General features: G+C 57.1%; 105 protein-coding genes and 2 tRNA genes (1 of these 107 only partly in view). 37 read left to right on the top strand and 70 right to left on the bottom strand.

The genetic code is table 11. From position 1 onward, the window contains the following. Positions 1 to 63: 63 nt before the first annotated feature. The gene (locus AVCG78_RS01315) at positions 64 to 1179 is read right to left on the bottom strand and encodes a polyamine ABC transporter substrate-binding protein (protein ID WP_156601651.1); all 1116 of its coding nucleotides are present in this window, start codon (positions 1177 to 1179) and stop codon (positions 64 to 66) included. A gap of 122 nt (positions 1180 to 1301) precedes the next feature. Beyond that, on the bottom strand, positions 1302 to 2711 hold the full coding sequence (locus AVCG78_RS01310; RefSeq protein ID WP_156582805.1) for a helix-turn-helix domain-containing protein: 1410 nt from the start codon (positions 2709 to 2711) through the stop codon (positions 1302 to 1304). Positions 2712 to 2959: 248 nt separating this feature from the next. On the opposite strand from AVCG78_RS01310, the gene aceA reads away from it, so the two are divergent. Together aceA and AVCG78_RS01300 are read left to right on the top strand one after the other, a co-directional pair. Further along, positions 2960 to 4249, top strand: a complete 1290-nt coding sequence (aceA, locus tag AVCG78_RS01305; RefSeq protein WP_015915002.1) for an isocitrate lyase — start codon at positions 2960 to 2962, stop codon at positions 4247 to 4249. A gap of 134 nt (positions 4250 to 4383) precedes the next feature. Continuing rightward, positions 4384 to 4644 (top strand): SMc00767 family acetate metabolism repressor, encoded by a 261-nt coding sequence (locus AVCG78_RS01300; protein ID WP_060719226.1) that lies wholly within the window; start codon positions 4384 to 4386, stop codon positions 4642 to 4644. Between the two features lie 42 nt (positions 4645 to 4686). Here the strand turns inward: AVCG78_RS01300 and AVCG78_RS01295 are convergent, their stop codons facing one another. The 8 genes from AVCG78_RS01295 to AVCG78_RS01260 form a co-directional block, all read right to left on the bottom strand. Further along, complete coding sequence (locus AVCG78_RS01295) at positions 4687 to 5880, bottom strand: TCR/Tet family MFS transporter (RefSeq protein WP_071205698.1); 1194 nt, start codon at positions 5878 to 5880, stop codon at positions 4687 to 4689. Between the two features lie 224 nt (positions 5881 to 6104). After that, a complete protein-coding gene (locus tag AVCG78_RS01290; RefSeq protein ID WP_071584966.1) occupies positions 6105 to 6527 on the bottom strand; it encodes a glyoxalase superfamily protein in 423 nt (140 codons plus the stop codon). After that, a complete protein-coding gene (locus AVCG78_RS01285; RefSeq protein ID WP_071205702.1) occupies positions 6524 to 7918 on the bottom strand; it encodes an MATE family efflux transporter in 1395 nt (464 codons plus the stop codon). The genes AVCG78_RS01290 and AVCG78_RS01285 overlap by 4 nt, the downstream gene beginning before the upstream one ends. Before the next feature lie 399 nt (positions 7919 to 8317). Then, positions 8318 to 9433, bottom strand: coding sequence for a LysR family transcriptional regulator (locus AVCG78_RS01280; protein ID WP_174089635.1), 1116 nt, complete (start codon positions 9431 to 9433; stop codon positions 8318 to 8320). Positions 9434 to 9803: 370 nt separating this feature from the next. Next, positions 9804 to 12332, bottom strand: coding sequence for a methyl-accepting chemotaxis protein (locus tag AVCG78_RS01275; RefSeq protein WP_071205709.1), 2529 nt, complete (start codon positions 12330 to 12332; stop codon positions 9804 to 9806). A gap of 256 nt (positions 12333 to 12588) precedes the next feature. Beyond that, positions 12589 to 13449: a LysR family transcriptional regulator gene (locus tag AVCG78_RS01270; protein WP_071585007.1), complete on the bottom strand. Its 861-nt coding sequence runs from the start codon at positions 13447 to 13449 to the stop codon at positions 12589 to 12591. Between the two features lie 332 nt (positions 13450 to 13781). Next, the gene (locus tag AVCG78_RS01265) at positions 13782 to 13928 is read right to left on the bottom strand and encodes a hypothetical protein (protein WP_156540775.1); all 147 of its coding nucleotides are present in this window, start codon (positions 13926 to 13928) and stop codon (positions 13782 to 13784) included. 223 nt (positions 13929 to 14151) lie between these two features. After that, positions 14152 to 15339, bottom strand: coding sequence for a BaiN/RdsA family NAD(P)/FAD-dependent oxidoreductase (locus AVCG78_RS01260; protein WP_071584963.1), 1188 nt, complete (start codon positions 15337 to 15339; stop codon positions 14152 to 14154). Positions 15340 to 15485: 146 nt separating this feature from the next. Here AVCG78_RS01260 and AVCG78_RS01255 point away from each other — a divergent pair, with 146 nt between their 5' ends. The 7 genes from AVCG78_RS01255 to AVCG78_RS01225 all read left to right on the top strand — a co-directional run bounded on the left by AVCG78_RS01255 (position 15486) and on the right by AVCG78_RS01225 (position 27264). Next, positions 15486 to 16904, top strand: a complete 1419-nt coding sequence (locus AVCG78_RS01255; RefSeq protein WP_409065467.1) for a glutamine synthetase family protein — start codon at positions 15486 to 15488, stop codon at positions 16902 to 16904. A gap of 69 nt (positions 16905 to 16973) precedes the next feature. Further along, entirely contained in the window at positions 16974 to 18257 is a 1284-nt protein-coding gene (locus AVCG78_RS01250; RefSeq protein WP_071205717.1) for an NAD(P)/FAD-dependent oxidoreductase, read from the top strand. Positions 18258 to 18402: 145 nt separating this feature from the next. After that, a complete protein-coding gene (gene zwf / locus AVCG78_RS01245; protein ID WP_071584962.1) occupies positions 18403 to 19872 on the top strand; it encodes a glucose-6-phosphate dehydrogenase in 1470 nt (489 codons plus the stop codon). A 13-nt stretch (positions 19873 to 19885) separates the two neighbouring features. Next, complete coding sequence (gene pgl, locus AVCG78_RS01240; RefSeq protein WP_071205731.1) at positions 19886 to 20584, top strand: 6-phosphogluconolactonase; 699 nt, start codon at positions 19886 to 19888, stop codon at positions 20582 to 20584. A gap of 143 nt (positions 20585 to 20727) precedes the next feature. Then, positions 20728 to 22545: a phosphogluconate dehydratase gene (gene edd / locus AVCG78_RS01235; protein ID WP_071205734.1), complete on the top strand. Its 1818-nt coding sequence runs from the start codon at positions 20728 to 20730 to the stop codon at positions 22543 to 22545. A gap of 847 nt (positions 22546 to 23392) precedes the next feature. Next, the gene (locus AVCG78_RS01230) at positions 23393 to 25615 is read left to right on the top strand and encodes a methyl-accepting chemotaxis protein (RefSeq protein WP_071584961.1); all 2223 of its coding nucleotides are present in this window, start codon (positions 23393 to 23395) and stop codon (positions 25613 to 25615) included. A gap of 251 nt (positions 25616 to 25866) precedes the next feature. After that, positions 25867 to 27264 (top strand): 2-hydroxycarboxylate transporter family protein, encoded by a 1398-nt coding sequence (locus AVCG78_RS01225; protein ID WP_015914988.1) that lies wholly within the window; start codon positions 25867 to 25869, stop codon positions 27262 to 27264. Positions 27265 to 27321: 57 nt separating this feature from the next. On the opposite strand, the gene AVCG78_RS01220 is transcribed toward AVCG78_RS01225, so the two are convergent. From AVCG78_RS01220 to AVCG78_RS01185, 8 genes are all read right to left on the bottom strand, one after another. Then, positions 27322 to 28707: a DUF2778 domain-containing protein gene (locus AVCG78_RS01220; protein WP_081355423.1), complete on the bottom strand. Its 1386-nt coding sequence runs from the start codon at positions 28705 to 28707 to the stop codon at positions 27322 to 27324. A 296-nt stretch (positions 28708 to 29003) separates the two neighbouring features. Beyond that, on the bottom strand, positions 29004 to 29183 hold the full coding sequence (locus tag AVCG78_RS01215; protein WP_071204206.1) for a hypothetical protein: 180 nt from the start codon (positions 29181 to 29183) through the stop codon (positions 29004 to 29006). Between the two features lie 132 nt (positions 29184 to 29315). Then, complete coding sequence (locus AVCG78_RS01210) at positions 29316 to 29723, bottom strand: hypothetical protein (protein WP_015914986.1); 408 nt, start codon at positions 29721 to 29723, stop codon at positions 29316 to 29318. A gap of 138 nt (positions 29724 to 29861) precedes the next feature. After that, the gene (locus AVCG78_RS01205) at positions 29862 to 30950 is read right to left on the bottom strand and encodes an ABC transporter ATP-binding protein (protein ID WP_071204204.1); all 1089 of its coding nucleotides are present in this window, start codon (positions 30948 to 30950) and stop codon (positions 29862 to 29864) included. Positions 30951 to 31027: 77 nt separating this feature from the next. Next, positions 31028 to 32680 (bottom strand): beta-galactosidase BglA, encoded by a 1653-nt coding sequence (gene bglA / locus AVCG78_RS01200; protein WP_071204202.1) that lies wholly within the window; start codon positions 32678 to 32680, stop codon positions 31028 to 31030. A 76-nt stretch (positions 32681 to 32756) separates the two neighbouring features. Next, entirely contained in the window at positions 32757 to 33902 is a 1146-nt protein-coding gene (locus AVCG78_RS01195; RefSeq protein WP_071203013.1) for a carbohydrate ABC transporter permease, read from the bottom strand. Position 33903: 1 nt separating this feature from the next. Then, positions 33904 to 34914, bottom strand: coding sequence for a carbohydrate ABC transporter permease (locus AVCG78_RS01190; RefSeq protein WP_071203011.1), 1011 nt, complete (start codon positions 34912 to 34914; stop codon positions 33904 to 33906). A gap of 86 nt (positions 34915 to 35000) precedes the next feature. Then, the gene (locus tag AVCG78_RS01185) at positions 35001 to 36359 is read right to left on the bottom strand and encodes an ABC transporter substrate-binding protein (protein ID WP_071203007.1); all 1359 of its coding nucleotides are present in this window, start codon (positions 36357 to 36359) and stop codon (positions 35001 to 35003) included. A 290-nt stretch (positions 36360 to 36649) separates the two neighbouring features. Between AVCG78_RS01185 and AVCG78_RS01180 the strand changes: the two genes are divergently transcribed. After that, complete coding sequence (locus AVCG78_RS01180) at positions 36650 to 37678, top strand: LacI family DNA-binding transcriptional regulator (protein ID WP_071203005.1); 1029 nt, start codon at positions 36650 to 36652, stop codon at positions 37676 to 37678. A gap of 1 nt (position 37679) precedes the next feature. Here AVCG78_RS01180 and folD read toward each other — a convergent pair whose 3' ends face one another. The 24 genes from folD to AVCG78_RS01060 all read right to left on the bottom strand — a co-directional run bounded on the left by folD (position 37680) and on the right by AVCG78_RS01060 (position 61717). Continuing rightward, positions 37680 to 38579, bottom strand: a complete 900-nt coding sequence (gene folD / locus AVCG78_RS01175; protein ID WP_071203003.1) for a bifunctional methylenetetrahydrofolate dehydrogenase/methenyltetrahydrofolate cyclohydrolase FolD — start codon at positions 38577 to 38579, stop codon at positions 37680 to 37682. 153 nt (positions 38580 to 38732) lie between these two features. Further along, complete coding sequence (locus AVCG78_RS01170; RefSeq protein WP_234665096.1) at positions 38733 to 39662, bottom strand: WecB/TagA/CpsF family glycosyltransferase; 930 nt, start codon at positions 39660 to 39662, stop codon at positions 38733 to 38735. A gap of 257 nt (positions 39663 to 39919) precedes the next feature. Then, positions 39920 to 40450, bottom strand: coding sequence for a flagellar basal body-associated FliL family protein (locus AVCG78_RS01165; RefSeq protein ID WP_015914977.1), 531 nt, complete (start codon positions 40448 to 40450; stop codon positions 39920 to 39922). Further along, on the bottom strand, positions 40450 to 40815 hold the full coding sequence (locus tag AVCG78_RS01160) for a hypothetical protein (protein WP_015914976.1): 366 nt from the start codon (positions 40813 to 40815) through the stop codon (positions 40450 to 40452). The genes AVCG78_RS01165 and AVCG78_RS01160 overlap by 1 nt, the downstream gene beginning before the upstream one ends. A 174-nt stretch (positions 40816 to 40989) precedes the next feature. Continuing rightward, positions 40990 to 41589: a rod-binding protein gene (locus AVCG78_RS01155; protein ID WP_041697512.1), complete on the bottom strand. Its 600-nt coding sequence runs from the start codon at positions 41587 to 41589 to the stop codon at positions 40990 to 40992. A 32-nt stretch (positions 41590 to 41621) separates the two neighbouring features. Then, complete coding sequence (locus AVCG78_RS01150) at positions 41622 to 42035, bottom strand: hypothetical protein (RefSeq protein WP_015914974.1); 414 nt, start codon at positions 42033 to 42035, stop codon at positions 41622 to 41624. Positions 42036 to 42098: 63 nt separating this feature from the next. Then, a complete protein-coding gene (gene fliR / locus AVCG78_RS01145) occupies positions 42099 to 42851 on the bottom strand; it encodes a flagellar biosynthetic protein FliR (protein ID WP_015914973.1) in 753 nt (250 codons plus the stop codon). Beyond that, positions 42848 to 44938 (bottom strand): flagellar biosynthesis protein FlhA, encoded by a 2091-nt coding sequence (gene flhA / locus AVCG78_RS01140; RefSeq protein WP_156531432.1) that lies wholly within the window; start codon positions 44936 to 44938, stop codon positions 42848 to 42850. Before flhA ends, fliR begins: the two co-directional genes overlap by 4 nt. Before the next feature lie 137 nt (positions 44939 to 45075). Continuing rightward, complete coding sequence (fliQ, locus tag AVCG78_RS01135; protein ID WP_071202999.1) at positions 45076 to 45342, bottom strand: flagellar biosynthesis protein FliQ; 267 nt, start codon at positions 45340 to 45342, stop codon at positions 45076 to 45078. Positions 45343 to 45493: 151 nt separating this feature from the next. Next, positions 45494 to 45949, bottom strand: coding sequence for a flagellar hook assembly protein FlgD (gene flgD / locus AVCG78_RS01130; protein ID WP_015914970.1), 456 nt, complete (start codon positions 45947 to 45949; stop codon positions 45494 to 45496). Continuing rightward, complete coding sequence (gene flbT / locus AVCG78_RS01125; RefSeq protein WP_015914969.1) at positions 45940 to 46389, bottom strand: flagellar biosynthesis repressor FlbT; 450 nt, start codon at positions 46387 to 46389, stop codon at positions 45940 to 45942. The genes flgD and flbT overlap by 10 nt, the downstream gene beginning before the upstream one ends. Then, entirely contained in the window at positions 46386 to 46733 is a 348-nt protein-coding gene (gene flaF / locus AVCG78_RS01120; RefSeq protein WP_060716418.1) for a flagellar biosynthesis regulator FlaF, read from the bottom strand. The genes flbT and flaF overlap by 4 nt, the downstream gene beginning before the upstream one ends. Before the next feature lie 34 nt (positions 46734 to 46767). Beyond that, on the bottom strand, positions 46768 to 47835 hold the full coding sequence (locus tag AVCG78_RS01115; RefSeq protein ID WP_071202997.1) for a flagellar hook-associated family protein: 1068 nt from the start codon (positions 47833 to 47835) through the stop codon (positions 46768 to 46770). Between the two features lie 3 nt (positions 47836 to 47838). Then, positions 47839 to 49293, bottom strand: a complete 1455-nt coding sequence (flgK, locus tag AVCG78_RS01110) for a flagellar hook-associated protein FlgK (protein WP_071202995.1) — start codon at positions 49291 to 49293, stop codon at positions 47839 to 47841. Between the two features lie 24 nt (positions 49294 to 49317). After that, positions 49318 to 50574, bottom strand: coding sequence for a flagellar hook protein FlgE (locus AVCG78_RS01105; RefSeq protein WP_071202993.1), 1257 nt, complete (start codon positions 50572 to 50574; stop codon positions 49318 to 49320). Between the two features lie 130 nt (positions 50575 to 50704). Next, the gene (gene rem, locus AVCG78_RS01100) at positions 50705 to 51376 is read right to left on the bottom strand and encodes a transcriptional activator Rem (protein WP_015914964.1); all 672 of its coding nucleotides are present in this window, start codon (positions 51374 to 51376) and stop codon (positions 50705 to 50707) included. Between the two features lie 336 nt (positions 51377 to 51712). Next, complete coding sequence (locus AVCG78_RS01095; protein ID WP_015914963.1) at positions 51713 to 52261, bottom strand: transglycosylase SLT domain-containing protein; 549 nt, start codon at positions 52259 to 52261, stop codon at positions 51713 to 51715. Then, positions 52227 to 54086 carry a flagellar hook-length control protein FliK gene (fliK, locus tag AVCG78_RS01090; RefSeq protein WP_071202991.1) on the bottom strand — a complete coding sequence of 620 codons (1860 nt, stop codon included), beginning with the start codon at positions 54084 to 54086 and terminating at the stop codon, positions 52227 to 52229. The genes AVCG78_RS01095 and fliK overlap by 35 nt, the downstream gene beginning before the upstream one ends. After that, positions 54083 to 55534 (bottom strand): chemotaxis protein MotC, encoded by a 1452-nt coding sequence (motC, locus tag AVCG78_RS01085; protein WP_081355422.1) that lies wholly within the window; start codon positions 55532 to 55534, stop codon positions 54083 to 54085. Before motC ends, fliK begins: the two co-directional genes overlap by 4 nt. A gap of 4 nt (positions 55535 to 55538) precedes the next feature. After that, complete coding sequence (locus tag AVCG78_RS01080) at positions 55539 to 56888, bottom strand: MotB family protein (protein WP_071202989.1); 1350 nt, start codon at positions 56886 to 56888, stop codon at positions 55539 to 55541. Next, on the bottom strand, positions 56885 to 57535 hold the full coding sequence (locus AVCG78_RS01075; protein ID WP_071202984.1) for a FliH/SctL family protein: 651 nt from the start codon (positions 57533 to 57535) through the stop codon (positions 56885 to 56887). The genes AVCG78_RS01080 and AVCG78_RS01075 overlap by 4 nt, the downstream gene beginning before the upstream one ends. 475 nt (positions 57536 to 58010) lie before the next feature. Then, positions 58011 to 58973, bottom strand: coding sequence for a flagellin N-terminal helical domain-containing protein (locus AVCG78_RS01070; protein WP_071202982.1), 963 nt, complete (start codon positions 58971 to 58973; stop codon positions 58011 to 58013). Positions 58974 to 59378: 405 nt separating this feature from the next. Beyond that, positions 59379 to 60341, bottom strand: coding sequence for a flagellin N-terminal helical domain-containing protein (locus AVCG78_RS01065; protein WP_015914957.1), 963 nt, complete (start codon positions 60339 to 60341; stop codon positions 59379 to 59381). Positions 60342 to 60754: 413 nt separating this feature from the next. Continuing rightward, positions 60755 to 61717, bottom strand: coding sequence for a flagellin N-terminal helical domain-containing protein (locus AVCG78_RS01060; protein WP_015914956.1), 963 nt, complete (start codon positions 61715 to 61717; stop codon positions 60755 to 60757). A gap of 377 nt (positions 61718 to 62094) precedes the next feature. Between AVCG78_RS01060 and AVCG78_RS01055 the strand changes: the two genes are divergently transcribed. Then, positions 62095 to 63284, top strand: a protein-coding gene (locus AVCG78_RS01055) for an IS3 family transposase (RefSeq protein ID WP_156636673.1) whose coding sequence is annotated in 2 segments (ribosomal slippage) — positions 62095 to 62344 and positions 62344 to 63284 — 1191 coding nt in all. Because the reading frame shifts where the segments join, the coding sequence is not laid out codon by codon here. Positions 63285 to 63381: 97 nt separating this feature from the next. Here AVCG78_RS01055 and AVCG78_RS01050 read toward each other — a convergent pair. The 15 genes from AVCG78_RS01050 to flgF all read right to left on the bottom strand — a co-directional run bounded on the left by AVCG78_RS01050 (position 63382) and on the right by flgF (position 75170). Then, on the bottom strand, positions 63382 to 64344 hold the full coding sequence (locus tag AVCG78_RS01050) for a flagellin N-terminal helical domain-containing protein (RefSeq protein WP_015914955.1): 963 nt from the start codon (positions 64342 to 64344) through the stop codon (positions 63382 to 63384). Positions 64345 to 64630: 286 nt separating this feature from the next. Further along, positions 64631 to 65593, bottom strand: a complete 963-nt coding sequence (locus AVCG78_RS01045) for a flagellin N-terminal helical domain-containing protein (RefSeq protein ID WP_015914954.1) — start codon at positions 65591 to 65593, stop codon at positions 64631 to 64633. Between the two features lie 264 nt (positions 65594 to 65857). Continuing rightward, positions 65858 to 66595 carry a flagellar type III secretion system pore protein FliP gene (gene fliP / locus AVCG78_RS01040; RefSeq protein WP_015914953.1) on the bottom strand — a complete coding sequence of 246 codons (738 nt, stop codon included), beginning with the start codon at positions 66593 to 66595 and terminating at the stop codon, positions 65858 to 65860. After that, complete coding sequence (locus tag AVCG78_RS01035) at positions 66592 to 67110, bottom strand: flagellar basal body-associated FliL family protein (protein ID WP_071202757.1); 519 nt, start codon at positions 67108 to 67110, stop codon at positions 66592 to 66594. The genes fliP and AVCG78_RS01035 overlap by 4 nt, the downstream gene beginning before the upstream one ends. 166 nt (positions 67111 to 67276) lie before the next feature. After that, positions 67277 to 67990 carry a flagellar basal body L-ring protein FlgH gene (gene flgH, locus AVCG78_RS01030; protein WP_015914951.1) on the bottom strand — a complete coding sequence of 238 codons (714 nt, stop codon included), beginning with the start codon at positions 67988 to 67990 and terminating at the stop codon, positions 67277 to 67279. Further along, positions 67987 to 68556, bottom strand: coding sequence for a MotE family protein (locus AVCG78_RS01025; protein ID WP_071202755.1), 570 nt, complete (start codon positions 68554 to 68556; stop codon positions 67987 to 67989). The genes flgH and AVCG78_RS01025 overlap by 4 nt, the downstream gene beginning before the upstream one ends. Then, on the bottom strand, positions 68553 to 69668 hold the full coding sequence (locus AVCG78_RS01020) for a flagellar basal body P-ring protein FlgI (protein WP_015914949.1): 1116 nt from the start codon (positions 69666 to 69668) through the stop codon (positions 68553 to 68555). The genes AVCG78_RS01025 and AVCG78_RS01020 overlap by 4 nt, the downstream gene beginning before the upstream one ends. After that, positions 69665 to 70144, bottom strand: coding sequence for a flagellar basal body P-ring formation chaperone FlgA (flgA, locus tag AVCG78_RS01015; protein WP_015914948.1), 480 nt, complete (start codon positions 70142 to 70144; stop codon positions 69665 to 69667). The genes AVCG78_RS01020 and flgA overlap by 4 nt, the downstream gene beginning before the upstream one ends. A 17-nt stretch (positions 70145 to 70161) precedes the next feature. Next, the gene (gene flgG / locus AVCG78_RS01010; protein ID WP_015914947.1) at positions 70162 to 70953 is read right to left on the bottom strand and encodes a flagellar basal-body rod protein FlgG; all 792 of its coding nucleotides are present in this window, start codon (positions 70951 to 70953) and stop codon (positions 70162 to 70164) included. A gap of 18 nt (positions 70954 to 70971) precedes the next feature. Further along, positions 70972 to 71346 carry a flagellar hook-basal body complex protein FliE gene (locus AVCG78_RS01005; protein WP_071202753.1) on the bottom strand — a complete coding sequence of 125 codons (375 nt, stop codon included), beginning with the start codon at positions 71344 to 71346 and terminating at the stop codon, positions 70972 to 70974. Next, a complete protein-coding gene (gene flgC, locus AVCG78_RS01000; RefSeq protein ID WP_070163542.1) occupies positions 71343 to 71780 on the bottom strand; it encodes a flagellar basal body rod protein FlgC in 438 nt (145 codons plus the stop codon). The genes AVCG78_RS01005 and flgC overlap by 4 nt, the downstream gene beginning before the upstream one ends. 3 nt (positions 71781 to 71783) lie before the next feature. Continuing rightward, positions 71784 to 72176 carry a flagellar basal body rod protein FlgB gene (flgB, locus tag AVCG78_RS00995; RefSeq protein WP_015914944.1) on the bottom strand — a complete coding sequence of 131 codons (393 nt, stop codon included), beginning with the start codon at positions 72174 to 72176 and terminating at the stop codon, positions 71784 to 71786. 289 nt (positions 72177 to 72465) lie between these two features. Further along, positions 72466 to 73038 (bottom strand): flagellar protein, encoded by a 573-nt coding sequence (locus AVCG78_RS00990; RefSeq protein WP_071202751.1) that lies wholly within the window; start codon positions 73036 to 73038, stop codon positions 72466 to 72468. Then, a complete protein-coding gene (gene fliI, locus AVCG78_RS00985; RefSeq protein WP_234665134.1) occupies positions 73019 to 74362 on the bottom strand; it encodes a flagellar protein export ATPase FliI in 1344 nt (447 codons plus the stop codon). Before fliI ends, AVCG78_RS00990 begins: the two co-directional genes overlap by 20 nt. A gap of 73 nt (positions 74363 to 74435) precedes the next feature. Beyond that, positions 74436 to 75170 (bottom strand): flagellar basal-body rod protein FlgF, encoded by a 735-nt coding sequence (flgF, locus tag AVCG78_RS00980; protein ID WP_015914941.1) that lies wholly within the window; start codon positions 75168 to 75170, stop codon positions 74436 to 74438. A 325-nt stretch (positions 75171 to 75495) separates the two neighbouring features. Here flgF and motA point away from each other — a divergent pair, with 325 nt between their 5' ends. From motA to AVCG78_RS00950, 6 genes are all read left to right on the top strand, one after another. Further along, complete coding sequence (motA, locus tag AVCG78_RS00975) at positions 75496 to 76371, top strand: flagellar motor stator protein MotA (RefSeq protein ID WP_071202746.1); 876 nt, start codon at positions 75496 to 75498, stop codon at positions 76369 to 76371. Further along, on the top strand, positions 76368 to 77327 hold the full coding sequence (locus tag AVCG78_RS00970; RefSeq protein ID WP_071202744.1) for a FliM/FliN family flagellar motor switch protein: 960 nt from the start codon (positions 76368 to 76370) through the stop codon (positions 77325 to 77327). Before motA ends, AVCG78_RS00970 begins: the two co-directional genes overlap by 4 nt. Before the next feature lie 63 nt (positions 77328 to 77390). Further along, entirely contained in the window at positions 77391 to 78053 is a 663-nt protein-coding gene (gene fliN, locus AVCG78_RS00965; protein ID WP_071202742.1) for a flagellar motor switch protein FliN, read from the top strand. A gap of 29 nt (positions 78054 to 78082) precedes the next feature. After that, on the top strand, positions 78083 to 79126 hold the full coding sequence (fliG, locus tag AVCG78_RS00960) for a flagellar motor switch protein FliG (protein ID WP_015914937.1): 1044 nt from the start codon (positions 78083 to 78085) through the stop codon (positions 79124 to 79126). Positions 79127 to 79396: 270 nt separating this feature from the next. Further along, positions 79397 to 80482 carry a flagellar biosynthesis protein FlhB gene (gene flhB / locus AVCG78_RS00955; protein WP_015914936.1) on the top strand — a complete coding sequence of 362 codons (1086 nt, stop codon included), beginning with the start codon at positions 79397 to 79399 and terminating at the stop codon, positions 80480 to 80482. Between the two features lie 5 nt (positions 80483 to 80487). Beyond that, complete coding sequence (locus tag AVCG78_RS00950) at positions 80488 to 80931, top strand: hypothetical protein (RefSeq protein ID WP_015914935.1); 444 nt, start codon at positions 80488 to 80490, stop codon at positions 80929 to 80931. A gap of 208 nt (positions 80932 to 81139) precedes the next feature. On the opposite strand, the gene AVCG78_RS00945 is transcribed toward AVCG78_RS00950, so the two are convergent. Continuing rightward, on the bottom strand, positions 81140 to 82018 hold the full coding sequence (locus tag AVCG78_RS00945; protein ID WP_071202740.1) for a DUF6030 family protein: 879 nt from the start codon (positions 82016 to 82018) through the stop codon (positions 81140 to 81142). 130 nt (positions 82019 to 82148) lie between these two features. Continuing rightward, positions 82149 to 84323: a TonB-dependent siderophore receptor gene (locus tag AVCG78_RS00940; RefSeq protein ID WP_081363306.1), complete on the bottom strand. Its 2175-nt coding sequence runs from the start codon at positions 84321 to 84323 to the stop codon at positions 82149 to 82151. 266 nt (positions 84324 to 84589) lie between these two features. Between AVCG78_RS00940 and AVCG78_RS00935 the strand changes: the two genes are divergently transcribed. After that, positions 84590 to 85486, top strand: coding sequence for a MurR/RpiR family transcriptional regulator (locus AVCG78_RS00935; RefSeq protein ID WP_071202738.1), 897 nt, complete (start codon positions 84590 to 84592; stop codon positions 85484 to 85486). An 8-nt stretch (positions 85487 to 85494) separates the two neighbouring features. Here the strand turns inward: AVCG78_RS00935 and AVCG78_RS00930 are convergent, their stop codons facing one another. After that, a complete protein-coding gene (locus tag AVCG78_RS00930) occupies positions 85495 to 87120 on the bottom strand; it encodes an ABC-F family ATP-binding cassette domain-containing protein (protein WP_015914931.1) in 1626 nt (541 codons plus the stop codon). 328 nt (positions 87121 to 87448) lie between these two features. Here AVCG78_RS00930 and AVCG78_RS00925 point away from each other — a divergent pair, with 328 nt between their 5' ends. The 5 genes from AVCG78_RS00925 to AVCG78_RS00905 all read left to right on the top strand — a co-directional run bounded on the left by AVCG78_RS00925 (position 87449) and on the right by AVCG78_RS00905 (position 93013). Continuing rightward, entirely contained in the window at positions 87449 to 88657 is a 1209-nt protein-coding gene (locus AVCG78_RS00925; protein WP_174089631.1) for a glycosyltransferase family 4 protein, read from the top strand. Beyond that, complete coding sequence (locus tag AVCG78_RS00920; RefSeq protein ID WP_071202733.1) at positions 88654 to 89625, top strand: glycosyltransferase family 2 protein; 972 nt, start codon at positions 88654 to 88656, stop codon at positions 89623 to 89625. The genes AVCG78_RS00925 and AVCG78_RS00920 overlap by 4 nt, the downstream gene beginning before the upstream one ends. Before the next feature lie 215 nt (positions 89626 to 89840). Beyond that, positions 89841 to 91052, top strand: a complete 1212-nt coding sequence (locus tag AVCG78_RS00915; protein ID WP_139191280.1) for a hypothetical protein — start codon at positions 89841 to 89843, stop codon at positions 91050 to 91052. 2 nt (positions 91053 to 91054) lie between these two features. After that, positions 91055 to 91708: an ABC transporter ATP-binding protein gene (locus AVCG78_RS00910; protein ID WP_015914929.1), complete on the top strand. Its 654-nt coding sequence runs from the start codon at positions 91055 to 91057 to the stop codon at positions 91706 to 91708. Between the two features lie 24 nt (positions 91709 to 91732). After that, complete coding sequence (locus AVCG78_RS00905) at positions 91733 to 93013, top strand: hypothetical protein (RefSeq protein ID WP_071203017.1); 1281 nt, start codon at positions 91733 to 91735, stop codon at positions 93011 to 93013. 150 nt (positions 93014 to 93163) lie between these two features. On the opposite strand, the gene AVCG78_RS00900 is transcribed toward AVCG78_RS00905, so the two are convergent. Together AVCG78_RS00900 and AVCG78_RS00895 are read right to left on the bottom strand one after the other, a co-directional pair. Next, a complete protein-coding gene (locus tag AVCG78_RS00900) occupies positions 93164 to 93550 on the bottom strand; it encodes a GNAT family N-acetyltransferase (protein WP_071202729.1) in 387 nt (128 codons plus the stop codon). Between the two features lie 50 nt (positions 93551 to 93600). Then, positions 93601 to 93675: transfer RNA gene (locus AVCG78_RS00895), tRNA-Thr, on the bottom strand. Positions 93676 to 93825: 150 nt separating this feature from the next. Here AVCG78_RS00895 and AVCG78_RS00890 point away from each other — a divergent pair. From AVCG78_RS00890 to AVCG78_RS00840, 11 genes are all read left to right on the top strand, one after another. Continuing rightward, a complete protein-coding gene (locus AVCG78_RS00890) occupies positions 93826 to 94074 on the top strand; it encodes a hypothetical protein (protein ID WP_015914888.1) in 249 nt (82 codons plus the stop codon). A 134-nt stretch (positions 94075 to 94208) separates the two neighbouring features. Beyond that, on the top strand, positions 94209 to 95501 hold the full coding sequence (gene murA, locus AVCG78_RS00885; RefSeq protein WP_071202727.1) for a UDP-N-acetylglucosamine 1-carboxyvinyltransferase: 1293 nt from the start codon (positions 94209 to 94211) through the stop codon (positions 95499 to 95501). A 99-nt stretch (positions 95502 to 95600) separates the two neighbouring features. Beyond that, on the top strand, positions 95601 to 96071 hold the full coding sequence (locus AVCG78_RS00880) for a DUF2948 family protein (RefSeq protein WP_071202842.1): 471 nt from the start codon (positions 95601 to 95603) through the stop codon (positions 96069 to 96071). 34 nt (positions 96072 to 96105) lie between these two features. Continuing rightward, positions 96106 to 97404, top strand: a complete 1299-nt coding sequence (hisD, locus tag AVCG78_RS00875) for a histidinol dehydrogenase (RefSeq protein ID WP_071203018.1) — start codon at positions 96106 to 96108, stop codon at positions 97402 to 97404. Positions 97405 to 97407: 3 nt separating this feature from the next. After that, complete coding sequence (locus tag AVCG78_RS00870; RefSeq protein ID WP_015914884.1) at positions 97408 to 97881, top strand: UPF0262 family protein; 474 nt, start codon at positions 97408 to 97410, stop codon at positions 97879 to 97881. Positions 97882 to 97891: 10 nt separating this feature from the next. Beyond that, positions 97892 to 98395: an arsenate-mycothiol transferase ArsC gene (locus tag AVCG78_RS00865; protein WP_015914883.1), complete on the top strand. Its 504-nt coding sequence runs from the start codon at positions 97892 to 97894 to the stop codon at positions 98393 to 98395. A 121-nt stretch (positions 98396 to 98516) separates the two neighbouring features. Then, positions 98517 to 98735 (top strand): translation initiation factor IF-1, encoded by a 219-nt coding sequence (gene infA, locus AVCG78_RS00860; RefSeq protein WP_004435948.1) that lies wholly within the window; start codon positions 98517 to 98519, stop codon positions 98733 to 98735. A gap of 16 nt (positions 98736 to 98751) precedes the next feature. After that, positions 98752 to 99372, top strand: a complete 621-nt coding sequence (locus AVCG78_RS00855) for a Maf-like protein (protein ID WP_015914882.1) — start codon at positions 98752 to 98754, stop codon at positions 99370 to 99372. 56 nt (positions 99373 to 99428) lie between these two features. Beyond that, positions 99429 to 99638, top strand: a complete 210-nt coding sequence (gene yacG, locus AVCG78_RS00850; RefSeq protein ID WP_015914881.1) for a DNA gyrase inhibitor YacG — start codon at positions 99429 to 99431, stop codon at positions 99636 to 99638. Positions 99639 to 99832: 194 nt separating this feature from the next. Continuing rightward, positions 99833 to 99908: transfer RNA gene (locus AVCG78_RS00845), tRNA-Phe, on the top strand. A gap of 151 nt (positions 99909 to 100059) precedes the next feature. Next, positions 100060 to 101187 (top strand): hypothetical protein, encoded by a 1128-nt coding sequence (locus AVCG78_RS00840; RefSeq protein ID WP_143049351.1) that lies wholly within the window; start codon positions 100060 to 100062, stop codon positions 101185 to 101187. Between the two features lie 159 nt (positions 101188 to 101346). Here AVCG78_RS00840 and AVCG78_RS00835 read toward each other — a convergent pair whose 3' ends face one another. After that, positions 101347 to 102219 (bottom strand): NAD-dependent epimerase/dehydratase family protein, encoded by an 873-nt coding sequence (locus AVCG78_RS00835; RefSeq protein WP_156582657.1) that lies wholly within the window; start codon positions 102217 to 102219, stop codon positions 101347 to 101349. A gap of 223 nt (positions 102220 to 102442) precedes the next feature. Between AVCG78_RS00835 and AVCG78_RS00830 the strand changes: the two genes are divergently transcribed. Continuing rightward, positions 102443 to 103255 carry a cephalosporin hydroxylase family protein gene (locus AVCG78_RS00830; RefSeq protein ID WP_071202720.1) on the top strand — a complete coding sequence of 271 codons (813 nt, stop codon included), beginning with the start codon at positions 102443 to 102445 and terminating at the stop codon, positions 103253 to 103255. A gap of 222 nt (positions 103256 to 103477) precedes the next feature. Here AVCG78_RS00830 and AVCG78_RS00825 read toward each other — a convergent pair whose 3' ends face one another. The 7 genes from AVCG78_RS00825 to mscL form a co-directional block, all read right to left on the bottom strand. Continuing rightward, the gene (locus AVCG78_RS00825) at positions 103478 to 104818 is read right to left on the bottom strand and encodes a glycosyltransferase family 2 protein (RefSeq protein WP_071202718.1); all 1341 of its coding nucleotides are present in this window, start codon (positions 104816 to 104818) and stop codon (positions 103478 to 103480) included. 125 nt (positions 104819 to 104943) lie between these two features. After that, positions 104944 to 106143 carry a class I SAM-dependent methyltransferase gene (locus AVCG78_RS00820; protein ID WP_234665119.1) on the bottom strand — a complete coding sequence of 400 codons (1200 nt, stop codon included), beginning with the start codon at positions 106141 to 106143 and terminating at the stop codon, positions 104944 to 104946. Between the two features lie 26 nt (positions 106144 to 106169). After that, entirely contained in the window at positions 106170 to 106733 is a 564-nt protein-coding gene (locus tag AVCG78_RS00815) for a dTDP-4-dehydrorhamnose 3,5-epimerase family protein (RefSeq protein WP_071202713.1), read from the bottom strand. Then, complete coding sequence (rfbG, locus tag AVCG78_RS00810; protein ID WP_235694954.1) at positions 106730 to 107815, bottom strand: CDP-glucose 4,6-dehydratase; 1086 nt, start codon at positions 107813 to 107815, stop codon at positions 106730 to 106732. Before rfbG ends, AVCG78_RS00815 begins: the two co-directional genes overlap by 4 nt. Then, complete coding sequence (rfbF, locus tag AVCG78_RS00805) at positions 107815 to 108585, bottom strand: glucose-1-phosphate cytidylyltransferase (protein ID WP_071202711.1); 771 nt, start codon at positions 108583 to 108585, stop codon at positions 107815 to 107817. The genes rfbG and rfbF overlap by 1 nt, the downstream gene beginning before the upstream one ends. Before the next feature lie 644 nt (positions 108586 to 109229). Beyond that, positions 109230 to 110417 (bottom strand): pyridoxal phosphate-dependent aminotransferase, encoded by a 1188-nt coding sequence (locus AVCG78_RS00800; protein WP_071202709.1) that lies wholly within the window; start codon positions 110415 to 110417, stop codon positions 109230 to 109232. A gap of 222 nt (positions 110418 to 110639) precedes the next feature. Continuing rightward, positions 110640 to 111116 (bottom strand): large conductance mechanosensitive channel protein MscL, encoded by a 477-nt coding sequence (mscL, locus tag AVCG78_RS00795; protein WP_139191304.1) that lies wholly within the window; start codon positions 111114 to 111116, stop codon positions 110640 to 110642. A gap of 247 nt (positions 111117 to 111363) precedes the next feature. Here mscL and AVCG78_RS00790 point away from each other — a divergent pair, with 247 nt between their 5' ends. Together AVCG78_RS00790 and AVCG78_RS00785 are read left to right on the top strand one after the other, a co-directional pair. Then, entirely contained in the window at positions 111364 to 114873 is a 3510-nt protein-coding gene (locus tag AVCG78_RS00790; RefSeq protein ID WP_156601516.1) for a PAS domain-containing hybrid sensor histidine kinase/response regulator, read from the top strand. Between the two features lie 364 nt (positions 114874 to 115237). After that, positions 115238 to 115343 carry the start of an FKBP-type peptidyl-prolyl cis-trans isomerase gene (locus AVCG78_RS00785; RefSeq protein ID WP_041696160.1) on the top strand. 332 nt of this gene lie beyond the right edge of the window, so only the first 106 of its 438 coding nucleotides appear in the window; it begins with the start codon at positions 115238 to 115240; its stop codon lies beyond the right edge, outside the window.

Genomic DNA, 115343 nt, shown 5'->3' with positions numbered 1-115343 from the left:
AGCGGTGCTTTTGCTACATCCCATCAATAGAAAACGGGGCATTTCTGCCCCGCTTCATCTCGTTTACTTGCCGGTCTTGACCTGGGTCCAGAGCCGGTTCAGGACGCGCTGCGATTTGGGATCGTAAGGTGAGATGGTGAACAGCCGCTTCATAGTCGCCTCGTCGGGATAGACGGAGGGATTGTTCAGCACATCGGCGCTGACCATTTTTTGCGAGGCCAGATTGCCATTGGCATAGGAAACGAAATCAGACGCCTTGGCGATCACCTCGGGCTTCATCAGGTAATTGATGAAGGCATGGGCTTCCTCGACATTCTTGGCATCCGCCGGGATCGCCAGGTTGTCGAACCACATATAGGTTCCTTCCTTGGGGATCACATAGGCGATTTCCACGCCATTCTTGGCCTCTTCCGCCCGCTTCTTGGCCTGGATCACGTCGCCGGACCAGCCGATGGTGGCGCAGATATCGCCATTGGCGAGATCGTTCAGGTAGGAGGAGGAGTTGAAGGTCTTGGCATTCGGCCGGATCGCCTGGTAGACCTTGGCGCCTGCTTCCAGATCGGCTGTTTTCTTGCTGTCGGCAGGCTTGCCGATATAGTTCATGGCAATCGCGAAGGTTTCATCCGAGGCATCAAGGATGTTCAAGCCGCATTGTTTCAACTTCTTGGCGTTTTCCGGCTTGAAGATGAAGTCCCAGCTATCGACCTTGACGTCATCGCCGAAGATCGCCTTGATCTTCTTGACATTGTAACCGATGCCAGTCGTGCCCCACATATAGTTGACGGCATATTGGTTGCCGGGGTCGTAATTGGCGAGCCGCTCCATAACCATCGGCCACATATTGGCAAGGTTCGGCAGTTTCGACTTGTCGAGCTTCTGGAACACGCCTGCCTGGATCTGCCGCGCCAGGAACGGACCGGTCGGCACCACCACATCATAGCCGGAACCACCGGCCAAAAGCTTGGTTTCCAACAGGTCGTTGTTGTCGAAGACGTCATAGACGACCTTGATGCCGGTTTCCTTGGTAAAATCCTCAAGAATCTGCGGATCGATATAGTCCGACCAGTTATAGACATGCACTTCCCGGTCGGCAGCACCGGCAGGCAGCGCGGCCGTCGATGCAGTGATGGACATGGCCGCAAAGGCGGCGGCAGCAAAGCGAATCCCGGTGGATGTCATCACGTCTCCTGTTTCCAGGCCGTTGGGGGACACGGCCCGACGTTCCCATTATTTTTCACCAGACTAGAAAGGAAAAATGCGGGCGACAAGCGTAATTTTCCGCAGCACAGCAAAGACTTGTTTTACTGGAAGTCGAAGGCGCTTAATCCCGCCGTCATTTCGTCCAGTCCCAGTGGCCGGGTCATTGGCGGTTCGGCCCTGGAAAGACAGGCCTGCCGCTCGCAGATCCGGCAGGCCTGGCCGATCTCCACCGGCGCCATCCGCGCCTCGCCGTAGACGGTGTCCTGTGCGTGAGCGAGATCGCAGCCGATCAGCAAGGCTGTGCGGCGGACCCGCTGTTGAAAGCCCGCCTGTGGCCCTTCCAACGTGCGCGACACGGTGAGAAAACCGGCGCCATCCGGGGCAATAACCGGCTCGACCAGAACCTGTCCCGGCTCTGAAAAGGCCGCATGAATGTTCAGCTTCGGACATTGGCCACCGAACGTGGCGCGGGGGAAACCCTGCGCCCCGGCCCGGCGGATGATATTGCCGGCGTGATCGATTTCCATCAGGAAAAAGCCGATGCCCGCAGCGCCCGGCCTCTGCAATGTGACCAGCCGCGACGCCGCCTGCTCGAATGACACCCGGAACCGGGCGCGCAGCACATCCACGTCATAACGCGCCCGCTGCGCCGCCGCCAGAAAAGCACCGTAGGGCATGATCAGCGCGTGGGCGGCGTAGCGCGCCAGTTCAAACCGGGCAATGCGGCGTGCTTCGTTGGAGGTCAGTGCCAAGGTTTCCAGCTCGGCGCGGATTTCCTCGCCCATGACAAGCAGGCAGGCTTCCATGGCCATTTCCCGCAATTGGTCGAACGGCGACAGCCGTTCCGACAGGAACAGCCGCATGGAATGGCGGTCGTAGCGGCGTCCGAGATGCGGCATGACATGCACGGGCAGCGCCCGCACGACGATGCCGTGCTGGGTGCGCAGCCAGGTTTTCAGCGCCGCTTCCAGCCCATCGCCTGGGTCGAGCGCCGCATGAAAAGCTTCCGCTGCCGCCTCGATGAGGGGAAAATGCAGGCTGCGGCGCTCCAGCACGTCGCGCACTTCATCCATCGGCAGCCGCGCCCCGGCCAGCGCCGTTTCATGCCCCTCGCGTGCCAGCAATTCCGCAAGGTCCGACAAGCGCTTCGCCTGTTCCCGGTAGGCCCGGTAAAGCTTGACCACACCGCTGGCGGCATTGGGGGCCGCCTCGGCAAATTCGATCAATTCCTGATCGCCGGGAATTTCGCCCGCCAGCAGCGGATCGGCAAACACTTCGCGCAGCGGCACCAAGCCACTGCCCGCATCGCCCTGCAATTCCTCCAGATCAACCTTGTAGACCGAGGCCAGTTTCAGCAGCAATTGCACGGTCAGCGGTCGCTGGTTGCGCTCGATCAGATTGAGGTAGGAGGGCGAAATGCCCAGCGCCTCGGCCATCGCCGTCTGGGTCAGGCCCAGGCCATTGCGCACCCTCCGCACCCGCGGCCCGGCAAAGATCTTGTGGTCGGCCATGTCAGTCCCTCCGACAGAAATTTACAAAACTTACATCTCATCGCATCAAACCGGTAATTTACAATTTTTACAATATTACATCGCTCTTTTGTAAACAACAAGACATCTTAACCTCTTTCAAGCCGTTGTTTTATCGTTTTTTCTTGGGAAATTTTGCAGCGCATTGTAAAACAAGTCACATCAGACCAGCAGGAAAGCAGCAAGAGGAGCGCGGTATTCCTGCATGAAAACGACAAGAGGAGAATGCCATGACTGATTTTTACAAACTCGTTCCCTCCGCGCCACAAGGCCGTTTCGATGGCGTTGAGCGGACCTATTCGGCAGAGGATGTCAAGCGGCTGCGTGGCTCCGTGGATATCCGCTATTCGCTGGCAGAAATGGGGGCGAACCGGTTGTGGCAGCTGATCGGCCAGGAGGATTTCGTCAATGCGCTGGGGGCGCTATCGGGCAATCAGGCCATGCAGATGGTCCGCGCCGGGTTGAAGGCCATCTACCTTTCCGGCTGGCAGGTGGCGGCGGACGCCAATACCGCGTCCTCCATGTATCCCGACCAATCGCTCTACCCCGCCAATGCGGCCCCGGAACTGGCCAAGCGGATCAACAAGACCCTGCAACGCGCCGACCAGATCGAAACCCAGGAAGGCAAGGGCCTGTCGGTCGAAACCTGGTTTGCGCCGATTGTTGCCGATGCGGAAGCCGGTTTTGGTGGGCCGCTCAACGCTTTCGAGATCATGAAGGCCTTTATCGAAGCGGGTGCGGCGGGCGTGCATTATGAGGACCAGCTAGCATCTGAGAAGAAGTGCGGCCATCTGGGCGGCAAGGTGCTGATCCCGACCGCCGCCCATATCCGCAATCTGACCGCCGCCCGGCTTGCCGCCGACGTGATGGGCACGCCAACGCTGATCATCGCCCGCACCGATGCGGAGGCCGCCAAGCTGTTGACCTCTGATATCGATGAGCGCGACCAGCCTTTTGTTGATTACGATGCGGGCCGCACCGCCGAAGGCTTCTACCAGGTACGAAATGGCATCGAGCCCTGCATTGCCCGCGCCATTTCCTATGCGCCCTATTGCGATCTGATCTGGATGGAGACCTCCAAGCCGGACCTGGAACAGGCCCGCAAATTCGCGGAGGCCGTGCATAAAGTGCATCCGGGCAAGAAGCTGGCCTATAATTGCTCGCCATCGTTCAACTGGAAGAAGAACCTCGATGACGCAACGATTGCCAAGTACCAGAAGGAACTGGGCGCCATGGGCTACAAGTTCCAGTTCATCACCCTGGCGGGCTTCCATCAGCTGAACTACGGCATGTTCGAACTGGCGCGCGGCTACAAGGACCGGCAGATGTCCGCCTATTCCGAGCTGCAACAGGCAGAATTTGCCGCAGAAGCCAATGGCTACACCGCCACCAAGCATCAGCGCGAAGTCGGCACCGGCTATTTCGACGCGGTTTCCATGGCAATTTCCGGCGGCACGTCCTCAACCACGGCCATGAAGGAGTCGACCGAACATGACCAGTTCCGCCCTGCTGCTGAATGAGTTTTGGGCCGTTGCCCTGCTGATATCCACCGCCTTGGCCAGTCGAAAATTGACGACTGCCTTTATCGCAATTCCCGCCCGGTCTCGGGCGAGGCGTCCCTTTCAAGAACCCCAGAGATAAGAGGAGAAATGCCATGACACCCCAGACCCGCGTTAAAGAACGTGCCGAAGAGCAGGCAACCGCCATGAATGCCGACCAGCAGGCGCTGATTCGGATGCTGGCCAATGATCTGCATCGGCTGAACCATTCCGTCATGAAAGCCGTCGAGGCCGGTGTTTCCGTCGAGCTGGTCCGCTCCGCCCGTCACCATGGCGGCGATGGAAACTGGGGCGATCTGCTGATCCCGGTCGTGGTTACGCAAGGGATTGCGGCTCAGGGCATCAAGGCCGCCTGATATGCAAATGACGAGCATGTTTAGCCCGGCTGGGAGGCCGGGCTAAACGGCTTTCCCGCTGGTTTTAGCCTTGAGACGCAGGCCCAGAACCAAGGGGACGCTGATAGCATAAACGGCAATGACCGCCATCCAGATGCCGCCCGGCCAATAGTCCCGGATGAGAAAGTAGACGCTTGAAAACATCAGGGGGCCGATAATGGCGGCAAGGCTGAGGGCGGAAGCCAGCACGCCCTGGAATTGGCCTTGCTTGTCCGCTTCGACCTGGGCGGTTGCGAGCGATTGCAGGGCCGGAACGCCGATGCCGCTCAGGGAAAAAACCGGCATGATCGCAAACACCATCCAGCTTTCGGTTGCAAAGGCAATGACGGTCAACGAAAAGCAGGCGCTGGAAACGCCGATCAGAATGGCGATCCGCTCGCCAAACAGCTTGACCGCCGGGCCGGGAAGAAAGGTCTGGGCAAGCGCCTGACAGATGCCGAACGCGCCGAGCGACAGGCCGATCCACAGCCCGTTCCACTGAAACGCATCGCCACCCCACAGCGCCCAGCAGGTGGCATAGGCCTCACCCGTCAAGCTGAAGATGAAAAACAGGATGACCATCGGCAGCAGATTTTTCAGCGACAACGCCCATTTCAAAGGCCGCAGCGGATTGATGGCCGCCAGATCGATCTTCTCCCGCGTCGGAATGCGGGATTCCGGCAGGACGAAAAACGCCAGCAGCAGATTGCCGCCATTCAGCACGGCAGCGGCAATGAAGGGCAGCCGCAACCAATAATCCCCAAGCGCCCCACCGATAATCGGCCCGAAGATGAAGCCCAGGCCGAACATCGCATTAAACAGCCCAAAGCGCCGCGCCCGCTGATCTTCCCGCGAAATATCCGTCACATAGGCCGTCGCCACCGACATATTGGCGCTGGTCAACCCGGTAATGGCACGCCCCAGCAGCAGCAGCCAGAGATTGTCGGCAAAGGCAAGAAACAGATAATTGACCGCCGCCCCCGCCAGCGAAATCAACAGGATCGGACGACGACCGAGCCGATCACTGAGCGATCCCAGGATCGGTGCAAAGATAAACTGAATGACAGCATGAAGCGCCACCAACAGACCAATATAGGGCGCCACATTCTGGATATGCGTCACCTCCCGCAACAAAGCCGGCAAAATGGGAAAGATAAGACCAAACCCGACCGCATCGAGAGCGACGGTGGCGAAAATGACGACGAGAGCTTTGTTCATAGCGCATTCCGGTTACAGCATTTTAGGCAGAAGTGCGATGTAGTTTTGTGACCGGAAATGTGCGTAACCGGAGAGTGAACAGGTTGATGGTTCAGAGAAGGCACTGATGGCTGGCGTCTTGACCTTATAAGGTTCGCACATGCGTTCAGGTCTCGTCCGCTATAGACCCTAAGCGTTCATTCGCCACCGCAAAAATCGGAGGCGACCCCTCAACTCACTGAGGCTCATAATGCGCTTAGTATCAGATGCGGTGAGCCATTTGACGTCTTACGGACGGAATCTCCGTTGATATCCACTGTAGCCCTTACCACTCGGCGCATGTTCGAAAAGCTGTCGAAGGTAACAGTGTCCACCGGCTCATCGAAACGGACAGAGACTGAACAGTGCGAGCCTGAGCACGACAAAGCGGTGATTTCACCCTTGAAGGGCTGCCCAAGATACCGCCCCTGCACCCTTTGGTGCAAATGGAACGGCGGGGGATCAGCCTTGGCCAATCTGGCAGACAGCGTGTTCCAGTCGCGCGCACCGTTCTGCCGGGCGACAAGCTCTAGTGCCTGGGCATGGCCCAACATGGTGCCGTCGGCGGCAAGTGCGTTTCTCAGAGATTTTGCGTGTGCCTTGGCTTCTGCAATGGTTCTGACTGTCATGACAGATTCTCCACAGCCCTGAGCCCGATACCGGCGTCTCTCCGTTCCCTCAGGGCTGCGGCAAGCACAAGAGTTGCGATGATTGCGGCCATGCCATCGGCCAGCGGAAAGGCGAACCAGATAGCGTCGGCACCCAGCAGTGCCGGAGTCACCGCGACTAGGGCAGGCAAGAGTGCAAAAGGCTTGATCATGGTCAGCAGAACCGTGCGGGCGGGTTGGCCAATGGCCTGAAAATAAAGCCCAAGTACGAGAACGGGGCCGGAGAAAAGATAGATTGCAGCCATTGGTCGAATCATGCAACCAACCTCGCCGCTAACATGTGGATCAGCGACAAAAACTGCTCCGACAACGGTGCCCTCGCTCAACAGCAAAACCTCGACAGAAAGACAGTAAAGCAGTGCTGTTGCTGCGGCGATCCGCAGGACCGCATCCGAGCGGGCGTAGAGACGCGCACCGACATTGTTGCCGACGATGGCCTGCATCGCCATCGCGATTGCCATGATTGGCAGGAAGGCAAAGCCGAAAATGCGTGTCACGATTCCGTAGGCGGCAATGGTGCTGGCGTAATCGGTGCTGCCTGCAAGACGTATGGCGAGAACCACGCTGGCGGACGAAAGCGCCATACCGATAAAGCCCAGACTGACGGGTGCGCCAAGCGCAATAATACGCTTCCAGTTGCCGGTCCATCGGTTCCGCCACAGGCTGTTGAGCGGCATCATTCCCACAAGAAACGGGCGCAGTCCGGCCAGGATCACCAGTCCCAGCGCCTGTGCCAGCACGGTGCCCATGGCTGAACCCGCAACGCCCAACTCCAGCACCACAACCAGGATGGAATTCAGCAAAATGTTGATGAGCGTGACCCCAAGCGACATGAGCGCCATCAACCCTGCCTTTCCCTCATTTCTCCAGGCATCGGCATGAACACTCAGCAAAAATTGTATCGGTGTTCCGAATAAGGTGATTGCCAGGAAGACCCAGACCATTTCGGCAACGGCACCATTGGAGCCGGCAATGTGCAGGGCGAAATTCCACCCGACCGCACAGAAGATGACGATCAGCAGTGACGTGATCGTCATCGCAAGTCCATGAGCACAAGCGAAGGTCGCTTTAGCCGCGTTGCGGTCGTTGGCGCCAAGCTGGCGGGCGAGAAGGCTTGACATTCCTCCGCTGACAAGTGTCGAAAGCGCAATCGTCAACATCAGGACTGGGAAGGCCATACCGACGGCCGCCATGGCTTGCGCACCGACGAAATGCCCAAGAAAGACGGCGTCAATAATACCCAGCATTCCGTTCATCACCATGATGGCGATCATAGGCAGTGCGGTGGAAACAAAAATCCTGCCCGGCGAGGCAGTTAGAAAACAGTTTTCGGGCGATGGTCGCAAAGACATCACTCACTCCTCCAAAGAGGCATTTCATGTGGGATGGGAGCCTGCATTGCCACCGACGAAATGCTTCGAGGGTGAGGACAATCTGTATATACCGGGCTTCACCATGACTTACGTCTGCAGGCGGCAGGTGCTCGGAACCTTCGCGGAAACAACCACTAAAGCCAAATTTTGTCAATAGAAGTGTGCGTCAGAAATCTGCAAACGTTCGGGAGAAGCCGTTCTTCCCAAAAGTCTCGTTGAAGCGACGCTGGTTTTCCCGCCTTCTGAAGCGTCTTAGATCGACCATTTGCGATGAGGCATCGTCGGCTTTTGCGCTTAACAGCCAAGCTCCCATCGTCTCTCGATTCTAAATTACTTTATGCCTTGCGAGCTACGATGCGATAGCCTTGCATGCAGCATTCAGGAAGTCCGCGTCTGACCGTGCAACCACTTTACAAAAAGCGTTGCTGGTGGATGGAGGGTTCCGTTGCCTGGATAGACCACATGGTAGTTCATTTCCGCGGAGAGACTTTCGGTGACGGCCTTGACCAATTGGCCAGAGGAGATCTCATCGACCGCAAGTATGGACCGCACCAGAGCAAAGCCTTCTCCCCGCCGACACGCCTCTAACATCTCGTCGAAAGTGGGGAAGACCACCATTTTCGCAAGATATTCGGAAATCCAATCTGCGCCTTCGATGCCGAAGAGTTCCAGCATCCAGCGTCGCCAGTCCAGCCTGGTGTGATAGGCGTCCGCATGAGTTAAAAACGGAGCGGCGGCAAAAGCGTTTCGCGGGGGAAGTCGTTCGGAAAGCGTCGGCGAACACACTGCAAATTCCTCGTCGGCGGAGAGCGCAAACCCGCCTTGACCTTGCACAGGTTGAGCCAAGCGAATCTGGACGTCTGCGCCTCCATCGGAAAAAACATCGCGTCGATAGTCTTGGCTAAGCCGAAGCGAAATTTCCGGATGCAATGCCAGGAAGGCGTCAAGCCGACGGGCAAGCCAATAGCGATAAAGCTCGGGAGCAACGACCACATGCAAATCATTATGCCGGGACTGCGGGCGGGCGGCTTCCAATGCGTCTGAGACACCGCGAAGCTGACTTTGCAGCTGGAAGGCAAGCGCTCGCGCGTTCGCCGTTGGTTTCATGGTTTTACCCGACCGCTCGAACAGTCGTTGCTCAACAAAGCCTTCCAACTGAGAAATATGGTGGCTAACGGCGCTTTGCGTCAAATGAAGCCGAGCTGCCGTCTTCGTTACACTTCCAGACTGTACGACCTCGACGAATGATAACAGGATCGACCACGATGGTATTCCACGACGCATCCATCGAAATTCATCATGATAAACATGATCAGACTTTGTTTCCATTTCCCGCAAACTCCCGTGATCATTGACGGAACCTAACAGGTTTTGGAGAAAATCATGAAGATTATCTATCGATTGATACGGCGCTGGAGAAGTCGCCGGTGCGCGGAACCTCCAATAACCCTCTATCGTGATGTCGGCCTTGAGCTTCCCTTTGAGAAGGCCCATTGGCAAAGCTTCAACCGTTGGTGACAAAATTGTACCGTCTGACATGGTTGGCCAAAATGCTTCCGCCATTGGCGCAAAGCAATCGCATTCACAGCCGGTTCAGCCCCTTTGCACCGACGGGCAAGAGTATCCCCGCATACAGTAAACGTAAGTGCCCGCTCGCCCCCTCACCCCGCTGGGGCGAGGAAACAACAGGCGCTGCGGCTCTTTCCCTCTTCTCCCCATCGGGGAGAAGGTGGCGGCAGCCGGATGAGGGGGGACGGAGCCAAAACGGCGAACGTAATCAATAACGGCTCTTGCTCTCAGATATGACGCTTATAAAAAACGCCCGGTCTCTCAACCGGGCGCCTCTCACCTCATACCATATCCATCAAGCTGCCCGATCCCAACGCCCCGGCTGCGACCCGCTTTCCAGCTTGAACTGCTGTAACAGCCCCACCAATTGATCGGCCTCGTCGGCCAGCTGGCGGCTGGCGGCGGAGGTTTCTTCGACCATGGCGGCGTTTTGCTGGGTCAGGCTGTCCATCTGGCCGACGGCGCTGTTGACTTCGCCAAGGGCTGCCGATTGGTCGCGGCTGGCGCTAGCGATGCCTTCGACATGGGTGCTGATCGTGGCGATCTGCTGGCTGATGACGGTCAGCGCCGCACCGGTTTCCTGCACCAGCCTTGCTCCGGCATTGACCTCTTCGGTGGAGGTGTTGATCAGCGTCTTGATGTCTTTTGCGGCGCGGCCAGAGCGTTGGGCCAGCTCGCGCACTTCCTGGGCAACGACGGCAAAGCCCTTGCCCGCCTCGCCCGCACGGGCGGCCTCGACACCGGCATTCAGCGCCAACAGATTGGTCTGGAAGGCGATTTCCTCGATGACGCTGATGATCTGCTCGATCTTCTTTGAGGCATCCTCGATCCGGGCCATGGCGGAGACGGCATTGCCGACCACGACAGCCGATTTCTCGGCATTCCCCCGGGTTTCGCCCACGATGTCATTGACCTCACGCGCCCTGTCAGCGGCCTGGCGAACATTGGAGGTGACTTCGTTGACGGCGGCAGCAGTTTCTTCCAACGAGGCAGCCTGGGTTTCCGTGCGGCGCGACAGGTCGTCGGTGGAATGGGCCATTTGCTGCACATTACCCTGAATGGCCGTGACATTGCCCTGGATCAGGCCGATGGTTTCCTTCAGCCGGGTCAGCGAGCGGTTGAAGTCGCTGCGCAACTGTTCCATGCGTCCGGCAAAGGGATGGTCCAGCGTGGCGGAGACATCGCCATTGGCGAGGCGCTCCAGCCCGGCCGCCAGTTCCGTCACCGCAAATTGCACGTCCTGGTCGGCCTGCTGCTTTTCAGCATCATTGCGGGCGCGCTCGGCTTCGCTTTCAGCGCGAACCCGCGCCCCCTCGGCCTCGGCGCGAATCTTTGCCTCGGCATTGTCCTTGAACACGCCAAGGGCGCGGGCCATATCGCCGATCTCATCAGGGCGCGTGCCGCCAGTAATCTCGATCTCGAGATCGCCGGATGCCAGACGCCGCATGGCAGCGGTGATCTGATTGATCGGCCCCTTGAAGGTGGCGATCAAGCCGATACCAGCGACAATGGCGATAACGACACCAGCCAGCAGAGCCAGCGCCGACATGGTATCGGCAGAGGCGCTCTGTTCATCGGCCACCTGGCGCTGGGAGGCGGCAAAATCGCTGAGTTGCGACCAGATGGTGTCGATATCGCGGGCAGCGGCCAGGAAGGCGGCGGTTTTCTGGCCATCCATGGCCACCAGCCGAGTCGCCTTATCGGCCATAGCGTCGGTCAATGGGGCGATCTGCGACAGCTTTGCCTTGATGTCGGCGCTAACATTGGGGTCCTTGGCCATGGCTGCGGCACGGCGTTTCAGGGTGCCGAGCGACGCCTGCAATTTTTGCAGGCCATCCGCCGATGCCGCCGCCATGAAGCGTGAACTGCGCAGTTCAACCCCATTGCTGATATCCACCAGCTGACGTGTGGCAGTGAGCAAAGCGGTCGATTCGGCAATCGGCTGATCAAGGGTACCAAACACTGCCGTCGCCTGCCGGGATTTGAGAGTAGACGCCCCCTGCAAGCGGATGGACACCGGCCGCATCAGGTTGATCGCCTGTTCAGTCGCACTGACTGTCGTGTCATTGATCACACCGATCTCGATCTGGGCGGCCAACTGCTGAATATTGTCTGTCAGCGATGTGCCAAGCACGGCCTGTTCCGCTGGCAGCGCGGCGGCAATATCGGCAACGGCCTTTTTCAGCTCCGGCATCCGCGTCTTGACCAGCTCCATCTTCGCCTCCGGGGCGGTGGCGCTGTTGAAATCTGTGACGAGATCGGCAATCAGGTTGGCGCCGCGCGTCAACCGGTCGGAATCGCGCAGCATGGTCTTGGCTTGGCCTTCATCCTTGGCCAGCGCCTCACGGACATGGGTGGAATAGGTGAGCAGATCGCTCTGCTGGCTGGACAATTGCTGAGTATCGGCCTCCAGGGCCGCACGCAGATCCGCCGCGCCATGATCCAGATCCCACAGGCGCTTGACCTGGCCGGCAATCGATTCCGTTCCGGCAATCGCCGCATCGACCTGGGCAGCGCCGCCCAGACCGTCAAGCGAGGTGCGCATGGCCTTCAAACTCGTCAACTGTGCATCCAGCTCCTGATCCAGCGCCGTTTTCGATGCATCCGTGGTCTTTTGCAGGAAAGCCGTCATCGCCGCATAGACATTCTTGAAACCACTCAGCGTGTTGACCACACTATTGGTGACGTCCATCTGCCCTTGCAGGATACGCGATGCGTAGTAGCCGGTCAGACCAACGGCCGAAATACTGAGAACAAACGGAACGATGAAGACCAGAACCTTGGTCTGAATCTTGCAGCGAGAAAGTAGACGATCAAATAGCATAGCCAAACCCCCGAAAACAAAGGGCGAAATTAATTAATTCGAATAAACGAATATAAATATCGCCTTTCTTTTCTTGCATGTGGGTCTGAAGAAACTCTGAATATTCTATTTCGACTTATAGTGATCCACGATCACTTCGTTCTAAAAAGCAACGGACTCTGTATAAGATTCTATTTTCGACACAAGAAAATAAACCTTAAGTTGCTTTTGTTGACGCAAACCCCTATGCGTTTATTCGAAGCATGTGGCTTGCCCTCTATCGCCGACCTGCGAAAGCATCAGAGAAGTCTCTCATCAGGGTCACCAAACGCCCGGCGCAATCGCGGATCTCGCTTCTGTGCCGGTCGTCATTATTGGTGACCAGCCATTGCCGATGGCGCAATTCGGTAATCTCATCACCGACCCGCTGAAGCTGCGGATGGCTATCACCGACAAAACACGGCAGGACCGCAAGGCCCATGCCTGAAACCGCCATATCCTTGAGGGAGCGCGGGCGGTTGACGGTGATCAAGATCTGTTCGGCCTTATGCTGATGCGGCCATTTCAAATAGGCCGAGATTGCCGTATCTTGCGCGACCGCGATCCAGGGCTGCACTTCCAGTTCGTCAGCAAGGCGGTGGCGATAGGCCGCGTAAGCAACCTCGCCGAGCGGGACCCTGGCAAGATTGCTCTCCTGCGGCTCAAAAGCCCGGATACCGATATCGGTTTCGCGATGCGCAAGGGCAGCGCGCTCTTCGGTAATATGCAGATCGAGCCGAAAGCGATCATTGCTCCGGCACAGCTTCGGCAGGTTCTGGGCGATCAGCCAGGAAATCCATGTTCCCGCTGTCACCCGCACCAGTGCTGGCTGCGACGTCTGCTGGCGCCAGAGATCAATGCCGCGCTCCGCCGCCTCAAAGGATTTCAGGTGATCGAGCAGGGCACGGCCATCCACCGTTAACGTATACCCCGTCTGGGCGCGATGAAACAGAATCCGGCCCAGCTTTTGCTCCAGCTCCACCATCCGCCGGCCAAGGGTGGCAGCACTGAGGCCGGTGGACTGGACAGCACCCGTCAGCCCGCCATTGCGCGCCACATCAATGAAGAGCTGGTAGGTATCCCAGGGCAGGTTTTTCATGAGTGAATGATATAGCGCAAACTCGGCGATATATCCATCATCCATGAAACGCTAGCCTTCTCCAGAACACTGGAGATGACGGTCATGGACTTTATCGGATTGCTTGCCTTTCAGGAGACCATACGACGAGAGGCGATCAACCGCCATGCATTGACGCCAGCCCAGCAAGAGGATGCGTTTTACACGTTTTACAGTGAGCCATCCTGGCCGCGCCTAAGCCGGATCGTTTCCAGACTGTTCGGCACGCGAAAGCGCCGCAGGTGCGCGCCGGAGGATATGGATGCGCAGGCGGAAGCGACAATCGCCGCTTTGCCGCAGGCGCCAAGGTCTGATCAGCCGATAACGCCGATCAGCATCAGGCCATAGACCATGAAGCAGGCCATCAGGCCGAGACCCGCGCTGCGAAGAATAAGCTTGTTCTGATCGTCACGCGCCTTGGCAATAGCAATGGCGCGGGCCTTCCGGATGGGTCTGTTCATTGGCAGCACTTTCCAAAAGTTAAGCGGGGAATCACCCCGACCTTGATCGTAACCCTAACCCGTCCCGAAAAACAGCAAAACAACGAGGCGGAAGATCACGATGACTGAGGTATATTAACAACTATTGAAAGATGGTGGCGGGAATGCGGCATGACGCGAGACTTGCCCCTGCAGGACACAATTGCGGTAAACAAATCGTATCGTCGCTCTTGGAAGGAAAACATTACGCCGCATGGCCCGCCGCATGGCCCGACGCCCAGGCCCACTGGAAATTATAGCCGCCCAGCCATCCCGTGACATCGACGGCCTCGCCAATAAAATAGAGACCCGGCACCGTCTTGACCTGCATGGTCTTGGAGTCCAGCACCTGGGTATCGATGCCACCAAGGGTTACTTCGGCGGTGCGATAGCCTTCCGATCCCGCCGGTTTGATCTGCCAGTTGCGCAAGGCATCAGCAATGCCCGCCAGGACCTTGTCGGACAGGTCGGCCAGCGGCTTTTCCAAACCGTGGCGCTCGGTCCAGTATTGCGCCAGCCGCTTCGGCAGATATTGGCCCAGCACCGTCTGCACCGCCTGGCGGCCATTGTCGCGGCGGGCGGTTTTCAACAGATCCAGACAGTCCAGTTCCGGTTGCAGCGAAAGAGAAATCGCATCGCCTTCGCGCCAATAGGAGGAGATTTGCAGAATGGCCGGGCCGCTCAGACCGCGATGGGTAAACAGCAGCGCCTCACGAAACTCGGTCTTGCCATGACGCACCAGCGCATCGACGGCCATGCCGGATAGCGGTGCCAGTTCCTCCAGCAGCCCCGGCTCCAGCGTCAACGGCACCAATGCCGGGCGGGTCTCGACCAGGCCAAGCCCGAATTGCTCGGCAAGCCGATAGGCAAAGCCGGTCGCACCCATTTTCGGGATGGATTTGCCGCCGGTGGCGACGATCAGCGATTGGCAGGCGATGGCACCTTCAGAAGTTTCGACCCGGAAACCGTCCAGCGTCTTCTCGACAGCCCGGATGTCGGTCTGCATATGCAGCTTTGCACCGGCGGCGCGCATCTCTTCCAGCAACATGCGGATAATGTCCTTGGCGCTGTCATCGCAGAACAATTGCCCAAGGGTCTTTTCATGCCAGCCAATCCGGTGGCGCTCGACCATGGCGATGAAATCGGCAGGGGTGAACCGGGCCAGCGCCGATTTGGCAAAATGCGGATTGGCGCTGATATAGTTCTTTGGTCCGGCATGAATATTGGTGAAATTGCAGCGCCCACCGCCGGAAATGCGGATCTTTTCGCCCGGTGCCTTGGCATGATCGAGCACGGCGACAGTCCGGCCCCGCTGGCCAGCCCGGATCGCCGCCATCATGCCGGCGGCCCCTGCCCCGATCACCACCACATCCACCCGCTTGTCCAATGTCATGTCCTCGTCATCATCGCCATGTCTGTTGTGTTTTCGATCGGCAAAGCGATGTCAATTGCATATTCACCCTCGCCAATTCCAGCGAGGCGGATATGATGGCATCATTATCAACACAGATCCGGTGAGACATGCCTGCAAAAAAGACAATGCTCAGACCCAAGGGCGCAGCGTCCAAAAAAGCAGGCATTCCCCCAGATATCAGCCCGACGCGTGGGGTCAAGACCTGGAAAGAAGCGGCCTCCTGGCTGCGCTCCCGCGGTATCGAGGATATCGAATGCATCACGCCGGATCTGGCCGGTGTGCCGCGCGGCAAGATGATGCCGAGCTCGAAATTCACCAGCAATACCTCGCTTGCCCTGCCGTCAGCGCTGTATCGCCACACGATCTCAGGCGAATATCCCGATGAAACCGGCAATTTCCGCTATGATAGCCGCGATAGCGACATCAAGCTCTTGCCGGATCTCTCCACGCTCTCGGTCGTGCCCTGGGAGACCGATCCGACCGCGCAGGTGATCTGTGATATCGTCGGCACCGAAGGCGAGGATGTCAGCTATACGCCGCGCAACGTGCTTAAAAACGTCCTCAGCCTCTACGAGAAAAAGGGCTGGAAGGCGGTTGTCGCCCCGGAAATCGAATTCTATCTGGTCGCCAAGAACGAAGACCCGGATTACCCGCTGCATCCGCCGAAAGGCCGGTCGGGCCGGTCGATCATCGGCGGCCAGGGCTATTCCATCGCCGGGATCAACGAATTCGACGAGTTGATCGACGATATCTATCATTTCTCGGCCAAGCAGGGCCTGGAAATCGACACGCTGATTCATGAGGAAGGCCCGGCCCAGCTGGAAATCAACCTGCGACACGGCGATCCGATTGAGCTTGCCGACCAGGTCTTCCTGTTCAAGCGCACCATTCGTGAAGCGGCGCTGAAGCACGGGATCTTTGCGACTTTCATGGCAAAACCGATGCAGGGCCAGCCGGGTTCTGCCATGCATATCCACCAATCGGTGGTGGATATTGAAACTGGGCGCAATATCTTTTCAAAGGCTGATGGTTCGCCGTCGTCAGAATTTTTCCACTTCATCGGCGGCATGCAGAAATACGTGCCGACTGCGCTTGTGATGATGGCGCCCTATGTCAATTCCTATCGCCGCCTGACACCCGATATGGCCTGCCCGGTCAACAATGCATGGGGCTACGACAATCGCACCACGGCCTTCCGGGTGCCGATTTCCGATGCAGCGGCGCGGCGGGTGGAAAACCGGCTGCCAAGCTCGGATGCCAATCCCTACCTGGCGCTGGCCGCCTCGCTTGGCTGCGGCTATCTCGGCATCTGCAAGGCCATCGAGCCAACCGCGCCGACAGCAGATACCGCCAATGAAGGCTCGATCGAGCTGCCACGCGGCCTGCTGGAAGCCGTCGCCCTGTTGGAGAGCGAGCCGGATTTCGAAACCGTGTTTGGCCGTGCCTTCATCGATATCTATGCAGGCGTCAAGCGCGGCGAGTTCGAGACCTTCATGCAGGTGATCAGCCCCTGGGAGCGTGAATTCCTGCTGCTGAACGTCTGATCCATACAGCTGTCATGGCGCCCACCGTTCCGGTCGGGCTGCCTTGCAGCATTCAAAAAGGAGCTTCGCATGTGGCAAAGCCCGATTGCACCCGGCCTTTCCTGGTATCAAGCCACCGTGGGCGAGCGCCCGGAATACGATCCGCTGGACGGCTCGACCACGACAGATGTCGCCATTGTCGGCGGCGGCTATACCGGCTTGCAGGCAGCCTACACGCTGGCGCGCGCCGGTGTCAGTGTAGTGCTGATTGAGGGCGGGCGGTTTGGTGATGGCGGCTCAGGGCGCAATGGCGGCCAGTTCGGCACCGGCCAGCGAGCATGGCCGGAGGAGCTGGAAGCCGAATTTGGCCTCGAGCGCGCCAAGGCGCTGTTCGATATGGCGGAGCACGCCAAGGCCTATATTCTCGACTTTGCTCGCGAACACCAGATCGACATGGAATTCATGCCCGGCCAGCTGAATGTCGAGCATAAGCGCGGCAAGGACAAGGAGTATCGCAAGAGCGTCGAGATTGCCGCGACCCGGTTCGGCTATTCGCATATGCATTTCATGGACCGCGAGGAAACGGCGGCGCGGCTTGGCTCTTCCGCCTATTACTGCGGCATCCGCGATATCGGCACCGGCCATATCCACCCGCTGAAACTGCTGGTGGGACTGGCGAAAGTGGCAAAGAACGCCGGAGCCCGCCTGCATGAAATGACCAAGGCCACATCAATTGCCCAAAGCGGCGGCAAAACCATGATCGAAACGCCGAAGGGTACGATTACCGCCCGCCATGTGCTGATCGCCACCAATGCCTATATCGGCAATCTGGAGCCGGTGACGGCGGCCCATGTCATGCCGATCCGCTCCTTCATTGGTGCCACCGTGCCGCTCAAGGATTTCCCGGACATCCTGCCGGGTTCGGAAGCAGTCGCCGACAGCCGGTTCGTGGTGCGCTATTTCCGCAAGACCCGCGACGGACAATTGCTGTTTGGCGGACGCGAAGCCTATACCGCCGACAGCCCGCGCGACATTTCCGACCATATCCGCCGCCAGATCACCGAGATCTATCCGGCCCTTGATGGCATCGAAATGACCCATGCCTGGGGCGGCTCGGTCGGCATCACCCTGAACCGCCAGCCCTTTGCCCGCGAGGTGATGCCCGGGGTGATTTCCGTCGCGGGTTATTCCGGCCATGGCGTGATGTTGTCAAACTATTGCGGTACGCTGTTTGCCAAATCGGTTCTGGGAGAAACCAGCGAGTTGGACCTGTTGAAGGAGTTAAAGGTTCCAGCTTTTCCAGGCGGGTCCCGGCTGCGCTCGCCGCTTCTGTTCCTGGCGCTCAGCTGGTATGCCCTGCGCGACCGTTTTTGAAGGAACGCTATTCACGCTTTCGTTTTAGAAGGGTCGGCCGTTTTAGAAACGCTAGGACTGGCTTTTTTAAATCGATTGAATTATAAACCGTGCCAACAGCCTTGCCCATTAGCCTAGCCGATGGCCATGAATGAGAGATGCCCGTATGAGCAGCCAGATTATTCCTGTCGAACCCTTTGACTATGTCGTCTTTGGCGGCACCGGGGATCTTGCCGAGCGCAAGCTTCTGCCGGCCCTTTATCACCGCCAGTTGGCCGGCCAGCTCACCGAGCCGACCCGGATCATCGGGGCGTCCCGCTCACCGATGACGGATGCGGAATACCGCGAATTCGCTCATAAGGCCCTGAAGGAATTTCTGAAGCCCGATGAATTGGAAGAGAGCCAGGTCAAGCGCTTTCTCGACCGGCTGCATTACGTCTCGGTCGATGCCAAGGATGACAAGGGCTGGGATACGCTGAAAAAGCTGCTGGATACCGGCAAGGACATCGTGCGCGCCTTTTATCTCGCCGTGTCCCCGTCGATTTTCGGCGATATTGCCGACAAGATCCGCGATCACAAGCTGATCACCAAATCCACCCGCATCGTGGTGGAAAAGCCGATTGGCCGCGATCTCGCCTCGGCGCAGGCGCTGAACGACACGATCGGCAAGGTGTTCAAGGAAGAGCAGATCTTCCGTATCGACCATTATCTCGGCAAGGAAACCGTGCAGAACCTGATGGCCCTGCGCTTTGCCAATGCGCTTTATGAGCCGCTGTGGAATTCCGCCCATATCGACCATGTGCAGATCACCGTGGCCGAATCCGTCGGGCTGGAAGGCCGCGTCACCTATTACGACAAGGCGGGCGCGCTGCGCGACATGGTGCAGAACCATATCCTGCAATTGCTGTGCCTCGTTGCCATGGAAGCCCCGTCCTCAATGAACTCAGAGGCTTTGCGTGATGAAAAGCTGAAAGTGCTGCGGGCACTGAAGCCAATCGACGCCTCCAATGTCGAAAAAATGACCGTTCGCGGCCAGTACAAGGCCGGTGCTTCGGCGGGTGGTGCGGTCAAGGGCTACACGGAAGAGCTGGGCGACAGTTCCGACACGGAAACCTTCGTCGCCATCAAGGCCGAGATCAACAATTGGCGCTGGGCGGGCGTGCCGTTCTATCTGCGCACCGGCAAACGGCTGGCAGGCCGCGTTTCGGAAATCGTCATCCAGTTCAAGCCGATCCCGCATTCGATTTTTGGCGATGTCGGTCGCATCGAGGCCAATCAGCTGGTCATCCGACTGCAACCGGATGAGGGCGTCAAGCAATGGTTGATGATCAAGGATCCAGGTCCGGGCGGCATGCGCCTGCGCCATGTGCCACTGGATATGAGCTTTGCCGAATCCTTCGGCGTGCGCAATCCCGACGCCTATGAGCGCCTGTTGATGGACGTGATCCGCTCCAACCAGACGCTGTTCATGCGCCGCGACGAAGTGGAAGCGGCCTGGAACTGGGTCGATCCGATCCTGAAGAGCTGGGAAGAGATCGGCCAGCGGGCACAGGGCTATACATCGGGCACCTGGGGTCCAAGCCAGGCCATCGCGCTGATCGAGCGTGACGGTCGCACCTGGCACGAGAATGACTGAGGGCAACGGCATCATGGCGCATACACTGCATAGCTTTGACAATGGCGCAGCGCTGGCAACAGCGCTGGCCGACCGGGTGGCCGCAGCGCTGACGGAGGCGATTGCTGCCTCCGGTGCTGCTTCGCTGGCCGTCTCCGGCGGGTCCACGCCCAAGGCCTTCTTCGAGGCCCTGTCGCAAAAGGAATTGGAGTGGGACAAGGTCTCGGTAACACTGGTCGATGAGCGCTTCGTGCCTGAGGATAATCCACGCTCCAACCATTTGCTGGTTGCCACGCATCTGTTGAAGAATCAGGCCGCCGAGGCCGAATTCGTGCCGCTCTATGCGCCGGAAGAGACCATCGAGGCTGCGGCTGCGGTGGCGAGCGATGCGGTGTCCGACCTTGGCACGCCGCTCGACGTGGTTATCCTCGGTATGGGAACCGATGGCCACACCGCCTCGTTCTTTCCCGGTGGCGACAATCTCGAAGACGCGCTTGACCTGACGCTCCCGCCCCGAGTGATCACCATGCAAGCGCCGGGTGCTGGCGAGCCGCGCCTGACCTTGTCTTTCTCCAGCCTCGCCGATGCCGGTCTGTTGATCGTCCATATCGAGGGCGCGGAAAAGCAGGCGGTGCTGGACAAGGCGCTGGCGGGGACGGACGAGACCGAAATGCCTGTTCGCGCCGTACTGGCCCGGGCTGAAACACCTGTCGATATTTACTGGGCGCCCTGATCTCGATCAGAACGCCCTGAGAGCCAGGCTGGTATCAAAAGCGATGCGGCCTTGACGAACGAGGCCCAATAGCGCGGGCGACCGCAGCGCTCTAGCAAGCGCCAAGGTCGCCGCCCCTGCCCTTTTCAGGAAGGATGCTTTCCATGAGTGCCGATCACCGTATCGAAGCCATCACCAAGCGCATTGTCGAGCGCTCCAAGCCAACCCGCGAAGCCTATCTGGATCGCGTTCGCCGGGCCGCTGGCAAGGGCGTCAACCGTGGCTCTTTGGCCTGTGGCAATCTCGCCCACGGCTTTGCGGTCTGTTCCCCCGGGGACAAGGCCGCACTTGCTGGCGACACCGTCCCCAATCTCGGTATCATCACCGCCTATAACGACATGCTCTCGGCGCATCAGCCGTTTGAGACCTATCCGGCCCTGATCCGTCAGGCGGCCAGCGAAGTGGGCGGCGTCGCCCAGGTGGCAGGCGGTGTACCCGCCATGTGCGATGGCGTCACGCAGGGCCAGCCCGGCATGGAGCTTTCGCTGTTTTCCCGCGATGTGATCGCCATGGCGGCTGGCATCGGCCTGTCGCATAACATGTTCGACGCGGCGGTGTTTCTCGGCGTCTGCGACAAGATCGTCCCCGGCCTGATGATTGCTGCGTTGACATTCGGTCATCTCCCTTCCGTGTTTATTCCGGCCGGGCCGATGACCACGGGCCTGCCGAATGACGAAAAGACCCGCATTCGCCAGCTCTATGCCGAGGGCAAGGTGGGCCGGGCCGAACTGCTGGAAGCTGAATCCAAATCCTATCACGGCCCCGGCACCTGTACCTTCTACGGCACGGCCAATTCCAACCAGATGCTGATGGAAATCATGGGCTTTCATATGCCCGGTGCTTCCTTCATCAATCCCGGCACGCCGCTGCGCGATGCGTTGACCCGTGAAGCCGCCAAGCGGGCGCTGGCGATTACCGCGCTTGGCAATGACTATACGCCGTCAGGCGAGATGATCGACGAGCGCTCCATCGTCAATGGCGTGGTCGGCCTGCATGCCACGGGCGGCTCCACCAATCACACCATGCATCTGATCGCCATGGCACGGGCGGCGGGCATTCTGCTCAGCTGGCAGGATATTTCCGACCTCTCCGACATCATTCCGCTTCTCGCCCGCGTCTATCCGAACGGCTCTGCGGATGTGAACCATTTTCACGCCGCCGGTGGCATGGGCTTCCTGATCAAGCAATTGCTGCGCGCCGGTTTTGTGCATGACGATGTGCGGACCGTCTATGGCCAGGGGCTTGCTGCCTACACGATCGAGCCACATCTGAACGCCGACGGCACCGTAGACCGCCAGCCCTCGCCCGAAGACAGCGCCGATCCGAAAGTGTTGTCGCGGATCGAAGCGCCGTTCCAGGCGAATGGCGGCTTGAAAATGCTGACTGGCAATATGGGCAAGGCCGTGATCAAGATCTCCGCCGTCAAGCCGGAACGCCACATTGTCGAGGCGCCTGCCATGGTGTTCCACAGCCAGCAGGACATGCAGGATGCCTTCAAGGCCGGCAAGATGAACCACGACTTCATCGCCGTGGTGCGCTTTCAAGGCCCAAAAGCCAATGGCATGCCGGAACTGCACAAATTGACCCCATCGCTCGGCGTGCTTCAGGACCGTGGCCTCAAGGTGGCACTGGTGACGGACGGACGCATGTCCGGCGCGTCGGGCAAGGTGCCAGCCGCCATTCACGTCACACCGGAAGCCGTCGACGGCGGACCAATTGCCAAGATCCGCGATGGTGACATGATCCGCCTCGATGCTGTGGCCGGAACGCTGGAAGTGCTTGTCGATGCGGCGGAATTTGCCGCACGCAGCCCTGAAGTCATCGACTTGGCGGATAATGACTTCGGCATGGGACGTGAACTGTTTGCCCCGCTGCGCCGCATTGCAGGCCCGGCAGACCAGGGCGCCAGCGTGCTGTTCTAGAATTTATCTTAGGAAAAGGGGAAACCTCGCTTTCCGAAAACAAGAGACGTTAGAGTCTGCCTGGTTCAACCTGAACCTGACAGACTCGACAGCACCGTGCACTTTATGCGCAGCAGCCATCATCGCGAATAGCATTCAGAAGCAATGACCCTGTGGGCGAACATCACGGGAGCATGATCGGCGAACTCATAGCATCATGTTCTATAGGCCGAATGACTTCACAACCCTAGGTGATTTTCATAGGCAGTCAATTCAACCAATAATGATATATGCCATGCTGCTCTTGGCAAAGAGCCATGGCAATTGCGATGCAATCGCGTCGATTAGAATGCGAGAGCGTTACTGCCACCTATATTATACGAAAGCTCGAAGATGTGCTGCATCCTCTCGTTGAAAACACTGGCTATCTCAGTTTCAAAATAGACTAGATTTTTTCGCAAATGGAATACAAAACCCGGCTTTTAATAGTGTTTGCATTACGAAAATCATTTCAATTTCATCTTCAATTTTCAATCGAAAATTGAATATAAAAATTGCAATTTTTCGTTAAGCTTCATATTTTGCTTTCCTTTTTTTATTATTCATAAATTTTTAGTTTTTTTATTAGATTATTAGAAAGAAATACAAATATTCGCCATTCGAACGGCCAGAATTGATTTCATCCCATATTCCAAGCCGGAACGGCAATGACAGTATTTCTATTTATCGGCCGGTTTTACTTGCCGATAAATCTCGATGCCTGATTGCTTCACAATTATTTAATTCATTTTTCTCTACATTAGGTTTTATTAATTTACAACCCAAAATGATGGGAAATGATCTTGAAACGAAACGAGGACACTGAGCCATGCTCGACAATATGAAACTTAACCACAAGATTTATGGTGGTTTTGGCATCATCATTGCCATACTCATTACAATTGCAGGGATGTCGGTGTACTCGAACACCGGCAATCAATCCGATTTCTCGGATTATCGCAGCATTGCCCGGCTGACCAACGAAGCGGGCCGCGTGCAGGCGAATATGCTGGAGGCCAGGCTGGCCTACCTGAAGTATCAAGACAATCATTCTGCCGATAATCTTGCCAGTTTTGAAAAGCGAATAGCAACGACCAAGGAGAGTGCTGCCAATCTTTCGTCCATGGCCCGCACCGATGCCGAAAAATCCGCGTCCGCAGGGTTCACGACAGCCGTTGCAGACTATGAAAATGGCTTCAAGGCCGTCGTTGCGGCACAGACGGAACGCGACAAACTCGTCAGTGAAAGCCTCGACCGGCTTGGACCCGGAATTCAAAAATCCACCTCACAATTGCTCGCTGATTTCGACAGCAGTGGCAATAATGTCGCAGCGTACAAAGCCACCCTGTTCCAAATCTCGACCTTCGTGATGCGCTTGTCGGCCACCAAATATCTGCTGAACAACGAGAGTAAGGATTTCGAAGCCGCGATGGCAGCGGCACAGGATGCGCTGGCCCGCAGCACAGAGGTTAGCGCCGCCATCGTCATTCCCGAGCGCGCTCAACGGTTCAACGCCACTCTGGATGATCTCAACGCCTATATCAGAGATCTCACCAAGACGCAGGCGATCATCGCCAAGCGCGATTCCATCGTCAACAATGTCATGAATGCCGTTGGCCCCAAACTGGGCAAGGAAGCCGAGGATTTGAAGCTGGTTCTGAAAAAAGAGCAGGACACGCTCGGCCCTCGCATCGATGAGACAATGCGCGATGCGATCACCACCGCCATTATTGTCGCCGCACTCGCCCTTGTCGTCGCCACCGTGCTGGCTTTCATAATCGCCCGCAGCATCAGCCGCCCGATCTTTGCGATCACCTCGGCCATGGGCAAGCTGGCCGACAACCAGCTGGAAACGGATATTCCAGGCCTCGCCTACAATAACGAGGTCGGGCTGATGGCCAAGGCCGTCAATGTCTTCAAGCAGAATGCCCTCAAAATTCGCCAGTTGGCGTCCCAGGAAGCCGCTTTGCAGCAGAAGAATGCCGATCTGCAATCCGATATTGCCACAGTCGTTTCGGCAGCAGTGGCCGGTGACTTCACCAGCCGCATCACCAAGCACTACGACAACCCGGATCTGGACGCCTTTGCCCATAACGTCAACACGCTGGTCGACTCCGTGGACAAGGGCATAGCGGAAACCAGGCGCGTTGTGTCCGCCCTTTCCAATGGCGACCTGACGGAAGCCATGAGCGGCAAGTATCAAGGTGTGTTTGCCGAGCTGCAAACCAATGTCAATGACACCATGACCAAGCTGCGGCTGCTGATGGAGCAGGTGCGCCAATCCGCCGATGTCATCAATGGCGGTGCCGATGAAATCCGCCAGGCCTCCAACGATCTGTCTCGCCGGACAGAGACCCAGGCGGCCTCGCTGGAAGAAACCTCGTCAGCCCTGGAAGAAATCACCGTGGCGGTCAAAACCTCGACCGAAAGGGCGCAGGAATCCAGCAAAATGGTCTCCGAAGCCCGTCAATTTGCCGAGCAATCCGCCAATGTCGTCCAGGACGCGACAGCCGCCATGAGCCGCATCGAGCAAGCCTCCAACGAAATCACCCAGATCATCAATGTGATTGACGAGATTGCTTTCCAGACCAACCTTCTGGCCCTCAATGCCGGGGTAGAAGCTGCCCGTGCTGGCGAGGCCGGCAAGGGATTTGCGGTCGTGGCCCAGGAAGTGCGTGAACTGGCCCAACGCTCGGCAACCGCTGCCAAGGATATCAAGGCCCTGATCACCAAGTCCTCAAATGAAGTGGAGACGGGCGTGAGACTTGTAACCGGCACCGGGGAAGCCCTGAAGGAAATCCAGCAAAAGGTGATTGGTATTTCCAGCCAGGTGACATCGATTGCCACGGCTGCAAACGAGCAATCGACCGGTCTCAGCGAGGTCAACACCGCCGTCAACCAGATGGACCAGATGACCCAGCAAAATGCCGCCATGGTCGAGGAGGCTGCTGCCAGCACATCGAAACTGGCCGAGGAAACCGTCAACCTGCTCAATCTGATCTCGCAGTTCAAGGTCCACAAGGCCGACCACGGCATGCGTCGCGCCGCCTGATCAGGAGATATGTTCAAAGGATATGCCGGGGGGACAAGCGCTCCCCGGTTATTCCGTTGGAATAAACGCCCTTCACACCTCCGGTTTTTTTTAATTTACCTTTGTGCCAGCTCCTATAAAACGGACCCCAGACGTTACAGGGTCGTGCATTTTATCAACCACACGATGCTGTAACACATTAAATTTTCTGCATAATTTTCTCCTTAAATCGATTTCGACTGAAGGAATTATGCAGTAGACAGGAGTTCATAGTGTCATCAATTTCAGATAGCGATCATCATTCAGGGTCTTCACAGACCGGTCAAAAAAACGAACGATTGCAAGATAACACGCCTCTTCAACCAGGCTCGGCCAATGGCTGGCGTGAACAATGGTGGCGGATCGTCGATATGAAGATCGGCGTCGTTCCCGTTCCAATTTATATTCTTCTCTTCGTGCTGATTGCCGCCTTCGCCGCCACCGGCAAGGTGCCCTCCGACCTGACCATGTCGATTGCCATTCTGTCCTTTGGTGGCTTCTTCTTCATGCAGCTGGGTCGCTGGCTGCCATGGCTGGGCATGATGGGGGGAGCGGCGATCCTGTGTTTTGTCGTGCCGTCTGCCATGGTTTTTTATGGCCTCATCCCGCCGCCGGTCGCTGAAGCGATCGACAGTTTCGTCAAGAGCTCCAATTTCCTCTACATGTATATTGCCGCCATCATTGTCGGCAGCATCCTCAGCATGGATCGTAGCGTGCTGATTGCCGGGTTTTTCAAGATTTTCGTGCCTTTGGCAATCAGCTCGATAACCGCCATGCTGGTTGGCACCCTGGTTGGTGTCGTCATGGGAATGACCTTCGAGCATAGCCTGTTTTTCGTCGTGCTGCCCATCATGGCCGGAGGCCTGGGCGAAGGCGCAATCCCTCTATCCATGGGCTATTCCGGCGTTCTATCTCAGCCGCAGAACGAGATTTTCGCGCAGATTATTCCCGTCGTCATGCTGGGCAGCTTCACAGCCGTGGTGATCTGTGGCCTGCTGAATGTGCTCGGCAAACGCTATCCTCACCTTACTGGTGAAGGCCGGTTGCAGGCGGGCCTGCTGAATATCGACATTAACGGCAAAAAGCCGGGTGAACAGCCGGTGGACCGCGCGATGATTGCCACGGCAGGCGTCACCATCGTCACCTTCTATCTGGTAGGTGTTCTCGCCCAGCGGCTTCTGGATTTTCCAGCCCCAATCACCATGCTGTTTCTGGTGGTGATTGCCAAACTGGGTCAATTGGTCTCGCCAAGCCTGGAAGACGGCGGACGGGAAGTTTACGCGTTTTTCTCGCGCATCGTGACCTGGCCCCTGCTGTTTGCCATGGGCATTTCCTACACGCCGTGGCAATCCTTTATCAGCGCCTTTACCCTGCAAACGGTGGTCACGGTGGTCAGCACCGTGCTGACATTGATCGGCACCGGATTTCTGTCCGCCCGGCTCGTCAAGATGTTTCCCATCGATGTCGCCGTTGTGGTCGGCTGTCACAGCGGCCAGGGCGGCACCGGCGATATCGCCATTCTGACCGCCGCCAACCGGATGAGCCTGATGCCCTTTTCACAGATTGCCACCCGCATCGGCGGCGCCATCACAGTCACCTGCGCCATCCTGGCTTTCCAGCATCTGGTTTAAACACGAAAACGCCGCGCTGTTGCCAGCGCGGCGTGATCATATCGAGATTTCTTCGTGTTACAGCTTTGCCATGTATTTCGGCAGTTCAGCCACTGTCGGCACAACGATCAGCGTCTTGATATCGCCGCGCTTGTAGGCGGCCAGGAAGCGCGGATATTCCTGGAACACCACGCAGCCACTGGAATCGCCGCGCACCCGTAGCAGGAATGTGTGGGTGAGGAAGCCATCGCGGCCATACATATTGTTGCCGCCAACCGGCGTCATGCGTAAGGCCTCGACACCATGGAACAAGCTTTCGCGCAGGGTCAGCCGATAGATATTCGGCGGAGTCGCACCACGGTTCTTGATATGGACGGAGCGTGGATTATCGCGATTTTCGCCGCGGCCGGAATGTGCCACCAGCTTTTCGCCATTGGGCATATAGACCGTGGCGCTGGAAATATCATAGACGGCAACACCGCTGCCGCGACCGGGCAATGAGGCGCGCTTGCGGAAGATCGACGGGCTTTCATCGTCGTCCATCACCTCTTGTGAGCGGGCATAGGCCATCACTGTCTTCGGCGCGGTTTTTTCCGGCGCGGATTTCAACGGAATGGTCTTCGGCTGCGGCCGGGCAGAGGTGTCTGTGTCAGCATCTGTTTCAGGCTTGGGTGCAACCAGGACTTCACGGAAAGGATCGCTCTTGGGCCGGTTGATCGGCGCTGGCACCACATCCGGCAGCATGGCCACCTGCATTGGCTTGGCGGCGGCTGGCGGTTCAGCCGAAGCAATCGTCACGGGGCCAGCTTGTGACGGAGCGACAGGATCGCGACCACGGTCTGCGACCAGGGCGGTAGCGACCGGCTGCAATTGCGCGGACAAGGGCTGGTTTATCTGGCCAAGTGGCGGCGCCGTCTTCAAGATCGCCTCAGCAACCTGCTGCGGCGGCATCGCGGTTGCTTGAACTGGCTGCGGCTTTGCCGCCACGGCCTCGGCGACCTGGCTGCCGGTGTCGTTGCTCCAGCGCTGCGCCAACGCCCGTTCGGCAATGGAGACGGCCAGTGCCTGTTCGAGGATAGCGCGTCCTGCGAGGTCAAGTGGCCTGGAAACCGGAGTGGAAAGGGCCGCGATCTCGTGGCGGACCTGCGCCATCTTTTCCTTCACCACCTGGGCAGATCGGACTTCGTCCCGCCTTACAGCCGCGACAGGCGGCTTTGGCAAGACCAGGCTGTTGCGGAATTCCGCGGCCATATCCCTCGAAAAGGGAGAGGAGACAGAGGCTTGTGAAAACCCGACACCGTGCAGAGTGCTGAATGTGACGGCGACCCAAAGACCGGCGGCAAGGCTACCGCCGACGAGCGCCGCGCCGGACATCAGCCTGGGAACCAGGACGGATTTTGCGCGCCCGGGCCTACCAGTAACGGTTCTGCCAGTGCTGGGAAAGAAATCGACCGCGAACGCCATACTCACAACTCGTACCCAAACAGCCGGTCAGCGGCTGGCGGCTCAACGCCGCAACTTTTTACCAAGGCTGGAGGATATCCAAGCATCCCCGCCTTCAAGAGAGTGCAACTGTCCCAAATGCATGCCGCGCCTGAGACAATTGCCCTGAAGATCCGGTCCAGAAGACCCAGTCCATCGGCAACAAGCGCCGACTGTCTTTAAAGGATGAAGAAACTTGGTAACCAAAGGGTTTACAAAACCCGGTTTTTATCATCGCAATGTCTCATATTCACGCGAATAGAGGAAACGCCACGGATTTACGGCATTTTTAGCACTGCGCGCAGGCGCAAGCCTTTCAGACGGAACTGCCCGAAACTACCGGATAAGGCGTAGGACCAAAACGTCAGGACGCCCAGCGCATCGACATGGACCTGCGCCTGATCTTCAATATTATCAAATATTTGCAAGATAAGAAAAGGAAGGGATACACCATCCAACGGCCCAAAGCAGCTCCCCGGCGAACAGCAAAACGGGGAGCTTGATGCTCCCCGCCAATGCGTCTGATATTTAATGTTTGGTACGCTACCGTACAAAGCGCTGGCTGGCCACAATTGCCTCGCCTGCTGTCATTACCAGGTGCGGACATCCAGAACGCGGTCACGGTGGGCCGGATGGGTGCTGAACACGAAGATCCGATCCAGTTCCTTCTGGGTCAACAACCGCAAGAAACGAATCTCGGCAGTATTGTTGGGGAAGGTCTTCATCAACAACCCGCCCACCTTGTTGATGCGGGCATCGGGAATGTCAAGATAGAATTGCTTGGGAAGGTTGAACTGCGTCAGCAGGGAAATGACGGCGCCACTCTGAGAAATACGGATGATGTCGCATCGGCGCGACGCCATATGGCTCATGCCTTTTTCGGTATATTCCAGGCGCCCGGAATTCATGGTGTCTTCCATGCGAAACCGGCCTTCCCGGTCATACATGAAGGACTCTTCCCTGCGCAGGTAATTTGATTGACCAGCTGCCGTATTCATAACGCCTACCCCATTCACGCCCTCACTGGACACAGGCTAGGGGAACGAACTTAACAGAAAATGGATAAACCGGCCTGCCCGCCCCCTTGGCGAGCCTGCCTTTTTTACCATAGTTAATGCATGGGAAATCAAACCCGATCAACGCTTGTAGCTTTGCCCCTGCGCATCAAAAAGATGTAGCTTTTCACCCTCTGCGGCAAAGCGCAGCCGTTCGCCCCTGGCAACCTTGGCAATGCCCGGCAGTTTCACCACCACCGGCTGCCCCTCGACCGGGCCGTCGACATAGAGCATTGTCACCTCGCCCAGGGCCTCGACCAGGGAAACGGTGCCTTCAAACAGCGCTGGGCCTTCGGCGGCAATGGTCAAATCCTCCGGCCTTACCCCGAAACTGGCCGCCTTGCCTGCATCTTCTGTAGGCACAGCAATCGGCACCGACAGGGTTGAGCGATCCTTGAGCGCGATGCGCGTTTCAGACCCGGCCTCGACGATAGTGGCCGGCAGGATGTTCATGGCGGGCGAACCGATGAACTGGGCAACGAACAGATTGGCGGGGCGCTCGTAAAGCTCCAGCGGCGCGCCGACCTGTTCGATCCGGCCCGCCGACAACACGACAATCCGGTCGGCCAGCGTCATCGCCTCGACCTGATCATGTGTGACATAGATCATCGTGGTATCGGACATCTGTTCGTGCAGACGGGCGATTTCAATCCGGGTTGCGACCCGCAATGCGGCATCGAGATTGGAGAGCGGTTCGTCGAACAGAAAGACTTTCGGATCACGGCAGATCGCCCGTCCGATGGCCACACGCTGGCGCTGGCCGCCCGACAGTGCCTTGGGCAGTCGGTCGAGATAGGGCTCCAATTGCAGGATAGCGGCGGCGGCGCGCACCCGCCGTTCGATTTCCTGTTTGTTTTCACCGGCGATCCGCATGCCGAAGGCCATATTGTCATAGACGGTCATATGCGGGTAGAGCGCATAGGACTGGAAGACCATGGCAATGCCGCGCTTGGAGGGCGGCACGTCATTGACGATCTGGTCGTCAATGCGCATCTCGCCGCTGGTAATGTCCTCCAGCCCGGCAATCATCCGCAAAAGCGTGGATTTACCGCAGCCGGACGGACCGACAAACACCACGAACTCGCCCTTGGCGATGTCTAGGTCGATGCCGTGCAGCACCTTGACCTGTCCATAGGCCTTGCGAATGTCTTTCAGGACCAAGCTTGCCATTGTCCTCCCCCTCCTCGTTTTTGGATCTGCCCAGCTCGCCATGAGCCGGACAGATGACCGTTTGTTAGTTTCAGCGTTTAACCGCGACCGAACCAGGCGCCCCAGGCTGGAAGGCTGATCTTGCCACCTGCGACACTCCCGGCAAAACCATGGCCCTCCAGAGCCTGCCAATTTCCATCCGGCAAAGACAGTTCTGCCGGTTCGGCAGACATGTTGAAGCCGCACAAGACTGTCTCTCCATCAAGGCGGCGGGAATAGACGAGGTCGGTCTCCGTCACCGTATGGAAGGCGATCTCGCCCTTGATCAGCGCTGGCTGCGCTCTGCGGAAATGCAGGAAACGCCGATAGTGTTCCAGCACGCTATCGTCATGCCCTTCCTGGACATGGACAGCATTGAGGCTGTGCTCGACCGGGATCGGCAACCAGGTTTTGTCGGCGGCGCTGAAACCGGACTGCTTGGCCAGCGTATCCCAGACCATCGGCGTGCGGCAACCGTCGCGCCCCTTGAATTCCGGCCAGAACTGGATGCCGTAAGGGTCCTGCAGGTCCTCAAAGGAGATATCGGCTTCGGTCAGCCCCAGTTCCTCGCCCTGATAGATGCAGACCGAGCCACGCTGGGTCATCAACAATGCGGCCATCTGCTTGGCGAAGGCGGCACGGTCGGCAACGTTGGCGCCCCAGCGGCTGACATGGCGCACAACATCATGGTTGGAAAAGGCCCAGCAAGCCCAGCCCTCAGGCGCGGCTTCCTGGAAGGCCTTCTGGGTATTGGCGACCAGCGCCGGTGTGACCGGATCGGGCGCGAGGAATTCGAAGGCATAGCACATCTGCATCTTGTCGCCGCCGGACGTGTACTGCCCGGCGATTTGCAGCCCGTATTGGCTGTCGCCGACTTCGCCAACGGCGGCAATCGCTGGAAACTCATCCAGGACGGAGCGAAAGCGCTTGAGGAATTCCAGGTTTTCCGCCTGGTTCTTGTCGTAGATATGCTCCTGGAAATTATAGGGATTGACCGCCGGTGCCGTCGCCGCATTGCGCCGTTCGGGGTCGAGCGCCGGATTGTCGCGCAAGGCCAAGTCATGAAAGTAGAAATTGATGGTGTCCAGACGGAACCCGTCCACGCCACGCTTCAGCCAGAACCGGACAGCATCCAGCACCGCCTCCTGCACATGCGGATTATGCATGTTGAGATCGGGCTGCGAGGTCAGGAAGTTGTGCAGGTAATACTGCATCCGGCTCGGGTCCCATTGCCACGCGGACCCACCGAAAATCGACAGCCAATTGTTCGGCGGCGTGCCATCCGGCTTCGGATCGGACCAGACATACCAGTCGGACCTGGCATTGAAGCGGCTGGAACGGCTTTCGAAGAACCATGCATGCTGGTCTGACGTGTGGGAGATCACCAGGTCGATCATCACCTTGATGCCGAGGCGGTGGGCTTCGGCAATCAGCGCGTCGAAATCGTTGAGCGTGCCGAACATCGGATCGACATCGACGTAATTGGACACGTCATAACCAAAGTCCTTCATCGGCGAGGTAAAGAACGGCGAAATCCAGATGGCATCGGCACCGAGGCCTGCCACATGCGGCAGGCGGGCGGTAATGCCTTTCAGGTCGCCAATACCATCGCCGTTGGAATCCTGGAAAGAGCGGGGATAAATCTGATAGATGACCGCGCCGCGCCACCAGTCCTTGTCCGGCATTGCGACACTATCGGAAGCAGCAGTCATGAATATCTGTCCTCTTGGAAATTTTGGCCTGTTGGGGATTTAGGGAGGGAGGGAAAACAAGCCGTCGAAAACGCGATCAGCCACCCTTGACGGAGCCGGCCAGCAGACCGCGCACCAGATAGCGTTGCAGCACGAAAAACACCAAAAGCGGCACGATAATGGTGATGAAGGCAGAGGCCGTGAGAATTTCCCAATTGGCGCCACGCGAGCCGAGCAGGTTGACGAGGCGGCCGGTCAGCACCAGTTCCTCGTTACCGGTCCCCAGAAACACCATGGCGACCAGCAGGTCGTTCCAGGTCCATAGAAACTGGAAGATCGCGAAGGACGCCAGCGCCGGATAGGACAGCGGCAGCACGATCTTGATGAAGATCTCGAAATCACTGGCGCCATCGACCCGCGCTGATTCCATAATTTCACGCGGCAATCCGGCGATGTAATTGCGCAAGAGATAGATGGCGAGTGGCAGGCCAAAACCCATATGCGCCAGCCAGATGCCAAGATAGGTCTTGGACGGCACCCCGAAAAACGCCCCGACATCATTATAGATCCGCAGAAGCGGGATCAGCGACATTTGCAGCGGCACAACCAGCAGGCCAACAATGCCGGCGAGCAGCAGCGAGCGCCCTGGAAACGGCATCCAGGCCAGCGCATAGGCGGCAAAGGCCGCCACAAGAATGGGAATAATTGTCGCGGGAACGGCAACCGTCAGCGAATTGAAGAAGGACTTGCCGATGCCCTCGGCATTCAACACCGTTCGGTAATTATCGAGACTGAAACGTGGCGGCTGCTGGGAGGTGAAGAAAACCCGCTGGCCGCGTGATCCCTCGAAGGACGCATTCGAGCTCAGCTTGAAGGTGCCATCTGCGGCCACAGTCAACGTTTGGCCGTCCTTGAGCTGGGCCGTCGAACCCGCTTCAAATTCCTCCGGCTTCAAGCTGGATGTGCCGAAGGCACTGACCGTGCCGGACCCGCCCTCCAGCACATTGCCGGATATCACGTAAGCTGCACCTTCCTGACGTTGCGCTTCGCCACCGGGGGCGCGAAAAATGCCTTTCTGGCTGGAACTGGTCAGCGCCGTCCACCAGCCGGAGGCGACGATCTGGTTCTTGTCGCGCAGGGACGTCACCAGCAGGCCGATGGTTGGGATGGTCCAGACCAGAACCAGCAGCAGCACCGTCGTATGAACCGCAATATTCAGCGGTGAGAGAACCCGTGTGCGCATCTCAATGGCCTCCCATTTCCCGGCGTGCATTGCGGATATTCCAGATCATGATCGGCACCACCATCAGCATGATGACAACGGCAATGGCAGCCCCTCGCCCGAAATCCCCGCCGCCTCGGAACATCCAGTCAAACATCAGGTTGGCGAGAACCTGGGTCTGCCATTGGCCATTGGTCATGGCCAGCACGATATCGAAAACCTTCAGCACCAGAATGGTAATCGTCGTCCAGACCACGGCAATCGTACCCCAGATCTGCGGCACCTTGATCTTCATGAAAATCTGCCAGGGATTGGCGCCATCGATCACCGCAGCCTCGATGGTTTCCTCGGGAATACCGCGCAGGGCCGCCGACAGCAGTACCATGGCAAAGCCGGTCTGAATCCAGATCAGGATGACCATCAGGAAGAAATTGTTCCAGAACGGCAGGGAAATCCACACCTGCGGCGTGCCACCGAACCAGACGACAATGGCGTTGAGAAGGCCGATCTGCTCGGCATTGGCATCGCGGTAATCATAGACGAATTTCCAGATGACCGAGGCGCCGACAAAGGAAATCGCCATCGGCATGAAGATCAGCGACTTGGCGATATTGCCCCACCAGATCCGGTCGGTGAGCGCGGCGATAACCAGACCGAACAGGGTGGCGCCGGTCGGCACCACGATCAACCAGAGGATATTGTTGAAGATCGATTCCCGGAATTCACGGTCGAAAATCATCCAGCGGTAATTGTCCAGACCGACGAACTGGGTGCCGGACCGGTCATAGACCGAATAGGCAATCGACGAAAACAGCGGATAGACCAGATAGATGCCGAGCGACAGAAGTGCCGGACCGAGGAACAGCCAGGGCCGGATCTGACCTGCGATCCGCAGATTACGGGAGGCGCGGGGAAGATCCGGGATATTGGCGGGAAACAGCCGGTCGAGAATGAAGTTCGACCCGAAGAAATAGGCCAGCGCCGCACCCACGCCGATAACGATGGTAATAGATGCGTATAAAAGCTGTTCCACGGACCCGGCCTCCCAACCCGTCTTATCGATATGGATGCCCAAGTATCGCAGCTGATTGAGGCTGCGATACCCGGGCGATTGCAGCGTTATTTCAGGCCGTCCCAGGATTTCTGGATGCCCTTGGCGACCTCGTCGGCGGATTTTCCACCGGCATAATCGACCATGGCGGTCCAGAACGCGCCCGCACCGATCTTGCCCGGCATCAGGTCGGAACCATCAAACCGGAACGTCGTGGCGTCGAGCAGGATCTTGCCCTGTTTCTTTAGGGGGTCGTTGGCATAGGTGTCCTGGTTGGCCGCCTTGAAGGCGGTCAGGAAGCCAGATTGCGCCATCCAGACCTCATGGGCGATCGGGGTCTTGATGAAGTCGATAAAGGCGCGCGCACCGGGCGAATCCTTGGTGATCATCGCCAGGGTGCCAGCACCCTCTACCGGATTGCCGAGTTCAGGCTTGCTGGCATAATTCGGGGTCGGAAAGAAGTCGACATCCTGACCAACGACCGTGCCCTGCGGGAAGAAGGATGGAATGAAGGATGCCTGATGATGCAGGTAGCATTTCGGCGGAGAGGTAAACAGCCCCTTCGGGCTATCGCGGAAATCGGTGGACGCCACGCCCGCTGCGCCGCCATCGACGAATTTCGGATTGCGCGAGAACCAGCCATAATCCTCGATGGCCTTCACCACTTGCGGATCGTCAAACTTGATCTCGTTCTTCACCCACTTATCGTAGACATCAGCGGGATAGAGCCGCAGCATCATGTCTTCGACCCAGTCGGTCGCAGGCCAGCCGGTCGCACCGCCGGACCCGAGCCCGATGCACCACGGCGTGCCGCCATCGGCAGCGATCTTTTCGGTCAGTGCCTTCAACTCTTCCATCGACTTGGGCACGTCATAGCCCGCATCCTCGAAATTCTCAGGCACATACCAGATCAGCGACTTGATATCGATCTTGTAGGGGAAGCCATAGATCTGCGGCTTGCCGTCCTTGCCCTTGAAGGTGGAAAGATCGACCCAGGACTGACCGGCGGAGAAATTGTCCTTCAGCCACGGCCCATTCTCCTCACCCAACGGCGTCAAAGCACCCTTGGAGGCGAGATCGGCGACCAGACCGGGCTGGGCGAGAATGGCGACATTGGGCGGGCTGCCCGCCTGGGTGTCGATAACGATCTGCTGCTCGTAATTTTCCGAGGAGGAATATTTAACGTCGGCACCGGTCGCCTGGCGGAAATACTCAAGCACGCTTTCAAACAGCGCCTGGTCTTCACCACGCCAAGGCCCGAAAATCGTAATGGTCTGGCCCTTCAATTGGTGAGACTTTGAAAACTCCTCATAGCTCTTCCAGTTGAACTTGGAATCTTCGCCGGGCTTGAACTTCAATTCGGCGCCATTTGCCACGCCTGCGATCAAGCACAGAGCGGCCACTCCCATAAGCAGATGTTTTTTCACAAAATTCCTCCCTTTATCCAATGCCTGTTTCCCGCGCTGGGGCGATCCTGCCATCACCTTTATCCAGCGTCCAAAGCGCTTTGGTGGGCAAACATCTCTATTGCTCGCGACAGAGTCAAGCCTTTTCAAAAAAGACCGAGCCATTCTGTCCCGTTAAAAATGGAGCAGCGACCGGTTTGGGAAAGGGATCAGCTTTAAAAATAGATTTTCGATTTGCACCGCCCGCCCCTGCTGATAATTTGCAAGCGCTTTGGGCGCGGGAGACCCAGGCATAGGGAGAGAGAAGCCTCGTGAATTTGAAGCAATTGTCGCAAATGCTCGGCCTGTCGCAGACGACGATCAGCCGAGCATTGAACGGCTATCCGGAGGTCAACGAAGAGACCCGCCAGCGCGTTGCCAAGGCCGCTGCTGAGACCGGCTACCGGCCAAACCGCGCAGCCCTGCGGCTGGCAACCGGCAAGGCCGGTTCGCTCGGACTGGTCATGCCGATTTCCCCGGATCGCAGCTCTGACATCCACTTCGCGGAATTCCAGAGCGGGCTTGCCGAAACCTGTCTTCAGCATGAATTTCACTTCGTGATCATTCCGGCCCATCCCCAGGCGGAAGAGCAGGCCATTCGCGGCCTGGTCGGCAGCGGCGCGGTGGATGCATTCTATCTTGCCTATCTTAGGGCCAGTGACCCTCGCATTGCCATGGCGAAATCGCTTTCGGTGCCCTTCATCATCCATGGCCGCTCTCAAGGCATTGCCGAGGACTATCCCTATCTTGATATCGACAATGAAGGCGCTTTCCGGCAGGCGACGGAGCTGATGATCGGGCTTGGCCACCGCCGATTTGCGCTTTTGAACGGCCCGGCAGACCTCGATTTCGCCCTGCGCCGATTGCAAGGCACGCAAAAGGCACTTGCAGCCGTAGGCCTTACCCTCGCGCCGGAGGCGATCTCCCATACGCTGATGACTGACGAATGGGGCTACCGGAAAATGAGCGCCCTACTCCATCAGCCAGAGCGTCCGACCGCCGTCCTCTGCGCCAGTACAGTGCTGGCGCTGGGGGCTGTGCGAGCCATCAACGATGCCGGGCTGACGGTGGGTCAGGATATTTCACTGGTCGCCCATGACGATGACCTACCGCTGCTAAAGCCGGAGCATTTCCGGGTGCCGCTCACCACGACACGCTCGTCGCTGAGGGACGCTGGAAGGCGGATGGCGCAACGGCTGATCGCCGACATTGCCCAGCCCCCGAACGGGCCGCCCCTCCAGGAAATTTGGCAGGCCGAACTGGTGATCCGGGCCTCGACCGGCCCGGCACCTGGAAAATGACTCAAAATTTCGGCGGCTGCTTGCCTGCGCTGCGATAGGCCGCAATCACCGTATTGGCCATCAGCATGGCGATGGTCATTGGTCCGACACCACCGGGAACGGGGGTGATGGCACCCGGCTTTTGTGCGCAGTCTGTAAAGGCGACATCGCCGACCAGCTTGGTCTTGCCCTCGCCTTTTTCAGGGGCTGCGACGCGGTTGATGCCGACGTCGATCACGGTCGCCCCCTCTTTCACCCAATCGGCCTTGACCATTTCAGCCCGACCGACCGCTGCCACCAGAATATCGGCCTGGCGGGCCAGGGACGCCAAATCGCGGCTGCGGGAATGGGCCATGGTCACGGTGGCATTGGCGTTGAGCAGCAATTGCCCCATCGGCTTGCCGAACAAGTTGGAACGGCCAATCACCAGCGCGTTCAGGCCGGAAAGATCAGCCCCATGGATTTGGCGCACCAGCAGCATGGCACCTGCCGGTGTGCAGGAAATCAGCCCGGTCTCGAGATCGCCGGTCGCCAGCTTGCCGGCATTGACCACATGCAGACCATCCACGTCCTTTTCCGGCAGGATGGACTGGATGACCGCCTCGCTGTCGAAATGCTTGGGCAGCGGCAATTGGACGAGGATGCCATGAATGGCGGGATAGGCATTGAGGCTCGCCACCAGATCCAGCAATTGCTGCTGGCTGGTCTCTTCCGGTAAGGTATGCTGAACCGAATTAAAACCGCATTGCTTGGCCATCCGGCCCTTGGAACCGACATAGGCGTGACTGGCCGGATCATCGCCGACGATGATCACGGCAAGACCGACCTTCTGGCCGCTGTCTCTTTCAAATGTCTCGGAACTGATCTTGACGGCCTCAATTACCGATGCCGCAACCTGTTTTCCGTCAATCACCGTTGCCACGCTGGATTTCCTCTCGCTGAAAGGCTTACGAGCCATCTCAAATCTGGCTCATGGGACAACGTTAGCTACCACTGCCATCAGCGCTTTCAAACGCAAAAACACGGGCTGGCGTTAAAAAATCATCGTGATCCGTGAAGGCGGGTTGAAGTGCAGTTATTGTTGCGCGGCCGCCTTGTCGCGGCGGGCCGACAGCTTGAAGCGTAGCACATGCAAGAGGAAGACCGGAATTCCGATTAGATAGCGGCGCCACAACCGGCTCGGCTCCCGTGTCAAACGGTAGAGCCACTCACAGCGGATCTTGCGCATCCATTGCGGTGCGCGTGGCATGGTGCCGGAGACAAAATCGAACAGAGCGCCGACGCCGAACACCACACGCGCATGCTGCGGCTTGATATGCTGGGCAATCCATTTTTCCTGCAAGGGGGTGCCCATGCCGACCAGCAGCACGTCGATCTTGGCGTCCTCAAGCCGTTCGAGAATGATCGGCAGCTCCTCGCTATCGAAAAAGCCGTCGGCCACCGGTACGAATTCGTGCCATGGCGCATGTTTGCGGAAGCGGGCGACAGCACCTGCCAGCACACCGGGCTTTGCGCCAATCAGGCCGATGCGGCGCGGCTCTTCCATATAGGTAAAGAGCGCTGGCACGAAATCCGTGCCATTCAGATTGGCCGCAAAGGGCTCGCCGTCGATGATGCTCGCCGCCAGGTCCATGCCGATCCCATCCGGCAGGACGATATGTCCTTTAAGGACATCGCGATAGGCGGAGTCCTTGAGCATGATATTGATATTATTGGCATTGAGGAAGGAGACCTGCGCATGCGCACCAGGCGTTGCCGCATATTGGGCGATCAGGCTGAGGCCTGAAACCCAGGAGAGATCAAAGATCGGCATGCCGAACAGGATCTTTTTTGGGGCAATCTGCTCTGCTGTTGAAATCAGGTTCATCGGGTGGAACTCATCATCATGATGGAGGCGACCCCAGTCTCCAGCCAGATCCTGGCGAACCCTATGAATAAGGCGCGCCGTGCTGATCTGCTCATCAGCATCTGCGACCGGGGCTTTGCGCTTGGTAACGGTGTTCATAAATATGACGAGCCAGATTGAAACCAAGCCCAAACTAGCAGGCAGGCATAAAATCCGACTTAAGTAGCCCGCTAGAAATACAGGCTTTTCGTTTATACTTCGTTTACCGTGATCGTTCCAGCCATGCCTCTCATAAGAAGGCGCAAAGATGTGAACCGCATCCTCGCCCTTCAAAGGATTTCGCATATTTCAAATGCATCAAACGCTTGAAATATTCGAAACCGGAGTACCAACCGCCTCTTCAATGGCCGTTCGCATCAATGCGCAGGCGCCGCACCTTCCGGGGCCTTCTCTCCTTCAACGATCTTGACCGCTGGCAGCAGCTTCGGCTTGCCGCCGCCACCTTCGCGGATATCGTCCTTGCCGAGGAAGTCCAGCTGCTCGATCAGCACGTCATTGATGACATCGCTGCCGAGGCGTTTGTTGATGCCGGTCTTGATGGCCTGCTTGAAACCGTCGACATCGAGCTTGGTCGATTTCGACAGATCAACCATCGAGTTGCCAACCAGCAGGGTAAACAATTGGTCCGTCATCAGCGCCGTCATCGGCATTTGCATGGCGCCAGCTTTTTCCTTGTCGACCATGAAGGAGAACCGGCCAATGAAATAGCCTTTCACCTTACCGTTCTCGAGAAATGGCACAGTGATGGCTTCTCCGCGCACCACTTCAGTCGGCGGCGCCTTGGCCTCTTCGACCGGTGGTGGCGCGGTGGCCACCTGGATGGAAAAGTAGACGGCGACGAGAGCGACGATGCAGGCCCATACGCCGGCAATGACAATCTTGACCATTAATTTTCTCTGTAGAGAAACTGTTCCTGGGAATAGGTACCATCATTATCGGCGTCCTGAACGGCGCTGCGCAGAATATCGGCCACCGCGCGCACGGCATCCAGATGCGCCTCGACCCGTCTTGCGTTCAAGGCCAGCTTTTTCTTCAGCCCATGCATCTGCTCGACATAATTGATGGCAATTTCCTTGGGATCGGTATCGCGAAACAACATTGTCAGTTCGTAAAGGCAGCGACTTTTGTGGGCGTTCGAGACCTTGAAATCAAACTGCGGATCATTGCCGATTCGATGATTTTCGTTGTCGACAATCATTTCGAGACGACCGAGAACGGTCTTGATCCGGTAGTCGTTGGACACATGTTCCATGAAAAATCTGTTCCTTGAATTCCGACCGCCAAGCGCCTGCGCTGTGGCGCTGGGGCTGATGTCACTTTTTAATCTGCGCATATTTTTATGTTGAGCCCAGTCGGTAGGCAGGCACCACAAGGGATGTGGGATAATCGTGCACTGCTACAAACTGCGTGCCTCACGGCGATAAGATCAGACTGTGGCTGCGCCGGAGAAGGGCGCCTTTACCGTGTCAGTTGCCTCTTCGGAACCCGAAAGTCCGAGTGACTTGCGCTCGATCTCGTCAAGCCGCATCTGCGCCATGTTCTGCTGAGCGGGGTCTGTCGTGGCGTTCTGGGCGCCCTTGTTGCGCAGTTTTGCCATTTCATCGGCATACATCTGCTTGGCAATGCCAACACCACCACGCTCGGAAATGGTATTGCCGATCTGCTCGGCCATCATGCTTTTCCAGATTTCACCAGCATTGCCCTTGCCAAAAACAGCTTCACTATCCTTGGGCAGCATGTTGGAAATGAAATTCTGCAACACGATACCTTCATATTGCCGGTAAGGCTTGGGAATATCGCTCGCCTTGATCGTATTGGTGGCGCGATTGGCCAGCCCCGCCTTGGTGGAAGCCCCGTCGTTCAAAGTGTTCATCGCCACTTCGAAACCGGCGCTTTTTTCGTTCAGGCTGGCAGCCTGGACACTGGCGCGTGCCGATTGCAGCCTTTGCTGGGCCTCTGCCATGGCAGACGGTTCGGCCGCCCGCACAACATCCATAACAAGATCGCTTGGAGGAGAAATAGCCACGGTGTTCGTTCCCTGAAAATCAACTGGAACCACTATCTCTCGTGAAGCTTGCTGGAGGCTGGTGTGGCAAATGTCAGGTCGATCAGATCCTGAAGCGTTTCGTCCTCGGCCTCGCGATCCTCGTGTCCGCGCGCCTCGAGCATCTTTTCTTGCAGCCGTTCCGCCTTGGTGCGCTGGCGCAAAACCTTGTTTTCCTGCACCCGCTGCACATCGGCCATGCGCCGGTCATCGCCGGAAAGCCGATCGAAGCGATCCGCATAGGATTGGGCAAACAGCCTATGCACCGGGTCCATCGACCCCAGCGCCTCGATCACCCGTTCGAGGCCAGCGGCAATTTCCTGGCGCTGGCGCGCGGTCTCGACGAGATCGTATTCGGCGATCTTTTCCAAATGCCGCTGCACGGCCACCAGCCGCTTCAATTTCTTGGATTTCTTATCGGGTCCCATGACACGGCCTCATCGAGAGCATCGCACTCATCCCTGGCTCTGTCATGTCAGTTGCCCCTCATGTCAATGCCCCAGGAAGATCGGTATGAAAGCATCGGCGAACTGACGCATCATCACCCCGATCGACCAATAAACCAGCAGCATTCCCCCGGTGATAAGATAGGGGGTGGAGATGTAGTAGACCGGGATCTGCGGTGCCAGCTTGTTGACCAGGCCGACGCCGAGATTGAACATCAGGCCATAGATGATGAAGGGGCTGGAAAGCCGCAGCATCAGCATATAGGTCCGCGAGGCGGTATCCGTCAGCGTTATCAGCATCTTCTGCGTATCGGGCACGCCGCCCATCGGCATGACGGTATAGCTGTCTATCAGCGCCCGGAAGACGACATGGTGAAAATCCATCATGAACAGCATCATCAGCCCGCAAAAGCTGATCATGTTGGTCATCTGGTTTTCGGCACCGTCTTCCAGAACATCCGCCGTGGCCGTGCTGTTGAAACCGATCATCATCGTCAAGATAGCACCGGCAAATTGCAGGCCAAGCGTGAAAAATCGGGTAATCAGCCCAAAGACGGCGCCGATCAGCGTTTCCGTAAAGATCAACGCGACAAAAATCGAACCGCCGCTGCTCACCTTGGGATACACGGTGTCCCAGACAAGCGGCGTGCAGGCCATGGAGACCGCGACCGCGAGCAACAGGCGGATCTGGGTGGGAATGCGCGAGGACGCAAAGCCCGGCATGGTCATGAAACAGGAACCGATACGGCAAAACACCAGAAACAGCGCCAGTACCGATCCTTGCGGATCAGTGATCATGAAATCGATCCCAGGATCTTGATTTCGATGCCTTTGGCCAATTCGACATGTGACAGCACCGGCAGGGTTGCAAACAAGCGTTCAATAATCATGCGCACATAAGACCGCGTTTCCGGCGACGTGACAAGCACGAAAGGCAGGCCGCGGTCCATGAATTCACGGATAACCCGACTTGCCTGCTCGCTGAACTCTTCCAGCGAACGCGGGTCGATATCGAATTCGACAACCTCACCCTTGTTGTCGCGCTTCAGGGCCTGATGGAAGACCAGATCCCATTTGCTGCCCAATCGCAGAACCCGCAGCACGCCATTGTCGGTCAGATCGCCGCACAATTGCTGAGCCATGCGCACACGCACATGTTCAACGATCTGCTCGGTCTTGCGCACATGCGGCGCCAGTTCGGCCACGGCCTCGAGGATCAGATGCAGGTTACGGATCGACACCCGTTCGGCCAACAACAGTTTCAACACGGCTTGCAAGCCTGAATAGGACATATGCGAGGAGCAGATTTCGTCTGCCAGCTTCTTATATTCAGGATCGAGCCGATCGATCAGGATTTTCACGTCCTTATAGGACAAGAGCTGAGGCAGATTGTTGCGGATAACCTCGCTCAAATGGGTTAGCACGACAGAGACATTGTCGATCGGATGAAAGCCTTCGCGCTTCAAGTCTTCGGTAAAGGCTTCCATGATCGAGACGGCTGGCATGCCAAAGGCGGGTTCGCGAATTTCGTCACCGGGAATGCGCGGCTTGCGGCCATTGCCGGTGACAACAAGCACTTCGCCAACCCGCAACAGGTTCGAGGCGATGGTCGTGCCATGGACCCGAATATGATAGGACTTGTCCGGGATGGCGATATCGTCCGTCACCTTGATTTCAGGCACGACAAAACCGTATTGGCTGGCGAATTTCTTGCGCATCTTGCCGACGCGGAAAGCCAGTTCCTGATGCGAGCCAAGCAGGCGGGTCGAAACCAGCTTGCCGAGCGCCAGCTCGATCTCGGAGGTTTTCAGCACGCTCTTGACCGAATCCTTTTCGGCTTCCTTGTTCTGAATAACCTTCTTTTCCTCGACCTGGCGCTTGGCAAGGTTCACGGCTTCCACCTGGCGGGGAATGTACCAGCTGCCGAACGCCATGATACCGCCGAGGGTCACGAAGGGCAGCAAGGGCAGGCCCGGAATGATCGCCAGAAGGAACATCAGGCCAGAAGCGACCGACAACGCACGCGGATAGCCGCTCAGCTGGTTGATGACCGCTTCGTCCGTGGACCCGGCATTGCCGCCACGGGTGACGAGCAGGCCGGCGGCGAGCGAGACGATCAGAGCGGGGATCTGCGAGACCAGGCCATCGCCCACCGAGAGCTTGACGAACACATCGGCGGCTTCGCTGATCGGCATGCCATGGCGGAAGTAACCGATGATAATGCCACCGACGATATTGATGGCGGTGATGATCAGACCAGCGACCGCATCGCCGCGCACGAATTTCGAGGCACCGTCCATGGCGCCGAAGAAGGAGCTTTCCTGCTCCAGTTCCTTGCGCCGGCGTTGAGCTTCGCTTTCCTCGATAATCCCCGCCGAGAGATCGGCATCGATCGCCATCTGCTTGCCGGGAATGGCATCCAGCGTGAAGCGGGCGCCCACTTCCGCGATACGGGTGGCACCCTTGGTGATGACGATGAAGTTGACGGTGACAAGGATCGCAAACACGATCAGACCGATCACGAAATCGCCGGACATGACCAGGTTGGCAAAGCCGGCAATGACACTGCCGGCCGCATCGTGACCCTGGTGACCATGCGACAGGATAACCCGTGTCGTCGCGATATTCAGCGACAGGCGCACCATGGTCGAAATCAGCAGAATGGTCGGGAAAGAGGAGAAATCCAGCGGCCGTTGTATCCAGAGCGATACCATCAGGATCAGAACGGAAAGGGCAATGGAAAACGCCAGCCCCATATCGATCAGGAAGGGTGGGATCGGCAGAAAGAGAATGCAGAGAATAGCGACAATGCCCATGGCAAAGCCGATTTCTCGGCCGCGATTATTGGCAATTGTCGGAAGTGAGGTCGTCGGTGCTTGCGCCATGTCCTGTTCCATCTCTTCATGAGAAGGCTGGCGGAACGAGAATCCGCCGTTATGGCGACAGGACTAGCGGACAAAGCTTGCGCGAGGATGCCCTTATCTCAAGGCGAATGTCTCACGACGAACGGTTGCACAGTGATTTAAAACCCTGACTGCACCCGGGAAAACACCAGATTGGCAAAAATCGAAATTTGAGACCCGACAAAGGGAGCGGAAATACCGATCGTCACCATGATCGCAACAATTTTTGGGACGAATGTCAGGGTCATTTCCTGGATCTGGGTCAATGCCTGGATCAAGGCGACCACGACGCCGACGATCATCGCGGCCATAACGGCTGGCCCCGAGGCAATCAGCACGGTCCATACAGCGGCGCGCATGATATCGAGGGCATCTGCTTCATTCATCGGCATTCCTCCAGCGGCATCATGCCACCTGACACGACTCAATTGATAAAGCAAAATTCCTCAAATCCCAATCGATTTGAGGAATTTCACAGTCGTTAAAGCCTTTTGCATTTTCCATCTCGACCGGTTACGGCGGAATGGAAATGACCGATCAGGAGCCGCTCGAGAAGTTGACGCCGGTCTGCAACTCTACTGTGCCACCGCTGCTGGTGGTGAGTGTCACGGCGTCGTCGGCGACCTTGACGTTGGAGACAACACCCGTCGTTTCGCCGTCCGAGCTTGTCACCGTCTTGCCGACGATATCGCCAGCCCGTGTCAAGGCTTCCGCCTGCAACATGCTGCGCAGCAAGGTATTGGTCTTAATGGATTGCTCGACCTGCGAATAGGTTGCAAGCTGAGACACCTGCTCCGTGGCAGACATCGGATCCGTCGGGTCCTGATTCTGCAACTGCGCGATCAGAAGCTGAAGGAAGCTGTTATAGTCCATGGATGCGTCTGCCGCATCCGAGTTGGCCGATGCGTTGGCGAACGGATTGGTATAAGTCGCCGAACTCGAAGAGGACGAGGAACTCGTTGATGTCGCTGAAGTCGTCGCGTCTACCGCCATGGCGCAATCTCCTTGCGGATCTGTTCGATCGTTGCCGGTGCCATTTCCTGGTTGTTCAGGATCCGATCTTCAAGCGGATAAAGACCGCGAATGGCCTTCAATGCATCGAAGGCGCGCCCCGATACGACCTGAGCGTCGATCCGCTTCAATTCAGCCAGGATCTCGTCATCCTGGAAGCAGGACAGCAACATCACGATCGACTTGCGGAACATGGTCAGCGTCTGTTCCTTGCCTTCCGGATTGATGAGGATCATCTGGGCGATAAAATAGAGCTGGCGTAGCGGGGTATTGGCGTCTTCCGGCTGGAGCACGTGGTTTTCCAGCAGAAATGTCACATCGTTCAAGAATTCCAGGGCAACCTTCCGATCGACGCGCAAAACGGCACCATTGATAAAGATTCGTTCCCCGGATTTCAGCGAGATTCGCAAGGTGCTCTTCATTTAAGTCCATCCCTGATGATGGTGGTTACATCGATTATGCCTTGGTAATTGTCGGATTCCCGCTTTCTGATGCGGTCACATTCCTTCAATATCCAAAGGGCAATTGAAATGAGATTGGCTCGAAGTTCCGTGCCAAGCTGGTTGTCCGGCTGCTTGAGATCCTCAATGAAGCGGATCCAGACGCGGCGCGTATAGTACAGAGCCTCGATGCCTTCACGACCGTATTTTCCGGCAGTCCTGGCTTGGCTCAGCAAGTCTATCGATCTGTCGAGAACCTGGCGCTCACGCTCCTTAGCGTCGGCAACCCCATCCTCCATAATCTCATTGTAGGAAAACTGGTACATCTAGATTTCCTCTACTCCACCCCACCCTTGATCATCAAAGGTAATCCACAAGGCTGAGCTTCTGCAAGCGTGCGGTCAAGGTGTATGACGTCTCGACCAAAGATTGCAGGTTGTTCAAACGGGTCGATGCTTCATAGGCATCCACACCGGTCAAATTGCTTAATTGGTTTTCAATAATGTCCTTCTGGGACGTTAAGGAATCGTTTGCATTGGTGACACGTTCTTGGGATAGGCCCAATTGTGTGCGCTCGTCATTGATACCGGAAACGGCAAGACCGGAATATTCGATCGCCTTGGAGACCATCGCATTGCGGGTTTCGGTCGAGTAATTGCCATTCAGCATTTCGCTGCCGATCACCGAAACAAGGCCCATATAGCGGAAGCCATCGGAGTTGGCGGTGGATGAGCTCTGAATAACTTCGTTTTTGCTGATCCGGCTCGACATTGTTTCATCGGTGGCCGCCGACCAATTGTCCGTCCAGTCCGCCCCGTCAAAGGATGGCTCCAGGACGTTCTCCATGAAATCGTCCATCTGGTCGGCGCTGATGCCACTGACGCCATCATCATCAGGCGACATGCCGAAATATCCGGAAAACAGATTGTCGAAATTCTGCTTGGCGTCCGTTTCATTGCCGTCGTCATCGATATAATAGTAATCGGTAATCGGCTTCACGTCGGTATTGATGCCAGAAAACAGATACTCACCGTTCGCAGAGGTATTTGCGGCGTCAATGAAACTGTCCATCGCGCTTTTCATGGTCTTTTGCGCTGAGTCCAGCGTCGTACTGTCAGTGCTGGTACCAAGACCAACCAGCGTCGACTGCATTGTCGTTGCTGCCGATGCAATCGTATCCAACGCCGTCTGAGATGCATCAAGACGGGTCGAGACGATGGAATTGGTGTCCATCAGTGACTGCAAGCGCAGAGAATCCCGATTGAGATCCACGGCCGAAGAGGTCTTGGCGCCAAGCTCTGTTCCGACATCTGCGTATTTGCCGGTCGTCACTTCTGTCTGAGCATCCGACATCTGCTTTTGCGCATCACTGATCGTGAGACGCATGGCGTTCTGGATGGTAAGACTGGATATGCTCGATGTCTTCATGGCTTATGCGATCTCCAAGAGGGATTTCAGCATCTCATCGACAGCGTTCATCAGCTTGGTCGAAGCCTTGTAGGATTGCTCGATATCAAGCATCTTCGACAATTCTTCATCGAGATTGACGCCGGTCTTGTTCTGATAGGCTTCCGTGGCCCGTTGCGACAAGGCGGATTTGGTTTCATTGGCTGAATCCGCCGTCGAACGATAGCTTTCGAGCCAGCCGACGGAGTTCGAGGCATAGTCAAGGACATTGGAGGTATCCCCGAGGCCTGCCGATGAATCGAAGTCCATTTTATCTTCGAAACCTGTGACAAAGTCGTCGAGCAGTTCCGAATAGCTGACACCTTCCGTTGTATTCCAGGTATAATTCGAGCCATTGGCGCCACCGTCGCGCAAAAGGGTCGGATCGCCATCATCCGCGGTCACGTAAGCACTGTTGACCTTGAATGATTCCGAAATACCGGAAACAAGCGTTCCATCTTCCGGCGTCGTTCCCTCTTCCCACGTGAAGAGGCCCGGCATGTCATTGTCTTTAGTCGATGGCTCCGTTTCCGAAAACATCTTGATTAGCGACCGTGAGGTCTCGTCCAACTGCTGCTGCATCTGCGGCGCAATCGAATCGCGGATCTGCAGATTGGCGGCGATCGACCCTTCCGCCGTGGTGTTCCCCCCCGTACCAGCCTTGACGGGAACGCCATCAATATAGACCGAGTTGCCCTCGGTCGAAGCACCATAAGCACCGGTGGAGTCGAATGTCACCGTTCTCGGCTGCTTATCGAACAGCACGGTGCCATCATTGGTGTAGAGCGCCATGTCGTTGTTATCGCGCTTGACCGACGAAACACCGACAATCTTCGAAATATCCGAGACGAGTTTGTCGCGCTGATCGAGGGCGTCGTTTGGATCGTTCCCTGTGGCTGTCGCCTTGACGACGGACTGATTGACGGTCTCAAACTGCGACAGAAGATCGTTGAGCTTGCTGACGTCGTCCTTGATGGCGTCGTCGGCCTGGGCCCGGACGTTACTGATGCCCTCGGCAGTATTGTTAATCGAGGTGGCTACATCCTGGGCTGCGCTGACCGCCGTTTCCGCCAGGGACAATTCGCTGGGCTGCGCGGCATAGGATTGCATCGCATCCCGAAGCTTGTTGATATAGGTCGACGGTGACGACTCGTAGTCGTTGCCGCCGAGAAGTGCCTTCAACTGGTCCAGGCCGGTATTGAGCGTATCCTGCCCTTCCGCCTGGGACTGGCCTGAAAGCATCTGCTTTTGTAAGACAGCATCTTCGGAGCGGGTCGTAACGACCTGCGCTCCTCCGGTGCTGGTCGAAATAGTGGCAGCGTCACGCTTGACGTAACCTTCCGTCTGGGAGTTGGCAATATTCTTCGACAGAACCTGCGACTGGGTGCTGGAATTGCCGAGAGAAGTTGTTGCCGTATTCATCGTTGACGAAAGAGACATGACACTGCCTTTAAAAGAATAGGATTACCGCTTCAGACTGATCAGCGTATCCAGCATATCCGCCGCAGTCTGGAACACCTTGGAATTGGCGCTATAACTGCGTTGGGACTGGATCATGTTGGTCAGTTCAGTCGCGAGATCGACATTGGAGGTTTCAAGCGTCTTAGAATTGATACTGCCGAAGCTGCCAGTATTGGCAAAACCAACCACGACCGTGCCTGCATCCGCCGTGACCTGATAGGCCGTGCCGTTAACCGATTTCATATTGTCGGGGCTGGCAACCGTTGCCAGTGCCACCTTGTAAAGATTGGCGGTCGAGCCATCCTGATAGGTAGCAACGATATTACCGCTGCTGTTGACCGTGACGGAGGATGCCGCGCTGGCGCCGTTGCCGTCGACGTCGCCTGTCGAAGAATTGGCGTCATTCAACTGGGTCATATCCGACATATCCACCTCGATCGTCTGAGGCGCATTGGTCGTGCTGTCGGTAAAGGTAAATGTCCCGCCGCTGGTGACCTTGCCATCGGAATCGAAGGTCAGGGTCGTGCTGCCGAGGACACCGTTGGTGTAAGGGAAATTGGTCTCGTCGGTTGCCTCGCTAGTGCGGAAGATATCCGCCTGCCATTCGTTGTCGGCGGTCTTGGTATAGTAGATGTCATACTGGTTGGCATTACCAAGGCTGTCATAGGCAACCATGGAGCTCTTGAAGGTCCATGTCGCGCTGGCGCTGTTGCTATCGGGCAGATCACCGGCCACGATATCAGAACCGGATTTCAGGTTACCGTCGATCAATGCATTGGTCGTGGCATTGGCCGAAATGCTGCTGTCCTGGATCTTGACGGGTTCGAGACCTTCGAAACCATTGATAACAGAGGCCGGTTCGCCATTTTCGTAGGAATAGCCCAGCAGGGTATAGCCGGCCGAATTGACCATATACCCACTGTCATCGGCTTGGAAATCACCTGCCCGTGTCAGGAAGACGCTGCCCGCTGCATCCTGAACCACGAAATAACCATCGCCCTTGATCGCCAGATCTGTGTCCGATGTGGTCGACTGATAAGAGCCTTCCTCGGAAATGCTGTTGACCGTCGTCGTCTGTACGCCACCGGAATTATAGGTGCCGCTGCCGGAAGATCCGACCACGAGGCTGGAAAATGCGGTTGATACCCGCTTGTAGCCTGTCGTATCCGAGTTTGCGACGTTGTCGCCGACCGTGCTCAGTTTGCTGGCCTGGGCCTGCAAACCGGATACGGCTGTATTCATGCTGCCTGAAAGGCTCATACCACGTCCCCATTCGATCGTCGTGTGAGAAGATTATGAAGTGGGCCTTGCGTGAAGCTGTTTGAAAAAACGCTTAAGAGCACATTTGGCTGCAAGGCCCTGAGAATCTGGCGGCGTGGCCGCCAGATTGTTATTTCCAATCAATACAATATCCAAGGAACCGCTTGGAATCGACCGGGTCGACACCAAGCTTCTTGCGCAGTTTCTTGCGCAGCTTGCTGATATGGCTTTCGACCACGTTCTCTTCGACTTCCTCATCGAAGATGCCGTAGATCGCATTGAAGATCTGAGACTTCGACACCCGCCGGCCGCGATTGGCGACTAGATATTCCAGAATGCGGCGCTCGCGGCGCGGCAAGGGGAAAATCTCTCCACCGATCTCGGGATCGCGGCCATCCGAATAAACGCGGATCGCGCCGATTTCGGTATAGTTGGCCACAGCCTTCAGGCGCCGCCGAATTGCCGCAGCTCTCGCCAGGATTTCCCGAGGGTGGACCGGCTTGCGCACCACGTCATCCACGCCACTGTCAAACAGGGCAAGTGTTGCTTCCAACGATGGCTGGTCACTGACCGCAATCACCGGAGCCGTCGTACGATCCCTGATGGCCCGTGGCAGATCGCCTGTGCGATCTCCCTGACCAAGCAGAAACGCTTCCACGGCTGCAACATCGCTATCGGCTGCCGAGGCAACCCATTCACCAAATTCGATCGGGTCAAACCCGGTCGAAGGTATTCCTTCACGTCCAAATAAAGACGTGTATCCATTCTTAACGAGCTCGCGCTCATCAACCACTACGATCATTCGTCCGCCTCCGAATCAGTGTGGTGTTTCAACACGACAATGGGTACGAATCGGGGGCTAAAACGACAACTGTAGAAAGTTAATGATAGTTATTAATAGTTGATTAAGATTTTAGGGGTGATTTGACCTACATCTTGTGTCACTGCCGTTAACCACATACTATTTTTCTGTGAAAAAGGTTAACAAAACGCTTGCAAAGCCGTGAGCACATGAAAAAATTATTCGATACTAATGTGGGCAAGATCGGGGCAGGCAATCAACCAAAGATTGTTTTTGCTGACAGAACGGCATTGTGATCTCTGACAGAGAAGCCATCATTTCCGGCGTGCCAGGTTGTTATTGCTGACAAAATTGCCGCGCATTCGCGGTCCAGTTGCCGTATCCGGTTGCAACGAGATTGGCGATGACCCTGCAAACATAGCGTTTTTGCGCTGGATCGTTGTTAGGACCTGCATGATAGCGCGCCACTGCCATTGTCCAGGTTTCGTGTCTTCCATGCAACGCGACCAGGAATTTTGCGGCGTATTCGACGTTCCGTTTCGGGTCGAACATCTCTTCGAGCGAGTGGAAGTTCTCGTGATGGAAATAGTGGTTGATCTGCATGCAACCAATATCGATCAATTTCGCGCCCTGTTGCTTGGCGAGCGCGAAGGTTTGCATGGCATCTGTCATGGAATCGGGGAACAGCGCCTTGCCCTCCACATTGAGAGCGTAAGGCTGAAGTGACCCTTTGCGTCCGGTTTCCGTCAGGCCGACCGAATAGAGGATCCCTTCAGGGATCCCGTATTTGGCCGCAGCGTTGCTAATTTCGCGCTCGCATAATCCCGCTGAAGCCGAAGCGTAGCCCTCGTTACAGGTAAAGCTGACCGCTACCGCCAGAAGCATTGCCGCCGGTGCCCACCGTCGCAGAACGTGCCGCATCATCGACTGGACCTCCGGATGTCTGTCCATAAACATCAAAAATCGGCTGCGCTTGTGAGCGGTTGCCGCCCTGGCTGGAACTGCCACCGCCCTGCTGCATGCTCTGCTGATTGCTGCTCTGGCTCTGGGAATTGGTCTGGTTGGCGTCATTACTGGGCTTTTCAGTGCTGGCTATGCTGATCTGAACGTTGTCCACGGAGAAGCCGTGGCTTTTCAGCGCCGCCACAAGACCGTTCTGGTCTTCGTTCAGCTTTCGATAAGCCGCGCTGTTTTCAACAACCAGGCTGACCGTCAATTCGCCATTCGTCAGCTTCAATGTCGCCGTGACATCTCCAAGATTTTCCGGCGTCATCTTCAGTTTGAGCGTGTTCATCGTTCGATCGGTGCTGATCTGTTCGCTGGCGCTGAGCTTATCGGAAGCATGACTGTGCATCGCCTGCGCCCAGGAACTGTCACCAGCCATGGATGCGGCAATATTGGCGCCATTGCTGGTGTTGACCGGGGCAATAATGCGTCGGCTGTCGAGCACGCTGACATTCTGCAACGGATCGATACCTGTCGTTGCTGGCTGGCTTGCGGTATCATCGGCAGGCGACGCCGCCGAGGCATCGCTGCTGGTGACCATATGCAGGGCATCCGCAACACTGCTATCTTTGACCGTTTCCTTGCTCGCCGGTGAAACGGCATCCTGCTGCCCCGACTGGACGGACTTGGCCTGCTTGGCAAAATCAACCGCTGCGGTACCCTGGCCGATCTTACCCGTCTTGTCATCCTGCGACGCAACCTGGCCGGCGACGGCAGTCAATGCCGTATCGCCGTTACTGGTGGCCGACCCGGCGGCTGTCTGGCTGCCTGCTTGACGGGCAGCGTGCTGCAATTGTCCGGCGCTCAAATCGCCCAATAATGTCAAGGCATCCTGGGCGCCCGTCGCTGCCTTTGGCTCTGCAGCAGTGTCTTTTGTATCCTCTGCGGCAGGCTTTGCCGTCTTGGAACTGTCCTTGGTCTGGGTTTTCGTAACCCCCGGCATGTCTGACTGAGCCGCCGCCGTAGCGGCTTCCTCATCGGTCGCTGTCGACTTGAGGGCTGCCAGGGCTGCGAGCAAAGGCGCACTGTTTTCCTGCCGGCCCTTGATGGCGATCTTGCCGGTATCATCTCCAGCGCCGTCAGTTTCGGCAGCGATCGCTTCCTCCGCATTTGCGCCAGCAGTAGCAGCCTCAGTCGTGGCATCATCCTGCTGGGTCAGGGCCGCAACAAGCTTTGCGAGCATCCGGCTCTCATCCGTCTTCTCCCCGGAGGAAGATGCGGTGTCTGTTTGCCCTTGTGTCTGGCCCTCAGCTTGGGTTTGAGCTTGTGTCTTGGTCTGGCTCGCCAAAGCCTTGGCAATCAAAGCAGCCGCCTTGGAATCGCCAGCAGCTATCGGCGCATTGCCGACGGTTTGCGACGGTGCTTTGCCGTCATCGCTGGTGCCAGTGGCTTCATCATCAGCCACATTACCAAGCTGCGATTGCTCCGTCTGAGCCGAACGCTCCTGATATGCTGTAGCAGATGTCGCTGTGGACGTGGTTGATTTGGCCGATGGCGACGAAGACGCAGTCGAACGGGTGTTTGTCTGGTCCTGACCGACAGGAGCATCGTCATCGTCTGCTTTTTGCTCCTGCGCTTGGCTACGGTCAGCCGTATCGGCCAGAGCGTCCAGAAACCCCTTGCCCGCGCCCTTGCCTTGGTCGGAACGGCTGCTGCTATAGGCTGGCGAAGCGGCAGAACCTGCTGTGATAGTGGCATCGATCATTTCGTTACGCCCTCCCCCTTCAACATTTTATCTATTTCTTCAAGTTTAGATCGGCCACCGCTCATGAATGTCTGGAATTCCGGATCTGGCTTCTGCTTTGCATCTGCCGAGGCCGGAGTAACCGGCGCCGTGCCAATGCCAGCATCGGGCATTGCAGTCGCCTTGGCTGGAACGCCGGGGTCCTGCTGATCGGACACATTGGCCACACTCTCTGGGGCAGTATTGTCTCCAGACGGCGGTGGTGTGCTTGGCGAAGCCGATGGGCTTTGCGGCGCGGTAGGCAGGGTAATAATCTCCTGCGCGACGGCCCGGGCAGCTTCCAGCAAGGCCTTGTCGGAAGCCGACAGTTGATCTTTTGGCAATTGCGAGATCGTGTTGAGCGCGTTTTTGACGTCGGTGGTCGAAATCAACGCCGCGCCGCCATAAAGCAGCGCCTGAGGGTCGTTTTTATCTGGCAGGCCCGCCAGGCTTTGCGCCTGGCTGGAGGCAAGAGTGGCCAAAGCCTGATTGCCGTTGATCGTCGCGCGGCGCGCGATGCGCAGATAGACTTCGCGCTGACGATCCGGATCCATGGTCGCCAATGTCGCCAGAATATCGTTCTTATCCAGCTCCGAGAAATGATCGACAACCAATTGCACCAGCAGATCGGCAAATTGGCTGGCATAGGGCGAATAGAGAAAGCGGCGGGCATAGCGATTGGCATAGGCCATGGCCCGACCATTCTGGCCGGTATCCATGGCGATCTGGAAGGACCGCCGCAGGGCCGCTTCCTCGACGATGGTGCCGGGCGCAACAAGGCGGGCGATATCGAAGAATTTAAGGGCCGCAGCCGGATCTTTCACCAGGGTGACATTCCCGGCCACCAACGCGATATAAGGCCCGACCCGACCGTTCTGATAGAGAGGTACCATCTCGCCAAGCGAGCTTGCCACCAGCACGCCTTTACCACTCAAGTATTTTCTCAACATATCGCTGACGCGGTTATCGAAATGACCATCAACGTCGCGGGCAACGAGATAGTCCAGCGTCGCCGGATTCCCCCCGCTCATCGTGTAAATCAGCGCCGCATCGACATTGCGGGGGTCTTCGAAATCCGAAGGCGCAGCCGTCCGCAGCCGCTTATCGATCCGGGTCAGAAGAAAACGTTGCATATCGGCTGCTGAATGGTCCCCGCGAACAACCGAGTCCTGCACAAATTGCAGAGAGCGCAACATCAGATAAGGCGGTAGGTTATCACTGTCGCCGCCTGCGGCAGCGCTGCCAACAGGCCCCGTTGCGCCAGCAGCAGGAACCGGAGCCGACCCGTTGCTTGCAGGGGGAGTTGGTCCTGCCGCATATGCCTGATCCGCACAGGCAACAGGGCCGCCGACAGCCAGGGTCAGCAGCACGCCATAGAAGGCGAAGCTGGAAAATCCAGATCTGGCACCCAGGGATCTGCGCGCGGTCATCACCTTACTTCTGGTCTCCCTGAACAAGGATCTCGATCCGTCGGTTTGCAGCGGCCAGCGGGTCCTCCGGCTTCAACAGCCGGCGATCGGCAAAGCCGGACACCTGGGTAATACGGTTTTGTGCGAGCCCGCCGCGCACCAGCATGTAATAGGCCGAATGGGCGCGTGACATCGACAGGCCCCAGTTGTCGTTATCAGGGCCTTTATATTGACGTGCGTCGGTATGGCCCCTGATGACCACGGCACCCTGGCGGTCCGCCAGCAACTTGCCGATCTTTTCCATCGCCAAAACCATTTCCTTGCGAGGCACCGCGGAGCCGACATCGAACATCGGAGCCTGGGATTGGTCGGTCAGTGTTATCAGCAATCCACCTTCAGCCGGCTGCACAATCAACCCCTCGGCCAATTTACCCGCGACACCGCCAATTTCAGAGGCGATCTGCTGCTTAAGCTGGTCCGCCTGCTGTGTCTGATCGCTATCAGCCGATGCATTCTGCTCTTCACGGGCAACCTGCTTGGGATCAGGTCGCGCCTTGGGAACGGCGATGGCTACCTGCTGACCGTCGATTTCGACCTGCGGCTTTGCCTCAGGCTGAGACTTCGATGGGGGAGTGCCCTGCACTACATCCGTTGCGGCTGCGGCTGCGGCTGCGGCCGCCGCCGCAGAAGCCTGCTGATCGACCGGTTTTTGCGCGAATGGATCGGGCTTTGCCGCCGCCGCCTCGGCCACGGTTTGCTGCTCGTCAGGCTTTGCTTTGCCGGGCTTGCCCTGCGCCGTCTGCATCTGCTGGCTCCAGAAATCCGGATCGAACGGGTCGCGGTAAGCCTCGCCGCCCGACGCGCCGGTGGAGGGGCCGGATTCGCTGGCACCGCCTTCACCCTTGGCGCTGACATTGGCCTGCTGGCCAACTTCCTGGGCGATCTCGGCCAAGACGGAATAGGGATTTTCGAACAGGTCCGCTTCCGAATAGACAGGCTTATCACCCGAGGTCGAGGTCATGTCCTCGCCGGTTGCCGCCGCCTTGCCGAGCGTCTCCTCTTCGGCTTTGATTTTCGAGCGTTCCTTGCTTTCCTCGCCTTCAGCCTGATCAACCGGCTTTTTCACGCCCTTCTCGGTCGGCTTTTCATCGGCCAGCTTGATCGGATTGAAATAGCTCGCAACTGAAGCGGTCGTCTTCTCATTGGCGGCGTTGACCAGCCACATAACCAGGAAGAAGGCCATCATCGCGGTCATGAAGTCGGCATAGGCAATCTTCCAGGCGCCGCCATGGGCGCCGTCGTGATCGCCGCCGCCATGCCGCTTGATAACGATGATCTCGTTCTTACCGTGATGGTGATTTTCAGCGTCGCTCATGCCAGAACTTTCTTCAGACTGGCCGTCCAGGCGGAAATCCGGGTGACCAATGCCGCGCCACCGACGTCGACCGTCAGGTCGAGATCATCGGCCTCGACATGTTTAAGCAACAGGTCTTGACCTTCCATCAGGTCGGCAAGTTGCTTGAACAGCGCGGCAGGTCCGGTCACGGTGATCTGCCCTGCGGCTCCCTCCAGGACAGCGGCCTTCAACAGGCCGGAAATATCCTCCAGGGCCTTGTCGACAAGCAGATCCGATAGAAGGGGTGCCAATGTCTCGACCGTCTGGCTGCCAACAATGCGCGACAGGTCCGAGGCGATCTGCTGAAGCCCTTCGGCAATCACCCGCGCCAGCTCGGCCTGATGCTTTTCCGTCAGTTCCTGAAGTGCTTCGGCATGGGCTTTTTCGAGAGTGCTGAACGCTTCGGCGTGACGTGCATCCGCCGCCTTGACGGCTGCGTCATGGCCTTCCGCATAAGCGTCCTGCCGCTCTTTTTCTACATCCACGGGGTCTGGCTGAGGAAGCTCAAGCATCGGCATATCCGGAAACATCAACGCGTCATCGTTGAAACTCACAGGCTCCGCCGCCATCGGCGCGGGCCGCGGTGCAGAAAAATCCTTCAGATAATGAGCGAGCGGCATCGTCATGTCATTTTCTCCCGGACCTTACGGCCCTTATCGTCGAGACCGCGCCTATGGCGTTATCGACGCACAATACCTTCGGCCGGGTAAGGCCCAAAGCTTAAATCATCAACCTGATACCCGGGATCATTTCCAGGACCCTTTCAGGACATGCAGGATGTCACAGGCGGCCCGATCTCCCGCATGACGGCAAACACAAACACCTGTTTCATGATGTCGAAGCTAGGCGGCCAAACTTGCGCGAGGATTTTCTCAAGGCGGTCAAGCATGCCGATTGGCACTCGCCCTGCATAATTTAACGAGATTGGGCAGGTTTAGGACGAAAATGCCCCGGCGGATTTTGCAGTCATATCGGCTGCATCCCCTGAAAATATGTTGGACCGCGCCAGGGCAGTTGCGCGGTCCAACGATTCCACCAGATGCCGATGACCGGCGGCACGGCAGAAAGGGAAAATTGTAACTCCGGCCCGTTGTCGAAAAACTACTTGAAGAGCGTCAGGATGTTTTCGGCATTGGTATTGGCAATCGACAGCGCCTGGATGCCAAGTTGCTGCTGCGTTTGCAGCGCCTTGATCTTGGTTGACTCCTCGTTCATATCCGCATCCACCAGACGTCCGACGCCCTTGTCGATCGTATCGCTGAGGTTTTTAACGAACGTATCCTGGGAATCGATACGACTGCTGATCGCACCCAAGGTCGAAGCAGAATCGGTCAGATCCTGAAGCATTTTATCGACGGCTGAAATCATGCCATCGAGATCGTCGTTGGACATGTCGGTGGTCAGGGTAATTTCGGTGCCAGTGGCAGGCGTCGTCGACTCCGCATCCAGCAGGTAATAGGTGCCCGTCGTGGTGGTCGTACCGTAAGCCCAGGTCGCGACCGTGGTACGTGTCAGGATGCCGTTTTCAGCATTCTGGGTATCGATCAGCGTCGATTCGGACGTGTTGAACTTCAATGTGGTGACCGATACGGTCCCGTCGCTGGCGCGGTTGAAGGAGGCAACCATTTCCTTGGTGGTGGGAGGATTGGTCGATTCGTTATACAACCAGTTTTCGCCGGAGAATGAAGCGGATTCGGCAATGGAAGCGAGCTGGTTCTTCAGCTCGTTGATTTCCTGGTTGATCTTGTCCTTGTCCACGCCCGGTTCACGCGCCGCAACCAATTTGGACTTGATCGAACTGAGCACGTCAATACTGGAGTCCAGACCTGTATAAGCGGTATCTGCTTTTGAAGCAGCAAGCCCCAGAGCATCCTGAACCGTGGAAAGCGCCTTGTTATCGGAGCGCATCGTGGTCGCAATCGACCAATAGGCGGCATTGTCTTTGGCGCTGTCGACTTTATAGCCGGACGAGATTCTGTTCTGCGTCGTCTCCATGTTCTGGTCGATGCCACGGAGAGTCTGCAGAGCCGCCATAGCGGAGGTATTGGTCATAATGCTGGTCATAGAGTGCCCCATGAAGGTGAAGGGACATGCCGGATTTATGGAAGACACCGGCAACGCTGGTCTGCTTCATGCACGTTGGCTACGCTCTTGCCCTGGTAGCCAACCCAACGTTGTTCACAGATTATTAACCCTTAATTAGTTAACAAATGGTTAACGGGGTTATCAAACTTTTAATAGAGGTAAACGAATTCCTAATTTTTTCAAGACCAAACAAAAGCACGCATGAAAAAAGCCGCAGCGGGTGCTGCGGCTTTGATAAACATCGTCGGTCCACCACATCGGGCAAGGACCATTTCTGGCCTCCCAACGGTAGTCGTCTCTGGCTTTGTGAACCCTACAAGCCATTGCTGTGGCTTGTTTTTTTCATTTTCAGGAGAAAGGCGTAAACGCCTTCGAACCCTCGTCTTATTTGAACAACGACAGAATGCTTTCGGAATTGGAATTGGCAATCGAAAGAGACTGGATACCCAGTTGCTGCTGCGTCTGCAGCGCCTTCAGCTTGGTCGATTCCTCGTTCATGTCCGCATCCACCAGACGACCCACACCCGTGTCGATCGTGTCGCTCAGGTTCTTGATGAAGGTATCCTGCAACTCCAGGCGCGAGGTCGTCGCACCGATGGTCGAGGCGGCATCCGTCATGTTGGACAGCATCTTGTCAACGGCTGAGACCATGCCATCAATCTCGTCGTCGGTGGTGGACGAGGTCAGCGTCACTTCGCTCGCACTACTGGTATTACCCGCGACAGAGGAAATCAGGTAATAGGATGCCGTCGTCGTCGTTGTACCATAGGCATAGGTTGCGACCGTTCCCTTTGTCAGAAGACCGCCGTCACCCGCCTCGTCATTGATCAGGATCGAGTTAGTCGTATCGAAGGTGATCGTCTTGATCGAGACATTGCCATCATTCCCACGAACGAAGGAGCCAACCATTTCCTGGGTCGTGCCAGTGGAATCGCTGTTGTCATACAGCCAGTTCTCGCCATTGAACGACGCGGACTTGGCAACAGAACTCAGCTGGTTCTTCAGCTCAACCAGCTCCTTGTTGATCTTTTCCTTGTCCACGCCCGGTTCGCGGGCGGCAACCAGCTTGGCCTTGATGTCGGTAACCACATCGATCGCCGATTTCATGCCGGTATAGGCCGTGTCCGTCTTGGCGGAACCAAGGCCGATGGCGTCCTCAACGGCACCGAGCGCTTTGTTGTCCGAGCGCATCGTCGTGGCAATCGACCAATAGGCCGCATTATCGGATGCATTTTCAACCTTGTAGCCGGACGAAACCCTGTTCTGTGTCGAATTCATATCGTCGGAAATCGACCGCAGGGTCGAAAGTGCTGAAATTGCAGCGGTATTTGTCATCAAGCTCGTCATAAAAGTGCCCCTTGAGGTGACTGTTTTGGAAAGGGACAGACCGGATTAAGACCGGTAACATTGGTCGGCTTCATGCCCGCCGGATCTGTATCTGCTCGTCCGGCCCAGTGCTTTCGTGAACACAGAAAACACCAGCATGGTTAACGAAACATAAATTTGAAAAAATATTAACCATACAACGAGGATGTATGCAGGCTTGCGCCTTCCATTCCCATCATAGGGAAATTTAATTTTCCTTATTTATCAACCACTTGAAATACGGTTGGATTATTCCCACGATGAATGAAACTTCGCCATTCCCTGAACCAGCACAATCGATAAGACGTCCGCCAAGGTGCTTTTTGCTAACAAGATAAAAAAATAGCCGGGCTTTCGCCCGGCTATGCATTTGGTGATTCTCGATGCCCTTAGGCTTAACGGAACAACGACAGCACGTTTTCGGAGCTGGAGTTGGCGATCGACAGAGACTGGATACCCAGCTGCTGCTGCGTCTGCAACGCCTTCAGCTTGGTCGATTCCTCGTTCATGTCCGCATCTACCAGACGGCCCACACCCGTGTCGATCGTGTCGCTCAGGTCCTTGATGAAGCTATCCTGCAACTTCAGACGTGATGTGGTCGCACCGATGGTGGCAGCCGCATCCGTCATGCTGGTCAGCATCTTGTCAACCGAGGCAACCATACCATCGATCTCATCGTCAGTGGTCGTCGAGGTCAGCGTCACTTCGCTCGCACTACTGGTATTACCCGCGACAGAGGAAATCAGGTAATAGGATGCCGTCGTCGTCGTTGTACCATAGGCATAGGTTGCGACGGTTCCCTTTGTCAGAAGACCGCCGTCACCCGCCTCGTCATTGATCAGGATCGAGTTGGTCGTATCGAAGGAGATCGTCTTGATCGAGACATTGCCATCATTCCCACGAACGAAGGAGCCAACCATTTCCTGGGTCGTTCCAGTGGAATCGCTGTTGTCATACAGCCAGTTCTCGCCGTTGAACGACGCGGACTTGGCAACAGAGCCCAGCTGGTTCTTCAGCTCGGTCAGTTCCTTGTTGATCTTGTCCTTGTCCACACCCGGTTCGCGGGCGGCAACCAGCTTGGCCTTGATATCGGAGACGACACTGATAGCCGATTCCATACCGGTATAGGCCGTGTCCGTCTTGGCTGCACCAAGGCCGATGGCGTCCTCAACGGCACCGAGCGCTTTGTTGTCCGAGCGCATCGTCGTGGCAATCGACCAATAGGCCGCATTGTCCGACGCGCTCTCGACCTTGTAACCGGACGAAATCCGGCTCTGGGTGGTCTCCATATCGGAGCTGATCGACCGCAGCGTGGAAAGTGCTGAAATCGCAGCATTGTTCGTCATAATACTCGTCATAGGCGTTGCCCCTTATGGAACTGGAAACGGAAGGGACATCCCGGGCTCCTTCCCGGCGAACGACGGCTCCGCTTCATGCCATTAATCTTTTTAAACAAGAGATTAATCCGTCGTTTTGATGTTTTTATTTAAACCCAGTTAGGTTAATTCTTGCTAAATCAGGAGAGAAAATTATTCAAAAAATTTTATGAAATGGTGATTCGTTGATCGATAACGAGCAACTTGAGTTTTATTCAAAAGGATAACCAAAACCGAAGCCGTCATGTGCTCATATGATCGGAAACGGGAGCAGTCCAGAATTGTAGAACGGCGCTGACCTTGCCCCGCTGAACTAATCCATTTTGAAGTAAGCTCTGTCCCATTGAGAGGACCAGAGAATGAAGCGCAACCGTTTCACAGACGAGCAGATTATCGGGATATTGAAGGAGCATGAGGCAGGCACGCCGGTCTCGGAGCTTTGCCGCAAGCACGGCGTCAGCGATGCCAGCATCTATAAATGGAAGGCCAAATTCGGCGGAATGGAAGTTTCCGAAGCCAAGCGGCTGAAGACGCTGGAGGACGAAAACACGAAGCTGAAAAGGCTCCTGGCAGATGCGATGCTCGACAATTCGGCTTTGAAAGACCTTTTGGGAAAGAAGTGGTGACGCCCGCAGCAAAGCGGAAAGCTGTCGCTCATCTGATGGATCACCACCAGATGAGCGAACGGCGGGCGTGTAAAGCCATCGGCTTTTGCCGGATGACGATCCGTTACGAGACCAGGCGCTGCGATGACTATGACCTTCGCGAGCGGATGAAGGCGCTGGCGCATGAACGCCGCCGCTTTGGATATCGACGACTTCATGTGCTGCTCAGGCGTGAGGGTCACCTTGTGAACCATAAGCGGCTCTTCCGGCTCTATCGGGAAGAGAAGCTGACGGTGCGCAAGCGCGGCGGTCGGAAACGGGCGATAGGCACACGAGCACCGATGCTGATCCCGCTTGCCGCCAATGACCGCTGGTCCCTCGACTTCGTGTCGGATCAGTTCACCGATGGGCGCAGGTTCCGGGTGCTGACCGTCGTCGATGATTGCACCAGAGAATGCCTTGGCCTCGTCGCCGATACGTCTCTTTCTGGCCTGCGGGTTGCCCGTGAACTGGAGCGGATCATCGAGGGACGAGGCAAGCCGAAGATGATCGTCAGTGACAATGGCAGCGAATTCACCAGCAACGCGATCCTGCAATGGACGGATCGGACGAAGGTCGATTGGCATTACATCGCACCCGGCAAACCGATCCAGAACGCCTTCATCGAAAGCTTCAATGGGCGGCTGCGCGACGAGTTCTTGAATGAAACGCTCTTCTCGTCACTGAACCATGCTCGAGCAGGGCTTTCAAACTGGCGAGGCGACTACAACGATCATCGACCACACTCTGGTCTAGGCTGGCTGACACCGGCCGAGTTCGCTCAGACCATCAACCCGCGACGTGATGCGGTGCTGCGCAGCCGAAATGGCTCCGCACCGCAACCCGCCGCTACCGCCCCGAATACAGCAACCCAAAACCACTGGAGCGAACTCAAAACTGGATAAAACTTGGGGGCAAGGTCAGCACATTCCAGATACGAAAAACAAAATAGCCGGGCTCATCACCCGGCTATAGATGTTTCGATGCTGTGGAACTTGAATGTTAGCGGAATAGCGACATAACGTTTTCGGAGCTGGAGTTGGCGATCGACAGAGACTGGATACCCAGCTGCTGCTGCGTCTGCAACGCCTTCAGCTTGGTCGATTCCTCGTTCATGTCCGCATCTACCAGACGGCCCACACCCGTGTCGATCGTGTCACTCAGGTCCTTGATGAAGCTATCCTGCAACTTCAGACGCGAGGTCGTCGCGCCGATAGTCGAGGCCGCATCCGTCATGCTGGTCAGCATCTTGTCAACCGAGGCAACCATGCCATCGATCTCATCGTCAGTGGTCGTCGAGGTCAGCGTCACTTCGCTCGCACTACTGGTATTACCCGCGACAGAGGAAATCAGGTAATAGGATGCCGTCGTCGTCGTTGTACCATAGGCATAGGTTGCGACCGTTCCCTTTGTCAGAAGACCGCCGTCACCCGCCTCGTCATTGATCAGGATCGAGTTGGTCGTATCGAAGGAGATCGTCTTGATCGAGACATTGCCATCATTCCCACGAACGAAGGAGCCAACCATTTCCTGGGTCGTGCCAGTGGAATCGCTGTTGTCATACAGCCAGTTCTGGCCATTGAACGACGCGGACTTGGCAACAGAACTCAGCTGGTTCTTGAGTTCGGCCAGTTCCTTGTTGATCTTTTCCTTGTCCACGCCTGGTTCACGGGCGGCAACCAGCTTGGCCTTGATATCGGAGACGACACTGATTGCCGATTCCATGCCGGTATAGGCCGTATCCGTCTTGGCTGCACCAAGGCCGATGGCGTCCTCAACGGCACCGAGCGCTTTGTTGTCCGAGCGCATCGTCGTGGCAATCGACCAATAGGCCGCATTGTCCGACGCGCTCTCGACCTTGTAACCGGACGAAATCCGGCTCTGGGTGGTCTCCATATCGGAGCTGATCGACCGCAGCGTGGAAAGTGCTGAAATCGCAGCAGTGTTCGTCATGATACTCGTCATAGGCCTTGCCCCTTGAATGACACATAGGAAGGGACATTCCGGGCTATTCCCCGGTGAAATTCGGCTCGCGTCATGCGATTAACATTCAATTAACAGGTTAACCTGCCGATTTCGATAGCCCGTTTTAACTCAGACACAGTTAAAAATCTCCTAATGGAGAATTACGTGATTAATTTATATAAAAATATCCATATTTTACTTGGTTAATACATTGTTAAATTAATGAAAAATTAAAAAGGCCGGACTGAATGCCCGGCCTCTTGGTTTCGTATGCCTATGTCGGCTATTAACGGAACAACGACAAAACATTCTCTGTGCTGGAATTGGCGATTGACAGCGCCTGGATGCCCAGCTGCTGCTGCGTCTGCAACGCCTTCAGCTTGGTCGATTCCTCGTTCATGTCCGCATCCACGAGCTTGCCGATGCCGACATCGATCGTATCGCTGAGGTCTTTCGCAAAGCTGGACTGAGATTCGATCCGGCTCTTAGTCGCACCGATGGTGGCAGCAGCATCCGTCATGCTGGACAACATCTTGTCAACCGAGGCAACCATGCCATCAATCTCGTCGTCGGTGGTGGACGAGGTCAGCGTCACTTCGCTCGCACTACTGGTATTACCCGCGACAGAGGAAATCAGGTAATAGGATGCCGTCGTCGTCGTTGTACCATAGGCATAGGTTGCGACCGTTCCCTTTGTCAGAAGACCGCCGTCACCCGCCTCGTCATTGATCAGGATCGAGTTGGTCGTATCGAAGGTGATCGTCTTGATCGAGACATTGCCATCATTCCCACGAACGAAGGAGCCAACCATTTCCTGGGTCGTGCCAGTGGAATCGCTGTTGTCATACAGCCAGTTCTCGCCATTGAACGACGCGGACTTGGCAACAGAACTCAGCTGGTTCTTCAGCTCGGTCAGTTCCTTGTTGATCTTGTCCTTGTCCACGCCTGGTTCACGGGCGGCAACCAGCTTGGCCTTGATGTCGGAGACGACACCGATAGCGGCTTCCATGCCGGTATAGGCCGTATCCGTCTTGGCAGCGCCGACGCCGAGTGCGTCCTGCACGGCAGACATCGCCTTGTTATCGGAGCGCATGGTCGTGGCAATCGACCAGTAAGCCGCATTATCGGATGCGTCCTTGACCTTGTAGCCTGAAGAAATGGCGCTCTGCGTGGTTTCCATCTGCGAGCTGATAGTGCGCAGCGTGGAAAGTGCCGAAATGGCCGAATTGTTGGTCATGATGCTTGTCATCAGATCTGTCCCTGTGGTTACACAATACAAAAGAGGGACATGCCGGACTATATACCGGCAGAAGCGATCGACATCATGTCAATTAACTAGAGTTTGTTTAACTCGCCTCTAATCAGCACATAACCACGCACCGCTTTAAGGTTAGCTCAACAGGAGTGGTAAAAGAACCATTAACAACGCCAAAAACGCCCAGGATGGGGCGCAAGGCGCGAACACGCTGTTCTATGGTTTATAAACCCTCTATTTCTAGGGGATAGTCTGGCTTCAGGAAAATGAGCGCACCAAACTACCGACCAGAAGGTTCCAGCCATCGATGAGCACGAAGAACAGGATCTTGAACGGCAGGGAAATCGACGTCGGCGGCAACATCATCATGCCCATGGCCATGGTGATGGTCGAGACGATCATGTCGATGACCAGAAAAGGCAGGATGATCAGGAAGCCGATTTCAAAGCCGCGCCGGATCTCTGACAGCATGAAAGCCGGGATCAATACCCGGTAATCGACCTTGCCTTCAACGACCGTCGTCTGCCCGCGCTCGTTGGCCAGATCGATGAACAGCCGGAGGTCTTTCTCGCGGGTATTGTTGGACATGAAGCCCCGGAAAGGCTCCGCAATCCTGGGAACAGCCTCGGCCTCGGTAATCTGGTTGTCCAGAAGCGGGCGCACACCGTCACGCCAGGCCTGATCCATGACCGGCGTCATGACATAAAAGGTCATGAACAGGGCAAGACTGGTCAGGATCATGTTGGACGGCGTGCTGGATAGACCCATGCCGGAGCGCAGAATGGAAAACGCGATCACGAAGCGCGGAAAGCTCGTCACCATGATCAGGATGCCGGGAGCAACCGAAAGAACTGTCAGCAGACCGAATGTGCGGATAATCCAGGCCGCGACGGATCCGTCGACCGGCGCTGTCAGGAAGTTTGACGGAAGCTGCTGCGCCTGGGCCAGTTCCGGGGCCGCTATCATCGCGGCGATCAAGATAAGGGTTCGAATCATTCGATGACAAACGTCCTAAACAAAAGCTTCGATACCCGTCCTTCAGACCGCACGTCAACTCGCTCGCGCAGATCGTCCTTCAAATAATCGAAACCGCGTGGGCCTTCGATCTGTTGCAGAGATACCGTGCGCATATAGGCCATCAGATCCTGATGGATATCCTCGGCCAGTTTTGCATCGACCGGACCGTTGAAGACCAGAGCCACTTCCAGCCGGACCCAGCTTTCGGAGGGATAGGCAAGGTTGGTGGTGACAGGATCAAGCTGGACGATACCATTGGCCTCTGCTGGCAATTTCGGCAAGCCGGTCTCTTCTTTCTCGCCTTCTTTTTTTTTGCCCCCGGCCTCTTCAGCCGCCTTTTGTTCTTCCTTCGCCACCTTGACCTTGGGCGCAATCATGGTTCCGACCAGCCAGCCGGCACCCGCGCCGACAACGGTCAGTCCCGCAAGTGCAGCAATGAGCAGAATGGGGGAAGCCTTTTTCGAAGGGCCTTCCAGCGCCGGTGCATCTGCCATGGTGGTCTCCATCCTGCAGCATCGCCCTTCGATCGCCTTGGATCTGCAGGGGCATGCAAAAAACAAATCGGCATATTTCGCCGGCCAATCGTAATCAGCCGGAACGCATCATACCAACGGCCACAGAAACAGGCCGTTGGTACAGGGCAACATCTTTGTCACATCGTCAGAATGGGGAGAACATGTCGACGACCTGCTGGCCAACCGGCGGCTGCTGCACCTCCGTCAAACGTCCCTTGCCGCCGTAAGAAATGCGGGCCTCTGCGATCTTCTCATAGGAAATGGTGTTCTTGGCATCGACATCCTGCGGGCGCACGATACCCGCGACATTCAGAATGCGGACTTCATGGTTGACGCGCACTTCCTGCGAACCGCTGATCAGCAGATTGCCGTTTTCAAGAATGCTGGTCACCACAGCCGCCACCATCAAGGTCAGCGTTTCAGACCGATCGACCGATCCCTTGCCATCGGAACTCGAATTCGAATCGGTGCTCATGTCGCCGGACGAATCTGGCGGTGTGATGCCGAACAGGTTGATCACCGTCGACCATGTCAGCGATGTCGAGTTCTTGCGGCTGCGTGATGTGTCGTTCTTGAACTTCGCCTTGTCGGCAATCGAGATATTGACCGTCAGCAGATCCCCGACATTGATGGCGCGAGAATCCTTGAAAAGCGCCGCCTGGCTGTCGTTCCACAGGGAATAGCCGTTGCTGACAGCCTTGGTCTGCTTCGGATAGCTGGCAAGCTGCGGAGCCTGATTGTAACGCAAGCCGCTGCCCACCGGGCTCATGGCCGGCGCATTGCCGACTTCTTCCAATGTCTTGTTCCCACAGCCGGTGAGGATAACGGCCATGAGAACCACAGCGCTACGCTTTATCATGTGGGTTCCTTCGAGGTATTAGGATCAGCGGCATTGGACATGATGCCGGCGACGAGCGCGGCTTTTTCGGGGTCCATCTCGCTGAGAATCAAACTGGATTGCTTGGCCGGAAGCTTCATGATGATCGCTGCGGCCAAAAGGGGATTGACCTTTTCCAGCTGCGGGGCAGCGGCATCGGGCTTCATATTCTTGTAGACATCGGTCAAACCGGCTTCTGCCTTTTGCAGAAACTCGTTTCGCCGCGCCAGCCAATCCTGATATTCGCTCTTGCGCGCTTCCAGCACGGCAATGCGGTCATTGACATCCGATTGCAGTTTTTCGAGATCCTGCTTTTGCAGCAAATACCGCTGGTCGCGGGCCGGATCGGCAATGTTGGTACAAAACCGCTGGATGTCATCGGCGCTGGTCGTGCCGGTGGAGCCGGCATTGGCAGCACGCGCCGGGGCCGCCTGCTGTGCGCTGCCTGGCAGGGCCGAAACAGCAAGAACAGAGCAAGCCAAAACCAAAGCGCCAAGACCAGAATATCTTGAAGCGGCATAGTTTGCGAGGGAGGCTGTTGATCTCATTGAAGGACAAGCTCCGCTTGAAGTGCCCCTGCCGACTTGATGCCTTGCAGGATGGCGATGATACCGTCCGGCTTCACGCCGATATTATTCAGGCCAGCCACCAGCGTGCGCAGGTCAGGTCCATCAACGATGGCAACCTTGTCACCAGTCTTCTGCGCGGAAATATCCGTCTGCGGCTGCGTCGCCGTCGTGCCACTGGAAAAGGGCTGCGGTTGAATGACCTGAGGGGTCTCATTAACCTGCACCGTCAGCGTGCCGTAGCTGACAGCAACCTTGGACACACGCACGTCAGCGCCGATGACGATGGTTCCTGTGCGCTCGTTGATCACCACCTTGGCCGGTGTGTCGGTCTCCACGACAAGGTTTTCGATATCGGCCATCAATTGGGCCAGATCCGCCGTGCGCGGTTTCTGGATCACCACTTCCTGGCTGTCGCGTGCCTCGGCAATCGGAGCGCCGTAGGTGGCGGTGGCATAATTGTTGATACGCCGGGCCATGCCGAGTGATGTCGAAAAATCCGGATTGCGCAATTGCAGCACGAGATTGACCGAATCCTTGAATTTGGACGGAAGTTCGCGCTCGATGATCGCGCCATTCGGGACGCGGCCGGAGGTGGTGACGCCTTCGGTCACCGTGGCCGCCTGACCCTGGGCAGTAAAGCCGGAAACAACCACCGACCCTTGGGCAACGGCGTAGATCTGGCCATCGGCGCCTGAAAGCGAGGTCATGATCAGCGTACCGCCGCGCAGCGATGTAGCATCTCCCAGCGAACTGACCGTGGCGTCGATACGACTGCCAGGACTGCCGAAGGGCGGAAGGGTGGCGGTAACCATAACGGCAGCGACATTCTTAGCCGAGGACTGACCGCCTTGGGTGGAAATCCCCAGATTCTGGAGCATGGCGCGCATGGACTGGTCGGTGAAAGGCGAGGAACGAAGACTGTCGCCGGTGCTTTGCAGACCGACGACGAGACCGTAACCGATCAACTGGTTATCACGGCCGGCCTGGAGGGAGGCAACGTCCTTGATGCGCGAGCCCTGCGCCAAGGCAGGACCGGCAGCCGCCAGAAGGAAGCCGGTGAAAATCGAGAAAAGCAGAACCCGGATACTCATTTTGCCATCACCTGCACAGTGCCATCGCCCATGACCGTTCCGCTGACGATCTGGCCGGAATCGAGATTACGGACGCGGATGACGTCGCCGATATTGGCATCGTCCATCGGGCTGCCCGACGCAGAAATGGTGAGATTGCCGATATTGAAGATCAGCCGCAGCTGCGACCCACGAATCACCGCATAGGGGCGTTTCAGCGTCGCCAACGGAATAGTGCGACCGGGCAGCAGTGTCTTGGTCGAGAGCATGCCGACCACATCCGCCATGTCAGAGGCAAAGCCGCCTGCAAGATTTGGATTGGTCACCTGAACCCGATCCAGTTTGTTGGACGAAATCGCTTCGCCTGGATAGATGGTGTCCGTCGGAACGATCGCATAACGATCCCGCGCCGCTGACGGGGCGGCGGCGAAAGCCACCAAGACCATGACGGCCACCCCGGTCAACCTGAACATTCTCTTCATATGGCGAAACATCATGTTTGCCCCTTTGATGTTTACTTTAGGTTTTTACTGACGATCTGTGCCATTTCGTCGGCGGTGGTGATGACCTTGGAATTCATCTCGTAGGCGCGCTGGGCCGAAATCAGGCTGGTGATTTCCGTGACCGAGTCGACGTTCGAGGACTCCAGATAGCCCTGCTTCAGATAGCCATAGCCCGCGTCGCCGGGCACGCCGTTGATCGGATTACCGGAGGAAGCCGTTTCCTGGAACAGATTGTCGCCGATAGCCTTCAAACCAGCCGGATTGACGAAAGCCGATGTTTCCAGCTGACCAAGCGTTGTATAGGTGGAGGAATCGCCCTGCAAAACCGAGACCTCGCCCGATTCGCTGATCTTCACTTCAGTCGCATCCGTTGGGATGGTGATGTTTGGAATGATCTTATAGCCTTCGGTCGTCACCAGATTGCCGTCGGAATCCTTGTTGAGAGCCCCAGCGCGGGTGTAAAACGTGGTAGCACCGTCAGGGCTCTGCACCTGGAGGTAACCGCGTCCAACGATGGCAACGTCCAGTTCGTTCGAGGTCTCCGACAATTCGCCCTGCTCGTTCATCGTCCGAACGGCTGCCGTCTGCACACCGAGACCGATATTGGCACCTTCCGGCACCGTCGATTGGTTGGCGCGGTTTGCGACGCCCACAGCCTTTTCGGTTTGATAAAGAAGGTCCGAAAACTCAGCGCGCGACTTCTTGAAACCGGTCGTATTGATATTGGCGATATTGTTGGAAATGACCTCGAGGTTGGTCTGCTGGGCATTCATGCCGGTGGAGGCAATTGCGAGAGCTCTCATGTGCTGCTATCCCTGAGGTTAAATCTGCATTTTTGTGATGTCGAGGAAGGCCGAAACCAGCTTGTCGCGCAACGCAATCGCCGTTTGCAGCGATTTCTGCGCAGACATGACGGAATCAACCACTTCGCGGGTGCTGACCTTGCCGAGCATGCCGTCGAGGGAGTTGCTTTCAGCGGTCTTCAGGTTCTGCATCGCATCGTTCATCACGCCGCCGACGACATCGCTGAAGCTCATGCCTGTTGCGGTACCCGGTGTCGCATTCTGCGCCGTGACGCCCGTCTGCGTGCTGAAGAGCGAATGGGTGCCGCCGAGCGAGGCCGTGCTGGTAGCGTCGGTGCCCTCAGTCATGCCCGATGGAACGAGAGAGCCAATTTTGCTAATGGAATCAATCATTGTGAGCTCTTCAGCAGGTCGAGGGTCGAGGTAATCAGGTCACGTGTCTGCTTGACGGACTGAAGATTGGCTTCATAGGTGCGGTTGGCTTCGCGCATGTCGGCCATTTCGATCAGCACGTTCACATTGGGCATTTTCACGTAGCCCTTGGCATCGGCAGCCGGATTGCTGGGATCGTATTCTTCCGTGAATTTCGACTTGTCGAAGCCAAGCTTCTTGACCTTGACGATTTCCGTGCCTGTGGCGCGGTCCATTTCGGACCCGAAGGTGATCGTCTTGCGACGGTAGGGATTGGCGCCGGGCGTGTCGCCGGTGCTCTGGGCGTTGGCAATATTTTCCGAAACGATCCTGAGCCGGGTGGACTGTACATCCAGTCCGCTGCCGGCAATTTTCAGGGCCGAGGTGAGAGGATCTGTCGCGGTGACGGAATCCATGGTTTACCCCTTTACAGTCATCAGCATCATGCGATTAAAACTACTGACGAGGTTAGTGTTGAGCGAGTGCTGCCGCTGGATCTCGCCCATCTTGGTCATCTCATCGGCCAGCGCGACCGAATTTCCCGAGACCTGAACGCCGATTTCGCCATTCAAAGGCGCCTCGCGGATATCGACATCCAGATCGGTATTCAGATCGCTCGAGGCCATATGCTTCGAATTGGTCCGCGCCATACCAAACTGACGCACGTCCAGGATGGCATTGAAGGGTGTGATGTCCTTCGCCATGAATTTCGGTGTATTGGCATTGGCTATGTTGCCGGCGATCACTTCCTGGCGCAGGGAAAGCCACTCGGCCTGCCGTGATGCCACATCAAAAAGCTTTATCGGTTCCATAGAGTTTTCTCCAATTTACACCCTGGAGATTAGGCCGGTAATCTTGCGTGGGACTGACCGCAAAACCGGCCTTTTCTACAATCGTTAACTTTTCCTAAGATCCAATTTAAGATTTTGAAACAATTGTATATTTATCGAGGATTGATCGCCGGGCGAGCACAATTTCAGCCCTGGCCGCCAATGCAAAAAGCCGCCCCTAGGCGGCTTTGAAAAACACACTGGATGTGGGATGAAAGCGACGGTCGGCCAAGGCTTGTGCCCGATCCCCGTCCGCACGCACAAGGCCGGGCTACTGGTTTTCGTAGATCGCGCCGGTGCTGGTGATAATCACCCATTTTCCATTGCGTTGTTCCAGTGTCGCCACCCGGCTATTGTCGGGAAGGACAGAGCCGATCTTGACCATGAACATACCGGAGGCATCCTCGATCATGGCGCGACCGTTGGAGACATGCAGCAGCCGGAAACCGCCACCGGGAAAGGGCTGTTCGATCTTCACCGGCTCACCATCGGGATCTTTCCGCCCGATATCGGACGCCGTCGCCGTGGTCAGCGGGTCGAGATTATCAGGAATTTTCTGTTCACGGTCTTCACGCGACACCAGCGCCATGGGAGACACGCTGAATACATTGCGCGCATCGACCTGCGGCAAGTCGCGGGTCCGGTCCATCGGCTCGACATGAATGCCGAATTTATCGGGATTGAAAAACACATACCACGGAAACATCGCCGCGCTGCACGCCAGCACGACGCCAACCGCCGCCAACATCCTATCCATCGATGATGCGCCCGACCGGCGGGGCGCACGAGGCCGAACCACCTCGTCGGCATCGCTGTCTAATGGATCATGCTCTTGATCTTGCATTGCTGTTTCCAGAATTATTGGCCGCCTTCAGGGCATGGGCGAGGTCGGCATAAGCATCGACGACAGCCCTGTCGGAGGGGGTTTGCTTCAGCACTTCGTAAAGGATCGGAACCTGCTTGATCGCCATATCGAGATCGGGATCGCTGCCGGCGCGATAACCGCCGATCAACCGCAAGTCGCGCGTTTCCTCGAAACGGTGGATCAGCGTCTTCAGGCGTGACACGAGCTTTTCCTGATCAGGTGTCCAGGCCTTGCGCGCCAAACGCGAAATTGAGGCCAGTGGATTGATCGGCGGATAGCGTCCTTCTTCGGCCAGGCTGCGGTCCAGCACGATGTGGCCATCGAGAATACCGCGAGTACAGTCGGCAATCGGGTCGTTGTGATTGTCACCATCGACGAGGATCGAAATGATCGCCGTGATCGTGCCTGTTCCCTCTTCGCCGGGACCGGCGCGTTCCAGAAGCTTGGGCAGCTCGGTAAACACTGAGGCGGGAAATCCACGGGCAATCGGCGGTTCGCCGGCTGCCGTCGCCACTTCGCGGATCGCATGGGCGAAACGGGTAATACTGTCGGCGATGAACAGGACATTGTCGCCCTGGTCGCGAAAATGCTCGGCAACGGTAATCGCTGTCAAAGGCGCCATCTTGCGCAGCATCGGGCTCTCGTCGCTGGTCGCCACGATCGCCACGGTCTTCGCCATGTTGTCGCCCAGCGTATCTTCGATGAATTCGCGCACTTCGCGGCCACGTTCGCCGACCAGCGCAATCACCACTTTGTCAAAGGCATCGGCCTTGGCAAGCATGGACAACAGCGTCGATTTACCGACGCCGGAACCGGCGAAAATCCCAAGCCGCTGGCCAAGGCAAAGCGGCGAGAAAATATCGACCGCCTTCACGCCGGTACGAAAACCGGTCTCTACCCGCTTGCGCCCCATGGAAGAGGGTGCGGTATTGGCAATAGAGCGGCGCACCAGGCCGGGCATCACCGGCCCCAGCCCGTCGATCGGGTCACCCAGCGCATTGAGCGTGCGGCCACACCAGCTATCCTGGGCGGCGACCCGGAAGGCGCCCTTGCGGATCACCGTGTCGCCAATGGCAATCGGCTCGCCTGGCTCGATGGGGCAAACATAGGCGAGATCAGGCTCGACCCGCACCACTTCGCCCAGGTGAATGCCGGTTGGACTGCGATGGGCAACAAAATCGCCCAGATGCAAATGGCGCGACAGACCCGTAACCGTGTAATGGCCAGCGGCAATGGTGCGGACATGCCCGCCATGGGCAACGGAATAGTCCGGCGTGGCATAGCGCTTGGCAATGGCTGCCATGGCATCCAGCTGGGTATTCCTGTCGATCCGGGGGGTGAATTCAACGGTCATGGGAAGACGATCCAGTCACCGGTCATTTGCTACCGCCCAGCGTCTTGATCGTTTCGCTCATGCTGTTTTCAGTCTGGCTCATCGATGCCGAAATGCTTTCGAAAGCGCGGCTGACCTGGATAAGTTGCGTCATCTGGCTGATGCCATTGACGTTGGATTGCTCGACATAACCCTGCATGACGCCGATTGTCGCGTCATCGACGACGGCCTGTGGCCGGTCGGTGGTGATAACGCCACTATTTTCGGTGCGCAGATAGCCTTTGGAAATATCCGCCGTGAACAGGCCGATCTGGCTGATCTGGCGGCCGTTCTGGTTAATCGTGCCGTCGGCGCCAACATGCGGCTCACCGCCATTAGGATCGAGCTGAATAGGTCCGCCACCGGCATCCAGAACAGAATAGCCGCGCACCGAGACCAACTGACCGGTGGATGTCATGGTAAAACGACCGTCACGGGTCAGGGCCGGGCCGGCCGGCGTATCGATGCTGAACCAGGCGTCGCCCTTGACGGCAAAATCCAGGGTACCGCCGGTTTGCAGCATTTCGCCGGATTGGGTATTCAGATAATCGTTGCCCTGAGACACAAATGCGATCTTGGCATTCTGATCGTTGCCGGTGCGGCTGACCACTTCGTCAAATTTCACCTCGGTGCCGCGAAAGCCGACCGTATTCACGTTCGCCATATTGTCGGCGATGGTGGTGAGACGTTTGTCGAGCGCCCGTTGCGACGACAGGGATACATACATGCCGGATTGCATTAAGAGTTACCTCCAAGCCTTGAGTTCGTAACCAAGACCAGCAGGCCTGACGTCCACCGCCATTGTTCCGTCACGCAGGATCATTCTGCTTCGGGCTACAGCGTGTTTTTTGCGGTCCGTCACGGTTGCTCGCCTTCCATCATGGAACGTGGTTTACCGTTCATTGCCCCTATTCATGCGCCCAAATGCTTGCGCGAAACTGTCTGCCAGTCCCGGGCTGGAATTCAGGACGACTGTGGCGGCCCCTGTCTCCTTCATCAGCCTCACGCAAGGCAGGCTGCCTATCGGTGGTATGCAAGAGAAACGTGCGAAATGCAGGCGCTACATGAATATTATCATCGGATTCGTCATCACAGTCGGCTGTATACTCGGTGGCTTCATGGCCATGGGCGGACACCTCAACGTGCTGGTCCAGCCTTTCGAATTGATGATCATCGGCGGCGCCGGCCTCGGTGGCTTCGTGATGGCCAACCCGATGAAAATCGTCAAGGATTCCGGCAAGGCGCTTGGAGAAGCCTTCAAGCACGCCGTGCCCAAGGAACGCGCCTATCTGGACGTGCTGGGCGTGCTCTATTCGCTGATGCGCGACCTGCGCACCAAGTCGCGTAACGAGATTGAAGCGCATATCGACAATCCCGAGGAATCGTCGATCTTCCAGACCGCGCCCAACCTGCTGAAGAACAAGGAACTGACCTCTTTCATCTGCGACTATGTCCGCCTGATCATCATCGGCAATGCCCGCAGCCATGAGATCGAGGCCTTGATGGACGAGGAAATCAACACCATCCTGCACGATAAGATGAAACCCTACCACGCCATCACCGCGATGGGAGACAGCTTCCCGGCCATCGGTATCGTCGCGGCGGTTCTCGGGGTTATCAAGGCCATGGGCAAGATCAACGAATCGCCCGAAGTTCTGGGCGGCCTGATCGGCGCTGCCCTGGTGGGCACGATGTTGGGTATCTTCTTGTCCTACTCGGTCTGCAATCCGCTGACCTCGCAAATCAAGATCGTCCGCACCAAGCAGCACCGCCTGTATATCATCGTCAAGCAGACGCTGCTTGCCTATATGAACGGTTCGGTTCCGCAGGTTGCACTTGAATATGGCCGCAAGACCATTTCCTCCTATGAGCGTCCGTCCATCGATGCCGTAGAGCAGGAAATGATGAATCCAGGCGGCGGTAACGAGAAGGCTGCATGACCATGAGTGAGACCGCCCAGCCCCAATCCCTGCCAAAACCGATGGATCACGCCTTGCTTGCTCGTCTTACCGGCGGCCTTGGCGATATGAAATCCGTCGAAAAGCTTTGCCAGGATTTCGGTCAACTCTATAGCGAGTTCCTGCCTGACGTTTTTCACAGCGAAACCAACCTGACCATCGAAGTCGGTTATCTCGGCTTTAAAAGCGGCCTGATGCGTGATCTGATTGTCAGCCTCGGTGATAATTTCGTGCTGGCCAATACCTCTCTGCGCAACTGGTCACAAAATTTCGTCATGGCCTGCGGCAACGGTTTTGTCATCACCTTGATGGAGACCCTGCTCGGCGGCATGCAGGAATTCATCGGTGAGCCGATCAAAAGGCCGCTGTCGAATATCGAACTCGACCTGGCGGTGATGGTCTTTGAACGGATCGCCAATGTGCTGCGCTCCGGCGTCAATGCGACCGGGGGCTTTGAACCGATTTTCGAGCGGCCGCACAATTGGGAAAACCGTCTCAGGCAAGATGGCGAACAGATCGAGGAGTTCGGCGCCCTGGTGCATATGAGCATCAAGCTGGGCAAGATCACCTCCGATTTCGCCCTGATCATTCCGCAGAAGACCCTTTTGAAGACCAATGTCACGGCGCCAAAATCGAAAAACCAGGTCTCCAAAGCCCGCAAGGAATGGGCAGAGCAGCTGGCGGAACAGGTGCGCAAGAGCCAGGTCACTCTGGAAGGCCGCATCAGCCTGCAATCGCTGAGCCTGTTGACGGTTTCCAAGCTTGCGGCCGGCGATGTAATTCCCTTTCTCGAAAAGGGCGATGTGACAGTCGATGTCAGCGCCAACGGGCGCGACCTTTATACCTGCGAATTCGGACGCGCCGGCGATCACTACACCGTCCGGGTGAAGTCGATGCACAGTACAGATAGTGAGCTTTTACGTCATCTCATGAGATGACGATTTTCCCTGCTGCATCCATGGCAGCAGGTTGAGGCAAGTTTCAAAGGGAATAGTATTTGCATGGCTACGAAAAAAACACCCGTAAAAGATGATGATGCCCTGGCGATGCCATTGGGCGATGCCGATCTCGATCAGGCAATCGATGACCTGCGCGGGGTCTTGAAAAGCGACAGCGATGGCGGTCTGCCGGATATCGGCGCCGACTTCGGGGGAACGGATTTCGCAGCCGCTGGCGCCAGCGACTTCGGCGATGCCGCTGGCGGCCTTTCCGACTTCGAAAGCGATTTCGGCGGCGGCGCAGCCACCGGTGCCAGTGATTTCGGCACCAGCGACTTTGGCGGCAGCGATCTCGGCGGTGGCGATTTCGGTGGCGGCGATTTTGGCGGGAGCGACTTGGGTGGCAGCGACTTCGGTGGCGGGGGCAGCTTCGATGCAGCACCGGCCCATCAGGCGCCGGGCAGCGCTCTGGACTCCAATCTCGATCTGATCATGGACATCCCGATCGATGTTCAAATCGTGCTGGGTTCCAGCCGCATGCCGGTTTCGGGCTTGATGAATCTTGAAGAGGGCGCAATCATAGCGTTAGATAAAAAGATCGGTGAACCTGTGGAGATCATGGTTAACGGTCGACGGATTGCCCGCGGAGAGATTACAGTTCTTGAGAATGACGATACGCGATTCGGTGTGAAATTGATCGAAGTTATGAGCACCAAGACGTCCTGACCCCATGAACGGGCCAGAGAGGAAAGACCATGATGGACTTTGACGATTTCGGCGGACCGGTAGCGGGCAAGCCACTGAGCCAGGCCGACAAGGCAGCCGCCGTGTTGTTGGCCATGGGCAAAGGCGTGGCGGGAAAGCTGCTGAAATATTTCACGCAGGCCGAACTGCAGATGATCATCAATTCGGCCCAGACGCTCAGAACCATTCCACCGGACGAACTGGCCGAGCTGGTTGGCGAATTCGAGGACCTGTTCACCGAAGGCGCAGGCCTGATGGACAACGCCAAGGCCATCGAGGAAATCCTCGAGGAAGGCCTGACGCCGGAAGAAGTTGACGGCTTGCTTGGCCGGCGAACAGCCTTCCAGGCGTTCGAGACCTCAATCTGGGACCGTTTGCAGGATGCAGACCCCGATTTCATTGCTCAGTTCCTCTTGCGCGAGCATCCGCAGACGGTTGCCTATATCCTGTCCATGCTGCCCTCCTCCTTCGGCGCCAAGGTGCTGATCAAGTTGCCGGACAGCCGCCGCGCCGACATCATGAACCGTACGGTCAACCTGAAGAATGTCAGCCCGCAGGCCGCTCAGATCATTGAGAACCGTGTGGTGGAACTGATCAGCGAGATCGACGCGGAACGCAATTCGGTGGGCACCGCCAAGGTGGCCGAACTGATGAACGAGTTGGAAAAGCCGCAGGTCGATACCCTGCTGGAATCGCTCGAATCGATCAGCAAGGAATCCGCCACCAAGGTCCGTCCGAAGATCTTCCTGTTCGAGGATCTGCTGGTCATGCCACAGCGCAGCAGGGTCATGTTGCTCAACGATATTTCCGGCGACATTCTCACCATGGCGTTGCGCGGCGCCTCGAACGAGATCCGCGAATGTGTGCTCTCGGCCATCAGCCCGCGCTCGCGCCGCATGATCGAATCGGATCTGCAAGCCGGAACGGTCGGAATCAATCCGCGGGAAATCGCTATCGCCAGACGTGCTGTCGCGCAGGAAGCTATCCGTCTTGCCAATTCCGGCCAGATCCAACTCAAGGAACCGGAAGGCGACAAGGATACGGCTGCCGCCTGACGCTGCACAGGCTGGCATGGAGGCGGCGTGACCATGTTTCATGGCGCAGCCTGCACGCCACTGTTGACAATACCGCGACCAGCGATCCGAATGGACTGAAAGAGTTGAAGGCCGGAATAGAGAGCGTTAAGCTTTCTGCTCCGGCCTTTGCGCGTTTTATAAAACACGCGTTGCTACAGCGCCGGAAACTGGCATGCAGACTCCCATTATAATTCCTTGAGGCATCGCATAAGGTGCTTGACGCTGTAATCAACCGACCGAGGTCCCGACATGGCAGATGATGAGGACCAGGAAAGTAAAACCGAGAGCCCGTCCGAGAAAAAAATGCGGGACGCGGCAGAACAAGGCAATTTGCCGATCTCGCGCGAGGCGCCGTTATTTGCAACGACGCTGGCCTTCTACATCTATTTTGTATTTTTCATGCCACAGGGCGTCTCCACACTTTATCAAACCCTGCGCGACCTGATGGAAAAACCGGATCAGTGGATCATCGGTACCGGAACAGACGTGATTTCCCTGTTCGTGCATCTGGGTTGGTCGATGGCCGCCATGCTTGGTCCGGCCCTGTTACTGTTCATGCTGTTTGGCCTCACCCAGTCCTTTGCCCAGCATTTGCCAAGCTTCGTTCTTGATCGCATTACCCCCAAGATGGAACGGTTATCGCTCATCGGCGGAATAGGGCGGATGTTTTCGGTCATGGGCTTTGTGGAATTCGGCAAGTCGCTGTTTAAGATCATCGTCGTCGCGATCATTATGTTCGTTTCGATGCGCGGCCAGTATTTCGGCACTTTGGATGCAATGCTGTCCGATCCGCAGATCATTTTCGTCAAGCTTTCCGATATCGTCCAGGAAATGCTGATTATCGTGCTATTTGCCACCGGCCTGCTGACGGTGATGGACCTCGGGTGGCAGCGATACAACTGGTATCAGAAACTGCGCATGACCCGGCAGGAAGTGAAGGACGAACACAAGCAATCCCAGGGCGACCCGGTCGTCAAGGCACGCCAACGTTCCGCCCAGCGCGACCAGGCCCGCAGGCGCATGATGAACAACGTGCCGCGCGCCACGATGATCATCACCAATCCCACCCATTTCGCCGTGGCCCTGCGCTATGTGCGCACCGAAATGGAAGCACCGATCGTGCTTGCCAAGGGTCAGGATCTGATTGCATTGAAGATTCGCGAAATCGCCGAGGAAAATAATATCCCGATTTTCGAGGATCCGCCGCTCGCCCGCTCCATGTTTGCGCAAGTCTCGGTGGATAGTGTCATCCCACCGATATTTTACAAGGCCGTCGCTGAGATAGTACAAAGACTATACGCTGCCGACAGCAAGAACAAGAGGCGGTTACGCTAAAGAACATGAAAAAATGCAAATATACGACTGAACGCGAAAAAATAGTTGCACAAGCTATTAGCCCCGTCGCCTCAGAACTACGGTTACTGGATGCGGCGGATCTGATATCGCTGATCCGTCTGGAGTTTTTCGGTAATATTGCTGATCTCGTGTCTTCTGCCGCTGAGCTTTACTTTCATCCCGGCACGGTCAATTTCGGTGCCGCAGGCGAATACAAGCTGGACTGGGGCGAGACGCCTGAAGTGGTTTTGGACCTCGAAATCAAACCGCGCGACATCACCATCTATGCGCAACTGACGTTGAGCCACGACCATGCCGGGTTGGAGATCAACCACATCTCCTTCAAGAACCCATCGGCCGACCCGCATGAAAACACCGCCCTTCTGGCGCAATGCATGAACGAAGCCCGCTTCGTGCCCAATCTCCCGGCACCCAGTTTTGTCATGTAAGGGATTATACCCAGAGTCATCGCTGATGACCCTGGGTATTATATATATCAATATCTAAACCCCTGGGGCCTTGAACAGGCTGTAAGATATTCGAAATTACACAGTTCCGTGCGCCTTATATGGCGCACGGAACTGAGCCAGGCATTATCTCATCCCGGCTCAACGCGCTGTCAGCCCTTGCACCCAAACTTTTCCCGGTTTCCAAAGCTTATCTCCCTCCCAAAACCTGTCTGGGCCAGAAATTGGCAGTCAGAGGCGTCGTCTTCAGGCTTGGCTGCGCATTCAGCGCGGCTCTCGTGCGCCGCTCCAGCTCTCCATCATCCTCGGGCATGAAGATAATGTTATAGCGCTCCGGCCCCATGAATTCCTTGGTGAATTTCAAAGATATGCCGAAGTGGTTGGCCTCGAAGGGTTCAAGCGAGCGCATCCGGTCGAAATCACCGGCAAAATCCGGCCAGCGACTGGCGTTGAGAATGAGATCAAGGGCAGCATCATAACGCTGCCAGATCTGCTGACTGGATTTGACCTCGATGACCTTGATCCGGATCTGGGTGATCTGGCCATCCGGTGTCCCCCGCACCACCATGAAGAATGAGGGGGCGTCACCATCAGGCTTTGTGGCTGGCAGACTGGTTTCAGCGATACAATTGAAAATCCCGGGCGAGAAAGGGTTCTGGACCCAATCGGCAGTCCCCAGTCCCGCCGCCTTGATCTGCTCACAAAGCGTCTTGCCGGAAATACGAAACTTGCGCACCGGCGCTGCAATGTCGAGCAGCGGCGGCATGTCGAAAAATCGGGCGGGTACCATCACCTGCTCGGAGGGCATCTGCGCGGACGCGAGGCGTTTTCCCCGCAACACGATCGGTTCCGGCTCCTCTCGGCTTTGCCAGGGCAGGACATCTTTGACGCTCTCGATCAGTTGATTGAGCCGGCGCTGATCGTCTGCGGTCAACACCGCGATAGCGATGCTGCAACAAAATAACAGGAAAATCACGGCGAACAGCCTCAGCCCTCGCCGCCGCATGCGGTGGGCTTCCAGGCTTCCGTCCGGCCTTTTATGGCCCGAAGGGAGGTCGCGCTGCTGCATCCATAGGTCCGGTCTTCTTCACAATAGGCTTATGCCACAAAATTCCTTGCAAAGAACTATATGTTGACGCGAACGATCACAGGAAGATTTTACTCGCGGAAAACCGGTCCCCCTTTTTCCCTATCAAATTCTAGAATTTGACACTGGCCCTCACCGTGACATTGAAGGGTTCCCCAACCTGGTTGGCGTAATTGGTCGAGCCGATTGATGAGGTATAATAGGTCTTGTCGAAAATATTCTTCAAATTCACCTGAAGCGTCAGTGGCCTCTCGAAATTGAATGTATAGGCGGCAAACAGATCGACGACCGCATAGCCGGGCAGGAAATAACTATTGCTGTTGATGCCCGCCCGCTTACCCACGGCGCGGATGCCACCACCGACCTTCAAGCTGTTGCCATCGCCGCCGATGTCACCGACATCATAGGTCACAGACAGGCTGCCGGTATGGCGGGCGACATTGGGCAATTGCTTGCCGGCATAATCCGGGTCTTCCAGAACCTTGGCATCGGTATAGCCATAGCTGACAATGGCCTGCCAATGGTCGGTCAACTGGCCGGCCACATCGACCTCAAGGCCCTGCGAGCGCACCAGTCCCGCCGTCTTGACCACGCTTTCACCACCAATATTCTCGGAATAGGCGACATTTTTCTTGCGGGCGGAAAACAGTGCGACATTTGCGCTCAAACCCTCCATCAGCTCAAATTTGCTGCCAATCTCGTAGGATGTCCCCTCTTCCGGGTCGAGATTGCCATAATAGCTTGAGATCGACGATTGCGGGCGGAAAGTCCGGGCCGCATTGGCGTAGAGCGATATCTGCGGCGTCAGCTTGTAGACGACACCGCCATTGGGAATGAGCGCATCGCCATTGCTATCAGTATTGGCATTGAAGGGCCGCCCCTTACCCGCATAGAGATCGTAATATTGGTAGCGCAGACCGCCGACCAATATCCATTGCTCGGTCAGGTGCAGGCTGTCCTGCATATAGACCGAGGCCGTCGACAATTGCTCCGTTTGATCGCTATCGGAAGCAGAAACCGTGTTGCATTGCGCCAGATTGCCGTAAACCGGATTGTTGATGTTGAAATTGCTGGAATTGGCGCAACGCAGCATGTCGGTACGCAGCGTATCGCTGTAATCGTAGGAAACGCCAAACAACAAGTCGTTCTGTAAGCCGCCGATCTCGACTTCGCCGGTCAGGTCGGCCCTGACTGCATGATTGTAGCTGGTGGAATATTGCGTGGCATCGGCGCGGCGCGTCACGGCACCGGTTGTGGAATTATAGCCGGTGACGCGGGCCTGATTATCGGAATATTCGTTGCGGCTATAGGCGTAGTTCAGGGACAGTTTCCAGTCGTCACTCAACTGTCGGTCAATCGACACCTTGGCCAGATCCGATGTGCCATCGGTAATGTTATATGTCTCGTCCAGCCGGGTGCGGCGGCTGAGGTCCACTGCATGGCCGGTGTTCAGATCGAAAATCGTGCCGCGGTCGAAGGGCACGCTGTAATCCTCATGCATATAGGAGACGGTAACCTCAGTATCCTCGCCACTCCAACTCAAGGATGGTGCAACCATCCATTTCTTGGTCTCACCGAAATTGCGCCAGTAATCGCTCTTCTGGCCTTCTGCGATGAAACGGTAGGAAAAGTCGGTGCCGGCAATCGGGCCGGTCACATCCAGACCGGAGGTCGAGCCATATTTGCCAGCGCCATATCCGGTTACACTGCTATAGACCTCGCCGGAAAACACGTCCTCCGGCTTCTTGGTGACGACATTGACCATGCCGCCGGGATCGAGAATGCCGTAAAGCGTCGAAGCCGGGCCTTTCAGCACCTCGACCCGGTCCGTCGTGGCGTTGAAGGAAAATGGCAGCGCGGTTTTCATCCCGTCAGTCAGGATAGAACCGTCGCGATTGTCGCCAAAGCCACGGCGGATTACCGCGTCCTGCGTGCCGCCCAATGTATTGGCCTGGGTAATGCCGCTGATATTGGCAAGCGCATCGTCCAGCGAGCGGGCGCCCTGGTCCTTCAATGCCTCACCGCTCACCACATTGACCGCCTGCGGCACATCCAGCAGCGGCGTATCCGTGCGGGTTGCGGTGCTGGTGGACAGGGGCTGATAACCGCGCGTCGATTTTTTGCCCGTCACGGTAATGGTCTGAAGCTCCGTCGTACCAGCCGTATCCCCGGTCTGACCGGACACATCTTCGGCATTGGCTGGCAAAGCGACGGATGCCAGCAACAGCGCCGCTATCATCCGACCACGGCTTTTGCCGTTGTCACGCATCAGTCTGGTGCCACGCATCAGTCCCACCGTTCGCCCCACCGCTTTACCCCCGAAATTTCATTGTCATCCGCTTGTTCTCTGGGCTTTTCTAATTGATGAATGTAGTAGTCAACTTTAAAACCACGTGGTAGCCGGGTAAAAAGGCCGCTAAAGCGGCGTATACACGGAAAACCGGATGGGCAGCCTGCCCTTTGCGGCAGGTATTCAAAGGTTTTGGTGGAGAAATGCCCTATCTGGACAATGAATGCGGGCGACTACTACAGGATCAGGAGCATAGCCAAGGAATGGGCAGGCAAGGCGAACGAACCGGCAAATCACGGCGCATCGACCGTTATGGCGAGCGGCTGAAAAAGCGCCGCGATCAGTTGTCGCCTGGTCTGTTGACCGTCGCCGATTATATCGATGGCCATCGCCATGCGGTGTTGAGCAAATCGGCGCTGGAAATCGCCTTTGAGACCGGCACATCTGACGCAACGGTGATCCGCGCCATTCAGGCACTGGGCTTTCGTGGCCTGATCGATCTGAAGGAAACGCTGAAAGCCTATTTGGGCGAGACCGATTCCCCTATTGAGAAAATGGCCGCCACCACCGATGACATCAGCGGCAATAGCAATGCCGCCGTGGATTTCGTGCTGGAAAACCAGCAGACTGCGCTGGCGGCGCTGGCAAGCCCGGAAAACCGCGCCGCCCTTTCCAAGGCAGCCCTGCTGATGGCCGAGGCCCGCGCTATCGGGGTTTTCGGCATCGGCGCATCCGGCATTATCGCCAGTTACGGCGCAAGGCTGTTTTCGCGCTCCGGCTTTCCCTCCTATGCGCTCAACACCACAGGAATTTCGCTGGCCGAACAATTGCTTGGGCTTGGCACCGGCCATGTGCTGGTCATGCTGCTGCATGGCCGTCCGCATCGCGAAGCCATGACAGTGATTTCCGAGGCCAAACGGCTGGACGTGCCGCTGATCCTGGTGCTGGGGCAGGCGGAAAGCGTGCTGCGCCAGCATGCCAGCGTCAGCCTCGTCGTTCCGCGCGCCAAAAGCGAGCAGGTGGCGCTGCATGCGCCCTCACTGGTGGTGATCGAAACCCTGGCGCTGGCACTCTCCGCTCTCAAACCGGAACGGACGCTGGAAACGCTGAACCGGCTGGTGGAGCTGCGCAGCGCCATTCGCCCCGACAAGCGCGGATAACGACTCGATTATGCTGCATGCAGGCCGGGCGCTTCCTGGCCGGTGCGCTCCACATATTCGGTATAACCGCCGCCATATTGATGGATGCCATCCGGCGTCAGTTCCAGGACGCGGTTAGACAAGGCGGCCAGAAAATGCCGGTCATGGCTGACGAACAGCATGGTGCCTTCATAGGCCGACAGCGCCTTGATCAACATTTCCTTGGTGTCGAGATCCAGATGGTTGGTCGGCTCGTCCAGAACCAGCAGATTTGGTGGGTCGAACAGCATGGCCGCCATCACCAACCGCGCTTTCTCGCCGCCTGACAGCACCCGGCAGCGCTTTTCGACATCGTCGCCGGAAAAGCCGAAGCAACCGGCCAATGCCCGGAGCGGGGCCTGCCCTGCCTTCGGAAAGCTTTCCTCCAGCCATTGCAGCACAGTGCTGTCGCCATCCAGCACATCCATGGCATGCTGGGCGAAATAGCCGAGCTTGACGCTGGCGCCGATGCTGACCGTGCCTTGATCCGGCTCGGTCGTGCCAGCAACCAGCTTCAGCAGCGTCGATTTTCCAGCGCCATTGATACCCATGATGCACCAGCGTTCGCGCCGGCGGACCATGAAATCCAGCCCCTGATAAATCGTCCGGCTGCCATAGGCCTTATGGACATTCTTGATATTGATGACGTCATCGCCGGAGCGCGGCGCGGGCAGGAAGTCGAACGCCACCGTCTGGCGGCGGCGCGGCGGCTCGACCCGGTCGATCTTGTCGAGTTTCTTCACCCGGCTCTGCACCTGGGCCGCATGGGAGGCACGCGCCTTGAACCGCTCGATGAACTTGATTTCCTTGGCCAGCATTGCCTGCTGACGCTCGAATTGCGCCTGCTGCTGCTTCTCGTTCTGGGCGCGCTGGCCCTCGTAAAAGCCATAGTCACCGGAATAGCTGGTCAGCGAACCGCCATCGATCTCAATGATCTTCGTGACGATCCGGTTCATGAACTCGCGGTCATGCGAGGTCATCAGCAGGGCACCATCGTAATTTTTCAGAAAACTTTCCAGCCAGATCAGGCTTTCGAGATCGAGATGGTTGCTCGGCTCGTCGAGCAGCATCACATCGGGCCGCATCAGCAGAATACGGGCCAGCGCCACGCGCATTTTCCAGCCACCCGACAGCTTGCCGACATCGCCATCCATCATCTCCTGGGAAAAGCTCAACCCATCCAGTACCTCGCGCGCGCGGCCTTCCAGAGCGTATCCATCCAGCTCTTCATAGCGCGCCTGCACCTCGCCATAGCGCTCGATGATCGCATCCATCTCATCCATCCGGTCGGGGTCCGACATGGCACCTTCCAGCTCGCGCAATTCTGCCGCCACCGTGCTGACCGGCCCTGCCCCGTCCATGACCTCGGCGACCGCCGAACGCCCGGACATTTCGCCGACATCCTGGTTGAAATAGCCGATGGTCACACCTTTTTCGGTCGCGACCTGGCCTTCGTCGGGCAATTCCTCGCCGGTGATCATCCGAAACAGCGTGGTCTTGCCAGCGCCGTTCGGCCCGACCAGGCCAATCTTCTCCCCCTTGTTCAGGGCGGCGGAGGCCTCGATGAACAACAGGCGATGGCTGTTCTGCTTGGAGATATTTTCAATACGGATCATGTCACAAGGCCTGGAAACGGTGGTTTTCGCGCCTTATGGCACGGCTTGCGCGTCCTGTCGCGCCCATTTCTCCATCAGATGCTTCGGAATGGCCGAGGCATAGCGACCTTACAGGGCCTGGGATTGTCTCAAATCCGTCAAATGCCTGAATTATCGCGTATTTGCCATGTCACTCGCAGGAAAGCCTCCTGCAAAAACCCGATATAACGGCACAGGTAGAACTCATGCTTGACTTTGGAGGGCTGGCGACGAAAAAGCTGGCATTCACTATGCTTCGACGCGACACGCTTTTCCGTGACTGGCGGAAAAGCTAAAGGAGATGGCCCTCGTGCAGTTTGCATCCGCAGCCCGGCATCTATTGTCTTTCCTCGGGTTGAAGACATCAAAGAAAACATTGATCGAGCGTCAAATCGATCATCTCAAGTCATTCGTGAGCTACGAGCCTTCCGGTGGGCGCCCTCCCCTGGACACTCTGGATATGTCCCGGTTGCGCATCACCTGGGTCATTCCGGATTTCATGCCGGGAGCGGGCGGCCATATGACGATTTTCCGGATCGCAAGCTATCTTGAACGCTTCGGTCATGACGTTCGCTTCCTGGTACAGAATCCGAAGGTTCATAAAACCGCCGCAGCCGCTTTGGAAACGATCAACACCCATTTTCAGCCGTTTTCCGGATCCCTCGATCTGTTCAAGGGTGCAACGCCGCAGGCTGAGGGCGATGCCCTGATCGCAACAGACCGCTTTACCTGCTACCCGGTCAACGCCATGCAGGGCTTTACCCGCAAATTCTATTTCGTACAGGATTACGAACCGTCCTTCTATCCGTCGGGGACGGAAGCGCTGCTGACCGAAGCCACCTACCGTTTCGATTTCGATTGCCTGTGTGCCGGTGATTGGCTGCATAAGCGCATGTCGCAGCAATATGGACGATGGGCGATGTCATGGCCGCTTGCCTATGATGCAGGTATCTACAATCTCGGCACCGGCACGAAGGAGCGCCGCAGCAAACGCATTGCCCTTTATGCCCGCTATGTCACACCACGCCGCGCTGTCGAGCTTGCCTTCATGGCCCTCGACATCTTGAGAAAGCGCAATATCGATTTTGAAGTCGATTTCTTTGGCTGGCCCTTGGGCAAACTCAACGTTGATTTTCCCTATCGCGACCTTGGCATTCTGAAAGGTCAGCAACTGGCAGAGCTTTATCGTGAGGCAACGGTTGGCGTGGTATTTTCAGCCACCAATCATTCGCTGGTGAACAAGGAAATGATGGCCTGCGGCCTTCCCGTCATCGATCTCGATCTCGATACCGTCCGCTCGATCTTTCCCGACAATGCCATGGCCTTCGCCGAGCCGACACCTGATGGCATCGCCGATCAGATGGAGCGCCTGCTCAAACAGCCTGAGGAGCGTGAGCGTCTAAGGCAAGGCGGCCTCGATTACGTGAAGGACCTGTCCTGGGAGAAATCAGCACGACTCGTTGAGGCGGCAATCCGGGAACGGGTAACCCATGGTGCGCAGCAGGGAGCGCAATCATGACGAAATACCATTGCGCCGTGGTTATTCCGACCAAGAATGCCATGGCAGTCCTGCCGAAGGTGATGGAAAAGGTGCTTCGCCAGCAAACACCCTGGCCCTATGAGATCATCGTTATCGATTCAGGCTCTCGCGATGGTACGAAAGACTATCTGCGGAGCCTGGAGCGGGTAAACCTGATCGAAATCGATCCGCGTGACTTCGGCCATGGCAAGACCCGCAATCTCGGCATTCAGACCGCAGATGCGCAGTTCGTGGCCTTTCTCACCCATGACGCGGAGCCTGTCGATGAGCATTGGCTGGCGCGCATGGTCGCGGCAGCAGAACAGGATACCCGGATCGCCGGTGTGTTCGGCCGCCATATCGCCTACGATACCGCGTCACCTTTTACCAAAAGCGATCTCGACCAACATTTCCGAGGCTTCCTGCATCATCCGCTGATCGTTCATAAGGACCTTGATCCGGCCCGCTATCAGGCCGATGAAGGCTGGCGGCAATTGCTGCATTTTTACTCTGACAATAATTCCCTGATGCGCAAGTCCGTATGGGACCGCTTTCCCTACCCCGATGTGGAGTTTGCCGAGGATCAATTATGGGCGAAAAGCATTATCGAGGCTGGCTTTTGGAAAGCCTATGCGCCGGATGCGGTGGTCTATCATTCCCATGACTACAGTTTCATCGAGCAGCTTCGCCGGGCTTTCGACGAATCCCGCAACTTCACCCGGTATTTTGGCTATCGGCTCTCACCGAACCTGGGCCAGGCTCTGGCCGGGATGGGCAAGTTTACTGTCCAGGCTTTTCGCCAGAAGATCGATCCGGCTTATGGAGCAATTACCTTTAGGGACAGGTTGAAACGGGCCACGCAGCGCATCGCCCTGGTCGCCGGGCATTGTCTTGGCGCCAATCACGAAAAACTGCCTGGTTTTCTAACGGATCGCCTGTCCCTTGATAACAGGCTGTTCAAGTCCTAAATCGTCCTGAAACGCAAATGTGACATTCCAATTTCTCTCACGCCACGTTAACGCCATATCTACCGATGATATCAGCAAAACATGATGGAATTGGCTTATGCGCGGCCATGGCTGTTGCCTGTTGAGACGAGGCAATTGAGAATATATGAGCAAAAGGGTATGACCGTTACGGACAAAGGATGTTTCCGCATCGCTTGCGCCAACAGGAACGCAATATGAGCCTTGAAGTCGGTTTTCCCGTTCATGATGCCCAAAAGACCAATCGAGGACAAACTGGCACCCCCAGCCTGTCTAAAAAAGGTATTGTCGGGACGCTGCTTGGCCTGTTTTTTACCAAGAAAAATTCTCTTATTGCTTTCGTGCTGGTGCCGAGTGTCTTTGCAGCGATCTATTATTCCCTGATTGCCAGCGGCCAGTATATTTCCGAGACCCGTATGGTTGTTCGCACCATCGGCGTCAGCGAACGTTTCGACACGTCTGAGCAACGAGAAGGCCGCTCAATCATCGGCGGCGATTCGTTGACGCAGGATTCCTATATCGTCGCCAATTATCTGAAATCGCCTCAAATCGTCAGGAAGCTGGACACCGAAATCGGGCTACGCAATTTTTTCTTGAAAGACGGTATCGACCCGCTATCACGCCTGTCCAGCGACCCCACATCCGAGGACCTTCATAAATATTGGATGCAGCATGTCGATACTTATGTCGACGGCCCGTCCGGCATTATCATTTTTACCGTTCGAGCCTTCTCGCCAGAGGATTCGGTCAGCATATCCAAGGCGGCCCTCGCTGCTGCCGATGAAATGATCAGCAAGATTTCCGACAAGGCCAAGAGCGACCTGGTTGACCGGGTCGAACACGACTTGATCGGCAGCCTTGAAGACTATCGCAAGGCGCTGGACGATCTGCGGGAATATCAGAACAAGACAGGTATTCTCGATCCGGTTTCGTCCGCAAAAATGGTCAGCACGATCATTTCGAAGCTGACTGAGCAGAAATTGAACCTGACAGTCGATCTGAAATCCCTCGAAGCCGCCAAAGCGGACAATACGGCGCGCGGAAGAGAGCTTCGCCGGTCGATCCAGGCGATCGACGATCAGATACAATTGCGCCAGAACAGCCTGGCGGGCAAGGATACCAACGATCCAACTCAGCTTTCGACCAGCATGATCGAATTTTCAAGGCTGGAAACCCGCCGGATCGTGACCCAGGCGCTTTACGAAGCGACAGTCAAAAATCTCGACACGGCAAAATCCACAGCACTGAAACGAACCACATTCGTTTCTATTTTCTCGGATTCACACGCGCCAGAAAAGTCAAAATACCCTGAACGTTTTTCCGCATGGCTCATTCTCTCTGCCGGCCTCTTCACGCTTTGGATGACAGCAACCCTGGTCTGGATGTCGATCGAGGATCATAAGGCCTGACGATGATCACCCTTGAGAACGTAACGAAATATTACAAGACAGCGGCGCATCGCCGGTTTATCCTGCGCAATCAGAGCATGCAGTTTGTTGCCGGGCGGTCCTATGGACTGCTTGGGGTGAATGGCGCCGGGAAGTCGACAACCATGCGGCTCATATCAGGCGCGGAATTGCCAAACAAAGGGCGTATTCATCGACAGGTCCGGGTTTCCTGGCCGCTCGGCTTTGCCAATGGCCTGAACCACATGTTGAGCGGAAAGGAAAACCTGAAATTCGTCGCCAGGGCCTATGGCGAGGATTTTCATCGGGTGCTGCGCTTTGTTGCCGAATTTGCCGAAATTGGCAGCTATCTGAATGAACCGTTGCGCACCTATTCGTCCGGGATGATGGCACGCTTTGCATTCGGCCTTTCCATGGCCATCGAATTCGATTGTTATCTCGTCGACGAAATCACCGCTGTCGGTGACTCGAATTTTCAGCGACGCTGCCGGGAAGCCTTCAGGGCAAGACGTACAAAATCCGATGTCATCATGATTTCTCACGACATGGACACGATTAAAGATTATTGCGATGTCGCTCTTGTTTTAATTGACGGTCATATGGTGCAATTCGATAGTGTCGAAGAGGGTATCGCCACATACATGAGACTGAATCGCTAGAGTTTGTCAGGAAAAGTGGACGACGTGTCAGAGAAAACAGTGACGGACGACAAGAAAATGCTGGAGGCGGACCTGCCTCCCGTGCTTGCGCGCAGCCAAAAACTGGCGTCCGCGCTGAGTTCCTATGCACGTGCCCTGACATTCGAAAACCGAAGCCGCCGCAATCTTTACCGGCTTGCAGGTCTAGCGCCCCGGACACGCGACCGGGTTTTTGCCGTCATCTTGATGATCTTTATCGGTGTGACATTCGTTTTGCCGATGAGTGCCAGTATCCTCTACTATGCTTTTCTTGCAAGCCCCGGATATGCTTCGGAAGTACGGTTCATCGTCCGTTCCTCCGTTCCTTATCTGTCGCGCGACCGGTATTCGAGTGATGCGGTCGAGCCAAAGATGAAAATTGTCCAGGACACCGCCATCCTCCTGAACTATCTCAGCAGCCCGGCGGTCATCCAGGATTTGCAAAAATCTGTCGATCTTCACAAAATCTATGGTCGAGACGACATTGATTGGTTTTCTCGTCTTCGAAAAGACGCCACCCAGGACGACATCCTCAAATACTGGAAAAAGCGATATAGTGCCTCGGTAAACGCGAAGAGCGGCATTGTGGAGCTGGAGGTCACCGCTTTTACCCCACAAGAAGCGCATGACCTGTCAAAATTGGTCCTGAAGCTTTCCGAGCAGCAGATCAACCAACTGAGTTCGGGAATGTGGGATGACCTTCTGGTCTCGACGCAGCGGGATGTGGACAATGCGACGAAGGAAGTCAGTGAGCTGCGTGGGAAGCTTCGCGATACGCAGAATCAAACAGGCGTTTTCGATGTGGATCTGTCGGCCACCAGCATCATTACCGTGTTGACCAATATCGAATCGAGTATTGCCGATCTGAAAAGCCGCCGCATGGCTCTCAGCCAGAGCGTTAGCGCGAGTTCTCCGCAGATGGCCGATATCGACAGGCGCATCGCGGCACTCGAGGAACAATCCAAAAGCATGCAGGCTAAAACTGCGGGCCTTTCGACAGGTGCCGATGGCAATCTCGCCGATTATTCAAGCCTGTTCAACAAGCTTAACCTTGATCTGAAAATGGCAGAAAGCCGCATGAAATCGGCAATCAGCGACTTCGAAAAAGTGAAGCTGGTCAGCTCTCTGCAACTTGTCTATCTTGACAGTTTTACCGATTCAACACTGCCTGACACCAACAAATATCCAAGTACCGGTCTGAACCTGTTCCTGAGTTTGCTGGCCTTTGGCGCTATCTGTGGCGCAGCGTGCGGAACAGTGCTGCTTGTTCGCAAGAAGCTCGACTGAATTTAGGTTTGCCGCGATATGGTATGACGTGTGCCCAATAAATTAGGCTATTGGGATTCTGAGTTTTGCACTTATGGTCTCGCAGGGCAGAGAGAAAAGTTCCCATGGAGGCCCGAGTTTAGCGGTCAGCGCCTGGGCAGGAGAAACGACTCATTTCAACTCCATAAGTCCTGCCTCGGTATGCCTGAAACCGCAATTTCGGTAAAACGAAGTCAGATGTGGTTGGAAATCGACATGCAACCACTTTGCTCCACGCCCTCGCGCCACATTTGTGGCAGCAACCACCATGCGAGTGGCGATACCCTGTCTTCGTAGCTTAGGATCGACGCAAGTATCCAGGATAAAGGCGTGCGCTCCTCCGTCCCATGCGACATTCACGAAGCCGACGAGCCGATCATCAGCATAAGCGCCTATATGCGTAAGGCTGCGCAATAGGACACTGGCGAATTCTTTTCGATCCGGGCTGCCCCAAGCCTTGAACCAAAGTAAATTCAGCTCGTCTTCGGATGGGAAGGGATCAATTCGGAGTATCACCATTTGCCCGCCATCCGCAACGCAAAGACTCTAACAATTTCAATGGGATAAAATGGTGCTGCTAGAGAGATTTGAACTCTCGGCCTCTCCCTTACCAAGGGAGTGCTCTACCCCTGAGCTATAGCAGCATCTGGCGAAGCGGACTGTGCCGCTACGGAACGAGTGGGCTATTGCCACAGGATGACGGGGCGCGCAAGCAGCAAAACGTCGTTAGGCGAATAAAATAGCAAAACCTTGCCTATCTTCCGATTTATCCACATTTGCGCTATGACGCCGCCATGACAGACGAGACCGATACATCCAAGGCCGAGCGCGTGGCAGAAGCCAAGCGGATTGCAGCGCTGAACACCCAGGCGCAGGCCGAGCGCCGGCGTGAGCGGGCGGCTCAGAAATTGCGAGAAAACCTGATGCGCCGTAAAAGCCAGGCGCGGGCGCGCCGGGCTGGCGGCGCCGATGAAACAGATGGACTGCCCGCCGCACATTTGCCCCAACCGGATGACACTGAAACCTCAAACAGCGAAACCTGACACAGCGAATTGAACGGCTGGCGGTTTTCCTCTAAACACCGCGTGCATTGCAGTGCCAATTATTGCTGTCATGGCGCGACACACTCTTCAAACCAAGAAAGGCGGGGGCAGGCCTTGCCCCCTGATCACTCTTTATGGATCGTATCAGGATTGTCGGCGGCAACGCCCTTAACGGCATCATTCCAATCTCCGGTGCAAAAAACGCCGCCCTGCCTTTGATGATCGCCTCGCTCCTGACCAGCGACACGCTGACGCTGGAAAATGTGCCGCATCTGGCCGATGTCGAGCTGCTATTGCGCATTCTGGGCAATCATGGCGTCGACATTGCCGTCAATGGGCGGCGCGAGCGCCAGTCCGGCAGCTATTCCCGCACCATCCATTTCACCTGCCGCACCATTGTCGATACCAATGCGCCCTATGAACTGGTCTCCAAGATGCGCGCCAGCTTCTGGGTGATCGGCCCGCTTCTCGCTCGTGAAGGCAAAGCCCGCGTCTCACTGCCCGGTGGCTGCGCCATCGGCACCCGCCCGGTCGATCTGTTCATCGACGGTCTGCGCGCGCTGGGCGCCACAATGGAGATCGACAGCGGCTATATCGAAGCCACGGCTCCAAAGGGCGGCTTGATTGGCGCGAGCTATACATTCCCCAAGGTTTCCGTTGGCGCCACCCACGTCATGCTGATGGCGGCATCGCTGGCACGCGGCACCACAGTGATCCACAATGCCGCGCGTGAGCCGGAAGTGGTAGATCTTGCCAATTGCCTGAACGCCATGGGCGCGAAAATTACCGGCCAAGGTACAGCCACCATCACCATCGAAGGTGTCACCAGCCTGTCCGGTGCCCGCCACCGGGTTCTGCCGGACCGGATCGAGACCGGCACCTATGCCATGGCCGTCGCCATGACCGGCGGTGACGTGACGCTGGAAGGCACCGATATCACCCTGCTCGACACCGCCGTCGAGGCGTTGCGCCGGGCTGGCGCCGAGGTTTCCGCCATCGAGGACGGTATTCGCGTCATCGGCCATGGCGATGCCATTCGCCCTGTCGATATCGTTACCGAGCCGTTTCCTGGCTTCCCGACTGACTTGCAGGCGCAATTCATGGGCCTGATGACCCGCGCCCAGGGCGTGGCACATGTGACGGAAACAATTTTCGAAAACCGCTTCATGCATGTGCAGGAACTGGCGCGGCTCGGCGCCAAGATCACCCTGAGCGGCCAGACAGCCCGTATCGAAGGCGTACAGCGCCTACGGGGCGCGCCAGTGATGGCAACCGACCTGCGCGCCTCCGTCTCGCTGGTCATCGCCGGGCTTGCCGCCGAGGGCGAAACTTTGGTCAACCGCGTCTATCATCTGGACCGCGGCTTCGAGCGGTTGGAAGAAAAGCTGACTCGTTGCGGCGCGATCGTGGAACGAATCAGCGACTAAGCACGCCTATATTTCAAGCTCTTCAAGCAAGGCTGCCCGTTGCTTAATGACGGCGGGCAACCTATCTGCAAGAGCAATTGCAATAGCGGGGCCATGCGCATGACCGATCTCAAGCTTCTATCGCTGGACGAGGAAGATCTCGCCATTCTGTCTGCCCATATGCAGGATGCGGTGTTCAAGCCAGCGGATGTGGATTATGCGGCAAAGTCCGGGGTGTTTTCCGTCGCTGTCAACCGTTTCGTCTGGGAAAAAGCCGGAAAAGGCGGCGGAATTTTTCGCCGCACCAAGAGCTTTGAGCGCCGCCGGGCCTTACTCACCATCAAACGAGTGCAGGCGGTGCGCTCCATCGGCATAAGCCAGACGGACAAGGACCAGGTGATGAACCTGCTGGCTGTGACCTTCACCGCCGCCCAAGGTGATGGCAAGGGGGATGGCCCTGAAGGCCGGGTGGAGCTGGTATGCGCGGCGGGCGCCACCATTGCTTTGGATGTTGAATGCATAGAAGTACAGCTTGCAGATACCGGCGGCGCGTGGGAAACCACATCAAGGCCCCGGCATCCCGGAGCCTGAGGAATAGGCGGGCCGGAAGAAGGAATTAGGCGCAGTGGCAGTTTGGCTTGAGCAGGCATCGGATGATTTCGAGGCGCGGTTTGCCGCATTTCTCACCACCAAGCGGGAAGTGTCCGAGGATGTAAACGCAGTCGTCAAAACCATTATCGACGATGTGCGGGCGCGCGGTGATGCCGCCTTGGCGGAGTATTCGCACAGGTTCGATGGGCTGGATTTCACAGTGACGCCCATGCGCGTCACCGAAGCTGAAATCGATGCGGCCTTTGCCGAGGTCTCGCCTGAGCTGATCGATGCGTTGCACCTTGCCGCAGAGCGTATCGAGCGCCACCACGCCCGCCAGATGCCCAAGGACGACATCTACGAAGACGCCATCGGCGTCGGCCTCGGCTCCCGCTGGACCGCCATCGATGCGGTTGGTCTCTATGTGCCGGGCGGCACGGCAAGCTATCCAAGTTCCGTACTGATGAATGCCGTTCCGGCCAGGGTTGCCGGTGTGCCGCGCGTCGTCATGGTCGTGCCTGCCTCCGGCGGCGCCATTAATCCCACGGTGCTGGCTGCGGCAAAAATTGCGGGCGTGACGGAAATCTACCGGATCGGTGGCGCTCAGGCTGTCGCCGCGCTCGCCTATGGCACGCAAACCATCGAACCGGTCGCCAAGATCGTCGGCCCCGGCAATGCCTATGTGGCCGCTGCCAAGCGCCATGTGTTCGGCACGGTCGGCATCGATATGATCGCAGGCCCATCGGAAGTGCTTGTGATCGCCGACAAGGATAATGACCCAGACTGGATTGCCGCCGATCTGCTGGCGCAGGCAGAACACGACCGGGGCGCTCAATCGATTCTGATCACCGACGATCCGGACTTTGCCAAAGCGGTTGAGACTGCCGTTGAGCGGCAATTGAAGACATTGAGCCGGGCCGAAACTGCCAGCGCCAGCTGGCAGGATTTTGGCGCGCTGGTCATTGTCCCGAACCTTGGCGCTTCCGTGCCGCTTGCCAATCGCATTGCCGCCGAGCATCTGGAACTGGCTGTTGCCGATCCCGATGCGCTGATGGCGGGCATTCGCAATGCCGGCGCGATCTTCATCGGTCGCCATACGCCGGAAGTGATCGGCGATTATGTCGGCGGCTCTAATCACGTCCTGCCAACGGCCCGTTCGGCACGGTTTTCCTCCGGCCTGTCGGTGCTGGATTTCGTCAAGCGCACCTCGATCCTGCGGCTCGGCCCGCAACAGCTTAGGCAATTGGCGCCGGCAGCAATTGCTTTGGCCAAGAGCGAGGGGCTGGATGCCCATGCACGATCCGTCGCCATCCGACTCAATCTTGAGGAATAGCTGATGGCCAAGGGCGACTTCAAGCTTTTCGATGTCGTTCTCGATGAGACGATCGGGCGCTCGACGCCCGATGTCGAGCATGAGCGGGCCGTGGCGATTTTCGATCTGATCGAGGAAAACTCTTTCGAGCCGGTCGGTCATCCAGGTGGCCCTTATCGCCTCAGCCTGTCCCTTGTGAATGCCCGGCTGGTCTTCACCATCACCACGCAGGATGGCGAGGCTGTCGCCACCCATATCCTGTCGCTGACGCCGCTAAGGCGGATCATCAAAGACTATTTCATGATCTGCGAAAGCTATTACGAGGCGATCCGCTCGTCCACGCCCAGCCAGATCGAAGCAATCGACATGGGGCGGCGCGGCATTCACAACGATGGCTCGCAAACTTTGAAAGACCGACTGAAAGACAAGATCAATCTCGATTTCGACAGTGCCCGGCGGCTCTTCACGCTGGTCTGCGTGCTGTATTGGCGCGGCTGAGGCGTCCGGCATGAGCGAACCGACCAAAGATCCCACCGGCATCGGCGCCGATCACAGCCAAGAGAGGGCCATACCTCACTCCGTGCTGTTCCTCTGCGGTATGAATGCCGTGCGCTCGCCCATGGCCGAGGCCCTTGCCAAGAGGTTACTGCCATCAGGTGTCTATGTTGCCTCGGCGGGCGTGCGGCATGGCGAGCGCGATCCTTTCGTTGATGTGGTGCTGGATGAAATCGGGCTTTCGCTGGGCAAACGTCAACCGCAGACCCTGGACGAGTTGGAGGACGACTTTTTCGACCTCGTTGTCACTCTGGCTCCCGAAGCGCATCATGCCGCCCTGGAACTGACTCGCTCCTCTTCCGTTGAGGTGGTGTATTGGCCTATGCATGACCCAACCATCGAGGCCGATACCCGCGACCAGCAACTGGCCGCCTATCGCGAGGTGCGAGACCGGCTGGCGGTGCTGATCGAGCAGCGCTTCAAACGGCCTGGAACAAGCCCGCTTGGCGGCGTTTGAAACAAATTCGAAAAGCCCGATCTACAAGGTTCACAAAAGCCCAGTGATTGTGTAGGTTCCGGCCACATTTTGACCGGGGCGGTCACCGCTCCGACGAAACACACAGAAAGACAAGGCATCAATGGCTAAAGAAGAAGTCCTCGAATTCCCCGGTGTCGTTACGGAACTGCTGCCGAACGCCACATTCCGGGTGAAGCTCGAAAACGAACATGAAATTATCGCCCATACGGCTGGCCGTATGCGCAAGAACCGCATCCGCGTGCTGGCTGGCGACAAGGTCCTGGTGGAAATGACACCCTACGACCTGACCAAGGGCCGTATCACCTATCGCTTCAAGTAACGGCGAGGAGCCGCCTATGGCCGGCAAACGCAAGCTGATCCTGGCCTCAGGCTCCCCCCGCCGCGTCGAACTGCTGCGGCAGGTGGGCCTGGAAGCCGATCGGCTGATGCCGATGGATCTCGACGAAAGCCCCTTGAAGAACGAGCAGCCACGCTCGCTGGCGCGCCGTTTGGCAACCGACAAGGCCAAAGCCGCCCTGGAGGCGAGTGCTGACGAGGCGGATTGGAAAGGCGCTTTCATCCTGGCGGCCGATACGGTGGTTGCCGTTGGCCGTCGGGTGCTGCCGAAAACCGAATATAGCGATGAAGCCATCGCCGCGCTCAATCTGGTTTCCGGCCGCAATCACTGGGTGTTTACCGGTGTCTGCCTGATTACCCCGGATCGCAAGATCCGCCAGAAGGTGGTGGAAAGCAAGGTGCGCTTCAAGCGTCTGTCGGAAGCGGACATCAATGCCTATATTCTATCCGGTGAATGGCGCGGCAAGGCTGGTGCCTATGCCATCCAGGGCATTGCTGGCAGCTTTGTGCAAAAACTGGTCGGCTCTTATTCCAACGTCGTCGGCCTGCCCCTGTATGAAACCGTGCAATTGCTGGCAGGCGAAGGCATGGATGTGCAGGCCCGCTGGTCGGAAGGGTAACAGCCCAGCAGGCAAGAGCCAGCGAGTTAAGGCTGAGGCCAAGCAAAGGATAACACATGAGTGACGAACCAGAACATACCGCCAAGGTAGAACCCTTGCGCAAACCCCTGCCCTGCCCGGAATGCGGCCATCCATCCCACCGCGAACACTACCCCTTCTGCTCCGACCGCTGCCGCACGCAGGATCTGTCGCGCTGGCTGAAAGGCTCCTATGCGATTCCCGTGGCCGAAGACGAATCCAACCCGGATGACGACGGTCGATTCTGAGTTGATCCCGTTCATTGTAATTTTAGCGTAACATACTGTTTTTAAGAGACTTTCAATCTTTTTTCATGCACCGTCAAAAAAGTGTCTTTTGGCGCTGGACATGAAAAATTTAGATGGTATAACCGCGCTGCTTCCGGGGGAAACTTTTCCCCTAACGGCAAACAGAGCTTCTATAGCATTTGTTTGGCCAGGATGCCCGGATAGCTCAGTTGGTAGAGCAGCGGATTGAAAATCCGCGTGTCGGTGGTTCAAATCCGCCTCCGGGCACCATTTTTCCAAATAAAAATCGCTAGTATTCTTTGATTGGTGTGTCCATTAACGGACTGCACCAAGGCTCGCACCAGTTTGTTCTCCTAGAGCATTTCCAGGAAACGTGGAAACCAGTTTTGCCGAAAATGGTGCCAAAGATCGTGAGATGCCAATGCCGAAGCTTTCTGTCTGTATTCCGGTAGAACCGGGCCATATCCTGCCAGTCAATCTGGTCCAGGAACTCCTGAAGAATGCGACCGCTGATCTGGAAATCATTCTCTCCGGCTTTGGCGACACCGTGCATCGCCATGGACCATTTGCGGATATAGCGGCACGCGATAGTCGTTTGCGCCTTCTGCCACCTGCACCGGAAACCCTTTCGGCAGCCCAGCTCTGGATCGGCACCTTTGCTGCGGCCGAGGGCGATTGGGTGTCGCTTGTCCATCCCGAAGACATGATCGAGCCCGATCTTCCCGAGCTGCTCTCCTCTCTGGAAAATAAACATCCCCATGTGGATGCGTTGGGATGGAGTGCATTTCAGATCTCGGCGGATGCACCGCGCCATATCAAGACCAATGTGGCGATCCCGGTGCTGCATAATATTACCGAATTTGAGAAGGCTCCGATGCTCGAGGCTTTCTTTCACTGGAAAGAGGCAAGGCAAGTGCCGCGCATGCCTTTCGGTCTTTATCATGGGGCCATCAAGCGAAGCCTGATCGACAGTGTCCTTTCGGCTTGCGGCGCACTGAGTTGGCTAACCCTGGTGCCGCAATATGAGTGGGCGGCCCGCGTGCTGCTGTTTGCCAATGCACTGGCCTTTTGCAATCGCCCGCTGTCTGCCGTGCATGCACACCCGTTCCAGCCACGTCCCGTGCCATCCGCACTCAAGGATTTTCCGTTGCATGCCGGAATAGGCCTGACGGCTGCCATTGCCGAAGTTCAGGCCCGAGTGCTGATGGAGCTTGGCAGCGAATGGGCAGGCTTTGGGGAGGATTTCGTCCGCGCCTGCATGTATGATTGCGCTTTCGAACATTCCACTGGCCCGTTTCGGACAAAATACGAAGCCTATTCCCGAGCGTTCCTGTCCATGCCGGGCGGTCAGGCATGGGTCCGGGCCTTCGCACCGCCCTTTTCCGCCACACCCCATGAAGACAGACAGCAGGGCCTGCATGGCAAGGTTCTGTTGGTAGACCGCTTCATTGGCAATGCCGTCAACGCCCAGCAGTTCTACGCCGTGGCGCGCAGCATGATGACGCCAATCAGGGTCATCGCGGAGCCAAACGCCCGCGCAAGTGCCTGACGCCAAAATCAGGATACATTGCTGTCTTCAATGCGTTGCGATAAACGAGAGTCTGTCAGGTTCTGATTGAACCAGACAGACTCTCGTTTTTCTTGTTTTCATTTGCCTTTTCGGGAAAATCGGATTCCACTTTTCCCTGACAAACGAAGGCTGAAAGTATCAACCGGCAGCCATTCCTCCTGAGGCAGGCTTGATCGCCGCAACATTGCACACGCCGACCACCGCCAGGGGATCGGTAGGATGGATCTCTGCCGTGCCGAATTCCAGCAGGTCGCGGCGGCCATAGTCATCGGCAATGCGTTCGGCCAGCGCACGAATGGTGACCGCCTTGCCGGAGCAGATATTGACCGCGCCGGTCTGTCCGGTATCGACAACGCCAGCAATCATTTTTCCCGCCTCTTTCACATCCAGAAAATCGCGCCATTGTGTGCCTTTGGAAAGCTTGGCAACGGCACCTTGCTCGAGGCGCTGCCTCAAGTAAGGCACAAGACGGGCCGGATGTTCGCCTTCTCCGTAGAGATAAAAGATCCGGCACCAGGAAAACCCCAGGCCAAGGCCTGCGAAATACCGGTCCAACATCTGGTAGGTGGAAAGCTTGGCAGCGGCATAAAGCGTCTTCGGCTCAAGGGGTGAATCCACCGTCAAATGGTCCGACGGCAAGCGATATTCGACACAGGTGCCAAGGCCGATGAAATGGGAAATGCCAGCGCGTGCAGCCCCTTGCGCCAGGGCCAAACTGCCGGTGACGCAGTGAAAATTCAGCGGCGAATCCAGGTATTTCCCCGCCTCCACATACCAGGCGGCGTGGATGACCGCGTCGCAGCCCTGGCACTGGGCCGCCCACCAATCGACCGATTGCGCGAACACATCCTCCGTCTCGATCACTCTCGCGGCACGGCCTTCTGCCGCAAAAACACTGGCGGAGTGCGGCCGGACGACAGCCACCACGCTATGCCCGGCGTCCAGCAGAGCACGGTGGATCTGCCTCCCGACAAAGCCCGTCGCTCCCGTCAACAGAATAGTCTTGCCCATCCCTTGCCACTCCAATCTTTCATCTGCGGCAAACCCCAGACCAAGGAGATTTCAGATCGATCCCGCCGATACAACGCATTGCGCGCCATATGACGCCAACCGATTTACGTCTTCAAGGGACACCCTGGCTTATTCAACCATGATTATACGCAGACACGTCAGGCTCACGCAGGTAAGGCAGCCTAGCGTCTGCGCAGGCAGGCAATAACTGAACGGACCCGCAATGACTACTGTCGAAGATTTCAAGGCTTTGGTAAGCCGTAACATCCAGTCGATCGGCGAGAGCAAGGAATTCCTCGATTTGTCCAATCGCTGGATCGAATCATGCATACCTCTGGGCTATATGTATAATTTCAGCTGGCTGGGCCGGCCCATCATCCAGATTCCGCAGGACAGCTATGCCATCCAGGAGATGATCTGGTCGGTCAAACCGGATCTGGTGATCGAAACCGGCATAGCCCATGGCGGCTCGCTGGTGATGAGCGCCTCCATGCTGGCGATGATCGATTATTGCGAGGCCGTGGAAAAAGGCGAAATGCTGGACCCCAAGTCCAGCCGCCGCAAGGTGCTCGGCATCGATATCGACATCCGCGCCCATAACCGTGCCGCCATCGAGGCCCATCCGATGAGCCACAAGATCAGCATGATAGAGGGCTCGTCCGTCGCGCCTGATATCATTGCTCAGGTCACGGATACCGCCAAGGACTACGAAAAGGTCATGGTTTTCCTCGATTCCAACCATACCCATGCGCATGTCTTGCAGGAACTGGAGCTTTACGCGCCGCTTGTCTCCAAGGGCTCCTATTGCGCGGTCTGGGATACGCTAGTGGAGGACATGCCGGAAAGCATGTATCCTGAACGGCCCTGGGGTCCAGGCGACAACCCCAGAACCGCGGTCTGGGAATATATGCGAGGCCTAGAACAGGAAGGCCGTACGGCTGCCGATGGCACGCCGCTGCACCTTGAATACGACCACGCGCTGGAGCACAAAATCGCCATCACCGTTTCACGCGATGGATTTCTGCGGCGGGTGTGACGGCTGGAAGATCTTTGATAAGCGACAACGCCATGCGTTTTATAAAACGCATGGCGTTGTCGCTTTCTATATTTGCTGCATAATTTCTCCCAAAATCGATGCCGATTTAAGGAAACGAGCAATAAATTGCCTCACCGTCAGGACGGCTGAAAAGTCACCACGACGGTGACGCACTACGGTAGGTAACTTGGTCGATCTTTGAAGACAGGAAGGCGATTAAGTTCAGCGCCGCCGGCCTCTGGTGTGTCGGTCATTGCGCATGGCGACCGGCTTGCCGGGAACTGCCTTTTCAGAACTGCCAACACGCATATTTCCTTCGAGCCGCATAAGTTCATTCGTGGCAAACTCCTCTTCGCTCTGCAGACGCAAGCCTGTCGGACGGACGAGAATATCGTCGGGAGCCACAATCATCGCCGAGACGACATCCCAAAGCTCGGCAGGGGACGTTGCCCCAGCGATATCGGCAAGCACCATCACCCCGGCAGAGGTCGCACCGCTCATGGGCGTCACGGGTATGTCGCCGCGCCACACCGGTTGGTAATGTGACAGAAACCTTCCCCCCTGCCAATTGCGGAAGGCCGTCTCGTAACCTGCGCGAATGATGTCAAAGGCCTCCCTGTCTCGATAGGTTTCGGTATTGAGTGCGCAGGCGATTGCATAGCCCTTTTCCCACCCCGTATAGTTGACATTATAAGTCTTCCGGAACCATTGCTGGGTGACGCCAATGGTCGCCGTACAGCCCAGAAAGGAGCTGAATGGGAAATCCCGCAGCGTCGGGTCTTCTTCAAAATTCTTGCCGAATTCGTCCATGAAAATTTTGGCCCGCATCTTGGTGTCTTCCAAGCGACCGATGGAAAAAGAATTGCTCTGGGGGCAGGCTCCGAGCATTGAGAATGGCCGTTGGCACACCACGAAGTCCTGCGCTTCGCAGATCACTTTCATCGCAATATCGTAGTCGACAACCGGATGCTCAAAGTAACGGTGATGATATTTGGCATAGATCCGATCCAGCAGCCTTCGCCTGATAGCGGAATGGTAAATGGAAAAGCCGGACGTTGGAACGGATGTCGACTCGTGCCAGCCAAACATCCGGCGCATCGGTTCCGCCCTGGGTAAACGCATGACGCTTCGATCAAACGGCACAACCACGGTACAGACCGCTTCTCCTTCAACCGGCCATGAATAATTCAAAATCCCCCAGGTTAATGCCTCCATAGCCGGATTAATCTCGACAATCCGCAGGATCAGTCCGGCGACGTCAGGCTCGATGAAATCGTCGTCGCCGATGAACACCACCCACTCGCCTCGGCTGGCATGAATCGTCCGCTCCCAATTGTCCATCATCGACAGGACACGATCGGTTGTAGGAAGATAGACAATACGCTTATCCGTCGCGAGGTTCGCCATGAAATCGTTCATCACGGTGGGATCGTCGGAATTGTCGGTAAAAATGAACTCGACATCGGTACGCGTGTTGCGCAACAGTCCCGCAATGGTCTTTTGGAAATAGATTTGCCGGTTGCGCGAAGGCACGCAAATCGAAAGGGTTGGCTTGTCGGTCATCGAGGGTCTCCTGGATCTACGCTCTGGTGCCAGCCACTATTTGGCGCTGATTGCATCGCCGGGACGTGGCAGCGTGTCTCTCGGCAGGATCGGCTGGCTCTCCTGCGTTATGGTGGCGTCCGCCGTTATGGATGGACTGTCAGGTTCGGCACCGCGGTCACGAATTTCCCACCCCAATCGGCGATATAGGAAAGCTGTTGTTTGATTTCTGCCGTCAGATTCCATGGGAGGATCACCAGTCTGTCAGGTTTACGGGTTTTCAGAACCTCTTCCGAAACAATCGGCACGCGGCTTCCGGGAAGGAACATGCCTTGCTTGGCCGGGTTCTTGTCGACGACGAAAGCAATCTGACCGGCTTTGAGGCCGGCGAAGTTCAACAGGGTATTGCCCTTGGCCGCTGCACCGTAGGCAGCAACAGACAGGCCTTTCCGGTTGCAGTCGATCAGGAAGGACAGGAAATCGTCGCGCACGGCTTCGGCCTCAATCTGGAAACCGTCATAGCCGGTCACGGCATCAAGACCGGCCGCACTTTCACGCGCCAGCATCGCCTCGACAGCCGGTGTGCGGACATGGGCCTTGCTGTCGGCCCGGCAGGCCAGCACCCGCAGGCTACCGCCATGCCAGGGCGTGGTTTCCACATCGAACACCATCAGGCCGTTAGCGGCGAAAATCCGGTCGACGGCCAGCAGCGACAGATAGGAATAATGCTCGTGATAGGCCGTATCGAACTGGCGCTCCGCGATCATGTTCATCAGATGCGGAAATTCAAAAGTTGCAACGCCCGCCGGTTTCAGCAGATGGGCAAAGCCTGCGACGAAATCGTTGATGTCAGGCACATGTGCCAGCACATTGTTGGCGGCGGTCAGATCGGCGGCCCAGCCGTCGGCCACCAGCTTTTTCGCCAGTTCCACGCCGAAAAACTCTTCGACGATGTCGATACCCTTGTCGCGCGCGGCGCGTCCCGTGCTGGCCGTCGGCTCCACACCCAGGCAGGCGATGCCGCGCTCACGCACATATTGCAGCAGGTAGCCGTCATTGGCGGCCACTTCCACGACCTTCGCGCCGTCGTTAAGCCCGAACCGTTTGCTCATAACCTCGACATAGGATTTGGCATGCGCCAGCCAGGACGAGGAAAACGAGGAAAAATAGGCATAGTCGTGGGAAAAGAAGGTTTCACGGGCGGCGAAATCCTCGGTCTGCACCAAAAGGCAGTCTTCGCAGACCCGGATGACCAGCGGATACCAAAGCTCCGGCTTTGCCAAATCCTCGGCCTTCACATAGGAATTGGAGGGTGGCGCGGTGCCAAGATCGAGAAAGGGTCGCATCCGAAGCGATCCGCAATGGCGGCAATTCATGCAATCAGTCCTTCAAAATCGGCCTGGATCAGCGGATGGCTCTGGTCTCGGACTGACAGCCGCTCAACCGGCAAAGGCCAGCCAATGCCGATCCTCGCATCCTGCGGGTGAAGCCCGCCTTCAGCCTCAGCACGGTAAGGCGCGGAATGGGTGTAAATCATCCGCACGGTGTCGCTCAGTGCCTGAAAGCCATGGGCAAAGCCCGGCGGGATCAGCAACGAGCGGCAATTGTCGCTCGACAGCTCGACGCAGACATGCTGGAGAAAGCTTGGGGAGCCCTTGCGCAGATCCACAGCCACGTCGAGGATAGTGCCTTCGACGCAGGTCACCAGTTTCCACTCGGCAAAAGGCGCATGTTGAAAATGCAGGCCACGCACAGTGCCTTTTTGTGCCGTGCCGGTTTCGTTGACCTGCAAGACCGGCCCCGGCCAGCCAAAAGCCGCAAGCTCTTCACCGCAAAACAACCGGCTGAGAAAACCACGCTCGTCGCCAAACCGGCTGCGGGTCAGCAGCGTCAGGCCGGGGATCGCGGTGTCTTCGGGCTGGAAACGTTGGCTCATCCCGCCTGCCTCACATCCATGCCGAGACCATGGGTATAATCGGCGATATCGGCAAGGCACAGGTCCTTTGCCGATCCACCAGCGGCGAGCCGTCGATACCAGTTCATGGTGCGCGCCACGGTTTCCTCCAGCGACCAGAGCGGCCTGTAGCCGAGTGTCATGCAAGCTTTGGAGCTGTCGAGCATCAGATAACCGGCTTCATGAGGACCATCGCTGCCATCGCCCAGCACCACCTCACCGCTGCCGAAATGCCTGACGGCCAGAGCCAGAACATCCGCAACGCAGGCCGCACTGGCGTGGTCAGGACCAAAATTTAACGCTGTCAGCGAAGCCGGATCATGCCACAGATGGTGCGCCATGGCGATGTAACCTGCCAAGGGCTCCAGAACATGCTGCCAGGGGCGGACCGCATTCGGCCGGCGCACGTCAAGCGGCACACCGAGGCTCCAGGCGCGCACCGCATCCGGGATCAACCGGTCCTCAGCCCAATCGCCACCGCCGATGACATTGCCGGCCCGCGCCGTGGCAAGACCGACGCCGCGTGCGGCAAAAAACGACGACCGGTAGCTGGAGACGATGATCTCAGCCGCCGCCTTGCTGGCGCTATAGGGATCGTGACCGCCGAGCGGATCGGTCTCGACAAAGGCCTTGCCGGTCTCGGCATTCTCATAGACCTTGTCGGTGGTGATGACGACGATGGATTTCACATCCGGGGAAATCCGAAGCGCTTCCAGCACATGCACCGTGCCTTGCACATTGGTCTCAAAGGTCGCCACGGGATCGCGGTAGCCAAGCCGCACCAGCGGCTGTGCGGCCAGATGGAAGACGATCTGCGGCTTTACCTGGGCAACGAGGGCCGCCACCGCAATACGGTCACGCAGATCGCAAATGCCGCCCTCGGCGTGATTATCATGACCGGCCAGCAGGCCGCACAGGTTGGGCGTGGTCTGTGGCGCAAGCGCCAGACCGCTGACCTGGGCGCCCATTTGCGTCAGCCAAAGCGCCAGCCAGCTGCCCTTGAAGCCGGTATGGCCGGTCAGCAGCACCCGTTTTCCGGCCCAGAACTGTCGGTCGATCATCATCACCAGCTCTTCCATGGCGGGCTACCACCGGCCCACAGATCTTCCAGATGGTTCTTGTCACGCAGCGTATCCATCGGCTGCCAGAAACCGTTATGCAGATAGGCGCAAAGCTCGCCATCTTCGGCCAGACCGGTCAGTGGTTCGGCTTCCCACGGCATGTCATCGCCAGCGATCCGGTCGATGCATTTGGGGGACAACACGAAGAAGCCGCCATTGATATAGCCCGCCTCGCCCACCGGCTTTTCCACGAAGCCACGCACCATCGGCCCGTCCATTTTCAGGGCGCCGTAGCGGGCGGGCGGCTGCACGGCGGTGACCGTGGCCAGCTTGCCATGTTCCTTGTGAAACCGCAGCGTGGCGGAAATATCCAGATCGGAGAGGCCGTCGCCATAGGTAAAGCAGAACGCTTCCTCGTCTTTCAGATAGGAAGCAACCCGCTTCAGCCGTCCCCCGGTCATCGAGCTTTCACCGGTATCGATCAGGGTCACGCGCCAGTTTTCGGCGCTCTTGCGGTGAAATTCCAGCCGGTTATCGGAGAGATCAAAGGTGATATCCGACATATGCAGACCGTAATTGGCGAAATATTCCTTGATGATATAGCCCTTGAACCCGCAGCAGATGATGAATTCACGGATGCCATGAGCGTAATAGAGCTTCATGATGTGCCAGAGGATCGGCCGCCCGCCGATCTCGATCATCGGCTTTGGCCGTAAATGGGTCTCTTCGGAAATCCGCGTGCCGAGACCGCCAGCCAGGATAACCGCCTTCATCGCCCAATCTCCATGCCGACCATTGCCTACCTGCCCACTTCACAGCCTGTCCGGTTTCAATCCAATTGCCGCCGGATACCTTTTCTCAGACGCAAAATGCCCGCGCAGGCGGGCAAGATGCGCAAACTGGAGGGCCACCGATCATGCACAACCCGGCAACCTCTCCCTGCCGGACAACCCTAGCGAGGCAAGCTGTCGTCAAACTGGAGGATGTCTACTAATTGGGGGTCGGCGTTCCGGCTAAAAAGCTCTGGCAAGTCTTTGAGCGGCATTGCGCGGCGGCTAGAGTCTGTCAGGTTCAGGTTGAACCTGACAGACTCTAGCTTCTCTTGTTTTCGTTTGTCTTTTCGGGAAAACCGGTTTCCACTTTTCCCTGACAAACTCTAAGGCCGCCTCCAGACTGCTGACAAACCCCGTATTCATCCGCGACGTCATGCTCGGCCTTGTGCCGAGCATCTAAGCACGTTCATTTAATCCAACACCATCAATGGCTTATTTAGCGGCAGCAGACCCTCGGGACAAGCCCGAGGGTGACGAAATGCCGAAATCGGGGTTTGTCAATCAACTGCTCTTTCCCATTCGAGAGAGATGCGTGCAATCGCATCTGGCGCAACGCAGCCCCTATCGTATTGAATGAGAAGCCCTCAAAGCCGGGCGATGTAATCGCTCAACCGCCCGGCAGCATCCTCGATCTGGCGTGGATCGCGCAGGAAACAGGCGCGCAGGAACGAGCTGCCACCTGCCCCGAACGCCGACCCGGGCGCCAGCGCCACGCCGGTTTTATCAACGATATCTATGGCCGCCGCCCGGCTGTCAGTCACGCCATCGATTTCCATGAAAGCATAAAGCGCGCCATCCGGCTTAACGGAACGGACCCGGTTGGTGGCGATCAGCGCATCCAGCAAGATATCGCGCGAGGTGCGCGCCCGCTGGATGTTTTCGGCGACGAATTGATCGCCGTGGTCCAAGGCCGCCACCGCGCCGCGCTGCATGAACTGCGCCACGCCAGAGGTGGAATATTGAATGAGGTTTTCCAGCACCTGACCGATTTCCGGTGGCGCCACCAGCCAGCCAACCCGCCAGCCGGTCATCGACCAATTCTTGGAAAAGGAATTGCCAAACATCACCCGGTCGCCCTCTTCCATCACATCCAGGAAGGACGGAGCACGGGAGGGACCAGCAAAATAGTAAAGCGAGTAAATTTCATCCGCCAGAATCCAAAGACCATGCTTGCGGGCAAGCGCGAGAATGGCGCGCAGATCATCGAGGCTGGCCGTCCAGCCGGTCGGGTTGGACGGCGTGTTGATGAACAGCGCCTTGGTTTTGGGCGTAATCGCCTTTTCGATCTGCCCGAGATCCAGCTGCCAGGCACCATGCTCATAGCCGATTTCCACACCGACAGCCTTTGCGCCACTGATTTCGATGGCGGCGACGATGTTGGGCCAGCAGGGGGAAAGGTAGATCATCTCGTCGCCCGGCCCGGTCATCGCCTGCACAGCAAGCTGGATGGCCTGCATGCCGGAGCCGGTCACATAGAAATGCTCGCTCGGCAGGCTGACGGAAAAATGCCGCCGGTAATAATCGGAAAGCGCCTGATGCAGTTCGGGAATGCCACGTTGCCAGGTATAGAATGTCTCGCCACCCAGGAGCGCGTCGCTTGCGGCCCGATTGATGAAATCCGGGCTCGGCAGGTCGCCTTCCCCGGCCCAGAGCGGTAGGAGATTATCGCGCCCACGCGCATAGTTGATAATCTCGACAATACCGCTTTCGGGCGCGGACGTGGCACGGTGGCTAAGGCTGGAAATCAGGGATAGACCGGCAGGCAAAGACATGGACAAGCTCCTTTAGTTATGTCGTTCATAACCGAAGCTCCAGAGAAAATCCTATGAGAAAGAGTGGCTGACCAATCGATTCTGGTGATGGCCTCGGCCCGTGGAAACCCTTGCACCAAGGACCGAGGCCATATCTACCTCATTGCAAATGCAACAGGATTTATCGGTTTCACTGCTTTTCGGTCAGCCTCATTTTCTGTCAGCACAGCAGACAGCGAACCATCAAGGCTTGCCTGGCTCAATACGTCCTGAAGACGCCTCAACCCCGTTGCTCTGCTGTGCCTTCAGCAAATCGCGGATTTCGGTGAGCAGCACGACGTCTGCCGGTGGTGGCGGTGTGGGTTTGCCCTGTTTTTCATCATGTTCCAGCTGTTTGCGCAGGACGTTGACTCCCTTGACCATCAGGAAAATGATCCAGGCCAGAATGACGAAATTGATGGCGACGGTCAGGAAGTTGCCATAGGCGAAGACTGCGCCCTGTTTGCGCGCTTCGGCCAAGGTCTGGGCCGTGACCTTGTCGCTGAGCGGCAGGAAATAATTGGAAAAATCGAACCCGCCAAACACCACGCCAACCACCGGCATGACGATATCATTGACCAACGAGGTAACGATCAAACCGAAGGCGCCACCAATGATGACACCGACGGCCAGATCCATGACATTGCCCCTGGCAATGAACGACTTGAATTCTTTGAACACACCTGTCCCCTTCATGATTTGCCTGCCTCCATTCACCTGGATGATTTCATAGATGCCTCATAAAGACGTGCCTTAGAAGCCCAAATTGCCGGTTTAAGCAGGAATGCCAAAATCCAACAGTCTTTTTAACGCGCAAATTCCGTTTCGGTTTCGACTTATTGCCAACAAGCCCCCGATTTTAAAAGGCAACGGCATGGCTTAAAGTGACAGTGCTTTATAAGAGGCACGTGAATGGGAGGGGCAAGCGATGCTTCCGGCATGGCTGATCATCACGGCATCGATTGCCTATCTGCTGCTGCTGTTTGCGGTGGCAAGCTATGGCGACAGGCGAAGCCGCCGCAATGGCGTGCCCGCCGGTGGGCGTCCGCTTGTCTACGGGCTGTCGCTGGCGGTCTATTGCACCTCATGGACCTATTTCGGCGGCGTCGGCCTGGCTGCGGACCGCGGCCTCGAATTCATGGGCATCTATATCGGCCCGATCCTGATGCTGACATTGGGCCTGCCGCTGATCCGCAGGATGATCGAGATCGCCAAGGTCGAAAAGCTGACCTCCGGCGCTGATTTCGTCGCCGCCCGCTATGGCAAGAACCCCATTGTCGGCATGCTGGTAACGGTGATTTCGCTGGCAGGCTCCATTCCCTATATCGCACTTCAACTGAAGGCCGTCTCCAATTCGGTCGGCGTCATGGTCGATCCGGCCAGCTACGGCATCGGCACCGGCAATCTCTATTTCGTCGATCTGGCGCTGATCGTTGCCCTGACGCTTGCCTGCTTTTCCGCGATTTTCGGCACCCGCCATACGGACGCCACCGAGCATCAGGACGGGTTGATCCTGGCGATCTCGATGGAATCGGTGGTCAAGCTGCTGGCCTTTTGCACGCTGGGCATCACGGTGGTGTTCTTCCTATTCGATGGACCGGCTGATCTCTGGCGCGCGGCCACCGAAAGCCCGAGGGTGATGGAGGCGCTGGCCTATGAGACACCCCTTAGCCGCTGGCTGCTGTTGATTGCGCTTTCGGCCTTCGCCATATTGATGCTGCCGCGCCAGTTCCATGTCAGCGTGGTCGAAAACCGCACGGATCGGGAACTGCGCCGGGCCGGACTGCTGCTGCCGCTTTATCTGATCGCCATCAATCTCTTCGTGCTGCCAGCTGCCATTGGCGGGCTTCTGGCTTTCAACGGCACCGGCAATGCCGATCTCTATGTGCTTTCCCTGCCGCTGACCCATGATCTGCCATTTGTCACGCTGGTCACCTTCATCGGCGGTTTTTCCGCCGCCACTGCCATGGTGATCGTCGAAACGGTGGCGCTGGCCATCATGATTTCCAACGACATCGTCCTGCCGGTTCTGCTGCGACGCGGGTTCCGGCATGGGCCTGAGGCCTCACAAAGTCTGGCCAAGACCGTGCTTCTCATTCGCCGCCTGGCGATTTTCGGGGTACTACTGCTCGGCTATGCCTATTTCCGGCTGGCCAGCGATGACAGGGGCCTTGCCTCCATCGGTCTGCTGGCCTTTGCCGCCATTGCCCAGATTGCCCCTTGCCTGCTGGGCGGGCTTATCTGGCGCAGGGCCAATGCGCGGGGCGCAATCCTTGGCCTATCGCTTGGTTTTCTCACCTGGATCTATACGCTGCTTTTGCCGAGCTTCGGGCTTGATGCCCATAAGGATCTGGCGCCGGATATCCTGTCCTTCCTGTTTCCGGGTGTCGATGCCTTCAGCCGCGCCGGGGCCGATCCGCTGCTGACGGCGACCGTTCTGTCCCTGCTGATCAACCTGTTGGCCTTCGTGCTTGGCAGTCTCAGCCGCAACCCTCGCCCGGTCGAGCGTATCCAGTCGGGCATATTCGTGCGCCGCCACCAACGTTCGCAATTTGCCACCAGGGGCTGGAAAACCCGGGTCAGCATTGGCGATCTGAAGACAGCGATTGCCCGTTATCTCGGTCAGGAGCGGATGGAACGCTCGCTGAAAAGCTATGAGCGCGATGCCGGTCGCCGGCTGGAAGACGATAGCCCCGCCGACATGGCTTTCATCCATTTCACTGAACAATTGCTAGGCAGCGCCATCGGCTCGGCCTCGGCCCGGCTGGTCCTGTCGCTGGTGCTGCAAAAGGCCGAGGATACGTCCGCCGATACCGCCTGGCTGCTCGACCAGGCAAGCGAGGCCCTGCACTATAACCAGGACATGTTGCAAACCGCGCTCTCGCAGATGGATCAGGGCATAGCGGTCTTTGACAGCAGCAGCCGATTGACCATCTGGAACCGGCGATTTCGAAGCCTTCTCGATCTGCCCGACGAAATGGGACAGGTCGGCGTGCCACTCAGCACGATAGTCCATCGGCTGACCGAGCGCGGCGCCATTGCGGCCAAGGAGGAAGCGGGCGTTCTTGCCAATTTCCACCATCTCGATGAACCCTTCCAGTTGGTATTGAGCGAAGGTGCCCAGATCATCGAGGTGCGCTGCAACGCCTTGCCCGATAAGGGGTTGGTGGCAACCTTCACCGACATCACCCCGCAGGTGGCAGCAGATCGAGCCTTGAAACAGGCCAATGAAACGCTGGAACAGCGGGTGGGCGAGCGCACGGCAGAACTGATGCGGGTCAATACAGCACTTGCCGAGGCCCGCGCCAGCGCCGATGAGGCCAATATCGGCAAGACCCGGTTCTTTGCCGCCGCCGGTCACGACATTCTCCAGCCGCTCAATGCCGCAAGGCTCTATTCCTCGGCGCTGGTGGAACGGTTGGGCCAGTCGGAAAATGCCGGACTGGTCCGCAATATCGATTCGGCACTGGAATCGGTCGAACAGATTCTTGGCGCGGTGCTGGACCTGTCCCGGCTGGATACAGGCGCAATGAAGCCGCGTTTTGCCACCGTCCCCCTGCAAGGCCTGCTGGAGCGGATCAGGACCGATTTCGAGCCGATGGCGCTGGAGAAAAACCTGAAACTGGTGGTGCTGCCGACCACGCTCAGCGTCCGCTCCGATGCCAACCTTCTGCGTCGGTTGGTGCAAAATTTAGTCTCCAACGCCATCAAATACACGCCCTCCGGCAAGGTTCTGGTTGGTGCGCGCCGCCGTGGCGGCCAGGTGATCATTCAGGTAACGGATTCGGGCATCGGCATTCCGACATCGAAATTTCGCACTGTGTTCAAGGAATTTGCCCGGCTGGATGAAGGCATCAAAACCGCCAGCGGGCTTGGGCTGGGCCTGTCGATTGTCGATCGTATCGCCCGGGTCCTCAAAGCGACGGTGGCGCTGGAATCCCGGCCGGGCCGAGGCACCAGCTTTCGCGTCACCATGCCGTTCGAAAAGAGCGCCAAGGCGCCGTTGCCCGTTGAGGATTTGGCGACCGCGACCGCGCTGCGGAGCAGTCTGAACGGCCTGCGCATCCTGTGCATCGACAATGAGCCGGATATTCTGGAAGGCATGCGGTTGCTGATCAGCGGCTGGGGCTGTGCGGTGATGACCGCAGGCTCGGTCACCGATCTCGACACGACCTTCAGCGACAATCCTGCGGCACCGGACGTCATCATCGCCGATTATCATCTGGGAGATGGCAGCGGCATCGGCGCGATCCTGCGCCTGCGCGCGCTCTACGGTCAGCCGGTACCCGGTCTGCTGATCACCGCTGACCGAACCGCCGACGTGCGGGCGGAAGCGGAACGGCAGGGCATTGCCGTCCAGCATAAGCCCGTCCGTCCAGCGGCTTTGCGGGCCTATATTACCCAGGTCTCCAGCCCCCGCCGCAGCGCTGCGGAATAGAAAATCCCGTTCCGGGATAATTCCTCAAAGTGGAATCAATTTAAGGAATTATCTATAGTATACAAATATTTAAATATAACTTTCGTGCGTCATCCATGGCGCACAGGGCTGTAGTTTTCCCAGTTTTTACTGTGCTGCCGTTGATCTGCCGCGTTTCAGGCCTACTTCTGTTAAGGCTTGCACCTTTGGGTGTGAACACTCCGATAGTCGTCATGCAACTCACGAATTTTCCGTGTGTCGGCTGAATCGCTTCCGCTACGGCCATCCGGGACGTCCCAGGAATGCCCTGGCGAAAAGGAAGCTTCAAGGAGGCAATGCTGTGCCCATTGCACCCGTGCCTCCCTTGAGACGAAAGGACATTACCATGACGCAAGCGAAAAACGGCGATACCGTACGCATCCACTACACCGGCCTGCTGCCGGATGGCACGCAATTCGATACCTCGCGCGACCGCGATCCGCTCCAGTTCG

Source organism: Gillisella vitis, from assembly GCF_021559775.1.
GTDB classification, from domain to species: Bacteria; Pseudomonadota; Alphaproteobacteria; order Rhizobiales; family Rhizobiaceae; genus Allorhizobium; species Allorhizobium ampelinum.
This window is presented reverse-complemented; position numbering and strand designations above follow the sequence as displayed.

Bases quoted from the DNA above. Each gene is read 5' to 3' on its own strand.
- AVCG78_RS01315 (WP_156601651.1), bottom strand. From the start codon at position 1,179: ATGACATCCACCGGGATTCGCTTTGCTGCCGCCGCCTTTGCGGCCATG.
- AVCG78_RS01310 (WP_156582805.1), bottom strand. From the start codon at position 2,711: ATGGCCGACCACAAGATCTTTGCCGGGCCGCGGGTGCGGAGGGTGCGC.
- aceA (WP_015915002.1), top strand. From the start codon at position 2,960: ATGACTGATTTTTACAAACTCGTTCCCTCCGCGCCACAAGGCCGTTTC.
- AVCG78_RS01300 (WP_060719226.1), top strand. From the start codon at position 4,384: ATGACACCCCAGACCCGCGTTAAAGAACGTGCCGAAGAGCAGGCAACC.
- AVCG78_RS01295 (WP_071205698.1), bottom strand. From the start codon at position 5,880: ATGAACAAAGCTCTCGTCGTCATTTTCGCCACCGTCGCTCTCGATGCG.
- AVCG78_RS01290 (WP_071584966.1), bottom strand. From the start codon at position 6,527: ATGACAGTCAGAACCATTGCAGAAGCCAAGGCACACGCAAAATCTCTG.
- AVCG78_RS01285 (WP_071205702.1), bottom strand. From the start codon at position 7,918: ATGTCTTTGCGACCATCGCCCGAAAACTGTTTTCTAACTGCCTCGCCG.
- AVCG78_RS01280 (WP_174089635.1), bottom strand. From the start codon at position 9,433: ATGGGCCTTCTCAAAGGGAAGCTCAAGGCCGACATCACGATAGAGGGT.
- AVCG78_RS01275 (WP_071205709.1), bottom strand. From the start codon at position 12,332: ATGCTATTTGATCGTCTACTTTCTCGCTGCAAGATTCAGACCAAGGTT.
- AVCG78_RS01270 (WP_071585007.1), bottom strand. From the start codon at position 13,449: ATGAAAAACCTGCCCTGGGATACCTACCAGCTCTTCATTGATGTGGCG.
- AVCG78_RS01265 (WP_156540775.1), bottom strand. From the start codon at position 13,928: ATGAACAGACCCATCCGGAAGGCCCGCGCCATTGCTATTGCCAAGGCG.
- AVCG78_RS01260 (WP_071584963.1), bottom strand. From the start codon at position 15,339: ATGACATTGGACAAGCGGGTGGATGTGGTGGTGATCGGGGCAGGGGCC.
- AVCG78_RS01255 (WP_409065467.1), top strand. From the start codon at position 15,486: ATGCTCAGACCCAAGGGCGCAGCGTCCAAAAAAGCAGGCATTCCCCCA.
- AVCG78_RS01250 (WP_071205717.1), top strand. From the start codon at position 16,974: ATGTGGCAAAGCCCGATTGCACCCGGCCTTTCCTGGTATCAAGCCACC.
- zwf (WP_071584962.1), top strand. From the start codon at position 18,403: ATGAGCAGCCAGATTATTCCTGTCGAACCCTTTGACTATGTCGTCTTT.
- pgl (WP_071205731.1), top strand. From the start codon at position 19,886: ATGGCGCATACACTGCATAGCTTTGACAATGGCGCAGCGCTGGCAACA.
- edd (WP_071205734.1), top strand. From the start codon at position 20,728: ATGAGTGCCGATCACCGTATCGAAGCCATCACCAAGCGCATTGTCGAG.
- AVCG78_RS01230 (WP_071584961.1), top strand. From the start codon at position 23,393: ATGCTCGACAATATGAAACTTAACCACAAGATTTATGGTGGTTTTGGC.
- AVCG78_RS01220 (WP_081355423.1), bottom strand. From the start codon at position 28,707: ATGGCGTTCGCGGTCGATTTCTTTCCCAGCACTGGCAGAACCGTTACT.
- AVCG78_RS01210 (WP_015914986.1), bottom strand. From the start codon at position 29,723: ATGAATACGGCAGCTGGTCAATCAAATTACCTGCGCAGGGAAGAGTCC.
- AVCG78_RS01205 (WP_071204204.1), bottom strand. From the start codon at position 30,950: ATGGCAAGCTTGGTCCTGAAAGACATTCGCAAGGCCTATGGACAGGTC.
- bglA (WP_071204202.1), bottom strand. From the start codon at position 32,680: ATGACTGCTGCTTCCGATAGTGTCGCAATGCCGGACAAGGACTGGTGG.
- AVCG78_RS01195 (WP_071203013.1), bottom strand. From the start codon at position 33,902: ATGCGCACACGGGTTCTCTCACCGCTGAATATTGCGGTTCATACGACG.
- AVCG78_RS01170 (WP_234665096.1), bottom strand. From the start codon at position 39,662: ATGAACACCGTTACCAAGCGCAAAGCCCCGGTCGCAGATGCTGATGAG.
- AVCG78_RS01165 (WP_015914977.1), bottom strand. From the start codon at position 40,450: ATGGTCAAGATTGTCATTGCCGGCGTATGGGCCTGCATCGTCGCTCTC.
- AVCG78_RS01160 (WP_015914976.1), bottom strand. From the start codon at position 40,815: ATGGAACATGTGTCCAACGACTACCGGATCAAGACCGTTCTCGGTCGT.
- AVCG78_RS01150 (WP_015914974.1), bottom strand. From the start codon at position 42,035: ATGGGACCCGATAAGAAATCCAAGAAATTGAAGCGGCTGGTGGCCGTG.
- fliR (WP_015914973.1), bottom strand. From the start codon at position 42,851: ATGATCACTGATCCGCAAGGATCGGTACTGGCGCTGTTTCTGGTGTTT.
- flhA (WP_156531432.1), bottom strand. From the start codon at position 44,938: ATGGCGCAAGCACCGACGACCTCACTTCCGACAATTGCCAATAATCGC.
- fliQ (WP_071202999.1), bottom strand. From the start codon at position 45,342: ATGAATGAAGCAGATGCCCTCGATATCATGCGCGCCGCTGTATGGACC.
- flgD (WP_015914970.1), bottom strand. From the start codon at position 45,949: ATGGCGGTAGACGCGACGACTTCAGCGACATCAACGAGTTCCTCGTCC.
- flbT (WP_015914969.1), bottom strand. From the start codon at position 46,389: ATGAAGAGCACCTTGCGAATCTCGCTGAAATCCGGGGAACGAATCTTT.
- flaF (WP_060716418.1), bottom strand. From the start codon at position 46,733: ATGTACCAGTTTTCCTACAATGAGATTATGGAGGATGGGGTTGCCGAC.
- AVCG78_RS01115 (WP_071202997.1), bottom strand. From the start codon at position 47,835: ATGAAGACATCGAGCATATCCAGTCTTACCATCCAGAACGCCATGCGT.
- flgK (WP_071202995.1), bottom strand. From the start codon at position 49,293: ATGTCTCTTTCGTCAACGATGAATACGGCAACAACTTCTCTCGGCAAT.
- AVCG78_RS01105 (WP_071202993.1), bottom strand. From the start codon at position 50,574: ATGAGCCTTTCAGGCAGCATGAATACAGCCGTATCCGGTTTGCAGGCC.
- rem (WP_015914964.1), bottom strand. From the start codon at position 51,376: ATGATCGTAGTGGTTGATGAGCGCGAGCTCGTTAAGAATGGATACACG.
- AVCG78_RS01095 (WP_015914963.1), bottom strand. From the start codon at position 52,261: ATGCTTCTGGCGGTAGCGGTCAGCTTTACCTGTAACGAGGGCTACGCT.
- fliK (WP_071202991.1), bottom strand. From the start codon at position 54,086: ATGATCGATGCCACTATCACAGCAGGTTCTGCCGCTTCGCCAGCCTAT.
- motC (WP_081355422.1), bottom strand. From the start codon at position 55,534: ATGACCGCGCGCAGATCCCTGGGTGCCAGATCTGGATTTTCCAGCTTC.
- AVCG78_RS01080 (WP_071202989.1), bottom strand. From the start codon at position 56,888: ATGAGCGACGCTGAAAATCACCATCACGGTAAGAACGAGATCATCGTT.
- AVCG78_RS01075 (WP_071202984.1), bottom strand. From the start codon at position 57,535: ATGACGATGCCGCTCGCTCATTATCTGAAGGATTTTTCTGCACCGCGG.
- AVCG78_RS01070 (WP_071202982.1), bottom strand. From the start codon at position 58,973: ATGACCAGCATTATGACCAATACCTCCGCTATGGCGGCTCTGCAGACT.
- AVCG78_RS01065 (WP_015914957.1), bottom strand. From the start codon at position 60,341: ATGACGAGCTTGATGACAAATACCGCTGCAATTTCAGCACTTTCGACC.
- AVCG78_RS01060 (WP_015914956.1), bottom strand. From the start codon at position 61,717: ATGACGAGTATTATGACGAACAATGCTGCGATTTCAGCACTTTCCACG.
- AVCG78_RS01050 (WP_015914955.1), bottom strand. From the start codon at position 64,344: ATGACGAGTATCATGACGAACACTGCTGCGATTTCAGCACTTTCCACG.
- AVCG78_RS01045 (WP_015914954.1), bottom strand. From the start codon at position 65,593: ATGACAAGCATCATGACCAACAATTCGGCCATTTCGGCACTTTCCACG.
- fliP (WP_015914953.1), bottom strand. From the start codon at position 66,595: ATGATTCGAACCCTTATCTTGATCGCCGCGATGATAGCGGCCCCGGAA.
- AVCG78_RS01035 (WP_071202757.1), bottom strand. From the start codon at position 67,110: ATGGCAGATGCACCGGCGCTGGAAGGCCCTTCGAAAAAGGCTTCCCCC.
- flgH (WP_015914951.1), bottom strand. From the start codon at position 67,990: ATGATAAAGCGTAGCGCTGTGGTTCTCATGGCCGTTATCCTCACCGGC.
- AVCG78_RS01025 (WP_071202755.1), bottom strand. From the start codon at position 68,556: ATGAGATCAACAGCCTCCCTCGCAAACTATGCCGCTTCAAGATATTCT.
- AVCG78_RS01020 (WP_015914949.1), bottom strand. From the start codon at position 69,668: ATGAGTATCCGGGTTCTGCTTTTCTCGATTTTCACCGGCTTCCTTCTG.
- flgA (WP_015914948.1), bottom strand. From the start codon at position 70,144: ATGATGTTTCGCCATATGAAGAGAATGTTCAGGTTGACCGGGGTGGCC.
- flgG (WP_015914947.1), bottom strand. From the start codon at position 70,953: ATGAGAGCTCTCGCAATTGCCTCCACCGGCATGAATGCCCAGCAGACC.
- AVCG78_RS01005 (WP_071202753.1), bottom strand. From the start codon at position 71,346: ATGATTGATTCCATTAGCAAAATTGGCTCTCTCGTTCCATCGGGCATG.
- flgC (WP_070163542.1), bottom strand. From the start codon at position 71,780: ATGGATTCCGTCACCGCGACAGATCCTCTCACCTCGGCCCTGAAAATT.
- flgB (WP_015914944.1), bottom strand. From the start codon at position 72,176: ATGGAACCGATAAAGCTTTTTGATGTGGCATCACGGCAGGCCGAGTGG.
- AVCG78_RS00990 (WP_071202751.1), bottom strand. From the start codon at position 73,038: ATGCAAGATCAAGAGCATGATCCATTAGACAGCGATGCCGACGAGGTG.
- fliI (WP_234665134.1), bottom strand. From the start codon at position 74,362: ATGGCAGCCATTGCCAAGCGCTATGCCACGCCGGACTATTCCGTTGCC.
- flgF (WP_015914941.1), bottom strand. From the start codon at position 75,170: ATGCAATCCGGCATGTATGTATCCCTGTCGTCGCAACGGGCGCTCGAC.
- motA (WP_071202746.1), top strand. From the start codon at position 75,496: ATGAATATTATCATCGGATTCGTCATCACAGTCGGCTGTATACTCGGT.
- AVCG78_RS00970 (WP_071202744.1), top strand. From the start codon at position 76,368: ATGACCATGAGTGAGACCGCCCAGCCCCAATCCCTGCCAAAACCGATG.
- fliN (WP_071202742.1), top strand. From the start codon at position 77,391: ATGGCTACGAAAAAAACACCCGTAAAAGATGATGATGCCCTGGCGATG.
- fliG (WP_015914937.1), top strand. From the start codon at position 78,083: ATGATGGACTTTGACGATTTCGGCGGACCGGTAGCGGGCAAGCCACTG.
- flhB (WP_015914936.1), top strand. From the start codon at position 79,397: ATGGCAGATGATGAGGACCAGGAAAGTAAAACCGAGAGCCCGTCCGAG.
- AVCG78_RS00950 (WP_015914935.1), top strand. From the start codon at position 80,488: ATGAAAAAATGCAAATATACGACTGAACGCGAAAAAATAGTTGCACAA.
- AVCG78_RS00945 (WP_071202740.1), bottom strand. From the start codon at position 82,018: ATGCAGCAGCGCGACCTCCCTTCGGGCCATAAAAGGCCGGACGGAAGC.
- AVCG78_RS00940 (WP_081363306.1), bottom strand. From the start codon at position 84,323: ATGCGTGGCACCAGACTGATGCGTGACAACGGCAAAAGCCGTGGTCGG.
- AVCG78_RS00935 (WP_071202738.1), top strand. From the start codon at position 84,590: ATGGGCAGGCAAGGCGAACGAACCGGCAAATCACGGCGCATCGACCGT.
- AVCG78_RS00930 (WP_015914931.1), bottom strand. From the start codon at position 87,120: ATGATCCGTATTGAAAATATCTCCAAGCAGAACAGCCATCGCCTGTTG.
- AVCG78_RS00920 (WP_071202733.1), top strand. From the start codon at position 88,654: ATGACGAAATACCATTGCGCCGTGGTTATTCCGACCAAGAATGCCATG.
- AVCG78_RS00915 (WP_139191280.1), top strand. From the start codon at position 89,841: ATGAGCCTTGAAGTCGGTTTTCCCGTTCATGATGCCCAAAAGACCAAT.
- AVCG78_RS00910 (WP_015914929.1), top strand. From the start codon at position 91,055: ATGATCACCCTTGAGAACGTAACGAAATATTACAAGACAGCGGCGCAT.
- AVCG78_RS00900 (WP_071202729.1), bottom strand. From the start codon at position 93,550: ATGGTGATACTCCGAATTGATCCCTTCCCATCCGAAGACGAGCTGAAT.
- AVCG78_RS00890 (WP_015914888.1), top strand. From the start codon at position 93,826: ATGACAGACGAGACCGATACATCCAAGGCCGAGCGCGTGGCAGAAGCC.
- murA (WP_071202727.1), top strand. From the start codon at position 94,209: ATGGATCGTATCAGGATTGTCGGCGGCAACGCCCTTAACGGCATCATT.
- AVCG78_RS00880 (WP_071202842.1), top strand. From the start codon at position 95,601: ATGACCGATCTCAAGCTTCTATCGCTGGACGAGGAAGATCTCGCCATT.
- AVCG78_RS00870 (WP_015914884.1), top strand. From the start codon at position 97,408: ATGGCCAAGGGCGACTTCAAGCTTTTCGATGTCGTTCTCGATGAGACG.
- AVCG78_RS00865 (WP_015914883.1), top strand. From the start codon at position 97,892: ATGAGCGAACCGACCAAAGATCCCACCGGCATCGGCGCCGATCACAGC.
- infA (WP_004435948.1), top strand. From the start codon at position 98,517: ATGGCTAAAGAAGAAGTCCTCGAATTCCCCGGTGTCGTTACGGAACTG.
- AVCG78_RS00855 (WP_015914882.1), top strand. From the start codon at position 98,752: ATGGCCGGCAAACGCAAGCTGATCCTGGCCTCAGGCTCCCCCCGCCGC.
- yacG (WP_015914881.1), top strand. From the start codon at position 99,429: ATGAGTGACGAACCAGAACATACCGCCAAGGTAGAACCCTTGCGCAAA.
- AVCG78_RS00840 (WP_143049351.1), top strand. From the start codon at position 100,060: ATGCCGAAGCTTTCTGTCTGTATTCCGGTAGAACCGGGCCATATCCTG.
- AVCG78_RS00835 (WP_156582657.1), bottom strand. From the start codon at position 102,219: ATGGGCAAGACTATTCTGTTGACGGGAGCGACGGGCTTTGTCGGGAGG.
- AVCG78_RS00830 (WP_071202720.1), top strand. From the start codon at position 102,443: ATGACTACTGTCGAAGATTTCAAGGCTTTGGTAAGCCGTAACATCCAG.
- AVCG78_RS00825 (WP_071202718.1), bottom strand. From the start codon at position 104,818: ATGACCGACAAGCCAACCCTTTCGATTTGCGTGCCTTCGCGCAACCGG.
- AVCG78_RS00820 (WP_234665119.1), bottom strand. From the start codon at position 106,143: ATGCGACCCTTTCTCGATCTTGGCACCGCGCCACCCTCCAATTCCTAT.
- AVCG78_RS00815 (WP_071202713.1), bottom strand. From the start codon at position 106,733: ATGAGCCAACGTTTCCAGCCCGAAGACACCGCGATCCCCGGCCTGACG.
- rfbG (WP_235694954.1), bottom strand. From the start codon at position 107,815: ATGATGATCGACCGACAGTTCTGGGCCGGAAAACGGGTGCTGCTGACC.
- rfbF (WP_071202711.1), bottom strand. From the start codon at position 108,585: ATGAAGGCGGTTATCCTGGCTGGCGGTCTCGGCACGCGGATTTCCGAA.
- AVCG78_RS00800 (WP_071202709.1), bottom strand. From the start codon at position 110,417: ATGTCTTTGCCTGCCGGTCTATCCCTGATTTCCAGCCTTAGCCACCGT.
- AVCG78_RS00790 (WP_156601516.1), top strand. From the start codon at position 111,364: ATGCTTCCGGCATGGCTGATCATCACGGCATCGATTGCCTATCTGCTG.